General features: G+C 40.1%; 98 protein-coding genes (2 of these 98 cut by a window edge). 61 read left to right on the forward strand and 37 right to left on the reverse strand.

The window, feature by feature from the left end; all coding sequences use genetic code 11:
• A protein-coding gene (locus tag GGQ60_RS03305; protein WP_183759959.1) for an NADP-dependent oxidoreductase crosses the window boundary here: on the reverse strand, positions 1–66 show its 5' end (the start). It extends 882 nt beyond the left edge of the window; 66 of the gene's 948 nt are visible here — the first part of the coding sequence; its start codon is at positions 64–66; its stop codon lies beyond the left edge, outside the window.
• 120 nt (positions 67–186) lie between these two features.
• On the opposite strand from GGQ60_RS03305, the gene GGQ60_RS03310 reads away from it, so the two are divergent.
• A complete protein-coding gene (locus GGQ60_RS03310; RefSeq protein ID WP_183759960.1) occupies positions 187–537 on the forward strand; it encodes a winged helix-turn-helix transcriptional regulator in 351 nt (116 codons plus the stop codon).
• A 224-nt stretch (positions 538–761) separates the two neighbouring features.
• Here GGQ60_RS03310 and GGQ60_RS03315 read toward each other — a convergent pair whose 3' ends face one another.
• The 3 genes from GGQ60_RS03315 to GGQ60_RS03325 all read right to left on the reverse strand — a co-directional run bounded on the left by GGQ60_RS03315 (position 762) and on the right by GGQ60_RS03325 (position 4,096).
• A complete protein-coding gene (locus GGQ60_RS03315; RefSeq protein WP_183759961.1) occupies positions 762–1,298 on the reverse strand; it encodes a hypothetical protein in 537 nt (178 codons plus the stop codon).
• A gap of 172 nt (positions 1,299–1,470) precedes the next feature.
• Entirely contained in the window at positions 1,471–2,100 is a 630-nt protein-coding gene (locus GGQ60_RS03320; RefSeq protein ID WP_183759962.1) for a response regulator transcription factor, read from the reverse strand.
• On the reverse strand, positions 2,093–4,096 hold the full coding sequence (locus GGQ60_RS03325; RefSeq protein ID WP_183759963.1) for a tetratricopeptide repeat-containing sensor histidine kinase: 2,004 nt from the start codon (positions 4,094–4,096) through the stop codon (positions 2,093–2,095). Before GGQ60_RS03325 ends, GGQ60_RS03320 begins: the two co-directional genes overlap by 8 nt.
• 231 nt (positions 4,097–4,327) lie before the next feature.
• Between GGQ60_RS03325 and GGQ60_RS03330 the strand changes: the two genes are divergently transcribed.
• The 5 genes from GGQ60_RS03330 to GGQ60_RS03350 all read left to right on the forward strand — a co-directional run bounded on the left by GGQ60_RS03330 (position 4,328) and on the right by GGQ60_RS03350 (position 8,219).
• Positions 4,328–4,915, forward strand: a complete 588-nt coding sequence (locus GGQ60_RS03330; protein WP_183759964.1) for a hypothetical protein — start codon at positions 4,328–4,330, stop codon at positions 4,913–4,915.
• A gap of 9 nt (positions 4,916–4,924) precedes the next feature.
• Positions 4,925–5,554, forward strand: a complete 630-nt coding sequence (locus GGQ60_RS03335) for a carboxypeptidase-like regulatory domain-containing protein (RefSeq protein WP_183759965.1) — start codon at positions 4,925–4,927, stop codon at positions 5,552–5,554.
• A gap of 21 nt (positions 5,555–5,575) precedes the next feature.
• Positions 5,576–6,334: a hypothetical protein gene (locus tag GGQ60_RS03340; RefSeq protein ID WP_221235863.1), complete on the forward strand. Its 759-nt coding sequence runs from the start codon at positions 5,576–5,578 to the stop codon at positions 6,332–6,334.
• 141 nt (positions 6,335–6,475) lie between these two features.
• A complete protein-coding gene (locus GGQ60_RS03345; protein WP_183759967.1) occupies positions 6,476–6,781 on the forward strand; it encodes a hypothetical protein in 306 nt (101 codons plus the stop codon).
• A gap of 142 nt (positions 6,782–6,923) precedes the next feature.
• Positions 6,924–8,219: a hypothetical protein gene (locus GGQ60_RS03350; RefSeq protein ID WP_221235864.1), complete on the forward strand. Its 1,296-nt coding sequence runs from the start codon at positions 6,924–6,926 to the stop codon at positions 8,217–8,219.
• A 201-nt stretch (positions 8,220–8,420) separates the two neighbouring features.
• Here GGQ60_RS03350 and GGQ60_RS03355 read toward each other — a convergent pair whose 3' ends face one another.
• Together GGQ60_RS03355 and GGQ60_RS03360 are read right to left on the reverse strand one after the other, a co-directional pair.
• Positions 8,421–8,777, reverse strand: a complete 357-nt coding sequence (locus tag GGQ60_RS03355) for a nuclear transport factor 2 family protein (RefSeq protein ID WP_183759968.1) — start codon at positions 8,775–8,777, stop codon at positions 8,421–8,423.
• A gap of 156 nt (positions 8,778–8,933) precedes the next feature.
• Positions 8,934–9,659 (reverse strand): SDR family oxidoreductase, encoded by a 726-nt coding sequence (locus GGQ60_RS03360; protein ID WP_183759969.1) that lies wholly within the window; start codon positions 9,657–9,659, stop codon positions 8,934–8,936.
• A 264-nt stretch (positions 9,660–9,923) separates the two neighbouring features.
• Here GGQ60_RS03360 and GGQ60_RS22860 point away from each other — a divergent pair, with 264 nt between their 5' ends.
• Together GGQ60_RS22860 and GGQ60_RS22865 are read left to right on the forward strand one after the other, a co-directional pair.
• Positions 9,924–10,304: a Crp/Fnr family transcriptional regulator gene (locus GGQ60_RS22860; protein WP_221235865.1), complete on the forward strand. Its 381-nt coding sequence runs from the start codon at positions 9,924–9,926 to the stop codon at positions 10,302–10,304.
• Complete coding sequence (locus GGQ60_RS22865) at positions 10,301–10,510, forward strand: cyclic nucleotide-binding domain-containing protein (RefSeq protein WP_221235866.1); 210 nt, start codon at positions 10,301–10,303, stop codon at positions 10,508–10,510. The genes GGQ60_RS22860 and GGQ60_RS22865 overlap by 4 nt, the downstream gene beginning before the upstream one ends.
• A gap of 137 nt (positions 10,511–10,647) precedes the next feature.
• Here GGQ60_RS22865 and GGQ60_RS03370 read toward each other — a convergent pair whose 3' ends face one another.
• Together GGQ60_RS03370 and GGQ60_RS03375 are read right to left on the reverse strand one after the other, a co-directional pair.
• The gene (locus GGQ60_RS03370) at positions 10,648–11,523 is read right to left on the reverse strand and encodes an SDR family oxidoreductase (RefSeq protein WP_183759970.1); all 876 of its coding nucleotides are present in this window, start codon (positions 11,521–11,523) and stop codon (positions 10,648–10,650) included.
• A gap of 72 nt (positions 11,524–11,595) precedes the next feature.
• Complete coding sequence (locus GGQ60_RS03375; RefSeq protein ID WP_183759971.1) at positions 11,596–12,399, reverse strand: AraC family transcriptional regulator; 804 nt, start codon at positions 12,397–12,399, stop codon at positions 11,596–11,598.
• 185 nt (positions 12,400–12,584) lie between these two features.
• On the opposite strand from GGQ60_RS03375, the gene GGQ60_RS03380 reads away from it, so the two are divergent.
• From GGQ60_RS03380 to GGQ60_RS03395, 4 genes are all read left to right on the forward strand, one after another.
• A complete protein-coding gene (locus GGQ60_RS03380; RefSeq protein ID WP_183759972.1) occupies positions 12,585–13,604 on the forward strand; it encodes a sensor histidine kinase in 1,020 nt (339 codons plus the stop codon).
• A complete protein-coding gene (locus GGQ60_RS03385; RefSeq protein ID WP_183759973.1) occupies positions 13,601–14,380 on the forward strand; it encodes a LytR/AlgR family response regulator transcription factor in 780 nt (259 codons plus the stop codon). The genes GGQ60_RS03380 and GGQ60_RS03385 overlap by 4 nt, the downstream gene beginning before the upstream one ends.
• A gap of 97 nt (positions 14,381–14,477) precedes the next feature.
• Positions 14,478–14,864: a DUF4890 domain-containing protein gene (locus tag GGQ60_RS03390; protein WP_183759974.1), complete on the forward strand. Its 387-nt coding sequence runs from the start codon at positions 14,478–14,480 to the stop codon at positions 14,862–14,864.
• On the forward strand, positions 14,861–15,946 hold the full coding sequence (locus GGQ60_RS03395) for an alpha/beta hydrolase (RefSeq protein WP_183759975.1): 1,086 nt from the start codon (positions 14,861–14,863) through the stop codon (positions 15,944–15,946). Before GGQ60_RS03390 ends, GGQ60_RS03395 begins: the two co-directional genes overlap by 4 nt.
• A gap of 203 nt (positions 15,947–16,149) precedes the next feature.
• On the opposite strand, the gene GGQ60_RS03400 is transcribed toward GGQ60_RS03395, so the two are convergent.
• Positions 16,150–16,728 carry a helix-turn-helix domain-containing protein gene (locus GGQ60_RS03400; protein WP_183759976.1) on the reverse strand — a complete coding sequence of 193 codons (579 nt, stop codon included), beginning with the start codon at positions 16,726–16,728 and terminating at the stop codon, positions 16,150–16,152.
• Positions 16,729–16,895: 167 nt separating this feature from the next.
• Here GGQ60_RS03400 and GGQ60_RS03405 point away from each other — a divergent pair, with 167 nt between their 5' ends.
• From GGQ60_RS03405 to GGQ60_RS03455, 11 genes are all read left to right on the forward strand, one after another.
• Positions 16,896–18,110, forward strand: coding sequence for a serine hydrolase domain-containing protein (locus GGQ60_RS03405; protein ID WP_229685079.1), 1,215 nt, complete (start codon positions 16,896–16,898; stop codon positions 18,108–18,110).
• A 483-nt stretch (positions 18,111–18,593) separates the two neighbouring features.
• The gene (locus tag GGQ60_RS03410) at positions 18,594–19,271 is read left to right on the forward strand and encodes a response regulator (RefSeq protein ID WP_183759977.1); all 678 of its coding nucleotides are present in this window, start codon (positions 18,594–18,596) and stop codon (positions 19,269–19,271) included.
• Between the two features lie 32 nt (positions 19,272–19,303).
• Positions 19,304–20,113, forward strand: coding sequence for a GLPGLI family protein (locus GGQ60_RS03415; protein WP_183759978.1), 810 nt, complete (start codon positions 19,304–19,306; stop codon positions 20,111–20,113).
• 84 nt (positions 20,114–20,197) lie between these two features.
• Positions 20,198–22,819: a carboxypeptidase-like regulatory domain-containing protein gene (locus GGQ60_RS03420; RefSeq protein ID WP_183759979.1), complete on the forward strand. Its 2,622-nt coding sequence runs from the start codon at positions 20,198–20,200 to the stop codon at positions 22,817–22,819.
• Between the two features lie 220 nt (positions 22,820–23,039).
• Positions 23,040–23,918 (forward strand): hypothetical protein, encoded by an 879-nt coding sequence (locus GGQ60_RS03425; RefSeq protein WP_183759980.1) that lies wholly within the window; start codon positions 23,040–23,042, stop codon positions 23,916–23,918.
• Positions 23,919–24,038: 120 nt separating this feature from the next.
• Positions 24,039–24,182, forward strand: coding sequence for a hypothetical protein (locus GGQ60_RS03430; protein WP_183759981.1), 144 nt, complete (start codon positions 24,039–24,041; stop codon positions 24,180–24,182).
• A gap of 57 nt (positions 24,183–24,239) precedes the next feature.
• Complete coding sequence (gwsG, locus tag GGQ60_RS03435; protein ID WP_183759982.1) at positions 24,240–25,193, forward strand: grasp-with-spasm system ATP-grasp peptide maturase; 954 nt, start codon at positions 24,240–24,242, stop codon at positions 25,191–25,193.
• A gap of 174 nt (positions 25,194–25,367) precedes the next feature.
• On the forward strand, positions 25,368–26,453 hold the full coding sequence (gwsS, locus tag GGQ60_RS03440; protein WP_183759983.1) for a grasp-with-spasm system SPASM domain peptide maturase: 1,086 nt from the start codon (positions 25,368–25,370) through the stop codon (positions 26,451–26,453).
• 91 nt (positions 26,454–26,544) lie between these two features.
• Complete coding sequence (locus tag GGQ60_RS03445) at positions 26,545–28,743, forward strand: peptidase domain-containing ABC transporter (RefSeq protein WP_221235867.1); 2,199 nt, start codon at positions 26,545–26,547, stop codon at positions 28,741–28,743.
• A gap of 1 nt (position 28,744) precedes the next feature.
• Positions 28,745–29,740, forward strand: a complete 996-nt coding sequence (locus GGQ60_RS03450; protein ID WP_183759984.1) for a hypothetical protein — start codon at positions 28,745–28,747, stop codon at positions 29,738–29,740.
• A 317-nt stretch (positions 29,741–30,057) separates the two neighbouring features.
• Entirely contained in the window at positions 30,058–30,945 is an 888-nt protein-coding gene (locus GGQ60_RS03455) for a hypothetical protein (protein WP_221235868.1), read from the forward strand.
• 32 nt (positions 30,946–30,977) lie between these two features.
• Here the strand turns inward: GGQ60_RS03455 and GGQ60_RS03460 are convergent, their stop codons facing one another.
• Together GGQ60_RS03460 and GGQ60_RS03465 are read right to left on the reverse strand one after the other, a co-directional pair.
• Positions 30,978–32,081 carry a sensor histidine kinase gene (locus GGQ60_RS03460; protein WP_183759986.1) on the reverse strand — a complete coding sequence of 368 codons (1,104 nt, stop codon included), beginning with the start codon at positions 32,079–32,081 and terminating at the stop codon, positions 30,978–30,980.
• A gap of 236 nt (positions 32,082–32,317) precedes the next feature.
• Entirely contained in the window at positions 32,318–33,064 is a 747-nt protein-coding gene (locus tag GGQ60_RS03465) for a LytR/AlgR family response regulator transcription factor (protein ID WP_183759987.1), read from the reverse strand.
• Positions 33,065–33,410: 346 nt separating this feature from the next.
• Between GGQ60_RS03465 and GGQ60_RS03470 the strand changes: the two genes are divergently transcribed.
• The 19 genes from GGQ60_RS03470 (at position 33,411) to GGQ60_RS03565 (ending at position 71,794) form a co-directional block, all read left to right on the forward strand.
• Positions 33,411–34,109, forward strand: a complete 699-nt coding sequence (locus GGQ60_RS03470) for a DUF1826 domain-containing protein (RefSeq protein ID WP_183759988.1) — start codon at positions 33,411–33,413, stop codon at positions 34,107–34,109.
• Positions 34,110–34,594: 485 nt separating this feature from the next.
• A complete protein-coding gene (locus GGQ60_RS03475) occupies positions 34,595–37,783 on the forward strand; it encodes a SusC/RagA family TonB-linked outer membrane protein (protein WP_183759989.1) in 3,189 nt (1,062 codons plus the stop codon).
• 30 nt (positions 37,784–37,813) lie between these two features.
• Positions 37,814–39,409, forward strand: a complete 1,596-nt coding sequence (locus GGQ60_RS03480; RefSeq protein ID WP_183759990.1) for a RagB/SusD family nutrient uptake outer membrane protein — start codon at positions 37,814–37,816, stop codon at positions 39,407–39,409.
• 24 nt (positions 39,410–39,433) lie between these two features.
• Positions 39,434–40,882 (forward strand): glycan-binding surface protein, encoded by a 1,449-nt coding sequence (locus GGQ60_RS03485; protein ID WP_183759991.1) that lies wholly within the window; start codon positions 39,434–39,436, stop codon positions 40,880–40,882.
• A 316-nt stretch (positions 40,883–41,198) separates the two neighbouring features.
• Entirely contained in the window at positions 41,199–42,677 is a 1,479-nt protein-coding gene (locus GGQ60_RS03490) for a cellulase family glycosylhydrolase (RefSeq protein ID WP_183759992.1), read from the forward strand.
• Between the two features lie 161 nt (positions 42,678–42,838).
• The gene (locus GGQ60_RS03495; protein WP_183759993.1) at positions 42,839–44,431 is read left to right on the forward strand and encodes a GH39 family glycosyl hydrolase; all 1,593 of its coding nucleotides are present in this window, start codon (positions 42,839–42,841) and stop codon (positions 44,429–44,431) included.
• A gap of 12 nt (positions 44,432–44,443) precedes the next feature.
• Positions 44,444–46,408: a sialate O-acetylesterase gene (locus tag GGQ60_RS03500; RefSeq protein WP_221235869.1), complete on the forward strand. Its 1,965-nt coding sequence runs from the start codon at positions 44,444–44,446 to the stop codon at positions 46,406–46,408.
• A gap of 115 nt (positions 46,409–46,523) precedes the next feature.
• Complete coding sequence (locus GGQ60_RS03505; RefSeq protein ID WP_183759994.1) at positions 46,524–48,950, forward strand: glycoside hydrolase family 2 TIM barrel-domain containing protein; 2,427 nt, start codon at positions 46,524–46,526, stop codon at positions 48,948–48,950.
• Between the two features lie 15 nt (positions 48,951–48,965).
• Positions 48,966–50,951 carry a retaining alpha-galactosidase gene (locus GGQ60_RS03510; RefSeq protein ID WP_183759995.1) on the forward strand — a complete coding sequence of 662 codons (1,986 nt, stop codon included), beginning with the start codon at positions 48,966–48,968 and terminating at the stop codon, positions 50,949–50,951.
• Between the two features lie 88 nt (positions 50,952–51,039).
• Positions 51,040–52,608 carry a glycoside hydrolase family 43 protein gene (locus GGQ60_RS03515; RefSeq protein ID WP_183759996.1) on the forward strand — a complete coding sequence of 523 codons (1,569 nt, stop codon included), beginning with the start codon at positions 51,040–51,042 and terminating at the stop codon, positions 52,606–52,608.
• A 60-nt stretch (positions 52,609–52,668) separates the two neighbouring features.
• On the forward strand, positions 52,669–54,471 hold the full coding sequence (locus tag GGQ60_RS03520; RefSeq protein ID WP_229685081.1) for a glycoside hydrolase family 2 protein: 1,803 nt from the start codon (positions 52,669–52,671) through the stop codon (positions 54,469–54,471).
• Entirely contained in the window at positions 54,468–56,252 is a 1,785-nt protein-coding gene (locus GGQ60_RS22870) for an alpha/beta hydrolase-fold protein (protein ID WP_221235870.1), read from the forward strand. Before GGQ60_RS03520 ends, GGQ60_RS22870 begins: the two co-directional genes overlap by 4 nt.
• Before the next feature lie 57 nt (positions 56,253–56,309).
• Positions 56,310–58,397 (forward strand): beta-galactosidase, encoded by a 2,088-nt coding sequence (locus tag GGQ60_RS03535; RefSeq protein ID WP_183759997.1) that lies wholly within the window; start codon positions 56,310–56,312, stop codon positions 58,395–58,397.
• Positions 58,398–58,549: 152 nt separating this feature from the next.
• The gene (locus GGQ60_RS03540) at positions 58,550–62,725 is read left to right on the forward strand and encodes a two-component regulator propeller domain-containing protein (RefSeq protein ID WP_183759998.1); all 4,176 of its coding nucleotides are present in this window, start codon (positions 58,550–58,552) and stop codon (positions 62,723–62,725) included.
• A gap of 209 nt (positions 62,726–62,934) precedes the next feature.
• Positions 62,935–65,751, forward strand: coding sequence for a TIM-barrel domain-containing protein (locus GGQ60_RS03545; RefSeq protein WP_183759999.1), 2,817 nt, complete (start codon positions 62,935–62,937; stop codon positions 65,749–65,751).
• A gap of 41 nt (positions 65,752–65,792) precedes the next feature.
• Positions 65,793–67,991 carry a beta-glucosidase family protein gene (locus GGQ60_RS03550; protein WP_183760000.1) on the forward strand — a complete coding sequence of 733 codons (2,199 nt, stop codon included), beginning with the start codon at positions 65,793–65,795 and terminating at the stop codon, positions 67,989–67,991.
• 317 nt (positions 67,992–68,308) lie between these two features.
• Complete coding sequence (locus GGQ60_RS03555) at positions 68,309–70,714, forward strand: TonB-dependent receptor (RefSeq protein ID WP_229685082.1); 2,406 nt, start codon at positions 68,309–68,311, stop codon at positions 70,712–70,714.
• A gap of 302 nt (positions 70,715–71,016) precedes the next feature.
• Positions 71,017–71,457 (forward strand): PaaI family thioesterase, encoded by a 441-nt coding sequence (locus GGQ60_RS03560; protein ID WP_183760002.1) that lies wholly within the window; start codon positions 71,017–71,019, stop codon positions 71,455–71,457.
• A gap of 163 nt (positions 71,458–71,620) precedes the next feature.
• Entirely contained in the window at positions 71,621–71,794 is a 174-nt protein-coding gene (locus GGQ60_RS03565; protein WP_183760003.1) for a hypothetical protein, read from the forward strand.
• Between the two features lie 71 nt (positions 71,795–71,865).
• Here the strand turns inward: GGQ60_RS03565 and GGQ60_RS03570 are convergent, their stop codons facing one another.
• The 9 genes from GGQ60_RS03570 to GGQ60_RS03610 all read right to left on the reverse strand — a co-directional run bounded on the left by GGQ60_RS03570 (position 71,866) and on the right by GGQ60_RS03610 (position 85,710).
• Complete coding sequence (locus tag GGQ60_RS03570; RefSeq protein ID WP_183760004.1) at positions 71,866–73,146, reverse strand: spore maturation protein; 1,281 nt, start codon at positions 73,144–73,146, stop codon at positions 71,866–71,868.
• Positions 73,147–73,407: 261 nt separating this feature from the next.
• Positions 73,408–76,266: a S9 family peptidase gene (locus tag GGQ60_RS03575; protein WP_183760005.1), complete on the reverse strand. Its 2,859-nt coding sequence runs from the start codon at positions 76,264–76,266 to the stop codon at positions 73,408–73,410.
• A gap of 256 nt (positions 76,267–76,522) precedes the next feature.
• Positions 76,523–78,322 (reverse strand): membrane protein insertase YidC, encoded by a 1,800-nt coding sequence (yidC, locus tag GGQ60_RS03580; RefSeq protein WP_183760006.1) that lies wholly within the window; start codon positions 78,320–78,322, stop codon positions 76,523–76,525.
• Between the two features lie 20 nt (positions 78,323–78,342).
• Positions 78,343–79,959, reverse strand: a complete 1,617-nt coding sequence (gene pyrG / locus GGQ60_RS03585; protein ID WP_183760007.1) for a CTP synthase — start codon at positions 79,957–79,959, stop codon at positions 78,343–78,345.
• A gap of 163 nt (positions 79,960–80,122) precedes the next feature.
• Entirely contained in the window at positions 80,123–80,884 is a 762-nt protein-coding gene (locus tag GGQ60_RS03590) for a GLPGLI family protein (RefSeq protein WP_183760008.1), read from the reverse strand.
• Between the two features lie 6 nt (positions 80,885–80,890).
• Positions 80,891–83,665, reverse strand: coding sequence for an outer membrane beta-barrel protein (locus GGQ60_RS03595; RefSeq protein WP_183760009.1), 2,775 nt, complete (start codon positions 83,663–83,665; stop codon positions 80,891–80,893).
• A gap of 106 nt (positions 83,666–83,771) precedes the next feature.
• On the reverse strand, positions 83,772–84,260 hold the full coding sequence (locus tag GGQ60_RS03600; RefSeq protein ID WP_183760010.1) for a DinB family protein: 489 nt from the start codon (positions 84,258–84,260) through the stop codon (positions 83,772–83,774).
• 152 nt (positions 84,261–84,412) lie between these two features.
• Positions 84,413–84,853, reverse strand: coding sequence for a hypothetical protein (locus GGQ60_RS03605; RefSeq protein ID WP_183760011.1), 441 nt, complete (start codon positions 84,851–84,853; stop codon positions 84,413–84,415).
• 314 nt (positions 84,854–85,167) lie between these two features.
• The gene (locus GGQ60_RS03610; protein ID WP_183760012.1) at positions 85,168–85,710 is read right to left on the reverse strand and encodes a hypothetical protein; all 543 of its coding nucleotides are present in this window, start codon (positions 85,708–85,710) and stop codon (positions 85,168–85,170) included.
• Between the two features lie 125 nt (positions 85,711–85,835).
• On the opposite strand from GGQ60_RS03610, the gene GGQ60_RS03615 reads away from it, so the two are divergent.
• The gene (locus tag GGQ60_RS03615) at positions 85,836–86,789 is read left to right on the forward strand and encodes a bifunctional helix-turn-helix transcriptional regulator/GNAT family N-acetyltransferase (RefSeq protein WP_183760013.1); all 954 of its coding nucleotides are present in this window, start codon (positions 85,836–85,838) and stop codon (positions 86,787–86,789) included.
• Between the two features lie 113 nt (positions 86,790–86,902).
• On the opposite strand, the gene kdsB is transcribed toward GGQ60_RS03615, so the two are convergent.
• From kdsB to trpS, 3 genes are all read right to left on the reverse strand, one after another.
• Positions 86,903–87,673 carry a 3-deoxy-manno-octulosonate cytidylyltransferase gene (gene kdsB / locus GGQ60_RS03620; RefSeq protein ID WP_183760014.1) on the reverse strand — a complete coding sequence of 257 codons (771 nt, stop codon included), beginning with the start codon at positions 87,671–87,673 and terminating at the stop codon, positions 86,903–86,905.
• A 114-nt stretch (positions 87,674–87,787) separates the two neighbouring features.
• Entirely contained in the window at positions 87,788–88,402 is a 615-nt protein-coding gene (locus tag GGQ60_RS03625) for a deoxynucleoside kinase (RefSeq protein ID WP_108199015.1), read from the reverse strand.
• Between the two features lie 77 nt (positions 88,403–88,479).
• Complete coding sequence (gene trpS, locus GGQ60_RS03630; RefSeq protein ID WP_183760015.1) at positions 88,480–89,478, reverse strand: tryptophan--tRNA ligase; 999 nt, start codon at positions 89,476–89,478, stop codon at positions 88,480–88,482.
• A 621-nt stretch (positions 89,479–90,099) separates the two neighbouring features.
• Here trpS and GGQ60_RS03635 point away from each other — a divergent pair.
• The 6 genes from GGQ60_RS03635 (at position 90,100) to GGQ60_RS03660 (ending at position 93,380) form a co-directional block, all read left to right on the forward strand.
• Positions 90,100–90,825 carry a lysophospholipid acyltransferase family protein gene (locus tag GGQ60_RS03635; protein ID WP_183760016.1) on the forward strand — a complete coding sequence of 242 codons (726 nt, stop codon included), beginning with the start codon at positions 90,100–90,102 and terminating at the stop codon, positions 90,823–90,825.
• Position 90,826: 1 nt separating this feature from the next.
• Positions 90,827–91,117, forward strand: coding sequence for an Asp-tRNA(Asn)/Glu-tRNA(Gln) amidotransferase subunit GatC (gene gatC, locus GGQ60_RS03640; RefSeq protein ID WP_183760017.1), 291 nt, complete (start codon positions 90,827–90,829; stop codon positions 91,115–91,117).
• 91 nt (positions 91,118–91,208) lie between these two features.
• A complete protein-coding gene (locus GGQ60_RS03645; RefSeq protein WP_183760018.1) occupies positions 91,209–91,967 on the forward strand; it encodes an ABC transporter ATP-binding protein in 759 nt (252 codons plus the stop codon).
• A gap of 72 nt (positions 91,968–92,039) precedes the next feature.
• Positions 92,040–92,588 (forward strand): cob(I)yrinic acid a,c-diamide adenosyltransferase, encoded by a 549-nt coding sequence (locus GGQ60_RS03650; protein WP_183760019.1) that lies wholly within the window; start codon positions 92,040–92,042, stop codon positions 92,586–92,588.
• Positions 92,589–92,673: 85 nt separating this feature from the next.
• Positions 92,674–92,895, forward strand: coding sequence for a DUF2795 domain-containing protein (locus GGQ60_RS03655; RefSeq protein ID WP_010603503.1), 222 nt, complete (start codon positions 92,674–92,676; stop codon positions 92,893–92,895).
• 326 nt (positions 92,896–93,221) lie between these two features.
• Positions 93,222–93,380, forward strand: coding sequence for a lmo0937 family membrane protein (locus tag GGQ60_RS03660; RefSeq protein ID WP_143009563.1), 159 nt, complete (start codon positions 93,222–93,224; stop codon positions 93,378–93,380).
• Between the two features lie 59 nt (positions 93,381–93,439).
• On the opposite strand, the gene GGQ60_RS03665 is transcribed toward GGQ60_RS03660, so the two are convergent.
• Entirely contained in the window at positions 93,440–94,126 is a 687-nt protein-coding gene (locus GGQ60_RS03665; RefSeq protein WP_183760020.1) for a 2-C-methyl-D-erythritol 4-phosphate cytidylyltransferase, read from the reverse strand.
• A 75-nt stretch (positions 94,127–94,201) separates the two neighbouring features.
• A complete protein-coding gene (gene queA / locus GGQ60_RS03670; protein ID WP_183760021.1) occupies positions 94,202–95,251 on the reverse strand; it encodes a tRNA preQ1(34) S-adenosylmethionine ribosyltransferase-isomerase QueA in 1,050 nt (349 codons plus the stop codon).
• A gap of 200 nt (positions 95,252–95,451) precedes the next feature.
• On the opposite strand from queA, the gene GGQ60_RS03675 reads away from it, so the two are divergent.
• The gene (locus GGQ60_RS03675; protein WP_183760022.1) at positions 95,452–96,696 is read left to right on the forward strand and encodes an ABC transporter permease; all 1,245 of its coding nucleotides are present in this window, start codon (positions 95,452–95,454) and stop codon (positions 96,694–96,696) included.
• A gap of 367 nt (positions 96,697–97,063) precedes the next feature.
• Here the strand turns inward: GGQ60_RS03675 and GGQ60_RS03680 are convergent, their stop codons facing one another.
• Entirely contained in the window at positions 97,064–98,260 is a 1,197-nt protein-coding gene (locus tag GGQ60_RS03680; protein WP_183760023.1) for a pyridoxal phosphate-dependent aminotransferase, read from the reverse strand.
• Between the two features lie 112 nt (positions 98,261–98,372).
• Here GGQ60_RS03680 and GGQ60_RS03685 point away from each other — a divergent pair, with 112 nt between their 5' ends.
• The 3 genes from GGQ60_RS03685 to bioA are packed head-to-tail and all read left to right on the forward strand — an operon-like array spanning position 98,373 to position 101,106.
• Positions 98,373–99,359 (forward strand): cation diffusion facilitator family transporter, encoded by a 987-nt coding sequence (locus GGQ60_RS03685; RefSeq protein WP_183760024.1) that lies wholly within the window; start codon positions 98,373–98,375, stop codon positions 99,357–99,359.
• Positions 99,346–99,798 (forward strand): NUDIX domain-containing protein, encoded by a 453-nt coding sequence (locus tag GGQ60_RS03690; protein WP_183760025.1) that lies wholly within the window; start codon positions 99,346–99,348, stop codon positions 99,796–99,798. Before GGQ60_RS03685 ends, GGQ60_RS03690 begins: the two co-directional genes overlap by 14 nt.
• Positions 99,799–99,804: 6 nt before the next feature.
• A complete protein-coding gene (gene bioA, locus GGQ60_RS03695) occupies positions 99,805–101,106 on the forward strand; it encodes an adenosylmethionine--8-amino-7-oxononanoate transaminase (protein WP_183760026.1) in 1,302 nt (433 codons plus the stop codon).
• A gap of 45 nt (positions 101,107–101,151) precedes the next feature.
• Here bioA and GGQ60_RS03700 read toward each other — a convergent pair whose 3' ends face one another.
• The 9 genes from GGQ60_RS03700 to GGQ60_RS03740 form a co-directional block, all read right to left on the reverse strand.
• Positions 101,152–101,586 (reverse strand): SRPBCC family protein, encoded by a 435-nt coding sequence (locus GGQ60_RS03700; protein ID WP_183760027.1) that lies wholly within the window; start codon positions 101,584–101,586, stop codon positions 101,152–101,154.
• 1 nt (position 101,587) lies between these two features.
• Positions 101,588–101,905 (reverse strand): ArsR/SmtB family transcription factor, encoded by a 318-nt coding sequence (locus GGQ60_RS03705; RefSeq protein ID WP_183760028.1) that lies wholly within the window; start codon positions 101,903–101,905, stop codon positions 101,588–101,590.
• Positions 101,906–101,987: 82 nt separating this feature from the next.
• Complete coding sequence (locus tag GGQ60_RS03710) at positions 101,988–102,404, reverse strand: VOC family protein (RefSeq protein WP_183760029.1); 417 nt, start codon at positions 102,402–102,404, stop codon at positions 101,988–101,990.
• Between the two features lie 124 nt (positions 102,405–102,528).
• Positions 102,529–103,902 carry an exonuclease domain-containing protein gene (locus GGQ60_RS03715; RefSeq protein ID WP_183760030.1) on the reverse strand — a complete coding sequence of 458 codons (1,374 nt, stop codon included), beginning with the start codon at positions 103,900–103,902 and terminating at the stop codon, positions 102,529–102,531.
• Between the two features lie 120 nt (positions 103,903–104,022).
• The gene (locus tag GGQ60_RS03720; protein WP_183760031.1) at positions 104,023–104,649 is read right to left on the reverse strand and encodes a hypothetical protein; all 627 of its coding nucleotides are present in this window, start codon (positions 104,647–104,649) and stop codon (positions 104,023–104,025) included.
• An 8-nt stretch (positions 104,650–104,657) separates the two neighbouring features.
• Positions 104,658–105,011: a response regulator gene (locus GGQ60_RS03725; protein ID WP_229685107.1), complete on the reverse strand. Its 354-nt coding sequence runs from the start codon at positions 105,009–105,011 to the stop codon at positions 104,658–104,660.
• A 127-nt stretch (positions 105,012–105,138) separates the two neighbouring features.
• On the reverse strand, positions 105,139–105,897 hold the full coding sequence (locus GGQ60_RS03730) for a LytR/AlgR family response regulator transcription factor (RefSeq protein ID WP_183760033.1): 759 nt from the start codon (positions 105,895–105,897) through the stop codon (positions 105,139–105,141).
• 163 nt (positions 105,898–106,060) lie between these two features.
• Positions 106,061–107,143: a sensor histidine kinase gene (locus GGQ60_RS03735; protein ID WP_183760034.1), complete on the reverse strand. Its 1,083-nt coding sequence runs from the start codon at positions 107,141–107,143 to the stop codon at positions 106,061–106,063.
• A 92-nt stretch (positions 107,144–107,235) separates the two neighbouring features.
• Positions 107,236–107,976: a LytR/AlgR family response regulator transcription factor gene (locus GGQ60_RS03740; RefSeq protein ID WP_183760035.1), complete on the reverse strand. Its 741-nt coding sequence runs from the start codon at positions 107,974–107,976 to the stop codon at positions 107,236–107,238.
• A 281-nt stretch (positions 107,977–108,257) separates the two neighbouring features.
• On the opposite strand from GGQ60_RS03740, the gene GGQ60_RS03745 reads away from it, so the two are divergent.
• From GGQ60_RS03745 to idi, 4 genes are all read left to right on the forward strand, one after another.
• Entirely contained in the window at positions 108,258–108,533 is a 276-nt protein-coding gene (locus GGQ60_RS03745; RefSeq protein WP_183760036.1) for a hypothetical protein, read from the forward strand.
• 161 nt (positions 108,534–108,694) lie between these two features.
• A complete protein-coding gene (locus tag GGQ60_RS03750) occupies positions 108,695–109,600 on the forward strand; it encodes a MerR family transcriptional regulator (RefSeq protein WP_183760037.1) in 906 nt (301 codons plus the stop codon).
• On the forward strand, positions 109,584–110,420 hold the full coding sequence (locus tag GGQ60_RS03755) for a phytoene/squalene synthase family protein (protein WP_183760038.1): 837 nt from the start codon (positions 109,584–109,586) through the stop codon (positions 110,418–110,420). The genes GGQ60_RS03750 and GGQ60_RS03755 overlap by 17 nt, the downstream gene beginning before the upstream one ends.
• Positions 110,421–110,963, forward strand: coding sequence for an isopentenyl-diphosphate Delta-isomerase (gene idi, locus GGQ60_RS03760; RefSeq protein WP_183760039.1), 543 nt, complete (start codon positions 110,421–110,423; stop codon positions 110,961–110,963).
• A 286-nt stretch (positions 110,964–111,249) separates the two neighbouring features.
• Here idi and GGQ60_RS03765 read toward each other — a convergent pair whose 3' ends face one another.
• On the reverse strand, positions 111,250–111,453 hold the full coding sequence (locus GGQ60_RS03765; protein ID WP_183760040.1) for a KTSC domain-containing protein: 204 nt from the start codon (positions 111,451–111,453) through the stop codon (positions 111,250–111,252).
• A 44-nt stretch (positions 111,454–111,497) separates the two neighbouring features.
• Positions 111,498–111,878 carry a hypothetical protein gene (locus tag GGQ60_RS03770; protein ID WP_183760041.1) on the reverse strand — a complete coding sequence of 127 codons (381 nt, stop codon included), beginning with the start codon at positions 111,876–111,878 and terminating at the stop codon, positions 111,498–111,500.
• Between the two features lie 109 nt (positions 111,879–111,987).
• Between GGQ60_RS03770 and GGQ60_RS03775 the strand changes: the two genes are divergently transcribed.
• From GGQ60_RS03775 to GGQ60_RS03790, 4 genes are all read left to right on the forward strand, one after another.
• Positions 111,988–112,176: a hypothetical protein gene (locus tag GGQ60_RS03775; RefSeq protein ID WP_183760042.1), complete on the forward strand. Its 189-nt coding sequence runs from the start codon at positions 111,988–111,990 to the stop codon at positions 112,174–112,176.
• 266 nt (positions 112,177–112,442) lie between these two features.
• Complete coding sequence (locus tag GGQ60_RS03780; RefSeq protein WP_183760043.1) at positions 112,443–113,234, forward strand: HipA family kinase; 792 nt, start codon at positions 112,443–112,445, stop codon at positions 113,232–113,234.
• A complete protein-coding gene (locus GGQ60_RS03785) occupies positions 113,212–113,595 on the forward strand; it encodes a DUF3037 domain-containing protein (protein ID WP_183760044.1) in 384 nt (127 codons plus the stop codon). Before GGQ60_RS03780 ends, GGQ60_RS03785 begins: the two co-directional genes overlap by 23 nt.
• A 49-nt stretch (positions 113,596–113,644) precedes the next feature.
• Positions 113,645–115,343 carry the 5' portion of an AAA domain-containing protein gene (locus GGQ60_RS03790; RefSeq protein ID WP_183760045.1) on the forward strand. The gene runs 221 nt beyond the window's last position, so 1,699 of the gene's 1,920 nt are visible here — the first part of the coding sequence; its start codon is at positions 113,645–113,647; its stop codon lies off the right edge, out of view.

The raw sequence follows: 115,343 nt of genomic DNA on the forward strand, positions 1-115,343 counted from the left end.
TCTCTCCATTTCTACAAATTGCAGGTTTTGCACACTGCCTGCCTCTTTTAAAATAACTGCTTTCATTTTATGATCGTTAAAATTACCAGACGAAAGTAGTTTAATAGTATATTTGTGACAAGTATGCACTTTTTAGTATGCTACATACTAAAAACATACTTTTATTGATTATCAATTGATTATAAGATGTTAAAAAATGAAAAATACTTAAACGGTGAACCCTCTTGTGCGGTTGATTACGCTTTCAGGCGAATAGGCGGAAAGTACAAGGGACGGATTTTGTGGTATCTACACGCGAATACGATTTTGCGTTATGGCGAACTGCGAAAAACGCTGTACGATATTACCCCCAAGATGCTCACCCAGACTTTGCGAGAACTGGAAGATGACGGATTGATTAGCCGGAAGGTTTATCACGAAGTGCCGCCCAAAGTAGAATACAGCCTGACCGAAACGGGGAAAGAGTTAATCCCGTTTATTGATTATTTGCGGCAATGGGGCGATAAGCAAATTGCCAAAGAAAGCCGTAAACTTTAATTTCAAATTAAAAGAGCGGAAGTGTTTTATGCCCAGGTGTGTGTTTTGGAGAACCGCTCTTGCCACGAGTGTGTCAGAACCCCATTAGATGGATTTAAATTTGCTTAAAACCAGCCAATTGAACACTTTTAGCGAAAATGAGTGCCCCTTTGTAATGTTTATGTGGGTAGTTTGCAACAAAAACAGTAGCCAATTTTGGAATAATCTACATGCACTCATTTAAATCAATTGACAGAAGCATCTATAAAATCGGTGGTAATGGACAATGATTTTAGCAAACTTTTGCTGTCGAACATAAGTGTTATAATACGTTTTCCCTTCTTAAAACTAAGTTTCGTTCCCTTGGGAAACATGGTATCCTCACCAAGGTTTTCCCTTCTTATCTTTTCCCTTCTGAATTTTATGGCACTTTGTTTTGAGGTTGTTCTGTTCATAACCAGATTAAAGGGGAGATCTTCCACCTCAACAACGATATCCTCTGGAATAACAAAAAATATCTCATTAATATTTTTGTCTTCCCCAAGAGGGCTATAGAGTTCCATGCCTGATTTGGTTACCCATTTTGCATAGGGCTGATCGTTGGCGTCTTCATAAAAAACAGTTTTTACGCCTAATGCGGTCGAAACTTTATCTGGTGTTTGTGGAAAGATAAACTCAGAATTTTTATTTAAAAGGGCCTTAAGACCAGCATTTCTCTGTGCAAAAGAGAATGGGGCCAGAAGCTGAAAGAGTAATGTTAATCTGAATACAATTGTTTTCATAAGTATTGTACGTTAACAGGTTAAGGTTATAAATCACATACGGCACCGAAAACTATCGCATATCATCTTCCTGGTGGCTGGAAAGAAATATGGGCAACCGGTTAATGGGAAACTTAAATTATCCGTTTGATAGCATGGAAAACCAACTATACCAACATATGAGCCAATAGCACTATAACAATTGCTCCCGGTGGGCGGCAGCAATCATTTCGGCAACATTCTTGACTTCAAATTTTTGGATCAGGTTTCTTCGATGGGTATCCACAGTAAGAGGACTTAAAAAAAGCTCCTGGGCAATATTCTGACTCGTCTTTCCTTGTGCCAGGAGCGATAAGACTTGTTTTTCCCTTCTGGTAAGCTGTGGGGCACCGCGTAATTGGTTTTTTGTAGGCCGGCTGATAATTTCTACTACTTCCTTACTATAACAGATGGTTCCCTTTATGGCTCCAGTGATACACTGGCGAAGCTCCTCAAGCGAGCTATTTTTAAGGAGATAGCCGCTGGCACCGTTCTGGATAGTTTGCATAATAATGCTCCGTTCAGTATGATTGCTGATAATGAGTATTGTTGTATCTGGAAATTTTTCTTTGACCATCTTGCAAAGTTCCATACCACCAATATCCGGTAAGGTGACATCCAAAAGGATAAGATTAACCGGATTCCTGCTTAAATAAGAAAGAAGCTGCGCCGCGTTTGAAAAACTGCCAACGATCTCCAGATTGTCTTCATTCTTAAGCAAGGTTTTAAGCCCTTCGATAACGATGGGATGGTCATCGACTATAACGGTAAGCAATTTATTCATCAGTACTGGTTTTAAGTTCTATATCTATACTCGTTCCTTCGCCGGGCATGGAATGGACTTCAAATTTTCCTTGCAGAAACGCTATACGATTCTTAAGGTTTTCCAATCCCATTCCTTTCTTATCCGAAATTGAGGCCATATCGAAACCTATCCCGTTATCTTCAAAGGTGATAAACATGGTATTTTCATTTTGGCTGCACTGCAAGATAAGGTTGTTCGCATGAGCATGCTTGATCGCATTTGATATCAATTCCTGAACGATACGGTAAATGTTCAGCTGTACGTTCATTGCAATGTCTTTTTTGATTCCAAACATTTCAGAGGTAATCAGCAGGCCATCACGCATATAGAATTCACACAGATCTTTTAAGGCTGTTTCAAGGCCGAACTTTAGTAATGTTTCAGGTACCATGTTGCGGGCAATCCTGCGCAGTTCTGTGACCGAACTATCCAATTGCCCGATAATACGGTGAAGGTCTTTATCATCGGTGATGCCACGCTGTGTGTCTGTCAATCCTGAAAGTCCTATCTTAACACCTGAAAGCATTCCGCCGAGACCATCATGGAGGTCCCTTGCAACCCGTTCCCTTTCAAGCTCTTCGCCTTCAAGCATGGCTTTAGCGATCTTAAGCTGTTGTTTCCTTTCCATTTCGCTCAGCTGCTGACGATAATTGATCTCCCTTTGCCGTGCCAGCTTCCGCCTGCTACGGGCAGAAAAAAGTACAAAAACAAGCAAAAGAAGAAGAAAAAGGCATCCCATACCCAAGATAAGTTTGTACAAATTGTCATTTCTTGCGCCGAGCTGTGCCTGTCTGTTCTCAGATTGCAGGGCCTGTATTTTTTGCAAGCTTTTTGCGCTCCTGTACCTGGTTTCCAGCTCATTGATCTTTACCTTGGTCTGGTCGCTGCTTATACTGTCGCTTGCTTGGCTATAATTGTTCAGCCAGTGGTATGCCTCTTTATAATCTCCTAACTTTTCACTCATTTTGGCCAGTTCGGAATAAATCGTTACCCTGTCATTGATTTTGGCGGTCAAAGTCCCTTCTTTCACAATATCTAGTAATATTTGCCGGGCCTTGCCATATTTTTTCTGCTGCTGATAGACATCATATCTGCGGAAAAAAAACTGTTGGTAGAGCTGCTGCTGGTTATACTTTTTTGCCAGGGTAACACCTTTATCTATACTGTTGAGTGCTTTATCAAAGGATTTGATGGTGGAGTAGTAAAGCGCCTCGTTGTAGTAATACAGCGGATAGTTCAAAGATGAAGGATATGGTTTCAGAATTCTTTGTGCCTTTTCCAACAGCTTACGAGCCTTTTCTCCTTGATTGTCGTACGAATTGATACTTACACCTGTGAGATAAGAAAACATAAGGTCGGTGGATCGGGGAGCTTTTTTTTCCAGTAAAGCTATCGCCTTTTCATTATAGGAGGCTGCTTTCGAAAACTGGTAGTTATTCATCAGGATAGTGGCAAGCTGGGTATAATAGTAAGCGACAACGCTCGGGTCACCCGTCTTTTCGGCAATAGGAATCGCCTTTTCCAAGGTTACTTTCGTAATAAAAGCATACCCCATTTTGTCTATATTCATCAGGGCATAATTGTACCAGGATGCCGCCCGTTTCGCATAAGCTTTTTTTGTGCTGAAATGGGAAAGTGCTCCTTCAGCCTTTTTAAAGGCCTCGGATGCCTTCGGTTTGTTCCAGTTGAAATAATACTGTCCTTTATAAAAAAGTGCCAGTGCACTTAAATACCTATCGTTTCTTGCTGCAACTGTTCCGGCCGCTAGATAGGCTTTACTTTTCAGGGTATCCTTGAATTTCCAATATTCTACCAGAAGAAAGTTAGTAGTTGCTCTTGAGCTGTCGGCAATTTTTTTCTGAAGAACGTGCTGCAGGCTGTCGAGGTAGTGTTTTTCATTGAGCGGAACCTGCTGTTGGCCAGCGGATTTAAATGAGACCAAAATACATATCAGGAAAAGAAAAGTTTTTGTCATTGTTTAAAGAGAATATTTATCATAGGCTGCGGATCAAATTATTCAATTTAGCTATCTAACCAAAGCAATTGCCCATGTAAATATCTGACATAATTCTGGACCCACCACTATTCCATCCCGATGTTATGAAAAATACCTAAAAACCAGTAGAAAAAAAACGATAATAATCGGTATTTCTTTTGGACACGACATCCAATAGTTTTGCCTTTATACCGAAATCAGCATGATATTATGAAAACAATGTCTTTTAAAGGAACTTTTTCAACAAAGGGAACCATTGCCAGAAGAGCTTTTAGCAGTGCATTATCGGTTGCATATTTTCTGATAATCGCGCTTTGCCTTTCTGCATGTTCAAAAGATGAAGGCGGGGATGTAGCCGCTGGCGATTTTTATCTCCGTGCGACGGTTGGTAGAAAAGAAGTAAATTTCCATAACGTGAACTTTCAGGGAGGTGGCAATGATAGCCGCTTTGAACATATCGTGGTGGGTGGTTATGAGACTTCCTATCCATTATCAGGGCCTATTCCGCCTTCGCTGGATTTTGAGATCTGGAGGCTCGGCGGTAATATTACCGCAGGAACTTATGCAACGCCCGCAGAAAATAAGATGATCGCCCGCTATGCAATACAAAAACCTGAAGGTACGCTGCTGTACAATACCTCATTTGCAGATGATGTATTTACACTGAAAATTGAGGCGATCAGTAAATCTGGTATCAAGGGTACCTTTTCCGGAACCGTCAGGAACATGGCAGGAGAGGCAATTAGCATTACCGACGGGACATTCAATCTTCCTTATCAAACTGTTATTAATCCATAAATCTATATCATGAAGCTAAAAAAATACGTACTTACAATCATTTTTATTGCATCGTCAGCAGCTGTAGTTTCAGCGCAGTACAAAGAGCCGGAAAAAAAAGATAAGGTAGAGATCTTCCGTCCGGAAATGACATTCGACTCTTTACAGGCAAAAAAAATGTTAGCAAAGGGAAGCGCTGTAATTAAAGGTGTAGCTTATACTAAACAGAAACATCCTCTTGGATACAGTGTACCGCTATCACCCCGCATATTGGCTAATAAAATGACTGTTGTTCTTTTACCGGTTACGCCGTATTTTGAAGAATGGTATAAACTTAGAAAGGATAAAGAAAATATAAGGAAGAAACGTTTTGTCTATCTCTCAGATCAGGCTTACAGATACAGGCTCGAAGCGGTGACCAATAGTGATGGGGAATTCACCTTTCCTGAGATGCGGCCTGGCAAGTATTTCCTGCAAGGTATCTTGGATTACACCCTAAAGGGCAAGTATAACGAGTATACAGGGAGCGGCTATAATGATTACGGTGGACGGACCGATTATTATCAACAAAAAGAGTATTCCAAAAATATCCAGGACAGGATCGAAGAATTTGTCGAGGTAAAGGAAAACAGCGAAATCGTTAAAGTTAGGCTCCATTAGATTATAAAAATATCTTACATCATGACAATAGTGAAAAAAATCGCAGTGTTAGTGATTCTTATAGTATTGCGCTCGGGAGTTGAGGTACATGCCCAACTCGGGGCCGTATTTCAGAAAGCAAAATATGAAGCCGTAAAAGCAGCAGGTAAATCAGGGAAGCGCAGTAACGTTGTATTGACTGGCGATTCGCTGGTTTTCGCCGAAAATTTCTCAGCATTTGTACCCGGTGCCACTGCTACAAGCTTTAAAAGCAATGGAACGGCCACTATTACAACGGTAGCAGGGCAGAACGGGAAATGGTTGGATTTAAGGGATAAGACGATTTACAAATTTTCCAATCCGCTCCACTATCCCCGCCGGTTTACCTTATCTTTTGACATTATTGCACAAGCTGAACAGGTAAATGATATTGCACCATTGTCGTTTGGTTTCACCAGCGATAACAGTGTCCGTCAATATGCAAGTAATATCGGGACTTATGTGCAACTGCACTATTATGATACCAATCAGGTGAATATTGGCAGCAATAAACCGGAAAAATTTGTAAATACGACCTTTGATCTTGCGCCATGGATCAACCGCCCGTTGCATATCGTCCTTTCGGTTGATGGGGAACGGATGGTGGTACATTTAAATGATGTAAAACTGGTGGATACGGTTCTCTTCAGCACGGCTGCGGCTAAAAACTTTTATATAGCGGCTCCTTGGGAATATGCCAATGGTTCAAGGGTGTTGGTAAGTAATTTCAAAGTTCAGGATTTAGGAAATGGAACTAAATAGTATCTGCAGTCCGGCAATTGATGCTCATCTACCTGAAGGAATAAAAACGTATATAATGGTATCCCTTTGCAATGGTTGGCAGTTTTTATAAGTTGCTAATCGATTACACACTAAAAATATTGGAAAACTTTCCCCTATATTATGAAGAAAATGGCGAAATCCGACTTTGTTAAAGAATCCATACCAAACACACGTTATAATAAAAACAATTATATGAAGGCTTGTTCTAAATGGGTTAAACGGATAGGTTTAGTTGCACTGATTATATTGTTACTTATTGCAGGATTTATCTTTGAAAGGGTATCCCGAAATGACGCAGAAAAAATAACGCCAGACGGCAATTTTGCAGAAGTAGACAATCATTTGTTGCATTATTACAAAAAAGGAAATGGAGGGCCGACTGTAGTTTTTGAAACGGCATTCGATCCTGCCGGACATCTGCAATGATACCATATTCAACAACAGTTACCGGTTTCTTATACAAGTTTTTCCTATGACAGGTCAGGAATATTATGGAGCGAACGTGGCCAGAATCCATTAATTAGAACACCAGCTTTCACTACCGGTTATGATTTTTAAGAGTAAGCATATGATTAAAAAAACTAACATTACGATACTGTTTTTAATATTCATTCAATTATCGTTTGGGCAGGAAATCTCAACTTTTAATGACAGCATTTCAGCTAATTTTAATGAAATTAAAATTGAGACAGGCAAGCATAAACACCTATGGGGAAAAGATTTATATGGACCGATATTATTAGTCAATCCTGATACGAGGCAAATAGCTGCAAACTTTTCCGACAGCACAGGCATCCTCAAGCAAAATGGTAATATTTATTACGGAATTTTACCTGCCGAAATTAATATGGCGAACACAGCTGTCAATTGGGATGGAAGACGTTGGGCTATGATTATGCTTCCATTGCCAGTCAATAAACAGGACAGGATAAATTTGCTTGCCCATGAATTGTTTCATGTAAGCCAACCATTATTGGGGTTCCAGCTATTTAACGCTGAAAACAATCACCTTGACCAAAAGAATGGTAGAATTTATTTACGTTTAGAACTGGAAGCATTAAAGAAGGCGTTACAAACAGATAACAAAATTGAACGAAAAATGCATCTTACTCATGCCTTAACTTTTAGAAAATACAGATATTTGCTTTGTTCCGGAGCAGATATTTCCGAGAACTTGTTAGAATTAAATGAAGGAATTGCTGAATACACAGGTTCAGTGGTCAGCGGGAGAGATAAAAAGCAATCACTCGAACATTTTGTTAAAAGCATAAGCTCTTTTCTAAGCAATCCTACATTTGTTCGGTCATTTGCTTATCAAACAACTCCTGTCTACGGTTACTTACTTGATGATACAAAAAAGGGCTGGAACAGAGAAATAACAATCAAGACAAATCTGACGGACTATTTCATAAAAGCATCTGATATAAAAATACCGAATAATTTAAGGAAAATAACTGCCTTACTTTTAAATCAATACAACGGCAAAGCAATTATTTCAGAAGAAGAAGCAAGAGAAAACAAAACAAAAAAGCTAATTGCTGAATATAAGCGTAAATTTATTACCCAACCCCATTTTGAACTCGTATTTGAGAAAATGAATGTATCATTTGATCCAAGAAATATTATACCTATTGAAGATAAGGGAACAGTCTATCCAAATATTAGAGTTACTGATAAATGGGGAATACTTACCGTTGAGAATGGCGCATTAATGAGCGCTAAATGGGACAAGATTTTAGTAACCAGTCCATTGAAAATAGAGAATCAGATTATAACCGGAGCGGGCTGGATACTAACGCTTAATGACGGATATTCTGTAATAAAAGACGAAGTAACGGGCAACTATAAATTGACAAAAAAATAGAAACTGCGAATGTCGGATGCCAAAAATTAAAATGAAGTTCTTGCTGATTAGTGATGAGAACGCTTTAAAAATATAAACCGACGCTGCTAAAGCCCGGAAAGTATTTTCAAGTGATTAAGGTTGAAGGGTTTACCAGCAAAATGAAGAGGGTGTTGACAGTTAATGAGTACCCTCTTTATTTTGCTGTAAATTTATTTTACCTTATTTATTGTCTGGTTCAATAAAGGCGTACAGATATTTTACTTTGCCGTTTTCGGTCAGGAAAAAGTCCATGCTGTTGAGTTTCCCGCTTCCGGTTTGGATGTGCCCAAAAAGCCGGGCACTGTTTTGAAGCGGCTCTATAGGTTTTGCTGCTGAAAATTGATAAGAAGGATCCTCGTCTATCAGTTTTCCTATAAAATCAGAAACGGCTTTTAAACCTTCCAAGATCAGCTCCTTATCCAACATCCTGATATCATCTGCATAAATCTTTTTAAGAAGTGTTTCGCGTTTTTTTGCGTCTTTTTCATTCCAGGCGGCAACATGTATTTCTTGTAATTGGTCGGGTAATTTTTCCATTATATTTTATTTTTGTTCCAAAATTCCTATTGTTGTTGGGGCGATAACATCACCCTAATTTTATTCTCTGCTATGATCCGGAAATGTATCCGCCTGTAGTAAAGCCGTTTGTGCGTCCATAAGAGGTTAGTGTGATGAACATCGGCCGGATCCTCTCTAAATAAGCCTTTGCCCTCCATCTACATGCAACGTTTCTCCCGTTATTATTTCATTGGCCATAAAAAACAGAATAGCCGATGCAACCTGGTCTGTCGTTGCCACACGTTTTAAGGGGAGCTTTTGGCTCATTGAATTTACAAATGCTTCTTTACCCGATCCAAGTGACTTGGACAAAAGAGGTGAATCGGTGGTTCCGGGTGAGACCGTGTTCACACGGCGCGGTGCCAGCTCAAGGGCAAGGCCACGGGCCAGCGCCTCAACCGCAGAAGATGCAGCTGCTAATATTGCGGTTCCCGGTGTGGGGCGGTCTGCCAATACACCGGAGGTAAAAGTGATCGATGCTTCTGGTGAGAGTTTTTCGCCAAGCGAGCGGATGACGTACAATGCCCCCCAAATACGTTCATCGAAAGCTTTATGCAGGTAATCTATATCTGCCTCCAAAATTGTTCCGGCAACAAAGGTACCCGCCAGCAGAACCAGGTGATCGACCTGCTGAACATCAGATAGGGCTGCTTCGATCGTTTCCTGTTTTGTAATGTCGGCAGCCTTCCATTTAAATCCATTTTCGTTTGCTATCCGTTCGGTATTGCCGGGATTAAAACCGATGATCGTAACTGTTGCCCCCACGGCCTTTGCCTGCTTTGCCGTGGCAAGCCCGATACCTGAGCTTCCGCCAACGATCATTACATGTTTATCTTTCAAAATGTGATTTGCCCTGGTCATTTCGTTTGGTTGAATATTATATGATTAATGGCATAAAGATATCCGGGCCTGATCCGGTTTACGATGAGTTATGATAAAAAAAAATGTTGACCTGTATCAACATTTTCAGATTTAAGGCTTTTTATGGTCATTCCCGCCGAGGGCAGATTTTATAGAAACACCTGTCTGCTAAACGCGCTGCACCGGAAGCTACCGGCCGGTGTTATCAGGCAATATATCCAGGTCTGACATTCCCTGATAGCAAGAAATGTTTATCTTTACAACATGCTTACTGCGCTTTTAAATTACCTTTACCAACAAACCGCTATTCCACTCTCGGAGGAAGATATAGCATTGATGCGGAAGGCGTTTATTCCGAGGAAGTTCAGAAAAAGGCAATTCTTGTTACAGGAAGGGGATATATGCTGGTATATATCTTTTGTTGTAAAAGGGGCCGTCCGTCAGTATACCGTAGATGAAAAAGGAAACGAGCACGTGCTGAACCTGGCAATAGAAAATTGGTGGACTTCTGACCGGGAGAGTTACCATAAGCTAACACCATCGATCTATAATATTGATGCCTGGGAAGAAACCCAGGTGCTAATGCTCCCGAAGGCAGATGGTTGGTACGATAAAGTCAATGCTATTCCCGCGTTTGCCGATTGAGGATAAAACTTGACGATGCGCATCATATGGCCATGCAAAGCAGGTTGCATTCCTCTATCAATTACCCTGCAGAATACCGGTATGAAGAATTGCTGCGAAAATATCCTGATTTCTTGCAACGGTTTCCCCAGCATATCATCGCTTCTTACCTCGGAATTACCAAGGAAACGCTTAGCCGTATCCGCAATCAATCTCTTAAAAAATAAACTAACGATTGTTATTGCTGCAGGTTGTTTAGGTATAAGCCGGTTTCGGCGGGCAAGAGTCCCTTTCGCCCTGCCCGCACTATACATGATTTTAACCCCTGCTTTTTCAAATGCAGCTGCCAAACCCCTGAACGGTATTATGCTAATGATCTAAATTGATCGGCATAATCTTTAGCAAAATTTTCTATCGTTCGTGCAGGCTTTCCTAAAATGGTTCGTACGCAATCAGTAACCATTTCTGTTTCGCCGTTTCGTTGTGCCGCATCATACGAGATAAATGTTTCGATTAAAGCCGATGGCATTCCGTTCCGTTTCATTTCCTGCCTTGCTTCATCTAATGAAATGGGAATGTACGTTACTTTTTTGTGGATTGCCTTACTGATGGCTTCGGCTACATCGTAATAATTTACGGCCACGTCGCTGCTGAGTGAATAAACCTGGTTATGGTGTTTTTCGGGCTCGGTGAGGCATTTAAATGCTACCTCTGCGATATCTCTTAGGTCAACATGTGCCCTTTTCCCTGCTCCGGTTGCTTCATAAAACTTTTGCTCCTTTTTTACATTTTCGGCAATTTCTCCTAACCAGTTTTGCATGATGCCCATTGGGCGCAATAGGGTATAGGGAATGCCCTGCTTAATTAAAAAGTCTTCAACAACTCCATGTATGCGGGGAATATAAAATGCTGAATTTTGATCAGCCGCTCCTGATGAAAGTTTTACCAGGTGTTTGATGCCCGATTGCTTTGCTGCTTTAATCACATTTTTTTGCCCTTCAACAAAATCAGGGCCTGGCGAGGAAAGCAGGAAAACAGCTTTGCTATTTTCCATTACCGTGTTGAGACTTTGTATATCCGAAATGTCGGCCTGTACCCACTTTATGAAACGGTGCGGAGTAGCCTTGTTAAGATTACGGGTTACGGCAATAGTTTCGACCTTTTCCTGGGATAAACGGTTAATCAGTTCCGAACCGATTTTTCCGGTGGCACCAAATACGGCAATTCTTTTGTTTTCCATTTTCCAAAATGTTCAAATATGCTGCAAATGTATGTTGCGGGGAAAATTGAAAATAGAATAAAACCGACAAGGTTAACATTCCCATTCGGGAAAGTTCGGCAATTGTTCATTTGCGTGTGATAAAAACTGTTTTGGGCTGGCACCCGTAAATGCCCTGAATTCGCGAATAAAATGAGATTGATCGGCATACGAATGCTGATAGGCCAGTTCGGTCAGGGAATTAAATGTCCGGTTGCGAATAAAATCAAGTGCAGCCTGAAAGCGGCAGATGCGGGAAAAAAGTTTGGGAGAAATGCCTACATTGGTTTTAAAAATCCTTTCCAGGGAGCGTTCAGATAAGTTTAATTCGGACTGGATTTTATACAGGCCACCGGTATTGTTGCTATTTATTTTTGCAATGGCATAAGCAACCTTTGGGTTTTGACGATACCTGTTGGCTGCAATTTTGCGTGAAATAAAATCGGACAAAATTTTAACCCTTTTATCTATTTGGGTTTCGCCCAGAAGCTGTTCGGCTAAATTATTTTTAACTACATCGTCCAAATCGATATAGCCATCAGTAAGTTCGTTGGCATCTATACCAAAGATTGATTTTATTGCATCAGGCCGAAAGTAAACACCAATATTGCGATACTGGCCTTTAGTGGTTTTTTGTGAATTGGATGTTGTTAAGCCCTGTATAAAAAGTTGAGGTAGCTTATGCCGGTCTTTATCAAGAAAGGAATCAGGGTTTTCCTGAAAAATCAGGCCTGGACAACCATCTGCAATGATTTTGAAGGTCTTTGTTTCACCGTATAAATTATTGTCTTCCAGTATTCCAAAACATTGGATGTAAGGTTGAAGTGCTGTTGCCGGCTGTACTTGCCTGTACTCCATTTTAGCATTCATTATTATTTGCTTCCGTTATCATGAGCATCTCCTCATTGAATATCCATGTTTTCCAGGCAAATTTAACGATTTATTTTCCACACCACCACCGGGCGCGTCATTTCGACCGCAACTTTTACCGCTTCAACCATTTTGTATAGCATCGGTTTTAATATTTCGCTTTCTTTGTACCAATGAACAAGAATGAGAGAAAGCTATACTTCTACAGTGCCTTTCTGATTACACTCGTAGTGAATTCTGCAAAACTGATGGCCCTTAACAGCGAGGGGATTATTGCCCGTTACTGGCAGTTTAATATCGGGGAATACGGTTTTCAGTTTTTGTATAATATGATGTTCTGCCTTTTATTACTGCATCTCAATCTTGCTGAGGGTAAGTTTTTGAGTGTACTTCGGGCGAACAAACAATACTGGAAACTCTATGCATTCAATGCCCTGGTGGTTGTGGCAGCCATAGTGTTGGGAAGTCTGCTCCATTCTATGTTTTTTGGAATGCCCCAGCTTCCGGGCGGAAGGATAAGGGGCTATTTTGCCCGGTTTTTACTCAGCAGTATTATGATCGCTGTAGTGATCCGCCTCGTTCTGCTGATACGCGAAGGCAGAAATAAAGACCTGATTAACGAACAGCTTCATTCGGCCTACCTTAAAGCGCAGCTGCAACTGCTTCAGGAGCAGCTTAACCCGCATTTTCTATTCAACACACTGAGCAGCCTTTCGGCTATCGTGAGAGAAAATCCAAGCCTGGCTCAAAACTATATTCTCCATCTTTCCAAAATCTTCCGGTATACGCTGGTTGGTTCAGGTAACAACCTGGTCACGCTGGAGAAAGAGCTTGAACATTTGAAGTCTTATGTTCAGCTGGTGAAAATGCGGCTGGAAAGTACGGTTCAGGTCCATATTAATATCAGCCAGGACCTGATTGGCAGGCAGGTACTTCATTTATCGTTGCAAGCCCTGGTCGAAAATGCCGTTAAACATAACAGGGCTACACGCACAGAACCTTTAACGGTAGAGATTTATGAAGAAAATGAATGGCTGATTACCCGGAATAACCTGCAGCCCGTTACCAGTGAAGCAGAAGGAACCGGACTTGGGCTTGCCAACCTGAATGAACGTTATAAACTGCAACTCCATCAGGAGATCGAAATTCAGCAGACCACAGCATATTTCATCGTAAAGCTGCCATTAGTATGAAAAGAAATTTACACATTGTAATTATTGAAGATGAAGCAGCTACGGCAAGAAATCTGGAATATATCCTGCAGGAAATCGATCCTGACACTAAGGTTATTGCAACGCTGCAAAGCATAAGCGAAGCAATAGATTGGTTTACCTCAACGAACCGTTCCTACGATCTGATATTTTCAGACATCAGGCTTTCTGATGGGGTATCGTTTGATATTTTCAGACAGGTAAGCATCAGGAAACCCGTTATTTTTGTTACGGCCTATCATGATTATGCTATTGAGGCCTTTCGTAACAATGGTATCGATTATGTTTTAAAACCTTTTGACCGGGAAGAAATACAGCGGACTTTACATAAATACAATACCCTTATTGCAGCTGATATTAAAAGTGAGCTAGCTGAAACAGCGCCTCTGCTGCAGGAGTTCCGCTATACCACAAAGCCGTACAAAAAATCTTTCCTGATTCATTACTGCGGCAGGCTGATCCCGGTAGAAGCGGTTAAAATCCATTGGTTCCACACCGAACACGAGATCGTATATGCACACACCGCTGATGGAAAGCAATATGTAGTAGAATTTACGCTGGAACAACTGGAACATGAACTTGACCCCGCCATATTTTTCAGGGCTAACCGCCAATTTGTGATCAATAAAAATGCCGTAAACGCTGTAGAATATTTTTTTAATGGTAGGTTGCTTGTCAACATCCACCCATCCGCCCATGAGCAGGTACTGGTTAGTAAAGCTAAAGCGATGCATTTTAGAAAATGGCTGGATCAATGACGAATTTCACCCCTGAATTTAGCAGGCTCACCCTTTTTTATCTTAAAGGAAATAAGCGGTCTTGTTACATTTGTTACATTAAAAATTAAAATTTGACATGATGCTTTTAAAATCAAAACAATGGCCACTACTTGTTGCTGTATTTTTATGTTTAGCCTTTACCCAGGTAAGGGCACAAGTAAATAAATTAAAAGATAGTACGCCCGAACAGCGTGCCAGGATGCTGACAGAGTGGATGACAAGCCAATTGACCTTAAATGCCTCACAGGTTCAGCAGGTTTCTGCCCTTAATCTCCAGTATGCCCGAAAGAATGACCCCATTCTGCAAAGTACTGAAAGTAAACTTGCTAAATTCAAAAAACTGGCGGCTTTACAGAAAGAAAAATCTAAGGCCCTAAGCCAAATTCTGGATGCAGGGCAATACCAAAAATACCAGGAAATTAAAGGTCAGCTGATTCAAAATATCAAAGAGAAAAGAAAATGAGAAAACTATTGTATACCCGGGTAGTGGTAATGATTATGTTTATGACCACTTCGGCATGTTCTGAAAGTAAATATGATACTGATGAAATCCCTTCTCCGCAAACAACGGCTACCAATATCCTTCAGGGACCGATTCAAAAGCCTGCCACAGGATATGGTTCGGACGGAAGTTACGAAGTGGCAGAAATTGACTTCAGTAATCCACAATATAGTGGAACGCAGGTCTCCATTTTCTACCCTAAGGGCATCACTTCTCCCAAACCTGCCATATTCTTTTCGCACCCGTTTGGAGGGGAGGATAAAGATTACAATATAGAGTTGTATAAATTTATTGCAAGAAAAGGCTTCGTAGTGGTGTTTGTTCCTTACCGCACGATTGATGTCAGTGTTGATCACCGCTACCAAACTTTATGGGAGGGATTTATAAAAGCTGCAACAGATTATCCCAACATTATCGATACTCAGAAAGTAGGTTTTATGGGGCATTCTTTTGGTGGTGGAGCAAGTATCGACCTTGCCTATAAGGCATTTACAGAAAAAGGCTGGGGGCAGAACGGGCGTTTTCTTTTTACGATGGCTCCCTGGTATTCTTTTAACTGGAACAGTCCATTAAGCACCCAACAGCAATTGCAGAGTTTCCCGGCCAATACCAGAATGATCACCCAGGTTTATGACGAAGATGATGTAAACGATCACCGGTTGGCCATCGATATCTTTAAAAACATTAATATTTCTAATGCTGAAAAAGATTTTATTTATTTCAGATCATCTACTGTTAATGGATACAATTATGTAACCGACCATGCGATGCCGGGTTCACGCAAAGCTTTCGATGCGTTGGACTATTATGGTGTGTACCGCCTTTTGGATGCCATGATGGATTACAGTTTCAATGGAAACAGCAATGCCAAAAATGTTGCTTTAGGTAATGGTTCTGCTGCACAAATTAGCATGCCCTCTTATAACGGGCAAGCAATGGCTCCGCTTGAGGTTACAGATAATCCCATACCGAAATACCCGCAAGGGAAATACCAGTTTCAATGCGGAGACAGCACCAATCCACGAATTGCCTATTGTAATTAATTAAAGCCAGGCGATTTGCCGGAAATGCTCCATGTTATTGTTATTAAGTTAAGCGCTCGTTGCGAATAAGCATCAATTAACCACAGTAAAAAGGATGTACACCGATTTTTATATCGGTGTGCATCTGTGGTTAAAACCTTAACTTCATGGAATTGCGGAAATGCCCAACCCGGGGCGTGAGCCGTAATACCGGCAAACTGAGCTTACCTGGTTTTCAAGAACCTGACACTCAAAGGATAAGAAATGTCCTTTCTTTTCAGTACACGGATCATGTTGTATGCAGCTGATAATATGGCCATCAGGTAGCAGCTCATGAGTAAAGGAAAGCCCACAGGAAAATAAAGCACCATGGTAATCATAGCCAGGCCTGCCACGATTGAGATGGTGATCTGAAAGTTTAAGATAATACGGCCTTGCCGATCAAAAATTTCTTCCTGGTCTTTCTTCAGAAGCCAGAATGCTGCTGATGTAAGCACATTTGCCAGGGGGATAAAAATACCGATAAGTGGTAAAATGTGCATAGCGGCTAAAATTCCGCTAGGTGCCTGTTGCGGCTTGCCGGTTACTACGGTATCAGTATCAGGGATGCTTATAATTTTTTCGGGCTCGATGTCTAAACATTTTGCCAGTAATTTAAGCGTATGCATTTGGGGCATTACCTGACCGCTCTCAATCCGCTGAATGGTTCGGGAAGTAAGCCCTGAAAGTTCGGCCAATTCATCCTGTGTCATTCCTTTTAATTTACGGTATTTTGCTAGATGACTTGAAATGACAGGCTTCATTAGATAAATATACAGTATTTACAGGGTAAATAAAGGATATTTTATTGAAAAACCAGGGAAGAAGCTGGAAATCCTGACCATCGCAACCATTTGTCTGCCAGATGTCGTGCAGATGTCGTTGTACCTTTTATAAGTTCGCCTGATATTTATATCCAAAATTACGCGATATGAAAATCTCCGGATCCAAAAAATCATTCACCCCGGTAAGGGTACTTATTTGGCTAAGCCTTATGCTCGTGGGCATGCATGGCTATGGGCAAACCAGGCACATTACAAAATTAGATGGAGGCAAAATAACAACTGCCGAGATTGATACATTTATTAAAAGTGCAATGGAAGCCGCTAAAGTACAGGGCGTTAATCTGGCCATATTAAATAACAACAAAATTGCCTACGTGCAATCGTACGGTTTTAGGAACAAGCCAAAAAATGCCCTGGCAGATACGGCAACCATCGTGTACGGCGCCTCTTTCAGTAAAGCAGTGTTTGGCTACCTGATCATGAAACTGGTAGGCGAAAAGGTACTGGAATTGGATACGCCACTTTATCACTATCTGAAGCAGCCGATTGCCAGCTATAAGTATTTTGCCGATTTAAAAGACGACGATCGCTGGAAACAAATAACCGCAAGAATGTGCCTGAGCCATACCACTGGTCTGCCGAATGTGAGGTATTTTAACCCCATTACCAATGCCGAGGATTCTGTAGGGGTAATGAAAATTTATTTTACCCCCGGAAGTAAGTACGCTTATTCAGGAGAGGGCTTTCGCTTGCTGCAAATGGTTGTGGAAGAGATCACAAATACGAAAATTCACCAGCTGGCAAAGGAGAAAATATTTGAACCCTTAAATATGAAGCGGACCGGCTATATCTGGTATGAATCGTTTGGGGATGATAATGTGGCAGTTGGCCACCTGAATGATGGTAGCATTGATGTAAAGAGAAAGCGGAAAGAGGCCGTAGCAGGTGGAAGCCTGGTGACAACGATAGCCGATTATGCTAAGTTTATCCAACAGGTGATGCAGCGTAGGGCGCTCAGTAAGAAAAGTTATGATACGATGTTATCGCCACAGATTGCGATCCATTCGGTCACCCAGTTTCCGCCAATTACCCAGGAGATCACCACCGAAAATGATGCTATTCAGTTATCTTATGGTTTAGGCTGGGGATTAATTAATTGCCCGGCGTATGGCAGGGCCTTTTTTAAAGAAGGAAACGGTGGCTCCTGGCGAAATTACAACATTAATTTTCGAGATAAAGGCATTTCGATTATTTTGATGACCAATAGTGAAAATGGAGAAACGATCTTTCAACCCGTAATAGAGAAGCTGCTAGGGAAAACCTGCATTCCCTGGAAATGGAACGGGTATCATCCTTATTAAATCCGGGTTATACAAATTTATATTGATTGCGGAAAATGAAAGGTAGATGAGGCCATGGGCAAAATTATTGAACTGACAGCTGTTTGTTGAGCATGTAGTTCACAAAATTTTTTAAAGAAATTATAGTTTGTTAGCGGGTGTATTTTATAGATCATGCTGCGCTAATTTTCGGAAGAATGGTATCCGTTAAGACGCAATTTAACTAATGAGGTCGCCTATTATAATCCTAATCAGTGCATAATCCTCCGGATTTTAGTTGTTAGGTCGTTTTGAGTTCTGCTGATTGGCCGCCCTGATTATAAAACAGGATCAAACGGCTTGTCGCCCGGCCATTTTAGGGTTTGCTGGCAAACCCTAAAATGGCGTTATATCTATTTCCTGTTTTTTAATATTTATATATAACAATTGCAGCATTATATATAATTCGTATTCCATTGAAAGCTACATTTTTTACTTTGTTAAACAATTTAGCAAAGATTTATTATGGAGAAAAATAAATACCATGTCCTGTTTATCGAAGATCAGCCGCTAATAGTCGAATCCTATAAAAATGCTTTAAATAATGTATTTCTGAAAGAAAGCAGGGTGGCCTTTCAAACAGACATCGCTGCAAATTACGACTATGCTTTTGATTTGATAAAGAAGTCGCAAATAAACCCAATTGATATTATTATTTTAGATTTAAACCTCTTTTCGGAAACAGGCAATAAGATTAATTCTGCTGAAGAACTGGGGCTAAAGATCAGGAAGGTATCTCCTCAATCCAAGCTCATTATTTCTGCTTCCTCCCTGCAGAATTACGAGATCGATAAAATTTTTAAAAAATTAAATCCCGAAGGCTTCCTTATCAAAAAGGACGTTACTTCGGCCCAGACCAGCTTGGCAATAAGCAGCATTCTTGATGGTGTACCTTACTACAGTAAATCTGTTATCCTTTACATGCGGCAACAGCTTACAAGCGATTTTACCATCGATAAGATAAACAGGCAATTACTCTATGAGCTTTCTCTGGGCACTAAAATGAAAGATCTTCCTAAAATTCTTCCTTTATCTATTGCCGGAATTGAAAAGAGAAAAAGAAACCTTAAAATTGCCTTAAATCTTAAAGATGGTTCGGACAGAGAACTTTTATTAACCGCGCGTGATAGAGGATTCTTATAATTAACGTTGGCTAAAGTCATAATCCCTTACATATGTATTTTCAAAAATTATCACTATTATGCTTTTTCTGTGCTTGTATTTTTTCTTTTACCCGGGCACAGACCTCAGGTAGGGCCATTTATAAAAGCAGCTCGAACATCACCACCAGAATTGATACGACAAAAGCGGGCAGTGCAGATCAAAAAGATCTTAATACATTGATCAGAAAATCAATGCAAAAAGAATATCTGCTAAATTTCAACCGTTATGAATCGGTTTATAAGGAAATAAAAGAACTGGAAAATGCCAGCCAAACGGGTAAAATTGATGTCATCGGCATAGGATCGGGTACCGAAGGTGGTATTTATAAAGATATGAGGAATAAAGTTTTCGCTGAGTCAAGGGATGGTTTTGGCAAATTATTCCTGATAGAAGATACATTGGTTAGCCTGCCCTGGAAATTAACTGAAGAAACTAAGCAAATAGGGGGGATTACCTGTTACAAGGCCACTGCTTATTTAGAAAGGAAAGTAACTACAAATGTGGCTGATGAACAGGGAAAAATAACCGCGAAAGAAAAAAAAATAAAAACCAATGTTACGGCCTGGTATGCTCCCTCCATTCCTGTTAATAATGGCCCTGCACTGTATTGGGGCTTACCCGGGTTAATTTTAGAGATAAGCGATGGCCGATTGACCCTGCTCTGCTCGGAAATTGTACTGAATGATAAAACAGAGGCAAAAATAGAAAAGCCTAAGAAGGGTCAGAAGGTAAGTCAGGGTAAATTCGACGAGATTTATGAAAAAAAAGTAAATGAAATGCAGGAAATGTACAGGGATAACCGGAAAAAGACTGGCCAATAACAAAGTCGGATCATGTTAACTCAGGTGCTATGCTGCGGCATTGCCAGATGGCAGATAAAGTTTTTTTTTACAACAGTTAGCTTATTGTTCGTTTTTTTTAACGTATTAGGGCAACAAAAGGCAGTGTTTGAGGGAACAGTTCAAGACAGTTTGGGAAAACCGCTCGAGCTCGCCAATGTAATGCTATACAATAAACTGGGCACAATAGCTTTATCTTACACCACTTCCAATGCTGCGGGTAAATATAAATTGCAGATAAACCCCGATAGTTCCTATCTTTTGAAAGTGAGTTTAATGGGATATTTTCCATATAGCGAAAGAATTTTGAAAGGCACTACCTTACCTAAAAACATTGTTTTAGCCTCAAACGTATCGAATCTTGACGAGGTAAAGATTACGATGCCGATAAAAATCTCTGGCGATACCATATCCTACAATACCGGATCTTTTACGAATGGTAATGAACGTAAATTAGTTGATGTTTTTAAAAAACTACCGGGTTTTGAGGTAGACGGAGAAGGCCAGGTGATGGTAAAGGGTAAAAAAGTTGACAAAATTACGGTGAATGGTCAGGACTTTTTTTCTGGCGATACCAAAATCGCTTCCCAGAATATACCGGCCAATGTAATCGATAAGATTAATCTTATTAATAGCCAGGGAGACTTCTCTCCAAGATTAGGTTTCGGCGAAAATGAAGCACTAACGATTGATGTAGGCTTAAAAAAGGGGAAAAAGAATATTGTTTTTGGAAACGCCGATTTAGGATTTGGCCCCAAATCGAGATACCTGGCGCATACCAATATGTCAGTGTTTAATCAGAAGGCAAGCTTTAACCTTATTGCAGATGCCAATAATATAGGACAGCCCATACTTACTTTAAAAGACTATTTTAAATTCAACGGAGGCTTTACAGGGCCAACAGGGCAATCTTCTTTTCGCTTATCATCTGATGCCCTCGGCTTTGCCACACTGGTACAGAATAAATCGGCTGGAGCCGAAGCAGGATTGGCGGGTTTAAATTTTTCTGTAGCGCCCTCGAAAACAATCAAGCTCTCGGGTTTCTACATTCATTCTGCAGTAAATTATGAAATCATTTCAAGGAATGTAAAGACATATATCAGCAACCAGGCAGATAATGTAGAGGTTTTAACAGCAGAAATTAACCAGAAAAATAGGGCAGATATTGCAAAAATTAATGCTGTAGCTACACTTGGTAAATTTACCAATATAGAATATAATTTACTGATGAACAGTAACGGGTTAAGGGAAGGTGGCCTGAACAACTCAAGTTTTTCTGCTACCGAACGGAAACTGGGAACACAAAGAGACAAAAAGCCATTCAGCGTGAACCAGGATCTCAAGGCATATTATTCGAAAGACAGCAAAAATATCTTTAATGTGACCTTATCTCAACGACATCAAAAACAGGAGAATCTTTTTGGCTTATCCTCTAGCGAACCCATCCCATTTGGCGATTTGGGATTGAACCAAAATGATTATTTCCAAAATAAAAGCATCAATACCAATATTTTTTCGGCTGCGTTAAAATATTATTACCTGATCAATAAAAAAAGACAGCTTGATTTTGTTGCAGGCTTCGAATCAAATCGCCAAGAGTATGTTTCTGGCATTAGCCTTGGCAGTGCAGACAGTGTTCTTGCTGACCCCAGGTATAATAACCAATTAAGGTATCATTTAACTGATTCTTATGCCGGTGTAGGTTTTAAGGCTTTAATCAATAAGTTAACCATAAACCCGGCTATTTATGTACATGGCTACAGGCTCAGCGCCTTTTCTCCATCAGATAACGACTATACTGAGCTATTGGTTCAGCCCAGCCTAAAAATTAAATATGAAATAAAAAAAGCAAGTATCCTTACCTTGAATTATAACCTGGGTACAGAGTTTCTGGATGTACAGTATTATGCGCAGGCTTATACCATCGAAAGCTATAATGCGCTGTTTAAGGGCAATACGAATCTCTTTAATCCGGTAATACACCGTGTAAATTTAGATTATTACAATTTCGATACTTATCATTATAGTTACCTGTATGCACTCATTTCTTATCAGCGGAAATATAACGAGGTTAACAATATCTTAGCGTACAATGATTTTACCTCGGTAATGTCGCCTTTCAACCTAAGGAATCCCAATGAGATTACTACCGCCTACATTACAAACGATAGGCGGTTCCCTTTTTTCAAAACCAAGTTTTCTGCCACACTTTCCTATCTGCGCTTTAAGAATATTTTATCAGAAAGCATTATTCAGAATAGTTCTTTTATGCAAAACTACAAGGTTTCGATAGAAAGTACCTTAAAAGATTTACCTGTAGTTGAGGTTGGATTTGAGACCAATATTAACCATTATTTCTCAGCGGCTTTTAACCGGCAGTTACATGTTATCAATCAGCCGTTTGCTAACGTGGAAGTAACGATCTTAAAAGAGTTTATCCTTACCTCCGATTTCCGGTATTATTTTCAGAATGGCACCGACCAAAACCAGGCAATGAAATATGCTTTTTGGAATAGCAGTCTCTATTACAAAAGAAAAAACAGCCGTTTGGAGTTGAAGGCTTCTGTACTCAATTTATTGAACACTAAAAATATTACTGCAAATTCATTTACGGAGAATTACACCGCCGTATCTGATTTTATCATTCAGCCGAGGTATTTTACACTATCGCTAAATTATCGTCTTTAAACTAACTTTTCTTGTAGTTTACGTCTGCTTTAGCATTTAATAATTTGCTCTTGAAGGCGAAAATATGATGGTTTTACCTTACCAATTGTAAGGTTTTTTGTACACGCTTTTTAGCAGAAAGGGTTAATTTTATTAAACAGCAAAGCCGTTAATCCCAAGGTACGAAATTTAAAAACGCTTTGTCTATTTAAGTTTATTTTATCTCTAAATCGCATAAATAATGAAACCCAGGTTAGACTATTTTCCAAAGCAGAGCGCAGATGTAAGTGCATCTGATTACAGTTATGGAATTTCCATATTGGGAGAAACTTACCAGAAGGTTAAATCTGATCAAGGGGTTTTTAACTATGCCGATTATTGGAATATCGCAGTGGCATTGGTGAGGCTAAAAACAGATGCTGTTTCTGCAAAAGAATATTTATACCAGAGCAAAAAACTAAATGAAAATAATTTTGCACAGATTTTTGAGGAGCTTGGGGGAGGGTTCGATGCATGGGAATATTGTTTGCTACGGACTGAATATGATGTTATTAAAGCCGAATGTGCTGCTTTGAATGCAAAAAATAATGCATCGATATTAAAAGGCAGTGGAAATTTACCGGTCCCTAAAAGAAGAGACAAGGGAAAAGGTGAACTCATTGATCTGCTCAACGGATTGATGGAAAATGATCAGCGATACCGCACTGGAAGCGTAGAAAACAGATCATATCAGCAGCTGCTCGATAGGGAAAATTTAAGTGTTATCGACGAGCTATATAAAAAATACAATACCTATTTAGGTAAATCGCTTGTTGGGGAAGCGCACAGTACGGTGATGTGGCTCATCATCCAGCATTCATCGTTGGAGAGCATGGAAAAATACCTGCCATGTATAATTGAAGCAGTTCGTACGCGCGAATTGGCTGCCGCTCCCCTTAAGATGCTTCTCGACAGAATTGCATCGATCAGCTATGGTTATCAGTATTATGGTACCCAGAAAGGCGTACCGATGGCATCTGCAGAAATTATCGGAATGATTAATAAAAAATATGGGAATGTTTATCCGGAAGCGAGAACCGCAGAAAAGTTTAGGTTGGTAACCAACCAGAAAAATTTTTAGAAAGCTAGCTGACTTATGTGGGCTTTCTGTTAAATCACGGATTTATTTGATCAATATATTTCAAAAAGGAGTTACCGAAAATCCTGAAAAGAGTAGGCCTAAATTTTAAAAAAAACAAACATGGAAAATTTTAAAGCATTTGAAGTTGAAAATCAAGAGATGATTTTTGGTGGCGAATTACAAAAAACAGTATGGTCAGGAAATGGCGAAAGCGGAACTGACTTTTATGATACTGAAAAAGATCGTGTAATCTACGCCAGCTAAAAGAACCACAGCATTAAGCACCACCTAAAGGTGGTGCTTCTTTACCTACGCTCATTTATGGTCTACATCCTATCCGAAAAGACTGACCGATCAACAGATCTTGTTACCGAATGGCTTGTTTATTTAAAAAGCTCATTTAAACGGCTTAATGACGAAGAAAGGGTCGAAGCTTCGATTTCGGTTTCAAACAATGGTGTAGAATCCAGGTATTATCAGCCGCGTAAAGTTTGGCACAGAAGGGGTAACCTGAATTTCCTGCCGGATGAAATCTATGATCATTATCCAGATCGGACTGCCTTTCTTCGATATTTTACCAGGGAATCGTCCGTATTAGGCGAATTTTTTGAGAGCAGGTACAGAAAACTTTTAGGCAGGAACTATATTGGTTCCATTTCGCAGGAAAGCCTGAACAACAAACTATTAAATCTTGTACTCGCTTCAAAAAATGGCTTTCTGATCCCCCAAACATTGGTAACGTCAAATAAAGAAGAGCTTGTTGCATTTTATAAAGAGCATGGGTGCGTGATTACAAAGGATCTACGGGCACCTGTCAACATCCTGTCGGCCGGCGGGCATATCGTTTCGGATGGCGTTAAACTACTGAATGACAAAATGATTGAGCAACTTGAAGAAAAATTTGTTCCTGTATTCCTTCAGAAATACGTACAAAAGAAATATGAGATTAGGTCTTTTGCCGCATGTGACAAGATATACTCGATGGCTATTTTTTCGCAGGGAGATGAATCGACAATGATCGACTATCGAAATTATAACAATAAAAAGCCCAATAGGTGTGTACCTGTAAATTTGCCCCCAATGGTGGAGCAAAACCTAAGGAACCTCATGGCTGCGATGGAGATGAATACGGGATCATTCGACCTGATCGTAAATAAGGAAAATGAATATTATTTCTTGGAAGTCAATCCCATGGGGCAATTTCACTGGCTTTCTGAAAGCTGCAACTATCACATCGAAAGGGATATTGCTCAATTTTTAGCAGATGGAAAATAGAAAGACGGAAGACATTAAGGCATTTCTTCCCATCACATTTCATACCTCAAAAATGATAAAACAGGGCTTGCAGCCTCCATTGGTAACAGAAATGATTGATGCAGAACATTATCAGAATAACAAGACCAACCCACAACAGTTCTATAGACCCATATCGAAGATTTTACGTTTTCAATGAGCAGTCCGATTTATTTATTGTATGCCAGTTGCCTACCTGTAATGGGGATGACGAGGAGTATCCTGTGCGATCTTGAACGGCAGAGTTATTTGCAGATTCCTAACGATCTGTACAGGATTCTGACCGATCACCGTGGTAAGTCGGTAGCAGAAATTAAAGCTTTTTATGGAAACCGTTATGATGCAACAATAGAAGATTATTTTGCCAGGCTTTCAAACGCAGAGTTTGTTTTTGCCACCGATCATCCAGAGCTTTTTCCTGTTTTGGATAGTAGTTGGGATGAACCTTTTGAGCTTACCAATGCAATTATAGATATTGACAACAAAAGTACTTTTGAACTCGAATCCATCTTTTACCAATTAAGTTCATTGCACTGCAAGTTCATACAGATCAGGTTCTTCAAAAGTGCTCAGATCGAAGAAATGGGGTCTATTATAGATTTTTTGAATTCAATGCGCTCGAATTCGATAGGTTTGGAGTTACTGGTTGGGTACAACGAATTATCTACTGAAGCGGATTATCTCTTACTTTTCAAAAAATATAAACGCCTCAACAGTTTAATTGTTTATGGTATGCCTGGCGGAAAGGTGATAAAAAGGATTGAACATTCGAGATATTTGGTGTTCACGCCTGTAGACCTCAGTTCGGAACATCATTGCGGGCATATATCAAAAGAGCTCTTCTCCATAAACATCAAGACCTTTACCGAGGCCTTAAACTTTAATTCATGTTTGAATGGTAAAATATCTATTGATAAAAGAGGGGAAATTAAAAATTGCCCTTCAATGACGTCATCATTCGGAAACATAAAAGATACCAAGCTTTCTCAGGTATTGCTTCATCCCGGTTATAAAAAAAACTGGAAAATTACCAAAGATCAGGTGCATACCTGCAAATCATGCGAATTCAGGTATATCTGTACAGATTGCCGGGCCTATGTTCAGCATCCAGATGGAGACGGCCTTAGCAAGCCTTTAAAGTGTGGCTATGACCCGCAAATCGGCGAGTGGACCGACTGGAGCATCAACCCTTTAAACCAAGCTGCCTATAGGCATTATTTTGGAGAAATAAGCTTACAGTAAAAACAAACTGGCCTTTGGCATTTATTAAAGGCAAAAAACATCATTCATTGCGCATGCTTTCCGGAGCGGAGCAGAACTATAATCATAACAAATGACGTGGATTGACTCTTTCCCATTTTACAAACAGGCAGATTTTAAGGATTGTGGGCCAACATGCCTAAAAATCATTTCCAAATTTTACGGGAAGATAATTAATATACAGTTACTCCGGGTGCTTTCTGAAACTACCCGGAATGGAAGTAACCTGAAAAACCTTTCTCATGCGGCCGAAAACATAGGTTTTAGGAGTTTATCTGTTAAAATCAGCTTCGAGAAATTGAAAACCGCCCCACTTCCCTGTATCGTGCACTGGGACGGGACACATTTTGTTGTCTTATATAAGATCGAGAAAAATCATTGCTTTGTAGCCGATCCAGCGCATGGAAAGCTAAAATATGAAAAGTCGGAATTCATAAGCAGATGGATCGGGCTGAACTCGAACGAACAGACCCCTGAAGGCATTTGCTTGCTGTTGGAAACCACACCCAAATTTTTTCAGGATGATGATGAGCAGGGGGCAGAAAATTACGGTTTCTCCTTTATATTCCGTTATCTTACGCAGTACAAGTCTTTTATTGCAAATGTATTGATCGGCTTATTGGCGGGCAGTGTTATACAGCTGATTTTTCCCTTTTTAACGCAGAGCATTGTAGATATTGGTATTAAATACCAGGATATAAATTTTGTTTACCTGATGTTATTTGCCCAGTTATTCCTTTTTTTGGGAAGAACCTCGATAGAAATTTTCAGAAGCTGGATATTGTTGCACCTCAGTACCAGAATCAATATATCACTGCTATCCGATTTTTTTATCAAACTGATGAGTTTGCCCATTTCGTTTTTCGATGTAAGAATGACGGGTGATATGCTGCAGCGTATAAATGACCATAACCGTGTTGAAAAGTTGCTCACCACATCCTCTTTAAGCGTGCTCTTCTCCATCATCAGCCTCATTGTTTTTGGGGTAGTGCTGGCCGTTTATAATAAGTACGTATTTGTCATTTTTATAATAGGCAGTATCATGTATTTTGCCTGGATATTGTTCTTTTTTAAGAAAAGACGGGATCTCGATTACAAGAAGTTTTCGCAGGTGAGCCAGGAGCAGAGCAAAGTGATTGAGCTAATTAATGGAATGCAAGAAATAAAGCTGCATAATGCCGAGAAACAGAAAAGATGGAACTGGGAGTACCTGAGGGCCCGGCTCTTCAAAATATCGATGAAAACGCTGGCCTTGGAACAATATCAGTTGGTTGGATCCTCTTTTATCAACGAACTCAAAAATATCCTGATTACTGTACTCTCTGCAAAGTTGGTTATTGAAGGAGAAATTACGCTGGGTATGATGCTTGCAATTACCTATATCGTAGGTCAGCTGAATTCTCCGATTGCTCAGATCATTACCTTTCTTCGGGAGCTTCAAGATGCAAAGATCTCGATTGAACGGATATCAGAGATCCATCTGAAAAAAGATGAACTTTCTACAGAGCTGGATAGTGTAACCTCCATTCCGGTAGAAGAGCCGATCAGAATAGAAAATCTGTCGTTCCGCTATATAGGATCAAGCAGGCAGGTTTTAACTGATCTTAACCTTGTTCTTCCGCAAAACAAAGTAACGGCAATAGTGGGGGCCAGTGGCAGTGGAAAATCAACTTTAATGAAACTGCTGCTTAAATTTTACCAGTCTGAACATGGTAAAATTTCTTTGGGCGATGTTTCATTCAACAATATTTCACAGCAGACTTGGAGGGCGAACTGTGGCGTTGTAATGCAGGAGGGATATATTTTCAACGATTCTATTGCCAATAACGTAGCCCTGGGTGCCGATTATGTGGATAAAGAAAAATTAAAGAAAGCATTAGAAGTGGCTAATATTAAGGAATTTGTAGAAACGCTGCCCCTTTCATTCAATACCAAAATCGGCATGGAAGGAGTGGGGCTAAGCACCGGCCAGAAACAAAGAATTCTCATTGCCAGGGCAGTTTATAAAGACCCAAAATTTTTGTTTTTTGATGAGGCTACCTCTGCACTCGATGCAAATAATGAAAAAAAAATCATGCAAAATTTAAACTCTTTCTTTGAAAATAAGACCGTGATCGTTATTGCACACCGATTAAGTACCGTAAAAAATGCTCACCAGATTATCGTTCTTAATGAGGGCAGGTCAATTGAGGTTGGAACCCACGATGAGCTGGTAAAGGCAAAAGGAGGATATTTTGAACTGGTAAGAAATCAATTGGAATTAGGTGAATAATATGTCAGAAGAAAAAAAAATCCTTAGGGTTGCGCCACCAGGTGCAGGTGATATTATAATTAAGAAAGCCAATCCCACCGAAGTGGAAATAAGGGAAGAAAATGTCCAGGAAATCCTTTCGCAGATACCCTCTCGCATTATTAATTGGAGCAATGCCCTTTTTGTTTTTTTAATTCTCTCTATTCTGGTACTGTCTTATACGATAAAATATCCCGATATCATTCAGGTGAATGTTCAGGTAAAACAGAGCCAGCCATTAGTCAGGGTTACCCTCCCCGGTGATTACAATGATCTGTTAGTAGGCAATGGTACCCATGTAAAGCCAGGCGATTGGATCGGGGTTAAGAGCAACAGCGCAAAAACCTCCGATATAAAACTTCTTTTAAGCAATATCAATAACACCTTATATGATTCCGAATCTTTCAGCTTTCCGGGTACAAGATTGCCTGGTTTGAATTTAGGAGACCTTCAACCTGCTTTTGCCGAATTTCAGTACCGTTATGAAATGTTTAATGCAGAGAAAAGCAAACATCACCTGACGGATTTATTGCATTCTTATTCAGAACTGAAAATTAAGCTCAAGAACTGGGTTACGAAATATGTGATCAGCAGTCCGGTTGCTGCAAGTGTGACCATTGTTTCTAGAAATGGTGGTGCACAGGCCGACGGTACACTTATTGAACTGAATCCAGATAAACAGTCTTATCCTTTAGCTAGCGGGGAATTAACACAACCTGTGGCCATAAAAATTAAAAAAGGACAGACCGCCAATATTAGTTTACCGGCTTATCCAAATAATGACTTTGGTGTTTTAAGGGGGGCGGTACATCAGGTTTACTGGAATGAAAATACAGGCCGTTTTCATGTAGATATTAGCTTTACCAAAGGGTTGAAAACAACATTCGGTGAGGTGGTTAACCTCGATCATCCACTAACGGGGACCGCAGAGGTTATTATTGGCGAAAAAAAGCTTATCCAGCGTCTGTTTAATCTTTAGTGCAGAAAGGCATGAGCAAGCTGGCTAACAAGTCATGGTAAATCAAAAACGTTCAGGTAAAAGGCGAAAAACGGGAACGCCAATGACAGCATAAGACTGAACATACTCAAAATATTTTTTGAAAGATAAGCTACCTGATTTAATATTGGGGATGTTTTTTTATGTTTCAGGATAATAAGTAGTGTGATGAGCCGGTATAAAAAACTGCTTACACAGCTGGTTAAATTGCACAAAATGCAGAAAATAACTTACCTTGTATATCATATCAGTTGGTTCCACTATATAACTTATCAATGCAGGAAATTTCAATACCATTAATGAGAACTATTATGCTGAGTGTTATATTATTTATAGCCTGTAATACGGTTTATGCACAGCAATCTGGGTTTACCTATGAGGGTTTCGAAAAGGAGATCCTGAAATTTAAACCACAGAAAAAAAATGGGGTTGCTCAGGATAAGTTCGATTATGCCTCCATGATCCTGAGTGAAACTAAAAAAGCAACAAAAGATAATCCTGATAATTTTAATCTGGCAGATTACTTTAATGTATTATTCGCTTTTCTTACACTTAATATACCTGATGATGCACTTGACATCGCCTATAAAAAATTCAGTTCAGCACCGGGCAGCTGCGAGTATCTTATTGCCTTTAAAGATAAAGTTAACCAGGGTAAGATATATGACAGAATAAGGCAGCGTTATATGGCAGACCTGGGTAAGTGCAATGGTATACCTAAAGCAGCTGGGTTATCCGCTCAAAAAAATGACCATTCGGCTAAGTCTCCGCTTGCAAAACAGCTTGAAGATATTTTACAACAGGACCAGAAGTTCAGAACCACCGGTATACCTAATGCAGACTTAGCTTCAAAACAAAAAAAACTGGATATCAAAAACCAGGAACGTATCGATTCGCTTTTTAACGTATATCAGACCTACATTGGAAAATCGATGGTGGGTGAAAAATACCAGAACGTGATGTGGATCGTTATTCAACATTCGGATCTTGGCCGGATGGAAAAATATTTACCCGTTATCAGCAAGGCGGTGGAATCGAAGGAACTGCCTGAGCTGAATCTTAAAATGCTCATCGACCGTATCTACGCCATTAAATATAAGTATCAGATTTTTGGTAGCCAGGGTGGGGTTAAGCTTGCAGATGAAAAAACAATACAATCTGTACGGGTACGGTATAACCTGAAATAGGTAATGCACAAAAAATATAGTGTACGGAATTATCAAACGGAAGTGACGTCATGCTCCAGCGCACTGATCTGTATCTCAATATTCACGCTGAACACATCATTTACATCCTTATGTTTCTCTATGGTTACCGCATTGCCATAAGCATTTTTGAGCCGTGCCATGATGTTGGCTAAACCATTTCCTCCTGAAGCTTCCTCTTGTCTTTTTGCCAGATTTTCGGTATAGATTTTTAACTTATCCATATCCCTGTATACAGCGATGATCGGTTTTTGATCCAGGCGTTCCAGATTTCCATGCTTAAATACATTTTCAGTCAACGTTAATAGTACCATCGGTATTAGCCTTAAGTTTCCAACATGGGGATCTATTGTAAGATCCAGATTTAGGATTTTTCCCCGTCTTAGCTGGTAAAGGTAGAGTAACTTTCTCATCTGTTCAATTTCATCATGCAGGGCTATATCTCCTCCTTCATCGGTACCCTGAAGAGAATATCTCATAATATCTGACAGGGCAATGATAGCTGCCCTCGCATCATTGAGGTTCGATGATGCATTGTGATAAATAAAGTTTAATGTGTTGAAGAGAAAATGAGGATTGATCTGTGCTCTTAAAAACGAATTCTGTGCACTTGATAAGGCATTGGTAATCCGCTCATTTCTGATGATTTCTTCCAACCGGTTCCGTTCCAGGGTCTCGATCTCACGTTTCCCCTGGGTATAATTACGAAAGAAGTAGTAACCTGTAGAAAAGCCCAGAAAATAAATGCAACGGTACAGAATTCTCAAAGAATAATCTCGGTTAAGGGTAAACGGTACGCGGTCTTTTATAATCTCAAGGTAGATCAGCAAATAATCTGTGATGAAATTAATCAGGATAAATACGATTATGGAGCTCAGTAGGCTGGCCGGAAGCTTGTAAAGTGCCGTTTTTTTATTCGCTAACGCCCATGGAAGTACAATGTTGGCATTTAAATAAAAGAAGCAAATGTTAATGGTATAGTGGGCCAGGTATGTTATCGGATTTCCATAGATTCCAAAAATCAACCCGACCACCACTGTTTCGTACAAACAGAAACAAAACCATGATAATACGTGTATCCAATTTTTTTTGAACCATTCCGAAATAATCTTTTTCATGTGTTTGATGTTTTCTAAATAGAGTTGACTACGTTACATATAATATTTTTATTTGCCCCTTAAGCTTTGAGTATGTTGCTTAAAAAAAGATATGAAACATATAAAACTCAAAGCCCGAACCATTTTTTACTTTAAGTCAAGGAAGACAGAACGCCCAACAAATACCGAACCTACAACCATGACGGTTACCCTAACGATGACAGGTTCTTAAGGGGGGATCTCAAGGGACAGAACGGTTAATTTTTTCGGTTTGGCCTAAATATATTTTTGGATAGAAAATCATTGAACTCTTTTCTGTAATAGTGCCCAACAGTTATTTTTTTACCGTTGTCCATCAAAACTTCATTTCCGTCAACACTGTCTATGTGTGTTTTATTAATAATAAAACTTCGTTGGAATTTCAAGAAACCCCGCTCCGGGGAAAGCCTTTTGGATATTTCTGTTAGAGACATGTATGTAGTTACACATTTATCGGTGGTAAATATATCAACATAATTCAGCTTACTTTCTACTAAGATAATATCTTCAAATCTAATTTTTACCAACTTTAAATTATGGCTTTTGCTTTTAACAAAGAAAAAATTTTCCTCAATATGCTGGTTTTCAGTTCTATATTCCTTGAAATCAACAGAAGGGAAGAGATCCTGTACTGCGGAAAGGAATTTTGACAGTGAATAAGGTTTTAGCAGGTAATCGCTTGCCTTAATTTCAAAGGCTTCATAACCATATTTAGAATGGGCAGTAGTAAATATAAGTTTTCGTATATGTTTTTTTAATAGCTTGGCTAACTCCAGACCAGATACATCGGGCATATCTATATCCAGGAACACGAGGTCAATAGGCTCCATTTTTGGGATATTTCTCAGTGCGTCAATAGAACTGGTGAACTCTTTAACCAATACCAGTTCGGGAACTTTTTCGATATAGCTTTTTAAACCCTCAAGAGCATGGGGTTCGTCATCAATTATAATACAGGTGTACATTTATAGGGCGCTAAAATCTAAAGATAACATTTTTATTACATATCAGGTAAAATAAAAACAACTGAAAGGGGTTGTTTAGATGTTATCTTCCTGATAAACAGCGTTTATGGTCTCTTTTTTCGGAAAACACGATACAAAAAAATGATTATGGACTTTATTCTAAGAATTTATCTGAAAGTGTTTGAACTTTAGAAAAAACCAGGGCATTTTATTACCTGATCGATACGATATCAAGCTTGTTCGCCATCTTGCATAACAGCAAAAATTGCGATTAGTAAATTTTTAATCTTTCTTTTAGTTATTCCTTATTTTTGCCGCCGCACCAGCTAAACGGTTGAATTAAGAAATGGAGAACAGATTTTCGGATAACAGGCAGATTGCGGTAGTTTCTAGCTTTCACGGTCTTTTAGCTACAGCTTTTAAGGGGGATGTGAATGCCGTTTGCTGGCTGCGGGAGCTGCAGGGCGATTTTAAGGAAATCGTATCTAAACTTGAACTGAAAGCAGACCTGACCGAAGTTCCTATCGAAGATCTCCGGGCGCTGAAACTATCTGAAGAAGGGAGTAGGGCAAGAGAGTTGATCTTAAGCGATTTTCAGCTGCTATCGGCTGCGGGAGCATCGCCTTCGCTTAATTTGATCAAAAAATATGAGCGCGATGAGGAACTTGGTTTCATTTCAACAGATGTATATTCTTTTCATGTAGACCGTTCGCCCATTGGTACCGATACGTTTTTATGTACCTATTATGGTGCAGCCAGTGAAATCCTGGCCAATGACCAGGCTGAGCAAAAAGTACAGGTACCGGAGATCCGGCAGAAATTAAGGGAATTGCATCAGGGTGCTGAAAAGGAATTTGAAAGCTTCTTGACGGAACATTATTTTGATCTGCATTACCAGGCTAAACCGGGCGCTATACCGGTAAACCTCGGACTTGGCCATTTATGGCGACTGGCCGTAGATCATCCCGGAAAGCAGTGCTTGCCTTGTGTACATCGCGCCCCCGTTGAAAAAGATGGGGAGTACAGGCTGTTGCTGATTTGCTGAAAGTCTGAGGGGTCAGGATGGTGAGCTGAACCTAAATCTGTAATTCTTACTTTGTGGCTTGGGTGATGAGCACCCGCTTCATCAGAAGAAACTTTCCTGCGCTGTGACCAGGTTCATCTGATCGTAAAACTACCGGACTTACAGGCCCGTCTGGTTATCACCTGAATTGTTTATAACTATCCGTAACGAAGGAGGTTAGAGGACCGGACTTTACCGCTCTTTTTCCTATTTAGAGGCTTTAATTTATCCTGATGATTAAAGACAGAAAGCCAATCTTTTTTGAAAAGATTTAGCGCGATATGTTAACAAAAGTTCTCTTCTCTTTATCATTTGAAGCATTCCTGCGGCAAACCCGATACCTATATTTGATTTTCCTAATACCAATTTACCAGGCAAACTCTGCCATGATAAAAGTGACAGCAGTTTAGTTTCAGGGAAGATTGGATCAACGGAAAAGACCGAATATAAACCAAATTTAAACAAAAATGAACCAAACAATTTTTATCAGGAAATTGCCGGCTTTTACGCTATTGGTAATTTTCTTAATGCTCCTGCATTTAAGAGGGTATGCCCAAGACCGGTTAATTACCGGAAAGGTAGCAGCCAACGAAGATTCTTCCCCTTTATCAGGAGCAACCGTGCTGTTAAAAGGAAGGAATAAATCTACAGTAACAAACGAACAGGGACTGTTTTCTATACTCGCCAAAAAAGGAGATGTACTTATCTTTAGGATGGTGGGCTTTAAACCGCAGGAGATCACAGTGGGCGATGCCAATATCATCAATGTTGTTTTAAAGGGCGAACGTACTAATTTAGATGATGTTGTAGTAATTGGCTATGCGAAGATTGCAAGAAAAGATGCTACAGGTTCGATAGGTTCGATATCCGGAGAGGAGTTGCGCCAAACGCAGCCAACTACTTTCGATCAGGCCCTGCAAGGTAAAGTTGCCGGGGTGGTGGTGCAGCAGGTATCGGGCCAGCCCGGTGGTGGGGTATCCATCCAGATCAGGGGGGTATCGTCAATAAGCGGTTCCAATTCACCATTATTCGTGATCGATGGCGTGATTATCCCACCGGTAAACGATCCTGGTAAAGGATCCAATCCTTTAAATGCCATTAACCCTTCCGAAATCGAATCGATAGATGTATTAAAAGATGCTTCAGCTACCGCTATTTACGGTTCGCAGGCTACCAATGGTGTAGTGGTTATTACTACGAAAAGAGGTAAGATAGGTGCACCTAGCATCAGTTACGATGTTTATGCCGGTTTCCAGGAAATACCCGGACGGTTACCTACCATAGACCTGCAACAGCTTGCCACATTTATTAATGCCAGGGCGGCAGTTTGGGGTTTCGACGTAAGGCCAGAATTTGCCAACCCGCAATATTTAGGTAAAGGAACCGACTGGCAAAAAGAGTTGTTCCGCAGAGCACCGATGCAGAATCACGACATTACTTTAAAAGGCGGCGATACCAGGACACAATATTTACTGTCGGCCTCTTATTTCAATCAGGAAGGTATAGCCCTTGGATCTGATTTTAAAAGGTATTCGGTGAGGTTGAATTTGGATAATAAAACGACAAACTGGCTGAAAATAGGAACCAGTCTGCAATTGGCCCACGTTGATGAGAACGTAGCGGCAACCGGCGCCAGTGTAATCAGTACCGCGCTGAATAATACGCCAGATATTCCGGTAACCAACTCTGATGGCTCTTGGGGCGCGGTTACCAACAACAGTGGTTGGGTACAGCCTTCAGCGAATCCGGTTGCACTGGCCACCATTATTAAAAACCTGAGAAAGCGAAACCAGGTATTTGGAAATCTATATGCCGAAATACAGATTGCTAAAGGATTATCATTAAGAAATGAGCTATCGGGTAACTTTGATTTTACCACAGAAGATTATTTCTCGCCGAGTTATACCTTTGGTAAAGGCACGCCAAGTCAGAACAGTGGTTCTACATCAGCCGGCCAGAATTTTTACACCGTAATACGTAATTTTCTGAATTACGGGCATACTTTCGGGAAATTGAGATTGGATGCCTTGGCAGGACATGAATCTCAGGAAAGCACATTTCATAATGTCAGTGCCGGCCGCATCAATTTCCCTTCAAACAATGTACAAGCCATTAATGCCGGCGATCCAACCACGGCCACTAACGGAGGCGATAATTCATTATCGAACCCTAAAGGTGGTAGTGCGCAGGAATCCTATTTCGGCCGTATCAACCTTTCATGGGATGATAAATACCTGTTAACGGGTAATATCAGGAGAGATGGTTCTTCTAATTTCCCCTCCTACAACCGTTGGGTAACTACCTATTCGGGTGGATTTGCCTGGAAAATTAAAAATGAAGCATTTTTGAAAGATGTAGCAGCTATAAATGACCTGAAATTGAGGTTGGGATATGGACTGACCAACAACCAGGGTATACAGGGAAATAGTTTTATCACTCAGTTAACCTCGGTGCCTAATGGCCTGTCGGGTACGGCGCAATTCCAGAGCAATTTGGCTAACCCCAATGTAACCTGGGAAAAAACAGATTATTACAGTGCAGGAATCGACGCTTCATTTTTTAATGGCCGCTTAAGTTTTGTATTGGATGTTTATAACCGCCAAACAGACGGACTTTTATTAAAAGTGCCCCTTCCTTTGTATAGCGGAACGGCGGCAGGTTATTCGCCAGGAAGTATGGCAGCGCCTTACGTGAATGTTGGTAAAGTGAGCAATAAAGGTTTCGATTTCCAGATCAGTTCTACCAATATCAGTACTCAAAAATTCAATTGGAAAACCAGTTTTACCCTCTCCAGAAATATTAACAAAATCATCTTCTTAGGTTCAGGTGGCGATCAGGCCAATCTAAGTACTTCATTTAATAATGATATCATTCAGACAACAGTAGTAGGCCAGCCTATAGGCCAGTTTTATGGCTATATATTTGACGGAGTTTATGCAACACCGAATGATTTGCAAACACACGCCAGGCCTGTTAACTCTGCCGGTAATCCTTATCCGGTATCGGCAGCGGGCGGCGGAATCTGGTATGGCGACCGTATGTTTAAAGATTTGAATGGCGACGGTGTTATAGACAGTAAAGACAAAACTTTTCTGGGTTCTCCACTGCCAAAATTCCAGTTTGGTTTGAACAATTCATTCAGTTACAAAAATTTTGACCTGAATGTTTTCTTCAGTGGAAACTACGGCAACAAAATATTCAATCAGTTAAAGGTATCTCAGACCGATCCGCAAAACAATTCGAGCTATTTTTCGGCAATATTAGATTATGCGAGGGTGGCTTTAAGAGATCCAAACGGCTCTGCAACAGATGTTAATAATGTATATGTCACTAACCCGAATACCACTATTGTAAGTTTGAGGAATGATAATACCAACGGTAATAATCGTCCGAACAGTCTATTTATTGAGGATGGTTCATTTATAAAATGTAAAAACATCACCTTGGGTTACCGTTTCTCTGAAAAACTTTTGTCGAAAATACACATCCGTTCAGTGCGGGTATATGGCACGGTAACCAATGCATTTATCATTACGAAATATTCGGGTATGGATCCTGAAATAGGTTCATGGAATCCGCTTTCGGCAGGATGGGACAGTGGTTATTATGCTCAGCCGAGAGTATTTACCCTGGGTGCTAATATCACCTTAAATTAATAAAACGATTACCGATTTAAATATAGGTTCATGAAATCATTTAACAAAACGATTACGACCATCCTGTTATTTGCAGTAGCAATTGCGGGGTGTAAAAAGAGTTTCTTAGACCGTCCGTCTAACTCGCAGATCAGTTCTAATAACTTTTATAAATCAACTTCCGATTTACGGCTTGCCACTGCGAGCTTATACGCCGGTGCACAATGGTCGAGGTGGAACAGGAGCGGGATGATGCCGTTTGGCGATGTACTGGCCGGTACCGGTAGTTTCGCATATAGCCAGGATTTGGTTCAGCTTTTTACGCGTACCATTACTGCCCAGAATACTTACGTTTCGGAGGCCTGGATTAGTTTATACAATGTTATAGGGCAATGCAATACAGTTATTAATGCCATAAAAGAGCAGGCAGATGCGTCTATCCCACAGGCAGATAAAAATGCGGCTATAGCCGAGGCAAAATTTATCCGTGCCATGGCTTATTATTATTTGGCCATTTATTACGGTGCTGTGCCTATTATTGAAGATAACAGGAAACTGATCGACAACCCGCTGCTTAACCGCAATATCATGTCTGACGTTTACAAATTTGCCACCAACGACCTGACTTATGCGGCGCAATACCTGCCTAAAACAGATCAAAAAGGCAGGTTAACCACCTGGTCGGCACAGGGAATGTTAGGGAAGGTATATTTAACCATGGCTGGTGTAGGAAAAAGTGGTGGTATGCGCAGCCAATCTTTGTTAGACAGTGCTAAAAAATATGCTGGAAATGTATGTAAAAACAGTGGGTTAACCTTGTTTCCAAGTTACTATGAGCTGTTTAAAGCGCAAAATAACGACAGTCCGGAATCACTGTTTGCGCTTCAATGGACTGCAGGGGTTGGTTATGCTACAGGTAACGATCTGCAAACCTGGTATGCACCAACCGGCGAAGTGCTTCCTCAAAAAACGGGTGGATGGCAATCTTTAGCGCCAACTTACGATTTATACCGGATGTACTCGCCTAAAGATACCGTAAGGCGAAAAGCGACCATTATGCTCAACGGAGATTTTTATCCTGAATTGAATCAAGCTGCCGGTGGTTATAAAGCTACTGGTACAGGCATGAAAAAACACATTATTGGTAACGAAAAAGACAACAATGCACCAACTATGGGATCATGGTCTTCTATAGAACACAACTCGCTACTGAGGTTGGCCGATGTGTACCTGGTTTATGCAGAAGCCATTTTGGGTAATAATACCAGCACCAGTGATGCTGATGCGCTATTGTATTTTAATAAAGTGCGTACAAGGGCGGGCGTAGATCCGGTAACTTCGATAAACCCAACCATGCTGCGTGTTGAACGGAGGGTTGAACTGGCTTACGAAGGACAATATTGGATAGACCTGGTGAGGTTTTCTTATTATGATCCGACCAGTGCCGTGAAATGGCTTAACGACCAGGATGCTACTCACGGACGGATTGGGTTTACTTATGATCCGGTAACGAAAATAGCAACCAGGGATACTACTGCGCTGCCATCTACACTTCCGGCCACCATAAGCTCATTTACGTTGCCAATCCCGGCATCAGAGATGACCAGTTCGCCGAAACTTGCAGAGCCTCCTGTACCATATTATTAATCAGAACATTAAAAATAAAATATTATGAAAAAGATAATATACCAAATCTTTTCTTTACTGGCACTTTGCCTTATGGTGGCGGCTTTACTGCCGGCCTGTAAAAAAGATGCAAAAGATAAAGGAGCTCCTGTGATTACCAATATCAGGAGTTATGTAGCCTCACCTAACGATACGGTTTTGAAGAGCGCAGTGGCAAATGGCCAATACGTGGTGATAACCGGCGAAAACCTCAGGTATGCTACCCGGATAAGCTTTAACGGGGTTGATGCCACCTTTAATACTGCGCTATTTGCCTCTAACAGTGCAGTGGTGCAGATACCGGCCATGGAATATTCAAAACTTGATACCGCTAAACTTTATACGGTAGATTATGTAACAACAAGCGGTTCTACTACATTTTCGTTTAAACTGGGGCCTGCAGCACCAAAAGTTACAGGCGTATCTAACCTATATGCCAATCCGGGCGATTCAGTCTATGTTTCCGGTACCGACTTCTTTTTTGTGAAACGCTTTTCGTACAGGGGCACACCTATCCAATCGTTTAAATTGGACCCCCTCGGAACTTCTATCGGTTTTATTATGCCGGCTACAACGAGCAATGATATCATATCAGTAAGCACGAAGAGCGGTGAAGTGAATTTTAAAATAGTGGCCACGCCGATTATCGCCAGTGTTTCGAACGAAAATGCCAATCCGGGCGATTCGGTATATATTTATGGCACTTATCTTAAAAATATCCAAACGCTAACGTTTGCCGGTACCGCCATTACTTCTTTTAAATCAGCAGCTAACGGAAGTTCGGTTGGATTTATTTTGCCTGCGCTTACGCAAAGAGGACCAGTATCCATTACCACATCGTTTGGTTCAGCCAGTACCATTTACAATGTGAACGATACAGAAACAGGCTCTATATCAAACTGGGACAGTAATTTCAACTGGCAATATTGGGGAGCCGGAAAACAAACTCAGGGAGACCCGCATTTCCCTGGAAATTCAAGCACCTATATGGCGATGGACATTAGCGGGCTATCAGCTGGCGATGGTATGCCCTGGAGTACCAATATCCCAATGAATGGCGCACAATGGGTTCCTGCAGCGAGCATTACCGATTCGGTAAGTCACTGGGCATTTAAGTTTGAAACCAATATCCCAAGGGCATGGAACGGTACTACAGTGAACATTGTAACCGGAGTAGGTGGCTTTATAGCACGATGGGAGCCATGGCAAAAAACGGCTACGACGACCGCACCTTATACCACAAAAGGTTGGGTAACCGTAACCATTCCTTTAACGGCGTTCCGTGCATCAGATCCGACGCTTGGCGAGGGTAAAGGCGCTTCCATAGCAACTATTGCCGATCTGACCGGATCGTCGGGAAATACCTCATGTATCTTGTACATACACAACTATGGAACTGCAGCCGGTAGTTTCTATGGCGCCTTTGATAATTTGAGGGTGGTAAGGATTAAATAGATTTAGGCCTCACGGTAGTATAACTGCTGTGGGGCTTGTCATCATTAAAATGATAATTAAAGCAAATGAGCCCTTCCCTTTATTGGGGCAACGATTGATTTGATGAACGAACCAATAAGCCGGGCTTTAAAGAAATAGATTAAATGACCTCTCAACGCCCCAGGTTTGGTTTTATCGTGCGAAGAAGCGAAAGCTTAAGTGCGATAAAAACCGCACTTGGTTTATAGCTCGAACCCATTAACATGATCCGGGTGCACCAGTGCAATTTTTTGCTGATGTGGCGGTCCCATAATTTAAAACAATAAAAAACAGACCTATGAATTATTTGAAAAAAGTAAATATTAAGGGGCCCCAGTCCATTTTAGTATTTATGATTTTATTAAACTTTTTTACTGCATCCTGCAAAAAGAAAGATAATGTTGAACCACAACTCAGTATTTCTTCATCCGAGATTGCCTTTCAGCCTGAAGGCGGCATCTCAAACGTAACGGTTGCCAGTAATGGTAAATGGAACACTAAAAACCCTGCAGACTCCTGGTTGCAGTTAAACCAGATGACAGGAAACGAGGGGAATACGGAATTGAAATTAACAGCAGCACCCAACACCACTGGTTTTTCCCGTTCTGTAATACTTACCGTTACTTCAGACAATGGCCAGGCCCGGCGGCTTACCCTCTCGCAGGCCAGCCTGTTGTATCCATCGTATAACACATCGCCGAAGGCTCCTGACCAAACGGGGATGAGCAGCAACGCGGTGCAATTGGCGGCTAAAATGAAATTAGGGTGGAATATCGGCAATACCATGGAAGCTCCCGGAGGCGAAAGCGGCTGGGGTAACCCACAGATTACTGAATCGTATGTTAAATTTTTAAAGCAGACTGGTTTTAATGCGGTAAGGCTTCCATGTTCATGGGATTGGTACCACTTAAGCGACCGCTCAAAGGCAACAATAGATCCTGCGTGGCTTAACCGCGTTAAGGAAGTGGTTAAATATTGCGTTGATAATGATATGTATGTATTGCTCAACATCCACTGGGACGGTGGCTGGTTGGATCATAATATCAATGCGGCTAAAAAAGACTCGGTAAATGCCAAACAAAAAGCCTATTGGGAGCAGATTGCCACCACGATGAGAGATTTTGATGAGCATTTAATGTTTGCAAGTGCAAATGAGCCACCTGCCGAAAATGCAGAACAAATGGCGATACTGAACAGTTATCACCAAACTTTTATCAATGCGGTTCGCGCTACCGGGGGCAGAAACAGTTACCGTGTGCTGGTTGTACAAGGGCCTGGCACCGATCCTGATAAAACCAACAACTTAATGAACAGCCTGCCTACCGATCAGGTGCCTAACCGCTTAATGGTGGAAGTGCACAATTATACCCCCTCACAGTTTACCATTTTGGATAGTGATGCAAGTTGGGGCAAGATGTTCTATTACTGGGGAAGCGGGCACCATTCTACCATCCAGCCCGACCGTAACGCTACCTGGGGCGAGGAGAGTGAACACATCCGGATATTCGGTCTGATGAAATCTAAATTTATAGATAAAGGAATCCCGGTAATATTGGGCGAATACGGTGCTTATAAAAGAGGGGGCAGCAGAAACGTTCCATCAGACCTGGCCGCACACAATGCTTCGGTAGATTACTGGAATAACTATGTAACCAAACAGGCTATTCAGTTTGGTTTAAAGCCTTTCTTCTGGGATACCGGTGGCGCTTTAGACCGCAGAAATAATACCGTGCGTGATCAAGGCACCATAAATGCCCTGATAACAGCAGGTAAGTAGAAATAGTATTACACTGTAAATTAAGCCCGAAAGGTTAGGTACTTAATCGGGTAAAGTTTAAAAAAAATAAATTTTCTGGAGATATGGAAGCTCAGCTACTGTTGAAAATCAGGACGTTGAGCTTCCGGCTTCAAGGAAATACCATACACACCAACACACAAATGCAAAAAAATATTTGGTTACTGGTCTTTTTACTTTTTTCTTTTTCGGGGAGGTTAACCGCCCAGGATTCTAAAAAAAAGAGGCCAATTATTCAGGAACGGATCATAAATGCCGATTTCGGCCAGGCGGCCGGCAAATTAAACACCATGTTTAAGGAGTGCGTGGGTGCAGGCCGCGCAAATGAAGGCCTTCGGGCCGATTGGCAGCAACAGCTTGCCTATGTTAAAAAAGAGTGCGGTTTTAGGTACATCCGTATGCACGGCCTCTTAACCGACGATATGGCGGTATATACCGAAGATAACAAAGGCAATCCGCAATACAACTATATGTATGTAGACGTTTTATTCGATTTTTTGCATAGCATCGGTATCAAACCTTTTGTTGAACTTGGCTTTATGCCCGGAAGGCTTGCCAGTGGCAACACCACCATATTCTGGTGGAGAGGGAATGTAACCCCACCAAAAGATTATGAGAAATGGGCCGGCCTGGTAAAAAACCTTACCGAACATTTTACTGAACGCTACGGTGCAGATGAGGTGAAAACCTGGTATTTCGAGGTGTGGAATGAACCCAACCTTTCTCCCGGATTCTGGACCGGAACACAGGAAGATTATTTTAAATTATACAAATATGCTGCCCAGGCAGTTAAAAGTGTAAATAAAGCCTATCGTGTTGGCGGCCCGGGGACGGCAGGTGCAGCCTGGGAGCCTGAAATGATCGAATATTGCCATAAAAACAACGTGCCCATAGATTTCATCAGCACCCATGCCTATGGTGTAGGGCAAGGCTTCCTGGATGAATACGGACAGGGAGGTACTGTACTCGATAAAAATCCGATGAGCGTGAGCAAAGAGGTACTGCAATCCAGGAAAGAGATCGCAGAATCGGCAATGCCCAATTTGGAGTTGCATTATACCGAGTGGAGTTCATCGTACACACCAGCCGATGCTATTCATGATAGCTACCACAGCGCGGCATACGTATTGCAAAAACTGAAGCAGGTTGGCAATGCCGCCAATTCCATGTCTTACTGGGTTTTTACAGATATTTTTGAGGAACCCGGACCGCGTTATACCCCGTTTCATGGCGGTTTCGGAATGCTAAATACCCAGGGCATTAACAAACCGGTATTCTATTCCTACCAGTTTTTAAACCGTTTAGGGGATATCGAACTGGTCAATAAAGATCAGGCTTCGTGGCTCTGCAAAGATTCATCAGGAAACCTGCAGGCACTTGTTTGGGATTATACCTACACGCTGCCCGATTCAACCAATAATCAACAATATTATAACCGTGATCTCCCGTCAAAACCGAAAGGGAAACTGAAGATCAATATTGCGAATGTGCCTGATGGTAATTATGCGCTGGAAATGTACAAGGTAGGTTACCGGGATAACGATGCCTATTCAACCTATCTTTCCATTGGAAAACCCTCGCAACTTTCGAAACAGCAGGTAGAACAAATAAAAAGACAGAATGATGGTTCGCCGTTTTCTAAAGAAATCATCACGATAAAAGATGGACATGCTTTTTCGAAAGCATTGGATCTTCGTGAAAATGATGTGTTTTTCCTCAATATGATCAAGCTTTAAACCGGAAAATCCATGAAAAAAATAATGAGGATATTTATACTCAGATTGTTTACATTTTTTGCACTGTTCTTTTCCGTTCAGTTTCAGGGTTATGCCCAGGTTACCTTAGCAAAGGTGTTTGGCGATAACATGGTATTACAGAGAGGGATTAAAATTCCGGTCTGGGGAAAATCGGTACCCGGAGTACACATTAATGTAACCTTAGGAGAAATCAGGGTGAAGGCCATTGCAAACAGACAAGGAGAATGGAAAGTGTTTTTTCCTGCCTTTAAGGCCGGCGGGCCATATACACTTAGCATTTCTGAATCAGGAAGGCCGGGATCGGGAGTCGAACTACAGGGAATACTTATTGGTGATGTTTGGCTGGCTTCGGGGCAATCCAATATGGAGTGGTCTGTACAGCAGGCAAAAGATGCTGTTAATGAAATTGCCAAAGCAGATTTTCCAAAAATACGTTTATTTCAAGTCGAACATGTTAAGAAATTAAGCCCTCAACAGGATGTGGCAGGTGGAAAATGGAAAATTTGTAACCCTGAAAATGTGGCTCAGTTCTCGGCAGTAGCTTATTTTTTTGCAAAAAAAATACACATAGACCAGGGTGTTCCGATAGGCATTATACAAAGTACCTGGGGTGGAACACCGGTCGAAGCCTGGACAAGCCGAGAAAAATTGCTTTCTTCTCCAATTACCAAAGCGAAAACAGTGGCCAATGATACGCTGGCTGAGCGGCATTTTGTAAAAGATAGCCTCGACCAGGCACGTTCATGGGATATTCTTTATCATCCCTATCAAAATGCCGATAAAATAATTCCGCAACCCCATTACAACGATTCAGGGTGGCCGGTTATCGAAATGCCTAAATTGATCAAAGATTTTGGGATCGGGCCTTATGAAGGAATGATTTGGATGCGTAAAAAGATCATTTTACCGGAAGCTTTTTCAAAGGCCGACCTGACACTTTACATTGGTAGGCCAGATGTAAATTATTCTCTTTATTTAAACGGTACTGAAATTTGTAAAACAGTATGGAACACCAACCCTGGTCAGCACTATACCATTCCTGCCAAAATCCTGAAAAAAGGGGAGAATACGGTTACGCTAAGGTTGGCCATGTTATGGGGAATTGGTGGATTAAACCCACCAGCAGATGAAATGTATATCACAAATGGTAAGGCAAGAATATCATTGGCCGGTACCTGGAAATATCAAAAAGATTTAGAGCCGGCTATGGCCAAAAACCGCAATTACCAATATTATCCTTCACTACTTTTCAATTCGATGATCAACCCGCTTGTTCCATACGGAATTAAAGGATTTTTATGGTACCAGGGTGAAGCGAACGATACTGCGGCCTACAATTACCGTAAGTTATTTCCAATGTTGATTAAAGATTGGCGCGAACGCTGGAAACAGGGAGATTTACCCTTTCTGTATGTGCAGTTGCCAAATTTTAAACAAACACAGCCCTTACCTTCCGAAAGTGAATGGGCCGAGCTGAGAGAAGCCCAGGCGCTAGCTTTATCGCTGCCCAACACCGCCATGGCCTGTACCATCGATATCGGGGAGGCTGATAATATCCACCCGGGCAATAAACAGGAGGTTGGACGCAGGCTTGCCCTTGCTGCGGATCAACTCGTGTATAAACAGGATAATATAGCTTCAGGACCATCACTGAAAAGTTTTTCGAAGAATGGAAGCCGTATGCGTATCCGTTTTACAGATACGGGTGGTGGGTTAAAATCAAAAGATGCCAAGGCATTAACCGGTTTTGCCATTGCAGGGAAAGATAGACATTTTCATTGGGCCGAGGCCAAAATAGAAGGGAATGAAGTGGTGGTTTACAGTGAAAAAGTACCCCAGCCGGTAGCTGTACGTTACGCCTGGGCCGATCATCCGTTATGCAATTTAGTGAATTCGGAGGGCTTGCCTGCCAATCCTTTCAGAACTGACAATTGGAAAGGGATTACTCAGAAATAGTTACCCGGATTGGATGTTAAATGAAATTGGCTAACGATTTAAGACTGCAGACTATATTGATAATATAGAGAAGTAAAGGATTTAAATACTTAATAAATAAATACTTATTGAAATAATGACCACCGCTGTAAAGAAAATATTGATATCCTTTGTGCTTTTAATGTACTGTACGTTACTACATGCGCAGCATACACCTGGTACTGAACGTAAACAATTGTTTGATTTTAACTGGAAATTTAACCAGGCAGATAATACCAAAGCCCAATCGCGTGATTTTGACGACAGGGACTGGCGCAGCCTGGATTTGCCTCACGATTGGAGCATTGAAGGAAAAATAAACCCTAAAAACCCAACCGGAGGTGGCGGCGGGTATTTTCCTGCTGGAATTGGCTGGTACAGGAAAACTTTTAAAGCCCCTGCTGATTGGAAAGGCAAAAAGATTTCCGTTTATTTTGAAGGGGTTTATATGAATGCCGAGGTTTTTATTAATGGAAAATCGCTTGGGATATATCCTTACGGCTATTCATCATTCAGTCATGATCTTTCACCTTATCTGGATTTCGGTCGCGAAAACCTAATCGCAGTGCGCGTAGACAATTCGCAGCAAATGAACAGCAGGTGGTACAGTGGTTCGGGGATTTACCGCCATGTTTGGCTAACGGTTACCAATGCAGTGCATATTGCCAACTGGGGAGTTTCCATTACAAGCCCTGAGGTGTCTGCAAAAAAAGCAACCGTTCTGGTGAAAACCTTGGTGAAAAACGAAACCGGCCAGGCTCAAAGTCTCGTCGTAAATACACGGTTATGGGGTACAACGGCTAAAAATGCAGGCAATGGTCAAATCAAGGTTAATCTGGCCGCCAATAGCGAGAAAGAGATTGCACAAACAATTACTGTTGCCAATCCTTCGTTATGGACACCTGAAACACCCCATTTATACAAGGCAGAAATAGAGATTACAGGAAATAAAAATGTAATCGATAAAACGGTAACCAGCTTTGGTATCCGTTCTATAAAATTCACCCCCGAAAACGGATTCCAGCTTAATGGGAAAACAGTAAAGCTGAATGGCGGATGCGTGCACCACGATAATGGCTGCCTGGGTGCAGCCGCTTTCGACAGGGCCGAGGAGCGTAAAGTTGAACTGCTTAAAAAGGCCGGATTTAACGCCGTAAGAACTTCCCATAATCCGCCTTCAGAAGCTTTTTTAGCTGCATGCGACAGGTTAGGCCTCCTGGTGATCGATGAATCATTTGATTGCTGGAAAGTTGGAAAAAACAAACAGGATTATGCAAAATATTTTAACGAATGGTGGCAACGCGATTTAGACGCAATGGTTTTGCGCGATCGCAATCACCCTTCTATTATCATGTGGAGCATTGGCAACGAAATTGTGGAAAGAGGTACTCCCGGGGCAGTAGAAACAGCAAAAATGCTGGCTGATGCCATTAAAAAAATAGATACTACACGTCCGGTTACCTCAGCCATTGTAGACAATGGAAAAGATTGGACCTTAATGGATTCATTAATGGCCACGCACGATGTGACCGGTTACAACTATCATTTATCGACCGCGCCTGCCGATCATAAACGGGTACCGTCGCGGATCATTTTCCAATCAGAGTCGTATCCTAAAGATGCGTTTTTAAATTGGCAGCTGGTTAAAAACAATCCGTTTGTAATTGGCGATTTTGTTTGGACCGCCATAGATTACCTGGGAGAATCGGGAATAGGCCGGTGGTATTATTCGGGTGATGTGCCGGGAGAACACTGGGAAAATGATTTTTTCCCATGGCATGGTGCCTATTGTGGTGATGTTGACCTTTTGGGATGGAGGAAGCCAATTTCGCATTACCGCAACCTGCTGTACAATAATACCGAAAAATTGTATATGGCGGTTCGCGAACCTAAACCCGAGCCGCTCGAAATTAAAACAACCTGGTGGGCCGTGTGGCCAACCTGGGAAAGCTGGAACTGGCCCGGCTATGAAGGGAAAAATATAGAGGTAGAAGTATATTCGAAATACAAAAAAGTAAGGCTCTACCTGGACAATAAATTGCTGGGAGAAAAACCCACCGGGCTTGAACAGGAGTTTAAAGCTACCTTTCCGGTTCCATATGCTCCGGGAACACTTAAAGCCGTTGGTATAGAAAACGATAAGGAAGCAGAATCGTTTGTGCTGCAAACTGGCGGAGCTGCCGCGCAGCTTAAATTATCTGCCGACCGCAAAGAACTATTATCAAACGGACAGGATCTAGCCTATATAACCATCGAAATAACAGATAAAAACGGGATCACTCAACCCAATGCCGGAAATCGCCTGGAATTTAAAATCGAAGGACAGGGTGTTATTGCCGGAATAGATAATGCGGATATTAAAGATGTTGATCAGTACACCGGTAACTCGCGCAAGGCATGGCATGGACGGGCATTGGTTGTAATCAAAAGCACGCATAACGCAGGTGAAATTAAGCTTACAGTTACATCAAGTGGGCTGGAACAGAAAAGCATCACCATTAAATCAATACAAAGTAACTTATAACTATTAATATCACTAATGAATAAATTCTTTTTTCGGGTTATCATTTTTACGGTCTTATGGCCTGCTCTGGTAAATGCCCAACTATTGCATCTTAAATCTCCTGATGGGAAAATCGATATGGCTCTGGAGAACGGAGCGAAAATGTTATGGTCGGTAAAATATGAAGGTACAGAGGTTGTTGTCCCTTCAGTTATTTCTCTAACACTGGGCAACGGGCTGGTTTTAGGAAATCATGCAAAAGTTAACAGCATTAAAAAAGCAAGTGTTAATACCGTTTTTAATACCCCTGTTTATAAAAAGAAATCGGTTATTGACGAGTATAACCAGCTAACCATAAACTTTAAAGGCGATTTTGGTTTGATTTTAAGGGCTTATAACGATGGGGTGGCCTATCGTTTTTTTACCAGGAAAAAAGGAGAAATTATTGTTGAGCGCGAAGAAGCTAATTTTAACTTCAGTAAAGATCATAAAGCTTTTATTCCTTACGTACGCGATTTAAGGGAAAATAACCAATACATATCTGCTTTCGAATCTACCTACGATGAAATCCCGCTTTCGAAAATGGTAAAAGATTCGCTGGCCATTTCTCCGCTTCTTGTTGACTTGGAAAATGGAAAAAAAGCAGCTATTGTAGAAGCCGAACTGGTTGATTATCCGGGTATGTTCCTCACCCGGAACAAGGAGGTAGCGCACAGCTTACACGGAACTTTTGCCCGTTACCCTAAAGCAGAGCGTTTAGGCGGATTTAATAAAATGAATTATATGGTAACTGAAAGGGAGGCTTACCTTGCCAAAACCAGTGGCAACCGTAATTTTCCGTGGAGGGCTGTTATCATAAGTGAAAATGACAGAGACCTTTTAAACAATGATATGGTGCAAAAACTCTCTGTGCCTTCACAAATTGCCGATATCAGCTGGATCAAACCAGGCAAAGTAGCCTGGGACTGGTGGAATGACTGGAATATATCAGGAGTGGATTTTAAGGCCGGAATTAATACAGAAACCTATAAATATTATATAGATTTTGCCGCTAAAAACCACATTGAATATGTAGTGCTGGACGAAGGGTGGAGTGAAGAAACCGACCTGTTAAAAATATCACCCCACATAAACGTTAAAGAACTGATCAGTTACGGGAAGCAGAAAAATGTGGGCATAATACTTTGGGCATCGTGGTTTGCCATAAATAAGGTTTTAGATGATGCTTTTACCCAGTATTCGAGTATGGGAATTAAAGGTTTTAAAATAGATTTTATGGATCGCGACGATCAGAAAATGGTAAATTCTATTTATAACATCGCTAAAAAAGCTGCAGATTATAAACTCCTTATCGACTATCATGGCATGTATAAACCCACAGGGATACAGCGTACCTATCCTAATGTTATCAATTTTGAAGGGGTAAAAGGATTGGAAAATGCCAAATGGACACCGAAAGACGATATGCCTCATTATGAAACCACCATCCCTTTTATCAGAACGCTGGCCGGACCCATGGATTATACGCCGGGAGCCATGCGCAATGCCACAAAAGCAGATTTTCATCCAAGTAATTCCATGCCGATGAGCCAGGGTACAAGGTCGCACCAGTTAGCCATGTATGTGGTATATGAGGCGCCCTTACAAATGATGGCCGATAGCCCGACAGCATATATGAAAGAACAGGAGAGTACCAGTTTTATTTCGAAGATACCAACCACCTTTGATGAAACAGTTGCCCTTGATGGAAAAGTGGGCGAATACGTTGCCATAGCCAGGAAAAAGGAGGATAAATGGTACATAGGCGGACTCACCAACTGGTCGGCCAGAACAATAACCGTCGATTTGTCATTTTTGGGCAAAAGTAAATTTTCAGCAGAAATTTTTAAGGATGGAATGAATGCCAATAAGGATGCAGCCGATTATAAACACGAAATAGTTAGAGTAACCAGTGCTGATAAGCTGACCATTGATATGGCGAATGGAGGCGGCTTTGCAATCATCATTAATCCGGAAAAATAGTTTGATCGCAGCCTCATTTATCGATATCAGGGCTGAGGTAGATTTATTTTGAAGAAGACATTTTATTTGTTCAAGAAGAATTTTAAATATGAAAAGAATCATTACCCTTTTAATCATTGTTTTGGGCTGCTATCGCGGCGCTGATGCCCAGGGATATAAAAATCCGGTGATTTCCGGTTTTCATCCCGATCCGAGTGTATGCCGGGCTGGCGATGATTATTACCTGGTCACCAGCAGTTTTGAATACTTTCCCGGAGTTCCGGTTTTTCACAGTAAAGACTTAATTAACTGGACCAAAATAGGCCATTGCCTTACCCGTCCGTCCCAGCTTAAATTAGACAAATGTGCTCCTTCGGCGGGTATTTATGCACCCACTATCCGTTATCACGAAGGGCGTTTTTACATGGTGACCACCAATGTATCGGGTGGTGGAAATTTTTATGTACATACCGATAATCCGGCTGGTGAGTGGTCTGAACCTGTATTTGTAGAGCAGGGCGGTATCGATCCTACTTTATACTTCGAAGGGGGTAAAAATTACTTCATTTCGAATGGTGAAGGCATCACCATCAGTGAAATAGACCTTAAAACTGGAAAAAGACTTACCGAAAGTAAGATTGTATGGAAGGGTACCGGCGGGCGGTATCCGGAATCCCCGCATCTTTATAAGAAGGATGGTTGGTACTACCTGCTCATTTCAGAAGGAGGGACTGAATATGGGCATAAAATGACCATTGCCCGTAGCAGATCGATCTATGGGCCTTATGATCCAAATCCTTCTAACCCTATTTTAACCCACATTAATGAAAATGCACAAAGTAATCCCATCCAGGGTACGGGGCATGGCGATTTTGTGCAGGCTCATGATGGTTCGTGGTGGGTTGTATTTCTGGGCTTTCGCCCCCAAAGTTTACTCCACCATGTATTGGGGCGGGAAACTTTTTTAGCCCCCGTAAGATGGGATGTAAATGCATGGCCTGTTATAAATGGCAATGGTACGGTAGATATCGATATGAATGTGCCTACCTTACCCTTAAAACCTGTTAAGCAACCGGATTATTCAACAAATTTTAACGAAAATAAATTAAGTGTTAATTGGAACTACCTGCGAAACCCATTTATGGAAAATTATTCCCTTACCGAAAAGAAAGGTTCATTGAGGCTCAAGGCAAGCCCGGTTTCTTTAGACGATCATGATTCGCCCACTTTTGTTGGACGAAGACAGGAACATATCAATTTTACAGCTACCGCTTCCTTGTCGTTAAACGATGCCGTAGAAGGCGACGAGGCCGGAATGACGGCTTACTATTCGCCCCAGGCACATTATGATGTTTTTTTGAAAAAATCGAATAATGGCAAATATAAAGTATCCTTAAATTATAAAATGGGTGCACTGGACCACGTTGCCCAAGAAGTTGAAATTCCCGGCGATCATGCTTATTTACAAGTAAAAGGAGATAAGGATTTTTATTCGTTTTACTATTCAGTAGATGGTAAAGAATTTAAATTTTTAAGTAAGATAAACATATGGTACCTGAGTTCTGAAACGAACGGAGGTTTTACTGGTGTTTTAATTGGGTTATATGCCCAATCCAAAAATAAAAATACGAAAGCCTACGGCGATTTTGATGAGTTTATATATAAACCGGCGCTTTAGATCAATGCAGGGTAATGACATTTTATCAGCATAACGATCGTAATAAAGCCAAAAACGAGGATGAACAAAAGACTAGCGGAAATATTACTTAAAGAGTGGGCATGGCTTGTTTTATCTATGCTGCTCGTAGCGGGTACTGCACATGCACAGACTGCTATGATTAATGTGCAATCCAGAAACGCTACCAGCTTAAACGGCGAATGGAATGTTATTCTTGATCCTACCGGTATTGGCGAATGGAGGCAGATATGGCAGGAAAAAAAGCCCTTATTAAAAACCGATTTTGTAGAATATGCTTTTGAAGGTAGCCCCCGACTGAAAGTACCCGGTGATTTTAATTCTCAAATGTGCGAATTAACCTACTTTGAGGGTGTTGTATGGTATAAGAAAGAATTTAGTTATTCGCCGGATAAGAATAAAAGGCTCTTCATCCATTTTAGTGCAGTAAATTACCTGGCAGATGTTTACCTGAACGGGGAAAAGCTTGGAAGCCACGAAGGTGGTTTTACCCCATTTCAATTCGAGGTAACCAAAAAAATTAAACCGGGTACAAACGCGCTGATTGTTAAGGTTGATAACAAAAGGCTGAAAAACGGACTTCCGGGATTAGGCTACGACTGGCTAAACTACGGTGGCATTACCCGCGATGTGAACCTTATTGAAACGGGCAATACTTACATTGAAGATTATAGCATTCAGCGCCGGAAAGGAAGCCAAAAAGAAGTGTTGGGGTGGGTAAAATTGAATGGAGCAGATAAACAAAAACGGATTAAAATTAAAATTCCTGAACTGAAAGTCGAGCTTTCAGTAAAGTCAGATAGCAAAGGAGTTGCCAGGCTACAATTTTCCTCATCTTTTAACCTGTGGTCGCCAGCTTACCCCAAACTTTACAAAGTGGTTATAGAGACTGAAACCGATACTGTTGAAGATGAGATCGGTTTCAGAACCATAGAAGTAAAGGGAAATAAAGTTATGCTGAATGGCAAGGAAATTTTTCTTAAAGGAACAAATATTCATGAAGAAAACCCGGTTAAAGGGGCAAGAGCATTTTCTAAAGAGGATGCAATATTGCTGTTAGGCCAGGCAAAACAGTTGGGCTGTAATCTGGTCAGGCTGGCACATTATCCTCATAACGAGAATATGGTAAAACAGGCTGAACGCATGGGATTAATGGTGTGGAGCGAATTGCCGGTATACCAGCATATTGAATTTTCAGACACAGCGGTTTTATCAAAAATGGATTTGATGCTCAAAGAAATGGTTCGCAGAGACAGGAACCGCTGTAGCGTAGTAATCTGGAGCCTTTCTAATGAAACCTACGATGCTACGCCAAACCGTACCAAGGCACTTGCGGCATTAACCCAGGTTTGCAGGCAACTCGATTCTACCAGGTTGGTCACGCACGTTACCAATAGCCAGGCCTATCACAATAATTCTTTTAAGGTATGGGATAGCCTTTACAGGTATGCCGATCTCATCTCGCTTAACGAGTATATTGGCTGGTATATACCTTGGCAGGGTAAGCCCGAAAATGTAACCTGGAACGTAGCCTTTCCGGATAAACCGGTTTTTATTTCCGAATTCGGTGGAGAGGCTTTGTTTGGTAACAATAGTGGAGCAGCAGACGAGGCTGCTTCGTGGCGTGAAGAATATCAACAGCAAATTTATATCAACCAGCTCAGGATGTTTAACACCACCCCCAATTTATGCGGGGTTGCCCCATGGCTTTTGTTTGATTATCGTTCATTGGGCCGAATGCATCCCATTTATCAGAAAGGATATAACAGAAAAGGCCTGTTATCCGAAAAAGGCGATAGAAAAAAGGCCTGGTTTATTATGGAAAAATATTATAAAAGAAAATGAAAGCTATAAGTTTAAGACAAGTCGTATTGACTTTAGGCTGTTTAATGGCCACTATGAATATTTTTGGTCAAACCAGGTCGATCTATCTTTGGGATGGAGAAGCGCCCGGTGCCATTGCTGATGCCAACTACAAGCTGCAGGTAGATTCGGCAAACAGCTGGATGAGCTTGGTTTCAAAACCCTTACTTGATGTGTATCCTGCCCCGCGCGAAACCGCTAACGGAACAGCAGTAATTATATGTCCGGGGGGCAGCTATTCAGGACTGGCCATTGCCCACGAGGGAAAGGAAGTGGCTAAATGGTTAAACAGCCTCGGAATAACAGCTTTCGTGTTAAAATACCGCTTGCCAAATCATGCGATCATGACCGATAAAGCAATCGGGCCTTTAATGGATGGACAACAAGCGGTGCGCCTGGTGAGGCATAACGCTAAAGAGTGGGGGATCAATCCCGGGAAAATCGGGATAATGGGATTTTCAGCAGGTGGGCATCTCGCTGCTTCGATATCCACTCATTTTAAGGATAAGGTATCATCCGCTAGTGATACAACCAGTGTGCGGCCAAACTTTTCGATATTGATTTATCCGGTAATATCCATGCAGGAAAATATTACCCATAAAGGTTCAAAAGTAAATTTATTGGGCGAAAATCCGGCGTCAGAAAGGGTAACCTACTTTTCAAACGAACTGCAGGTAAACAGCGAAACACCACCCGCTTTCCTGGTACATTCTATTGATGATAAAACGGTTCCGGTACAAAACAGTGTGGTTTATGCACTCGCTATGGAGAAAAACAATGTTCCCTGCGAACTGCATATTTATCAGACTGGCGGCCACGGCTATGGACTTGCACATTCTAAAAATACGGAATCATTATGGCCTGAGGCCTGCCGGAAATGGATGGAGGTGAGGGGATACATCAAAGGGCAGGAAGCAGAAAAACCCATTTTTGACAGGACTGTAAAACTCGCCCCTGACGACAAACCTGCGTTTAATGATCCACCGGTAGGTTTTAGAACTAAACGCGACAACATACCCCATGGTACAGTCAGCCCAGTTCAATATACCGCTAAAGCATCAGGGCAATCGCGCGAAATGTTGGTTTACACGCCACCGGGCTACTCGCGCGCTAAGCGTTACCCGGTAATTTACCTGTTGCACGGGCTCAATTCGGGTAATGGCCAATGGCCATACTGGATTAATGCTAATACCATTATCGATAACCTGATCAGTGAAGGTAAAATTAAGCCAATGATAATTGTTTTTCCTAACTGCAATACCAATGTAACCGTTAATAACCCAAAACCGGATGAGCAGGAGGAACGAAAAGGAGGCTATAAAGGTTACGGTTTGGCTTTCCAGAATGATTTACTCCATGAAATTATTCCTTTTATAGAATCTCATTATTCGGTTTATGCCGACCGTGGGCACCGTGCACTTGCCGGCCTGTCTATGGGCGGTGGTCAATCACTGAATATAGGGCTCTCGCACATCAATACTTTTGCCTATGTGGGTGGTTTCTCTTCGGCACCCAATACCAATCAGTTCGGCGGTCTTTCAGATGCTAAGCTTTTGCCCGATCCATTGGCTGCAAAACAGAAGCTAAAAGTTTTATGGCTGGCATGCGGCACCAAAGACGGCCTGTTTAATGTTAGCCAGCGTGTACACCAATACTTAAAACAAGAAGGGGTGCCGCACGTATGGCACGTAGATTCGAATGCACACGATGATACAGAGTGGGCCAACAACCTCTATCTTTTTGCCCAGCACCTCTTTAAATAAGGGTACCGAAGAAGGTAAAGAGAAAGAATACATAACAATTAATAGATATTGGAATAAATGATGAAGAAGTATTTAATAACGCTCTTGTTATCTGCACTGTGTGCAATCCAGGTAAAATCGCAGACTGCAGCTGCCTATTTTCCGGAAAAGGATCTAATTACCACAGGGATATACTATTACCCGGAACATTGGAAAGAAAACCAATGGGAACGCGATATTAAAAAGATTGCAGACATGGGCTATGAGTTTGTTCACCTTGCTGAGTTTGCCTGGTTTAAGATGGAACCAGAAGAAGGGCATTTTGATTTTACCTGGCTGGATAAAGTAGTTGATCTCTGCACCAAATATAAACTTAAAGTGGTGATGTGCACCCCATCGGCAACTACACCGGCCTGGATGCGCGTAAACTACCCCGAAACTTTTATCATGGATGGGCATTATATCCGTGCTGAACACGGGACAAGGGGGCTGGGTTCGATCGTTAATTCCAAATACCGCTCGTTTGTTGAAAAAATAGTGCTCGAAATGGCAAAACGCTACGGAAAAAACAAGAATATAACTGGCTGGCAACTTGATAATGAGCCCGATGCCAAACCCGATTATAGTCCATCCTCGCAGGAAGCTTTCAGGCAATGGCTAAAAAACAGGTACCAAACCATTGAGGCCTTAAATGAGGCCTGGGGCACAGCTTTCTGGAGTCAGTGGTATAACAGTTTTGAGCAGGTTATGATCCACAATACCAACCTGGTGGGATGGTGGGGAAATAACCCACATGCCTTGCTCGATTTTAAGCGTTATTGCGCTGATGCGCAGGCCGGGTTTCTTGATCTTCAGGCCGCGCTGCTAAGAGATCACATTGCTAAAACCCAATACATTACCACCAATTATACCGCGGTTTGCACCGGCGCTGATCCTGGCCGAACAAAGAAAGTCGACTTTGCGGCCTATACCGCCTATCCTAATGGCGGCAGCGATAATATCGGCGAGCTTGGCTTCAGGCTGGGCGATAGCAGGGTATTATTATTCGCATCTTCGTACTATCAGCAATTGAGAGGATTATCCGGTGTAATGGAGATTCAACCCGGTCCGGTAAACTGGGGAAGCTATAACCCACTGCTTTTACCCGGAACCGTACGCATGTGGTTATACCATTCATTTGCAGCTGGCGGAAAACTGGCCTGCTCTTATCGTTTCAGGCAGATATTATATAGTGCCGAACAATACCATTCCGGGGTGATAAAAACCGATGGTACGACACCTTCGCCAGGCGGAGAGGAGTATATTCAGTTTAACAAGGAAATAAAACAGTTGCGAAAATTATATAAACCAGGCAAAACAATGCCCCAAAAGCTGGCTGCACGATCTACAGGTATCCTCTGGAACCTGGAAAATTACTGGACAATAGACCGGCAAAAGCAAACCAACCAATGGGATACCTGGGGATACCCGGTTAAATTTATGGAGGCTGCAAAATCGCTTGGCGCACCGGTAGATATCATCAATGAAACAAGCGATTTTTCTAAATATAGTGTTGTTATTGTGCCTGCTTACGAAATGGCTGATGCTGCATTGATTAAAAAATGGGAAAAATATGTTGCTGATGGCGGGCATTTAATAATTACCTGCCGCACTGCAACCAAAAACAGGATGGGGCATTTCTGGGAAGACAAAACTGCCGTACCAATAACGGGTTTGATAGGGGCCGAAATCCTGGCTACAGATATGCTTTCGGGGCGATCCAGGGGCGATGTTCAGATCGGTTCAAAACATTATGGCTGGAATAGTTGGGCAGATTTGCTTCAGGCCAAACCAAATTCGGAGGTTGTTGGCGTTTACCAGGACCAGTTCTACAAAGGGAAACCGGCTGTGGTAAAGCGTAAAATTGGCAAGGGGGAAGTAACTTATATTGGCGTAGCTACTGCCGACTTTGAACTGGAAAAGGATATTTTAACCAATACATATACCAGTGCAGGAGCTACCGTTGAAAACTATCCCAAAGGCATTTACGTATATTGGAGAGATGGCTTTTACATGGCTGTAAATTATTCTTCAACCGATTATACGTTTAATCTCCCTAAAACGGCGCAACTTGTTATCGGAAAGAAAACCCTTGAGCCTGCCGGCGTACTGGTTTGGACAGAATAAACCTGAATTTTAAACTTGGAGTATTGCTGAGCCTATGTTGGGATTTTATTGTAAATTAGCAGTATTAACGTTAACCAAACGATTATAAATTTTGCCTTTTTGATAGTGACCGATTTCCGCTGAACGGATACATCCGGTATTAATAAAAAAATATGCTTCGGTTTTTAGCCCTGATCTGTGCACTGGTGTGGTGTAATTTACTTTATTCCCAAGAAGATACTTACCGTTTTTCCCGTATTGATATTACTAATGGTTTATCAGATAACCAAACAAACGCAATATATAAAGACCATAAGGGATTTATGTGGTTTGGAACCATGGCCGGACTGAGTAGATTCGATGGACACGATTTCAAGATTTTCAGGCACAATTCAAAAGACAGTTCAAGCCTTCCAAATGGCTATGTAATTGGCATATTTGAGGGCCCAGAGCGGGAACTTTGGGTCAAATCAAACCAGGGTTTCAGTATTTACGATGCGGCAAGCGAAAAGTTTGAAAGCTTTCAGCAAAAACATTTTGCGAAGTATAAAATTCCGGGTGGATACCTTAGGGAGGTAAAAACAGATGGTCGTGGAAAGTTATATTTTAATGTCGAAAACCAGGGTATTTATGGTTACGATTCGAAGACGCGTACGTCGAAAAAATATACTTTGAAAGGTGAGCAGATAAATGAACTGAAGAATACTCAGATAAGTGATTTTATTGATGATTTAAAGGGTAATTTGTGGGTTGTTTACTATAATGGGATAATAGACAAATTTAATCTAAAACAACAGCGGGTAACGAACCGTTATCAGGCTGTATATGAGTATTTTGCTGGTCAGGCGAGTTGGTGTAGTTTCAGCAGTGACGCTGATGGCGATATCTATATTTTTAGCGGGACCAATCCTTTTGGCCTGTTTTATCTCCATACGGCAAGCGAGAAGTTTCATTATTTCGGGAAAAAGCAAGACCATACAGGTTTAAGCTCCAAAAATGTAAGCCGTGTAATTGAAGGAGACGATGGAAAAATTTGGATTGGTACCGATCATGGCGGAATTAATATCCTGGATAAAAAGACCAGGAGATTAACCTATATCTTAAATAAAGAGAACGACCCACGGAGCTTAAGCGATAACAGTATTTCAGCCTTATACAAGGATAACAACCATATTATCTGGATTGGCACCTTTAAAAAAGGAATTTGTTTCTATCATAAAAGTGTTTATAAGTTCCCGGCCAATCCTTATCTGGCTGGTAAAAGCCCAATAAAAAAAGATGTTAATTGCTTTGCAGAAGATAATCACAACAATTTATGGATAGGCACCAACGGAGAGGGCTTATTGCGTTTAAATAAAATAACCGGCGAGATTACCACTTACCGCAATAACCCCGAAAATAATAATTCTTTAAGCAGCGACATTGTGGTAAGTCTTGAAATAGACCACGAAGGCATATTATGGATCGGCACTTATTTAGGAGGTCTTGATGCTTTTGATGGAAAAAACTTCAGGCATTTTAAACCCGGTCCGGGCCCCGATAAACTATCAGATAACCGCGTTTATGCCTTGCTGAATGATTCTTACAACCGGCTTTGGGTAGGGACTCTAAATGGCGGACTCAACTTATTTGATCGCCAGACCGGAACATTTAAACATTTTAATCCTGATATTAAAAATACGATAAATTCTTATGTGGTTTCCTGTTTGTATGAAGACAGGAATAAAAATATCTGGATTGGCACCACAGGAGGTGTTAACATTTTTGATCACAAAAGTGGTACCTTCAGATACCTGAAAAATAATCCTGCAGACAGCAACAGCCTGATCCAGAACGATGTAAACTCTATTTTGCAGGATGCCCGTGGATGGATGTGGATCGGTACAAAAGAAGGAATCAGTATATACGATCCGGTTAGGGCTACATTCAAAAATCTGAATGAAGCTGCCGGATTGCCTGAAGATATGGTGTTCGAACTTTTGGAGGATGAACACCACGATATCTGGTATAGCTCACGGAAAGGTCTTTTCAAGGTTTCGGTAAGCCGTAACGGGAAGAATTATCACTTCAGATATAGCAAATACAACCAGTTGGACGGGCTTGAAAGTACCCAGTTTAACATCAATGCTGCGGGTAAAACCAAGGCAGGTGAGCTGATTTTCGGCGGGCCAAGTGGATTTAATATATTCAGGGCCAGCGAAATCAAAAACAGCAGTGTACCTGCTGCCTTGGTGATGACCGACCTGGAGGTATTTTACCATAAAGTTGGTGTAGGCGAACGGATAAACGGACATGTGGTTTTACCCGAAACCATAACCTCGCTCAGCAATTTAAATCTCACCTACAAGGAGAATATCTTTTCAATCCAGTTCGCGTTGCTCAATTATTTAAATCCGGATAAAATCATCTATAAATATAATCTCGAAGGTTTTGATAAACGCTGGCTTACTGTTTCATCAGAACTGCGTAAAGCTACCTTTACCAACCTCGATCCCGGAAATTATACCCTTCATGTAAGGGCTTTTAACGAAAATGATCCTCTTCCAATAGCCGAATCGCACCTGAACATTACCGTTTCACCTCCTTTTTGGAGAACCACCTGGGCATATATCATTTACATGGCAATGATAGGATTTGCACTGCTGTATGTACGCAGCAGGGGCATTCTTAAGCTTAAACGGGAGTTTGCCCTGGCACAGGAAAGGGCTGAGGCACGGCAGCTGCGGGAGCAAGACCGTAAAGAGGCAGAACGGTTGCGTGAACTGGATTTGCTAAAGATTAAATTTTTAACCAATCTGAGCCATGAATTCAGAACACCCATTTCATTAATTCTTGCCCCGGTTGATAAGCTGTTAATTTCAGCAAAAGAAAACGAGCGGTACGGGCAGCTGGCAATGATTAAAAGAAATGCAAGGCGTTTATTAAACATGGTAAACCAATTGCTCGATTTCCGTAAAATGGAGGAACAGGAGCTACGGTTAAACAATACCGAAGGCGAAGTGGTATCCTTTATCAAAGATGCCACAGATTCTTTTTATGATCTGGCCGAACGTAAGCAGATAAAACTGACTTTCGCCAGCCCGATCGAAAGCTTGTATGCCTATTTTGATCATGATAAAGTAGAACGTATTGTATTTAATTTGCTTTCCAATGCCTTTAAATTTACACCTCCGGGTGGAAAAGTAGAGGTTATGCTGCATAAGCGGCTAAATAAAACTGAAACGGGTAAAGTTCTGTTGGAGTTGAAGATACAGGATTCCGGAATAGGCATTCCGGCCGATAAACAGGCACAGATTTTTGAACGTTTTTTTCAGCATGAAACTTCGGCGTCCATTCTGAATCAGGGATCAGGCATTGGCCTGTCCATTACCAAAGAATTTGTGAAAATGCAGGACGGCGAAATAACCGTTGAAAGTGAACCTGGTCAGGGTACCTGTTTTACACTGCTGCTGCGCTTATCGCCCGTTGTAGAAGAGCAGTCAACGCCTGACGACACGGAAGAAGACTTTTCGGTTCAATATGATCCCGATGATAAAGAAAAAACGATAAAAGAGCCTGCAAATAAACGTGCGTTGACCAAAAATACCCCTGTGATATTATTGGTAGAAGATAACGAAGATTTCAGGTTTTACCTTAAAGATAACCTGAGTATTTATTATAAGATCGTGGAGGCCTCAAACGGTAAGGAAGGTTGGCAAAAAGCACTGGCATTACACCCGCATTTAATCGTTTCTGATATCAGTATGCCAGAAATGAGCGGTACCGAACTCTGCGCTAAATTAAAATCAGACGAGCGGACAAAACATATTCCGATTATCCTGTTAACGGCTTTAACAGCTGAGGAAGAACAATTGAAAGGCTTGGAAACAGGAGCAAACGATTACATGACCAAGCCCTTCAATTTCGAAATCTTACACTCGAAAATCAAGAACCTGCTCACGCTGCATCAAACCTTTAAAAAAACCTATTCCAGACAGGTCAACATGTCGTCGCCAGAAATGGAAATCGAATCAGACGATGTGAAATTCTTAAACGCGGCTTTGCTATACATCGAAGAAAACCTCCATAATTCCCAGCTCTCTGTAGAAGATCTGAGCAGCCACATGGCGATGAGCAGGGTATCGCTCTATAAAAAATGCCTGAGGGTTACCGGTAAAACCCCTGTTGACTTTATCCGGTCTGTTAAACTTGAGAAAGCAGCAGTTTTATTGGAGAAAAGTACCAAAACCATATCTGAAATATGCTACATGGTGGGTTTTAGTACGCCAAATTATTTTGCAAAAGCATTTAAGGCCAAATACAATGTACTCCCTTCAGAATATATAGCAGAAAAAAGGAATGTAAATTAAGAGCGTACCATTTTAAGCTTCTTTTTTTATTGTTCTCAACCATCAATAAAATGGGTTTTTTCTTCTAAAAACACATTTTAATCGGTGCTGTGTTAACATTTCTACTTACATATTTAACATTACTGCTCTGTGGCCAAATGGTGGTATTGTAGTTTTGGAACATAAATCAGACAGCTTTATTCTAACCAATTAAAATACATTATTCCTTTATGAGAAGATTCTCTTTTTTGATGCTATTGTTGCTGTTTACAACACATCTGCTTGCGGCAGATACTGTTGAAACCTTGCAGGATGGTATAAAAATACACCCAAAGACAGGAGTAGCCAAGACCATTGAAATAAATGTGATCAACAGCCGGATTATACGGGTGCAGGCTTCACCCGAAAACACCATTCCCCAGGTTACGAGTCTTTGCGTATTGCCTGGCCTTAAAGCATCGGTTCCTTTTAAGGTAACCAAAACGGCTTCATTTGCACAACTGGCTACTAAAGATATTACAGTAAAAATTTCCCTGATTTCAGGTGCAATCTCTTTTACCGACCATGCCGGTAAAGTATTGCTTCAGGAGGCGAAGAGAACCTTCAGCCCTTTAACTGTAGAAAACGATAAGGGCTATACCTTTCAGCAGGTTTTTACGGGTACGCCCGGCGAGGCGATTTATGGTCTTGGGCAGCACCAATCTGATGATTTTAATTATAAACATAAAAGCGAAGATCTTTTTCAGTACAACACCAAAGTTTCGGTGCCTTTTATAATGTCTACAAAAAACTATGGCATTTTATGGGATAACTATTCACAGAGTAAATACGGCGATCCTAGAGATTATAAAGACCTGAACCAGTTTCGTCTTTTCAATAAAGACGGAAAGGAAGGTACACTTACCGCAACTTATACCAATAAAGGCAGTGCAACTATTGTTCGCCAGGAATCGGCAATCGACTATGAAAACCTTACAACAGTAAAGAAATTTCCTGCCGATTTTAATTTTAACAACGGCGCAGTAACCTGGGAGGGAGAAATTCTTGCCAACCAAACAGATGTTTACAAATTCAGCCTGTATTATGCCGGTTATACCAAAGTATGGCTGAATGGAAAATTGGTGGTGCCCGAGCGTTGGAGAACCTCATGGAACCCGAATACCTTTAGGTTTTCTTTCCCGTTAACAAAGGGAAAACGCACCAAAATCAGATTGGAGTGGAAACCCGATGGAGGTGTTTCTTATGTGGGCCTTAAAGCGCTTTCTTCTTCACCGATAGAGAAAAATGGCAATATCTCTTTTTGGTCAGAAATGGGCGATAAAATGGATTATTATTTCGTATCCGGTAAAAACATGGATGAGGTAATCAGTGGTTACCGTACGTTAACCGGCAAGGCGAGTATTATGCCCAAATGGGCCATGGGCTTTTGGCAGAGCCGCGAGCGTTATAAAACCCAGGATGAACTGTTAAAGGTGGTAGATGAATACCGCAAGCGTAAAATCCCGCTGGACAATATTGTGCTCGACTGGAGTTACTGGCCTGAAAATGCCTGGGGAAGCCATCAGTTCGACCTGAGCAGGTTTCCTGACGCTAAAGGTATGGTAGACTCGGTACATAAAGAAAATGCACATATCATGATATCGGTATGGCCAAAGTTTTATGTTACAACCGATCATTTTAAACAATTTAGCCAAAAAGGGTGGATGTATATGCAAGCGGTACAGGATAGTATACGCGATTGGATAGGCAAAGGTTATGTTGGGTCTTTCTACGATGCCTATAACCCCGATGCCCAAAAACTCTTTTGGAAACAGATGAAAGAGAACCTGTATGTAAAGGGGTTCGATGCCTGGTGGATGGATGCTTCTGAACCCAACATTCGCGATTGTACCGATATGGAGTACCGCAAAAAACTGTGTGGCCCCACTGCCCTCGGCTCTTCTACAAAATATTTTAATGCCTATGCCCTGATGAATGCCAATGCCATTTATAACGGCCAGCGTGAAGCGGATAATAACAAACGGGTGTTTCTGTTAACACGATCTGGTTTTGCAGGTTTACAAAGGTATTCTACCGCTACCTGGAGTGGCGATATCGCATCAAGATGGGAAGACCTGAAAGCGCAGATTCCTGCCGGTCTGAATTTTGCCATGTCGGGTATTCCGTTTTGGACGATGGACATTGGCGGCTTTTGCGTGGAAAAACGCTATGTTGAAGGCCAGAATGCTTTTGATGCAACAGGTAATGAAAATGCCGATTTAAAAGAGTGGCGCGAACTGAACCTGCGCTGGTTTCAGTTTGGAGCATTCAGCCCGCTTTTCAGGAGCCATGGCCAGTTCCCTTACCGCGAAATTTACAACCTGGCCCCGGAAGGTCACCCCGTTTACAAAAGTTTGGTTTATTATGATGAACTACGTTACCGCTTAATACCCTACATCTACTCTTTAGCCGGGATGGCATACCATAAAGATTATACCCTAATGAGATCGCTGGCAATGGATTATACTGCTGATCAGAAAACCTATGGCGTGAGCGACCAGTTTCTTTTAGGTTCAGGCTTAATGGTATGCCCGGTTTATAGTTACAAAGCGCGTAACCGGGAAGTTTATTTCCCATCGGGAACCAAATGGTACGATTTCTACACCCACAAACAAATTGAAGGTGGCCAGAAGTTAACTGTCGCAGCCCCGCTTGAGCGTATCCCTCTTTTTGTTCCGGCAGGTACCATTTTGCCTGTTGGCGAGGTAATGCAGTATACTTCAGAAAAGAAAGCCGACGATATCGAGATCCGGGTTTATAAAGGTAAAGATGGCAAGTTTAGTTTATATGAAGATGAAGGAAGCAACTATAATTATGAAAAAGGCGCTTTTTCTATCATCGGCTTTGAATATTCAAACGATAAAGACATGCTGGTAATCCATAAACGTAAAGGTAATTTTAATGGCATGCTAACCAACAGGACCTTCCGGGTAGTTTTGATTGGCAAAACAAATGCAGCATCGAAGACCGTTCGCTATAATGGTGCCGAAACAATAGTAAAGTTTTAATAGACAGCTGCTTTAAACACACACACACATACACACAATTAATGAAATCAATTGTATTAACGGTAACAGTGCTGTGCGCCTCTTTATGGGCTGGCGCACAGCAAAAACAGCCGGTTTATCTCGATCTGAGTCAGCCGTTGGAAAAGCGGGTTGAAAATGCGCTCTCACTGATGACTACCGAAGAGAAAGTGTCTCTTTGTTATGCTCAATCAAAATTCAGTTCAAAAGGTGTGCCCCGCTTGGGCATACCTGAAGTTTGGACGGACGATGGACCTCATGGAATCCGTGAGGAAGTTTTATGGGATGAATGGGGTGGTGCCAACTGGACGAACGATTCCTGTACCGCGTTTCCGGCACTTACCTGCCTGGCAGCCTCCTTTAACCCTAAATTATCTTTGCTTTATGGTAAGTCTATTGGCGAGGAAGCCCGTTACCGCAATAAAACGGTATTGTTGGGGCCGGGAGTAAATATTTACCGCACTCCGTTAAACGGAAGAAACTTTGAATACATGGGCGAAGATCCCTACCTCAGTTCGCACATGGTGGTACCTTATATCCAGGGTGTACAATCCATTGGCGTGGCAGCCTGCGTTAAACATTTTGCCCTGAATAACCAGGAAGAGTGGCGCGGACATATCAATGTTGATCTTAGTGACCGTGCTTTATACGAAATTTACCTGCCGGCATTTAAGGCCGCAGTACAGGAAGCAAAAGTATGGTCCATTATGGGTGCCTATAATCAGTTTAGAGGGGAGCATTGTTGTCATAACGACCTGCTGTTGAATAAGATCCTGAAAAACGACTGGAAATTCGATGGGGTGGTAATTAGCGATTGGGGAGGGGTGCACAGCACAGATCAGGCGGTTAAAAACGGGTTAGACCTCGAAATGGGTACTTACACAGATGGGTTAACCACCAACGGAAAGTTTCCTTATTCTGATTATTACCTGGCCAAGCCCTTCCTTAAGGGGATTAAAGAAGGCAAATACGATATCGCTTTACTTGACGATAAAGCCCGCCGTATACTACGTTTGATTTTCCGTACCACCATGAGCGCCAACAGGCCTTATGGCCGTTTTGTTTCTCCTGAACACAGTGAGGCAGCACGTAAAATTGCGGAAGAAGGAATAGTGCTTTTAAAAAATGATAAACAATTTTTTCCAATTGGCAGTGGTAAATACAAAAAGATAGCAGTTATTGGTGAAAATGCCGACAGGAGCCTCGTAGTTGGTGGCGGTTCATCATCACTTAAGGTAGCTTATGAAAAATCACCATTGGAGGGATTGATCGCTAAATATGGAAAGGATCACATTACTTACAGTCTTGGCTATGCCTCGGGGCCTGCATTATATGGGCGTGAGGAGCCTTCAAAATTAAATGCCGATTCATTGATTAATGCAGCAGTAGAGGTAGCCAAGCAAGCTGATGTTGTTTTTTTTATCGGCGGATTAAACAAAAACCACTTTCAGGATTGTGAAGGTGGCGATCGAAAGTCTTTAAGTCTTCCTTTTGGCCAGGATAAATTAATTGATGCTTTGTTGAAAGTAAATAAAAACACGGCTGTAGTATTGCTCAGTGGTAATGCCGTGTCGATGCCATGGATAAACAAAGTACCGGCTATTATACAGGGATGGTATCTCGGCTCCGAAGCCGGAAATGCATTGGCTGAAGTAATTTCAGGCGAAGTAAACCCTTCGGGTAAACTGCCGTTTTCGTTTTCCAAAAAACTGGAAGATAATGCTGCACATTTTTATGGTAAAATTTCCTATCCCGGCGACAGTATTAACCAATATTACAAGGAAGATATTTTGGTAGGGTACCGTTGGTTTGACACTAAAAAAATAGCCCCACAATACCCTTTTGGTTACGGTCTTTCTTATACCAGTTTTAATTTAGGCACGCTTTCTACTAATAAATCCGTTTATAGTAAGGAGGATGTTATCAAGGTAAGATTCACGGTTAAAAACACGGGAGCGCGCTATGGTGCTGAGGTTGCCCAGTTATATGTGAACGATCCGGTTTGCAGTGTTTCGCGTCCGGTAAAAGAGCTGAAAGCCTTTGAAAAGGTGTTCCTGCAACCAGGGGAAACAAAAGTTGTTGAAATGGATGTAAAAGTATCAGATCTTGCCTTTTATGATGAAAGTAGAAAAGATTGGAATGTTGAAGCAGGAGATTTCATATTACAGCTTGGAAATTCATCCGGTAATATTTCCCAAAAACTTAAAATAACGGTTAAATAATCTACAGAAATTGACAACCCATGAGGTTCCGGAAAGGGTATAGAAGTCCCATAGCCAGACCATTCGGATATAAAAAGGGTAATTTTCCAATTGGAAAATTACCCTTTTTGTTTAGTGAAACACGAGTTTAAATTTTCTTAAATCACTTTTACGCTCTCCGCTCCCCGTTACAGTTATTTCGCTATTTATCTAAATTTTTAATTTGATATATTTAAATATAAATTTAGATTTGTCTAAAATTATATTTAGGTAAATCATTTTTATTCATGAAATCACTGTTACTATTCTGTTTTTGCTTTTTGATGTCGCTAAGCGTTATGGCGCAAAAACTAAGCCTTAAAGGTCTGGTTAACTCCCAAAACGGACCTGTAGAAAATATTACCGTAAAAATTGTGGGTTTCAACAGATCTACCAGGTCTGATAGCACCGGTCATTACCAATTTAATCACCTTTCTTCAGGAAATTACGACCTTGTTTTTTCGGGTATTGGCTACCAATCGAAAAGGGTCAAAGTTACTTTGCAGAGAGATACTGCAATTATCAATACAGAACTGTTAAGTCTCTCGTCGAATCTGAATGATGTTGTGATTACCGGCGTTAACCGGGCCACCGAATTACGCAAAAGTCCTGTGCCCATTGCCGTAATTTCACGGAAATCAATTGATCAGAATGTAAATACCAATTTAATTGAGGCCATTGTTAAGGGAGTTCCGGGGGTTACTGCCGTTACTACGGGGCCAAATGTTTCCAAACCTTTTATACGTGGTTTAGGGTATAACCGGGTATTAACCCTATATGATGGTTTAAGGCAGGAAGGGCAGCAATGGGGCGATGAACATGGAATAGAAGTAGATGAATATGCCATCACCCGGGCAGAAGTAGTAAAAGGCCCGGCCAGTTTAACATACGGCTCCGATGCCCTGGCTGGAGTGATTAACATGATCCCTTATACGCCTAATATCCGAAACGGAGAACTAAAAGGCGATTTTACCGCAAACTATCAGAGCAATAACGGCATGTTTGGTTCATCAATCGGATTTGCTTACCATAAAAACGATTGGAAGTATACGTTTAGGGCAACCGGAAAAACAGCCCATAATTATAAAAATAAGATTGATGGATTGGTTTATGGAACAGCTTTTAGGGAATATAATTTATCGGCCGGTGCAAGGGTAGATAAAACCTGGGGATCTTCTAAAACGGCTATTACCTATTATGATAATTTAATGGAGATACCCGATGGCAGCAGAGACTCCATATCCAGAAAATTTACACGACAGGTGTTAGATGATGGCGACGATATTAAAAATAGACCTGTTGTACCCGAAAGCGACCTGAACAGTTATGCTATTAACCCTTTGCACCAGCACATTCAGCATTTCCGTTTCTACAATACCAGCCAGTTTAAATTTGGTACAAGCGACTTGAATATATTAATTGGTGGGCAGCAAAGCGTAAGGAGGGAATATAACCATCCTACATTACCAGGTCAGGCTGGCCTTTACGTGGTACTCAATACCTTTAATTACGATTTTAAATATAACCTGCCCGATTTTGCAGGTATCGAAAGTACACTTGGTATAAATGGCATGTATCAGGGCAACAGGAGCAAGGCAGCTACAGATTTTCCCATTCCTGATTATGATCTTTTTGATGTTGGGGCTTTTTATTTTGCAAAAAAATCGATGGGAAAAATTGATATTTCCGGCGGATTAAGATTAGATAGAAGAAATATCAAATGGGACGATTTTTATGTGGGTACCGATGTTAAAACGGGTTTCGGTAAACAGGTAAGTGCTACCGATGCAACCGGCGAATTGCAGTTTCCTTCTTTTAACAAAAATTACTACGGTTTATCCGGAAGTTTAGGCTTTACCTATAACCTCTCCGAAAAACTATTGATCAAAGCAAATATTGCCAGGGGGTACCGCGCACCAAATATTACCGAAATCGGTTCAAATGGTTTAGATCCCGGTGCACACATTGTTTACCTGGGCAACCGCACTTTTAAACCCGAATTTAACCTGCAGGAAGATATTGGCATTATTGCCTATTTAAAAGATGCTGATATCAGCATGGAACTCTTTAACAACAACATTCAGAATTATATCTATCAATCGCGTTTAACAGATGCTGACGGAAATCCTGTTGTTATTGTGCCCGGAAATTTAACCTACCAGTACCAGCAATCAAAAGCGAGGCTGTACGGAGCAGAGGTTGCTCTTAATCTCCACCCTGTAACCATAAAGTGGTTAAATTTTAATACCAGTTTAGCCTATACTGTTGGTTTGAACCAAAACCAGGAGTTATTGACTAAATACGGGCGCGAAGCTAAATATCTGCCCTTTATTCCACCGCTGCAGGTACGGACAGAGATCAAGGCTACCGCGCAGAAACCTATCGGTATTTTTGCTCAGCCCTATATCAAAATCGATGCTGCCTTTTTTGGCGACCAGGATAAGTTTTATGCTTTAGATAATACGGAGACTTTTACCCCTGGTTATACACTGATTAATGGGGGAATTGGTTCAACCTTGAAATCCAGGAAAGGAAAAACATTTTGCGATATTTTTTTACAGGCCGATAATATTTTCAATGTAGCATATCAATCTAATCTGAACCGGCTGAAATATTTCGAATATTACAACCAATCGCCCAATGGCCGGTCTGGAATTTATAATATGGGCAGAAATTTTAGCTTCAAAGTAATTGTACCGATTTAAAATGGATCGGGTAAGATGGAATATGGTAGATAAAGTAGGAATAATGGGAACTACAAATGACCAACAGATATCTCTCATTTCATAATGTTTCTTGTTTCATTTAGAAATTGGGGGGTATTTATATCTTCCATTTTCTTTTTTGTATCCATTAAACCTTTCAACGCTCTGCCTTTCTATCCCTAAACCCTAAACCCTAAACCCTAAACCCTAAACCCTAAACCCTAAACCCTAAACCCTAACATTATAAACCATTTTCCCTATTTTTACCTCATCCATCTTACATTTTAACATTTTACATCTACATGGAGCCATCTTTAAGCGAACAGCGCCTCAGTTTTTTAAAGCGATCGATTGGCAAGGTCATTACCGATTCGCCATCTAATTTCATGAACTGGCTGGCCCCCGTATTGGTAAAGGCAGAATATGGTGTTTTGGTTTGTAGGTATACCATCCGTAAAGAGATGACCAATCCCTATCAGATTTTACATGGTGGTGTAACCGCAGGAATAATTGACGATCTGATCGGTGCTACGGTTTTTACCATGGGATTAAATGAACGCTATACTACGGTAAATAATTACATCGATTATTTTGCACCGGCAAGTGAAGGGGATGAAGTGCTCGCTGAAACTTCAATTGTTAAAAAAGGGCGGACGATATTAAATCTTCAGTGCGAAATATATTTACCCTCGAAAAAACGTTTAATAGCTAAAGGCTATTCGAACATGTTAAACATAGGTTAAGCCTTATGGCCGTGTTTAAGAATTAGTTGTTAATTCCTTTAAATTAACGAAACATTCTCTATTATAATTTGTTGTAGATTAACCAAAAATATAATGAGCCATGTTAGAAAATTATTCAACCCTGCAATTTATAGTGAGAGGCAAAATTTTTAAAGGATTTTGCATGCGTATCCAAGATGATTTTCATGAAACCTATGCCGTTGTTTTAGATGGTTACCATTCTTTCTGTATCTGGCTGGATAACAAAAGTAAAAAATGGTGCGCTTCAAAAAATGCAGCCATTGATCCGGATGCTATTGACGAAATTATCAATAGGATTTCGCTTCCCGTTTCGTAATTTATTAATACATTTATTATAATGCTCAAAAAAAACTCCATTTGTTTTTGTCAAATGGAGTTTTTTTATAGTTATTTTATTCCTGGCCAAAAGAGGTAAGCCATGCTGATGGCAGTGATTATTCCTACTAAATCAGCCAATAACATTGAACCGATTGCATAACGCGTATTTCTGATGCCAACAGCACCGAAATAAACAGCTACTACATAAAATGTGGTATCAGATGCTCCCTGGAATACACCGGATAACCTGCTCGCAAATGAATCCGGCCCATTGGCAATCATGGTACTTACCATCATACCCCTGGCCGCACCGCCACTCAATGGCCTGATGAGCGCAGTGGGCAGTGCATCTACAAAACGGGTATCTGCGCCTAAAAAAATAAAGGCTTGTTTTATCCCATTCATAATCACATCGAAGGTTCCGCTGGTTCTTAACATGCATACAGCAACCAAGATCCCAACTAAATAAGGGATAATTTTAATAGCCGTTTCAAATCCGCCTTTAGCGCCTTCAACAAAAGAATCAAAAATGTCTATTTTCTTGTAGAGTGCGCCAAGAACGATGAGCAAAAAAATGAGTAGAATAAGTCCGCCACTGAGCAGACCTGAAAAAGAAGTTACACTTGCTGCATTTAAACGGCTCACGTACCATACAATTGCGGCAATTACAGCCGAAATGCCCAGAACCCAGCTTAATATAACCGGTTGCAAAAGATTTATTTTCTGCTTAAAAGAAACGATCAGCATTGCCGCCATAGTACCTACAAAGGTTACAATCATACAGGGAATAAATATATCGGTAGGATCCTGCGCATTCTGAGTAGAGCGGATGGCAATTACACTTACCGGGATTAAACATAAACCCGCGGCATGAAGGCATAAAAACATAATCTGCGAATTGCTGGCTACATCTTTATTTGGATTCAATTCCTGTAAACTTTCCATGGCTTTGATTCCAAATGGAGTTGCGGCATTATCCAAACCCAATAAATTTGCCGAAAAGTTCATGATCATATGGCCCATAGAAGGGTGGCCTTTGGGTACTTCAGGAAAAAGCTTTGAAAAAAAAGGACTGATAATCCTCGATAATAAACGAATGCCACCTGCTTTTTCTGCAATAGACATAAAACCCATAAACAGGGCCAATGTACCCACCAGCTCGATACAAAGTTTTACAGCAATGGAACAGGTTTGAATGATCCCGTCCAGTTTAAGTGGATTTGCCGGATCATCAGATTTCCCGATAACCATCCAGTTAAAAATGTCGCTTTGCCCGAAGAAAAAGCATTTAATACAAGCTACAACAATAGCTACGATAATAAAACCCGACCATATCCTGCTTAATGCCATTAGTTTATTTGTTTTTTGATGCGTGAAAATAGCTTTTTAAACCCAAATTTCATAGAAGAGAGTTGGGGTTAATAGTCAATTGTCAGGGATTGGATAGCCGGGATTTTTAAACAATATTCTGCAAATTGTAAGGCCATCGGTCATGAACTATAAAACAATGCACCGTTAGGCTATCAAACCCGTAACAAAAAAGTCCATAGCCAATAGTACCCGACTATCAAACTATGGACTAAAGACTGCGGTCTCCCGGCGCTGAGCTAACTAAGGTTTCTCATCAGTTAACTCAAAGCCCCAGGTTTTTCCTTTTTCGGTTGCTGGTATTCCACTTGTCATCCAAACGGGCGCTTTTGCACCTTTTAAATAATAATCGAAGAACTGCTGCTCGCGAATCTGGATATCCTTGCGGTTTTGGCGCTGAACAAGGTTGTGTGCTTCACCATTATAGTTTAACATCCAAACCGGTTTGCCTAAACGGCGCAGGGCGGTAAACATTTCTATGCCCTGGTACCATGGCACAGCGCCATCAGCATCGTTTGCCATTACTACAACTGGTGTATTTACTTTCGGGAACATAAACAATGGAGAATTTTCAATGTACAACTCAGGTTTTTCCCAAAGCGTAGCACCGATACGGCTTTGCGTTTTTTCATACTGGAACTGACGGTTTACACCGCTTTCCCAACGGATACCACCATAAGCAGAAGTCATATTGGCAACCGGTGCGCCCGCCCAGGCAGCGGCATACATATTATTTTGGGTAATCAGGTAAGCCACCTGGTAACCGCCCCAGCTTTGACCCTGGATACCAATTTTAGTGCCATCTACCCAACTGTTTTTCTTCAGATTTTCTACACCGGAATTGATAAACTCAACTGCAGATTTACCCGGATGACCAATTTCATAACTTATATCCGGTGCGAAAACCAAATAACCGTTACTGACAAAATAAGAGATATTTAAACGTGATGGAGTAGGAGCAGGTGCCTGGTAAGTATATAAACCATCGCTAAGTTTCTCATAGAAATACGCTATCATCGGGTATTTCTTGTTTGGATCGAAATTTTCAGGTTTATATAAAATACCCTCTGCTTTATAACCCTTTGGAGTAGTCCATTTTACCAGCTCTGCAGTTCCCCAGTTATAATTTTGTTGTTGAGGATTGGTATTGCTTAATTTGGTTTCTGTTTTAAAATCGGTGGTAACGTAAACATTCGGCGATTCTACATAATTCGCTTTATCATAAATGTAAACATCGGCATCTTTAGCTTTAATCAGGTTTGAATATTTAAATTTAGCCATGATCACCAGTTCCGGTGCTTTAACTGAACCAACGTTGGTGCGATAAAAACCATTTTCTTTGGTTACGTTGTTAAAACCATCTAACCAAACCACTTCATTTGATTTTACAAATTTACTATCTGCATTGCGTTCAAACCTGTTTTCCGGCTGAAGCCTTTCGTAACGGAAAGTTAGGTTATTGGCCCTTCCAAAGCCTGCAGTAATATTTTTTGGTGCGGTTTTTCCATCAGGAGAGAACGACCAGATATCGTATTTATCGTAAATTAATACCGCTTTATCGCCCTCAGTCCAGGTCGCTAAACCATAAGCAGAAGGCAAATCAGGTACATCATTTTCTTCATCAACAAATTTTTCTGTCAGCCCGGCTGTTAGTACGGTTACTTTGCCTGTGGCTATGCTGTAGGTATTCCAGCTGCCCGCTTTTCTATCAAAATACAACACATAGTTACCGCCCGGAGAAGCCATTGCATAACCGCTTAAATTATCAATGATTTTCTTTTTCTGGCCATTCTTAGTATCAACCAAATAATAATCTTTCGTAGTAGAACCGCTCCATTGCGATTCGATCCTGCGGCCAAAGTCGGTAGAGGCCAAAACAAAGTTGGCATCACCTTCGGCTATCAGATTGGCATCTGGTAGTTTTAAATCTGTTAGGGGGATTACTTTGGGATCGCTGCTGTACACATCTATAACAGATAAATAGCTTTTTTTGCTGTCTCTATCTGCATTTTTAAGCTGCATTGGCTGTAAATAGTCATCTTTATAATTCCAAACATCAACTTTTGCCACTTCAAAATCAACAATCGTGGTATCCTTTGGCTTTTTAACCGGAGAGATACCAAAAAATAATTTCTTGCCATCTTTGCTGAAAGTGATTTTTCCATCGCCGTTAACCGACCATTTTGTTGGTAAGCCAGGCATATCAAAATCAACTAAAATCTGTGCGGTATCAAGCGTTAGCGAATTATAATAAATGTTATAATCTTTTATTTCCTGTTTCTCAGGGCTTTGTTCACCTACAAAAGCCAGGTGCTCGCTTTCCTCATCAAACGTAAAGTTTTTGAAACTTCCTTTGCCTTTGATCAGGGTTTTAAGGGTGCCTTTGTCAGTATTCAATAAAAATACACCTTGTGGTGCTGTTTTATCCTTTTTAGATCCGCTACAGGCAAAAACCAGTTGTTTACCATCCTTACTGAAATAATAATCGGTAACGAACTTATAGGTTTTTTCTGTTCCGGTTAAAAGGTTCCTGACAACCAGATCGGTTCCTTCTTCAGTTTTGTTTTTGGCAGTAGGTTCATCGTCTGCAAAATCAGATTCGCTATCTTTTTTCTCGGCAGGTTTTATTGCTTTTTTTGCCGTATCGGGTTTTTCGGTTAAATAAGCGATAACCCCCGAGCCTTCTTCAGGAAACTTAAATGATTTTACTCTTGCTACCTTTGTAACAGCATTGGTAGCGAGATTGGCAATACCCAATGTGTCTTTTGGTAATTCATCAGGTTTTTTCTTTTTTATTTTAGCCTGACGTAAATCTTTATTCAAAGGACGGATAGTGAAGGCTGCAAATTTAGAATCGTTGCTGAACTGCGCATTCATCCCTCTCGGGATGTTCAGTTTTGCATTGGTTTTGATATTGGTAAGGTAAAGTTGCGCATCGCCTTCTTGCTGCAGGATGCTGTACATAGCCCAAACGCCATTGTTGGATAATTGCTTTGCACCTACCGATTCCCAGGTGTCGTACACCGTGTGATTTAATGGTTTCTTTTGTGCGTAGGCAAAGCTGACAACGAAAAACAGAATAATTGTTAGTCTCTTTTGCATTTTGAAATGTTAAGTAATTTGCTGGTTCAGATTTAATCTCCTAAAATTGGAATTTTTTGGCTTATTAGGAAACGTGTATGCCAAATATTACAATTATAAGCGTTTTACCGTGATTTTCTAAAGAATATAATACGCCCGGCAATGCCGTCATTTCGAGCGAAGGAGATGACGACTGTCTATTTTGCTCCAGGCTCCCCCAAACTAAAAATCCCCGGTCACGTTAAGTAACCGGGGATTCTATCATTTAAAAGCAAAATTATTTTTTAGCTTGTTGCTGTTGTTGCTGACGCATATAATCATCTAAACGCTGTTGAAATTTAGATTTTTTCTTTTTCTCATCAACTGGTCTGGCTTTATTCTGTTGAATTAAAGCATGGATTTTCTCATCATCAACCATTTTACGGATCAGGAACTGCTGTCCGAACGTCATTAAGTTGGCTAAGAAGTAATAATAGTTCAATCCGGCCGGATAGCTATTTAATACCCCTAAGAAAATAATTGGCATGATATAACCAATGTATTTCATCTGACCGGTAGCTCCAGAAACCTGGTTATTGAAATAAGTCATGATCAGGGTCGAAACGGTCATCAATACACACATTAAGCTCAGGTGATCGCCAATGAACGGAATTTTAACCCCAAACCTGATAAATTCATCGTAAGTTGATAAATCTTTCATCCAAAGGAAACTCTCTCCGCGTAACTCGAACAAGTTAGGGAAGAAGAAGAAAAAGGCCATAACCAAAGGCAATTGTAATACCATCGGTAAACATCCTCCCAATGGGTTTACGCCTGCTTTCTTATATAATTTTAAATATTCCTGCTGAACCAGTGTTGGGTTATCTTCGCCTACTTTAGCTTTAATTTCGTCCATTTCTGGCTTTAAAACCCTCATTTTAGCCATAGATAAATATGACTTGTAGGTAAGTGGTGATAAAGCAAGTTTTAACAAGATGGTTAGTACCAGGATGATCAAACCGTAGTTCCAGTTAAAGCTGTTTAAAAAGTTAAATACAGGCAGTACAATGAAACGGTTAATGTATTTTAGTGGCCAGTAACCTAAATCTACCTGTTTTTCTAAATCGTATCCCTGTGCTTTTAAAGCAGAGAACTTATTGGTACCGAAATAGAATTCCATTTCATATACCTGGTTTGCAGTATGCGCATAAGGCAATTGCATATTGGCATCATAAAATTTCACCTGGCCTGGAGCGGTAGGGATTTTAACTTCCAGGCTTCCTTTTTCGAATGCCTGTTTAGAAATTAATGAAGCCGAGAAAAAGTGCTGTTTAAAAGAAAACCATTGGATTTTACCTTTCGATAACTCTTCTTTCTCATCTTTTGCAACACTTAAGTGGTTAACATCTCCATCCAAATATTTGTAGTATGGTGCAGAATAGCGGTGTTCACTTTCGATCGATTTTTCCTGCTGTAATAGGGTTGTCGCCCAGTTTAAGCCGATAGTATTACCGGCAATTACCTGTTGTAAACCAACTAAATTTACATTAAAGGCTACTTTGTTGCTCAACGGTTTTAGATCGTAAACATATTCTACATAAGCATTGGCGCCATAGTTGGCACGCATGGTAACCGTGTTGCCGCTTTTGGTTGATGTAAAATATAAATCGTTGGTATTGATTACTTTACCGGCTGCATTTAAATTTAAACCAAACTTGTTCTCGCTGCCTGCAAATAAAATAAGCGGTTTGCCGGCAAAGGTTTTCTGGCCTTTAACTTCAACCGAAGTAATTTTACCACCTTTATTACTTAAGGTAATCAGCAAATTTTCATTTTCTAAAACAGTATTGGCTTCAGTTCCCGTTAAAGCAGTACCAAAAGGGCCTTTTAAGGCTAAAGAATCGACAGCTGCATTAGCAATTGCAGCGGCTTTAGTGGTGTCTTTTTGTGCTGGTGTTACACCGGCTTTTTTCAAAGAATCCAGGCGTTCGGTTTCTTTGGCTTTTTTAATTTCAGCCTCACTGGGCCTAAAAAAGTAGAACGATCCTGCCAAAATGATCATGATCAGGAACAGTCCTGTAAAGGTATTTCTATCCATTATTTATGTTTATACTGCTTTTAATTCGTTTTCTTTTTCGCAAACTCCATTGCAGCGGCGACAAATTTAACAAAAAGTGGGTGAGGATTAGCAACTGTTGATTTTAATTCTGGGTGAAACTGTCCGCCAACGAAAAAAGGATGGTTTTTAAGCTCTATAATTTCCACTAAATTGGTCTGTGGGTTCATACCCGAGGCAATCATGCCGGCATCTTCATATTGCTTTAAATAAGCGTTGTTAAATTCGTAACGGTGACGGTGACGCTCATTGATATGCGATTTTCCATAAATAGAAAAAGCTTTAGTTCCTTTTTTAATATCGCATGGATAAGAGCCTAAACGCATGGTGCCGCCCTTATTGGTTACTTTTTTCTGCTCCTCCATCATGTTGATTACCGGATTTGCTGTATTTTCTTCAATTTCGGTTGTGTTTGCATCCTTTAAGCCCAAAACATTACGGCCAAATTCTATCACAGCACATTGCATACCCAGGCAGATTCCAAAGAAAGGAACATTGTTCTCGCGCACATATTTAATGGCATCAATCTTACCTTCAATACCGCGGCTGCCAAAACCCGGAGCAACTAAAACACCTTGCAGGTGACCAAGTTTTTCTTTTACGTTATCAGGGAAAATACCTTCAGAATGGATGTATTCTACCTTAACCTTACATTCGTTTTTCGAACCTGCATGTACAAAAGATTCGATAATCGATTTATAGGCATCCGGCAACTCTACATATTTACCAATCAAGCCAATTCTTACTTCTGCAGTAGGGTTTTTTAAACGGCCAAGGAAATCTTTCCAGCTTTCCATATCCGGATCGTTTTTGGTAGGCAGTTTTAATTTAGATAAAACAGTTTTATCCAGTTGTTCTTTTAACATCAGCAATGGCACATCGTAAATAGTAGAGGCATCCATCGATTCGATTACCGCATTGATGTTAACGTTACAGAATAATGCAATTTTTTTTCTTAAGTCAGCACTTAAGTGGTGCTCGGTGCGGCAAACCAGTATATCCGGTTGTATTCCGTATTCCAGTAAAGCTTTAACGGAGTGCTGGGTTGGCTTGGTTTTTAACTCGCCTGCTGCAGCTAAATAAGGAACCAGGGTTAGGTGGATTACAATGGCATTGGTGCTGCCTTCTTCCCACTTAAACTGACGAACAGCTTCGATAAACGGTAAAGATTCAATATCGCCAACTGTTCCGCCAAGTTCAGTAATTACAATATCGTATTCACCGCTTTCACCTAAAATACGCATGTTGCGCTTAATCTCATCGGTAATATGCGGAACAACCTGTACCGTTTTGCCTAAATATTCGCCTTTACGTTCTTTGTTAATTACGTTCTGGTAAATACGGCCGGTGGTAATGTTATTTGCCTGCGAAGTTGGAACGTTAAGGAAACGCTCATAATGACCAAGATCCAGGTCGGTTTCAGCACCGTCTTCCGTAACAAAGCATTCGCCATGTTCGTAGGGGTTTAAAGTTCCTGGATCGATATTAATGTACGGATCGAATTTTTGAATGGTTACACGGTAGCCACGTGCCTGTAAAAGTTTAGCTAAAGATGCGGAAATGATGCCCTTACCCAAAGAGGAAGTAACACCGCCCGTAACAAAAATATACTTTGTCATGATTGATAATTTGTGAAATTAAGCAGGCTTTCTAGACCTGTTTAATTGTTTTTGTACGGGATACAAAGATACAAAAAAATATCGCTCGTTTAAGCTACTTGTTTGAATATTTTTTAATTGAATTATAGCTCTGATATTGACTGTTTTAGGGAAAAATGTTGCTTTAAAGTATCAGCGTATAAAGTTCTTTTTTAATATCTTCTACCTTTCTGGGGTTCTTTTTATCATCGTAACGCGTGTAAAGGTCGAGCATTTTTTTGAAATCTTTTTCCGTATCCGTTCTTTTTCCTTTTGCAGGAGGAGCAATGTTTAAGATCGGAACATTTTTCGCTTCAACCTTGGTAGCAAACCAGGTGGTGTTATAACGTGGTATAGCCAAACCCAATATCATGCCTGGTAAACCGGTAAATCCTTCCGGACCACCTTTTAATAAAATCTCGTCGGTATAAAAAGCCACCACAGTAACAGAATCGTTTATTACTGTTATGGCTTTACGGCACTCATAACCTGCAATTTGGCGCACATCGTTCATGATTTTCCAACGGAGATGGGGGATGGTATCTTTTAAAATAAAATCTTCACCCGATATTAGTTTTCTTATTACCCTTGCATTTTTGCTGAAATCAGTATACAGCTCGTTCGTATTTTCACCTGCAATAAAGAAGAAATTATTGTCGTTTAAGGTTTCTTTTGGTTTGATTTTGTAAATGGATGTGCTATCGTTAAAATTATAATCCCAGTTGGAAATCCTGTATTTACTCATTTTATCCCTTGCATCGTCTGATATCCAGGTGTTAGAGGCCAATTGCTGCTTTTGATTGATCTTTTTTTCGAATGTTATTTTAGCACTTTTGATGAAAACAGTTTGCGCCTTTATTATTGTAACTGCAAAAAACAGCATCATTGTTAATCCTAAATGTTTCATCTTCTGTTAGTTTTTGTCTTGTTTAATAAAATTTCCCGTTAAATTATAGGTGATTCCGATGAGCACATACCTTGGAATAAAACTGTTGGTGTATTCGCTGATGTTATTACCGCCAACGTAACGGTTGTAGCCGATTTTTTGAGCCAGAATATCTGAAATGGCTATTTTTAATTCCAGTTCCTGTGCTTTAAGCATCTTCTTTGATAGGTAGGCGTTCCATAATGCGATATTTACCGGTGTGCTAAACGAAGCATTTGCAGGCTGATAGGATAAAGAAATAGTGGTGTTAAATTCAGTGTTATAAGGAAGTTCTATATTACCCGAAATTTCGTGATTGTGGCTAAAGTTTCTGCCATTATTAATAGAACCGATTGATGAACGGCTGTTTGAAAAAGTAACTGATGGATTATATTGAATTTGAACCTTATCGTCATAGTAGCTAAAACGTGGGCGTATATTAATGCTGTTGTTCACATTCTCATTTAACTTATTGTTTAGGATAGAAACTGAGTTAGAATGGTTGAAACTGGCATTTAAACCTGCATTAAAATGAATTTTACTGAAGCCTTTATTAAAGCTCACACCTCCGTAAAAGTTATTATTGCCGTTTAAATTAATATAACTACTCGTGGTTTTGTTCACATCATCAACCATTCTGGAGCTTACAACAGCATTTTTGGTAAAGCTGTAGCCGCCATATATATAAGCATACATCTGCGATTTTTGCTGGTAGGTATTGAAATTAAAGCTGAAACTGTTGTTAAACGATGGTTTTAGATTGGGATTACCTTTAATTTCGTAAAGTGGATTGTTGATTTGCCTGATGGGTTGTAATTGATCTAAACTGGGCTGCCGGGTATATCCGCTATAGCTTAAGGATGCACTTGTATTTCTACCGAGTTTATAATTGAGATTACTCTGTGGTGCCCAGTTTAAATAGTTGCGGTTAAATTTGTTGTTACGGTCTAAATCATTCAGCTCGAATGTTGTTTCGGTAGCTTCTGCACCGCCAGATAAGGTGAATTTCTTTGCCCTGTATTGCAATACTACCTTGCCTATATTCGAAAAATTGTTAAAATCGAAATTATTGCTCAGCGAATCGATTCGCCTGTTGTTTAATGATTTATCGAACACCAGTTTATGGCTATTGGAGTTTACTGTTTTAAAACTATAAGCAGCTTGTAGCGAAAATTGTTTGCCTAATGGTTCAGTATATGCTATTCTTGCGCCAAGAGAGCTTTCACTGCCAGAGTTGTCGTTAAGGAAATCCTGATTAACGGTTCGGTTAATTGCACCACTGGCGTCATAATAATGGGTAACACTTAAGCTGTTGCCCAAACTGGTGCTGCTTTTGGTTTCAGGTTGCAGATCAATAGAAAGTGTTCTTCCTTTTTTTACAAACTTTTTAGCGTAATTAATATTGCCGTTAAACAGGTCATTATTTCCATTACTATCATTAGTCTGGTCGCTGTTATTGACAAATATCCCTGCATCATTTTTAGTTTCATTTGTACTTATATATTGGCTGCTGTTTTTACGTTTACTGCCCGCAAATGAAATTTTCAAAGTTGAAAGTGAATCTAATTTAATGTCAACACTTCCTTTTAAACTCTGTCCGGTATTTCGGGTTTCGCTGTTTGCGCTACTTGCACTAAAGAAATTTGTTCCGTCAGGCAGTAACGACTGGTTTTTGGATGTTGTTCTGTCCAATATGTTTCTGTCACTGCCTTTATAGTTGAGCTTTAAACCAACTTTGTTTTCGTTCCATTTATTAGAGAAATGCGCACCATAACCTGTTACATCCGGTAGTCCGTTTGATGGCGAAAAATCATCCTCATCACGACTTCCATAACTGATCATCATCGTACTGCCATCATCGCCAACTTCGATTATATCATAATCATTGCCTTTAAGTTTGCTCATGGCAGCACTTGCCTTCGAATCCTGATTGGTATTGGAGTTAGAACCAAACACTGCCGCTTTTAATTTATTTTTATAGATACCAGCCATGCCACCCATGTTTTTGTAGTGCTTAAGGTCGCTATTGGCATCCAACGTGCTTAAGTAACCATTTTTAGCATTTTCCTTGAGCTTAATATTCATGACCTTTTCCTTGGATTCGCCTTCCTTAATGCCCGATAGTTCTTCTGTCTTTGTTTTTTTGTCGTAAACCTGGACCTCACTAACGGCATTGGCTTTCAGGTATTTCTGCGCCAGAAGCGGATCATCACCAAAAAATTCTTCGCCGTCAACCAACAAGGTATTTACATCTTTTCCACCTGCTTTTATTGCACCATCTTTATCAATCTCTATTCCAGGAAGTCGCCTTAACAGGTCCTGCAGGTTAGCATGTGGCTTTACCGCAAAACTATCTGCCTGGTAGGTTATGGTATCGCCTTTCATACTAATCGCTTGTTTTTGCGCTTTAATTACAACTTCATTTAAAAGTGTGGCTTTACTATCCATCGGGATTTTACCAAGGTTAAACCGGCTGGAATCAGAAAGCTGGATATCGCGGATATAATCGGCCATTTTAGGGTAGGTGATCACCAGCGTATAGGTGCCTTTTTTCAAACCCGACAATTCAAATTCGCCATTGGCTTTTGCCCTGACATCTTTAACCAGGATAGAATCTTTGTTATTAATGAGCAATATGGAGCTGTTGGCAAGGTTTGTTTTTTCTACTGTATCAACTACTATACCTTTAATACTGGCTTTTTGGGCGAGGGCAGGGAGGAACAGTGCCGAAAAAACAAAAACGGCGAGGAAATTTTTGAGCATTATAGAGAAACGTTGGTAAACAGTTGTTTGGTTATGGGTGGTGAAAATACAACTATTTTTTTAGTTATTAAAAATATTTGAAATATATTTTATCATTCGAAAATTATTACTTTAAAACATCTTCACCTGATTGTTGGATTAATTTCCTAATCAACACCAGCTGGCCCAAATGGTAATAACTGTGTTCAATAACGGCTTCTATATTGCGGAGGTAGGTGCCATATTTTTCATCTACAAAAACTTCATCAAGTCTTTCTTCGGGCATTTCTGCCACTTCCTGAACAAAATCTGTTGAATTGGCCAGAAAATTTTCTATCAACTGTTTCCAGTCCTGGGCTGATCGGAGTGGAGGTAAATCAAAACTATATTTATCTTTGATGGTTAAAGGCCCGCCGCTGAATACCTGTAAAAGTCCGGCTAAATAATAATTGATATGGTAGGTTAGGGCTGCAATGGTATTTAGATCTGCTACCTGATGGATAGCCTGTTCCCAGCTGATATTTTCCAGTTGATCTTTATAATTGGTGTTGGCAATCCAGTAGCCATCCAATAAAACAGCGCTTAACCGGCTTGCTATCAATTCAGTTTTTTTCATGCAGAAATACTTTGAGAAACGCATTATTGCGAATTAAGTACTTTAAATTACATGTAATAGCTGAATGTACAATGATTTACTATTTATTTTTGCTGATCTATACTTTGATTCAACCTGGCAAGCCAGAAATTAGCTGGTGGTTTTTTACAATTTTAAGCCCCGAATTTCACAGGCATTTTTATAAAACCTAAAGCTAAAACGGTACACGCCGCAAATAACATGATTGCCGAATCGTCAATCGGGCATTCTGTAACCGTAACTGTCCTGATGATTCCGCATTGACCATTTACGGAGCAATTTCTGTAGTTCGGATCCCCATTGCCTGCACTCTCACTCGAAGCATTGGCTAATGGTGGTGTAATAGAGCAATAACTATCCAGACTTTTAGAATTGGTTGTACTGCTATAGAAAGTCACCGTATAACCATTGCAACTTCCTGATCCACCGGCAACATCAGTATATATAGGATCACTTGTACGGGGTAAACCTGTATTATGCTGGTATATAACACAGCCTGTATAGGTTGTTTGCGCATACGTATTTAATGCAGTTAGGGATAAAATAAATACCCATACAAACTGAAGACGTTTCATTAATGTAATCAATAAAATACCATTGAACCAATTGGTAATCGGCCCACTTGATATGTTAGACAGGAATAGACATTTTAAATTGTATTATCAGCGGTTCGCCTATAATAGAATTCAAGTGCAAATATAAACGTTGTATTAACGATTAAGAAGGATAATATTAAAGGATTAAGCCTTAATTGGTGTATTTTACTCTAATGAGGAATGTTTTGGTCAGTTTTCTTGAGTTGATATAATGAAGGCCTAATGCATTACATAAAGTACCGACAGATGCGCACGATATAATGCGTTAAGCAGCCTATCGTCATAAATGGGAATTAACAACAGTTATAATAAATCTTTACTTTTTGTTCTTTTTCGCTCCAGGCAAGGTAAATGTTGTTTTCTTTACCTAAACGATATTTGAAACCATTTAAGCCTGTTTTTTTCAGTTCTTCGTAAAGTGCTTTATCAGGAACATAATTGTCGGCCTTATCTTCGGGCATTACGGCAGGTTCCAGGAAGTTTTCGTCGCTAAAAAAATCATCAGCAATGGTTTTTATAAAAGCGATCTGGTCTTTCTCTTTTCTCAGATCAATATTGGGGTCGGTACTGCCTAATAATTCAGTACCCTTTATTTTAGCATTATAGATCTCTTTTCCATCCGCTTTTTTGATGGTAAAACTCAATACCATTTCTTCAGGTTTTCTGCCGGTAAGTTCGATTTTAAAAGTATCCAGTGTTTTTAGATCAGAGAATGATTTGGTTACACTTTGGTTAACATTTTTAAACTCGATGGCATTGGTTTCTTTTTTGCCTTTCGAATTGCAGGCAACTAACGCAAATAGGCCGATTGTAAAGAAGAGCAGTATATTTCTCATGCTCAAAACTACAAATTTTATGCTTCTTTTTATATCAGGCGAAAATACTAACCTCTAATTAAAATTGTTGCAAGTTGCCTGTTATTTCCTATATTTACGTAACTGATTACGTAATTAATTTATTTATGGATTTTTTTGAACAAACGGGCAAAGTTGCAATTGGCAGCAGGCTCAGGATGTTAACCGATAAGGTAACTGAAGATGCCGCCAATATTTATCAACTCTATAACATCGATATGCAACCCAAATGGTTCCCGGTTTTTTATTCTTTATCACAGGGCGAAGAGAAAACCATAACCGAATTGGCTAAGCTAATTGGCCATTCTCATCCTTCTGTTAGTAAAATGATTGGCGAAATGCTGAAAAAAGGCTATGTAAAAGAAAGCAGGGATAAAGAAGATGGCAGGCGAAATGTGATCAGCTTATCTGATGCGGGTAAGCAAGTTGCCGATAAAATTAAAGACCAGCTCATTGATGTAGAGGCGGCAATTGAAGAGCTATCGGCACAAACCCAAAATAAACTTTGGGAAGCAATAGGCGAGTGGGAATTTTTATTAGAACAAAAAAACTTATTGAGAAGGGTAATGGAAAAGAAAAAAGAAAGAGACAGTTTAAAGGTTGAAATTATAGATTATCAGCCTAAATACCAGGAAATATTCAGATCGCTGAATGTAGAATGGATTTCAAAATATTTTACCATGGAAGAATCTGATTACAAAGCTTTGGATAACCCACAAGGCTATATTTTAGATAAAGGTGGGGTAATATTAGTTGCACGCTACGAAGGTGAACCGTTAGGCGTTTGTGCGTTAATTAAGATGAATGACGGCGAATATGATTTCGAACTGGCCAAAATGGCCGTATCACCAAAAGCCCAGGGAAAAAATGTAGGTTTTTTATTAGCAAATGCTATTATTGAAAAAGCCAGGTCGCTTAGTGCAACTAAAATTTATTTAGAGAGTAATACCATTTTAAAACCTGCCATTAACCTTTATCACAAATTAGGTTTTAAGAAAGTAGCAGGAAAGCCAACGCCTTATGCCAGGTGTAACATTCAAATGGAACTGGTTTTGAAATAGTCTGGAGTCAGTATTCGAGAGTCCGGAGAAAATTAGCCCCTTAAAAAACATCAACTAATGACAAATGAACAAATGACCAATGAACCAGGTAAACCTTACCCGTGTTTCAGTGCCTACAATAGATTATTTAACTTCAATAAATCTTCCGGCGTATCGATAGCCACTGTTTCTAAGTCAGTTACTTTTGTTTGGATATAAAACCCGTTTTCGATCCAGCGGAGCTGCTCTAAGCTTTCGGCAATTTCTAAGGAAGAGGGTGGAAGTTGGGTAATCGCTTCTAATGATTCGGTACGGTAACCATAAATACCAATGTGTTTGTAAAACCGGTGCTTTTCGGCCCATATACCCGGTTCGCCATTTCTGATAAAGGGGATAGGACTGCGGCTAAAGTACATGGCCCTGCCATTAACATCAATTACCACTTTGGGGCTGTTGGGATTATGAACACTTTCCTGATCATGGACCGGTTTGATCAGCGTGGCCAGTTGTACTTTTTCTTCAGTAAAACAACTTACCAGTAATTCAATCTGTGCAGGTTCGATAAAAGGTTCGTCGCCCTGGATATTGATCGCTATATCGTACCCGGGCATTTTTTTTATCACTTCGGCACACCTGTCGGTTCCGCTCTGGTGATCGGTTGAAGTAAAGATAAATTCTCCACCAAACCGCTTTACTTCATCAGCAATGCGCGTATCGTCTGTTGCCACAACCACTTTAGATAAGTTTTTAGCCTTTGATGCCTGCTCATAAACCCTTTGGATCATGGTTTTTCCGGCAATATCTATTAATGGCTTTCCCGGAAAACGGGTAGATTCATAACGTGCCGGAATAATTCCGATGATTTTTAGATTACCTAAAGCTGAATTTGATTTTTTATTGCTCATCTATTTCCAGTTTTCTGGTTTTCATGCTCAAAATCTTTTTCCATATTTATCACATTAAGATTAAACCCCTTACTACAGATTCACTCCTTCATGAACATGAATAGGAGCAACGGATTAAAATAATCCGTTTATTTCTGCCTCAATAGATTGGATCACTGTACCTAAATCTTCCGGATTATTGGTGAAATCGAGCTTGTCTTTATCTAAAATCAGTAATTTACCCAGGTTATATCCTTTTATCCAGGCTTCGTATTTTTCATTTAATTTAGAAAGGTAATCAATACGGATGCCTGCCTCGTATTCACGTCCGCGGCGCTGGATATTATTCACCAGGGTTGGTACCGAAGCGCGTAGATAAACCAATAAATCGGGTGGTTTAATAAAAGAAGTAATGTTGTCAAAAATAGCACGGTAGTTATCATGATCACGGGTGGTCATTAAAGCCATATCGTGCAGATTTTCGGCAAAAATGTGTGCATCTTCATAAATGGTCCTATCCTGTATCACATTCCGTTTATTTATTTCAATATCCGTAATCTGTTGAAAACGGCTGTTCAGGAAATAAATCTGAAGATTAAAGCTCCAACGTTTCATGTCGCTATAAAAATCCTCCAGGTACGGATTGTTGTCCACTGCTTCGTATAAAGCTTCCCATCCGTAATTTTTAGCCAATAAACCGGTTAAAGTGGTTTTACCGGCACCTATATTTCCTACAATTGCTATGTGCATATGTTCTTGCGTTTTGCGTTGAGCGTTTTGCGGGTGGCGTTGTTTTGCCAAACGCTAAGCGCTTATCGCAATATTAATTAAAAACTTTTAAAACCGATTAAACTACGAACCTCTTTGATGGTCTTTTGTGCGCTTTCACGGGCTTTTAATGCGCCATGTTTAGCTACTTGCCTTAAATAAGCATCATCTTTCGCAATATCCAAAATACGTTCACGCATTGGTGCGGTAGTGATAATCATATCTTCTGCCAGTTGTTTTTTGAAATCGCCATAGCGGATCTGCATTTTGTTATACAAATCTTCAAAATGTGCAAGGGTATCGGTACTCGAAACCACTTTCATTAAATCGAAAAGATTCTGGATCGGTTCAGGCTTAGGCTGGTTTTCTTCTGTAGGCCCTCCATCACTCACTGCTTTCATTACTTTCTTGCGGATAGTTTCCGGATCGTCTGATAAATAAACCGCATTGGCTTCACCTTCCGATTTGCCCATTTTACCTTTACCATCTAAACCAGGTACTTTAACCAGTTTGTCTGAGTAGGTAAATGCGTAAGGTTCAGGGAAATATTCGGTATTGTACAGTCTGTTGAAACGGTTCCCAAATGTACGGGCCATTTCCAGATGTTGCTCCTGGTCTTTTCCTACAGGTACTTTTGTAGCCTTATGGATTAAAATATCAGCCGCCATTAACACCGGGTAAGTTAATAAACCAGCATTAACATTATCGGGATTAGCCCGCACTTTGTCTTTAAAAGATGTGCTGCGTTCAAGCTCGCCCATATAAGCGTTCATGTTCAGGTATAAATAAAGTTCCGCAATTTCCGGAACATCACTCTGTATATAAATGGTGCTGTTTTCTGGGTCAATTCCACTTGCCAGGTATTCAACCAAAACATGTTTGATGTTTCCATGTAAGTCGGCAGGGGTAGGGTGTGTTGTTAAAGAATGTAGATCGGCAATAAAAAAATAGCAATTGTAGTCGTTTTGCATTTGCACGAAGTTTTTAACCGCGCCATAGTAATTGCCCAAATGTAATTTTCCTGTTGAGCGGATGCCGCTCACCACTGTTTCTTTCATAATGGCACGAAATTAAAAATAAAATACAAGCAAAAGGCACATCCGGTTAATTTTCATGGTAAGATTTTTTTGGTTTCCCGGTAATTACGCAGATATCGGCAGCGTTTTTTATGAAAGCTTCCGTTATGCTGAATTTATTTCAGTACCTATCTTGTTATAAAGACCCTGAAACACGTTCAGGGTGACGATCCGCTAATCAAATCAGCAGGCATTTATCTTGCCTAAGTTTTTCTGCTGATTCGCAGATATGTGCAGCGTTTTTTTTGTTTGAAAGTTGGCGTTCAGTGCTGAGTGGCGGCCAGCAGTCCTGCTTTCCGTTGCAAGTCCTCTCCCGATGTAAAATCGGGATTCCGGGCTTTTCACTGCAATCAGGCTTAAGAACAAAGTGGGTTGCTTAAGAAAATATAAATTCATCTGCGGTGATTATCTTAAATCTGCGGGGAAATATCTTGTTATTGGTTTATCGCTAATTACGCAGATATACGCGGCGTTTTTTGGTTTGAAAGTTGGCGTTCAGTGCCGAGTGGCGGCCAGCGGTCCTGCTTTCCGTTTCAATGCTACAAATCACAGCCTTAATCCTTAATTTGAAATTTCAAACTATTTTATATTTTTGATATATCTATGATCAACTTTCTAAGGCACGTACACCGGATTTGGTTTTTATTCTGGATACTGTTTTTTTTCGCGCTCTTTTATCCTCTTTATTACATTACTTCGCGTAATGAAAAGTATTACGGCACACTTAACTTTTGTCGTAAAGCCAATAGTTTTTTAAGCAGCCTGTTTTCAGGGGTTTTCTTTCGCTACCAGTACGAAGAAAAGCTCGATTCGAGGCAAACATATATTTATTGTGCCAACCACACCTCTAATTTAGATATCATGGTTTTCTGCATCATGGGGCATGGTAAATTCCATTTTATGGGTAAAGATGAATTATTGAATAATCCGATATTGGGCATTTTCTTTAAAACCATCGATATTTCTGTTAACCGTGATAGCAAAATTTCTGCTTTTAAAGCTTTTAAAAAAGCCGGCGAAAACCTGGAAAAAGGCATGAGCCTGGTGATTTTTCCCGAAGGAAAAATTGACGACCATTATCCACCAAAGTTAGGCGATTTTAAAAATGGTCCATTCCGGCTGGCAATAGATAAAAACATCCCCTTGGTACCGGTTAGTATTACAGATGTTTGGAAAATTAACTGGGATGATGGTGCTAAATATGGAAGTAAGCCAGGAATTTGCGATATTTACGTCCATAAACCTATAAATACTTCAGTTTTAGCCGATGTTGATACTGATCATTTTAAAGAAAAGGTTTTTAAATTGATAGACAGTAAGTTAGTATAATATGAATTTAGACGCAAAAACCATCCATAAAATAGCCGAGCTGGCCCGAATTCATATTGATGAAAAAGATGTAGATACCCTGATTCCTGAAATGAACAAAATTTTGTCGTTTATGGAAAAGCTAAATGAGTTGGATACGGCTAAAGTGAAGCCATTGGTTTATATGAACGAATCGGTAAATGTTTGGCGTGAAGATGTGGTGAAGCAGGAAATTTCTACCGCTGACGGATTAAAAAACGCTGCAAAACATACAGACCGGTTTTTTATGGTTCCAAAGATCATCGAAAAATAGTAGATCAGTACCGGTGAGATTTACATTTGTGCTTAATTTTTAATCCCCTTGTAACATCTTGCACCTTACGCTTGTCTAAAAAAGAAAAGACATGGAGAAACCACTCATCACCATAAAAGAAATCGGTCGTAAATATGTTATTGGATCTGAAGTTATCCATGCACTAAAATCAGTTTCGTTAGATATCTATAAAGGTGAATTTGTAGCATTGATGGGCCCGTCAGGTTCAGGTAAGTCGACCTTGATGAATATTTTAGGTTGTTTAGATACGCCCTCAAGCGGGACTTATGTTTTAAACGGAACCGATGTAAGCCACATGAGCGATGATGCACTTGCAGAAGTGCGTAACCAGGAAATTGGTTTCGTTTTCCAGACTTTTAACCTATTGCCACGCTCCACTTCTTTAGATAATGTTGCCTTACCCTTAATTTATGCCGGAACAAGTAAAAAGGACCGGGATGCAAGGGCAGCCAAAGCATTAGAGAATGTAGGCTTGGGCAACCGTATGGACCACAAACCAAACGAACTTTCGGGCGGTCAGCGCCAGCGTGTGGCTGTGGCCAGGGCATTGATCAATAATCCATCCATTATCCTGGCTGATGAGCCTACGGGTAACCTGGATACCAAGACTTCGGTAGAAATTATGGGGCTGCTGGAAGAAATTCACAGTAAAGGAAATACCATCATTTTAGTAACACACGAGGAAGATATTGCACAACATGCACACCGCATTGTACGTATGCGTGATGGTTTGATTGAAAACGATTATTTAAATACAGATATCAAAAATGTATCTCCGCGTTTGCAGGCCTTGAAAGAGACTGGCAGCGATTGGGAGAAAATTAATTAAGGCTTACGGTGTAAGGTTTAAGGCGTAAGGTTTTACCCTAAACCTTCTACCTTTTACCTTCAACCTTTCTAAATGAAAATCTATACTAAAACTGGCGATAAGGGGCAAACATCACTCATTGGTGGAACCCGCGTTCCCAAATATCATTTACGTATCGAAACGTATGGTACTGTTGACGAATTAAATTCGTACATCGGTTTAATGATGTGCCAAGAGATTGATCCGGCTGATCAGCAGCTGTTAAAAGAAATCCAGGATAGGTTGTTTACCATTGGTTCGTCGCTTGCTGCAGATCCGGAAAAGTCTAAAATGAAAATTCCTGATCTTCATGATCGTGATATTACCCTGTTGGAAGAAGAAATAGACCGGATTAATGAAACTTTGCCTCCTTTAAAACATTTTATTTTACCCGGCGGAAATACTGTAGTTTCTTACTGCCATATTGCAAGATGCGTATGCAGAAGGGCAGAACGCTTAACGGTAGCACTTGCAGAAAATAGCTTTGTAAATGAGCACGTAACCGTTTATTTGAACCGTTTAAGCGATTATTTGTTCGTTTTGGCACGAAAACTGACGGTGTATTTTGGGGCAGAAGAAAATATTTGGATTCCGCGGGTTTGATGGTGGAAAAATAAGTTTGTTTTGCTCAAAAATTTTAATATACTTTGCGCAGTAATAAGAAATAGAATTTAATAGAATTGAAGATATGTATTGGACATTAGAATTAGCATCGCACTTGGAAGACGCACCATGGCCTGCAACTAAAGACGAATTAATTGATTATGGTATCCGCTCTGGAGCTCCTGTAGAAGTAATTGAAAATTTACAGGCGCTGGAGGATGATGGCGAGCCTTATGAAACAATTGAGGAAATATGGCCGGATTATCCTACTAAAGAAGATTTTTTCTTTAACGAAGACGAATATTAATGTTTCAATCGAATAGAATCAAAAAGCAATTTCCCACAAGGAAGTTGCTTTTTTGTTTTTACCAGAATATTGTCATCCTGATCTGAACAAAGGGGAGTAAAGAAACTCATCTTTTGATAGATCTCCGGGCTACGTTGTACCCCGCTCGATGATGTCCTTTAGTTTTATTAATGGGGCATGGTCACCACGAAGTTGAACAACCTGGATAGCCTTTCGTTCCATTTATTAAAAGCTGTATTTGCAATAAAAATTTACATTTTTTAAACAAAAGTCGAAAGCCATATGTTAATACATCAATAATATAACATTGCTAAAAAATTAACACTATGGGAAATTTATTGTATTTAGTCGCAGTAGTATTGGTAATACTATGGGTGATCGGATTTATATTTCACGGCTTCGGCGACGTTGGCGGAATAATCCACGTTTTATTGGTAATCGCAGTCATTGCAATCCTGCTTAAAATTATTGGCAGGGCCGCATAAAATATATTTAGCGGGCATTTCGGTAGCTAAAATGCTATTGAACAAAAAAGAGCTTTAATTTAAAGCTCTTTTTTGCATTCTGAATTTTTAAGTAGCAATTCTGCCAGTTCCAGATCAATGGGATAGGTTATTTTTAGATTTTCCCTTTCTCCTTCAATAATGTTGATTCCATAACCAATGGATTCTACCACGCTTGCATCGTCGGTAAAATGATTAGCAAAATCCTGGTTATAGGCTTCTTTAATCACATTGATATTAAATGTTTGCGGAGTTTGTACTAAGTACACCTCATCGCGCTTTAAAGCCGATGTTTTTTGATCTCTGGATATACGGACGCTATCGCTCGATGGTATAGCTGCAATTACGTTTCCCTGTACTTTAGCTGCTTTAAAACAGTTATCAATAAGGGATTTTGATACCAGTGGTCGAACGGCATCGTGTATAGCCACAAAACCATCTCCTTCAATGGTTTGAATGGCATTTTTTACTGAATGGAAACGTTCTTTGCCACCATCAATAATTTCATGTGGAATATCGAAATTAAATTCTTCACACAGGTGTGCCCAGCTGTCTTGCTGATCTTTGCCAAGTACCAATAAAATTTTAGGTTGAGTATCGCTTTGTGCAAAAGCTTTTATTGTATGCATTAAAACCGGGAGGTTTTTGAGCAGTAGAAATTGTTTAGGGGTTTCTGTTTGCATCCGATTTCCGGAACCGCCTGCTACAATTATAGCGTAGTCTTTCATGTGAAGAGATATGAGATAATAGATTTGCGATATGAGACCTGGTTTAACTCAAGTCTCATATCCCATTACTCAAATCTATATAATTAGCATGGCATCGCCATAACTGTAAAATTTATATTTTTCTTTTACTGCAACTTCGTAAGCATTCATTACGTTTTCGTAACCGCCAAAAGCACTTACCATCATCAATAAAGTTGATTCTGGTGTGTGGAAATTGGTGATCATTGAGTTGGCAATACTAAAATCGTAAGGCGGGAAGATGAACTTGCTCGTCCAATCATTGGCTGCTTTTAATGTTCTGTTGGCAGAAACAGCTGATTCGATAGCACGCATGGAGGTTGTTCCAACCGCACAGATTTTCTTTTTATTTTCAATTGCTTTATTTACAATGTTCGCGTCTTTCTGCTCGATAATAAACTGCTCAGAATCCATTTTGTGTTTGGTTAAATCCTCAACTTCAACCGTTCTGAAAGTTCCTAAACCAACGTGTAGTGTAACTTCTGCAAATTCCACACCTTTAAGTTCAAGGCGTTTCATCAACTCACGGCTGAAGTGCAGGCCCGCAGTTGGCGCAGCTACAGCTCCCTCATGTTTTGCAAAAATGGTTTGATAACGTTCCTTATCTTCAGCTGTTGCTTTACGTTTTATGTATTTAGGCAGTGGGGTTTCACCCAAAATTTCAACATTTTTCCTAAACTCCTCATCGGTACCTTCAAATAAGAAACGGATGGTACGGCCACGTGATGTGGTATTGTCTACCACCTCAGCAACTAATAGATCATCGTCGCCAAAGTATAATTTGTTGCCTACGCGAATTTTACGGGCCGGATCAACCAATACATCCCATAAACGTAATTCCTTGTTTAATTCACGCAATAAGAAAACTTCAATAGTTGCACCAGTTTTCTCTTTATTGCCATATAAACGTGCAGGAAAAACTTTAGTGTTGTTTAATATCATTACGTCTTTGTCATCGAAATAACCTAAAACGTCTTTGAAGATTTTATGTTCAATTTTACCGCTGTCTTTATGCAATACCATTAATCGTGCTTCGTCGCGCTCTTCAGCCGGATTATTGGCTACTAATGATTCCGGTAAATTGAATTTGAATTGTGATAATTTCATTCTTGATGAATTTTTTGAGGTGCAAAAATACGAATTTAATTTTTCTTTTTCGTATTTTATCAAACGCAATTTATGTATATAATGTTTTAACCAATTTAAATCAAATAATACAGCGCTATTCAGGTACTGCATACATAAATTTAATTAGTTTTGAAGATAAACTGTAACCTTTTTAATGGCTTTGCATCTAACCTTTAATTATGATAATCTTTAGGCTAATAGGCGAGAGTTTCCGTTTTGCATTTGATGCATTGCGCCAGAATAAATTACGCACCATGTTATCGCTCTTGGCAATAACAATCGGTATTTTTACCATTATTGCTGTGTTTTCGGCGGTCGATACTTTTCGCGGTAAATTGCAATCAAGTGTAGATAAACTCGGCTCTAACACCATTTATATCCAAAAATGGCCCTGGAGCTTCGGCAATAATTACCCTTGGTGGAAATATATGAACCGTCCTCAGCCTTCATTGCGCGATTTTGAGGCCCTCCGTGAGCGAATTGAAAATGCACAAGGGGTTACGTTTGAAATATCGACCAGCGACAGAACCATTAAATATAGGAGTAACTCTGTTGAAGGGATTTCAGTATGGGCAGCATCGCACGATTTTAATAAAACCTGGAATTTCGAACTTCAGGATGGCCGGTATTTTACGGAAAATGAGAGTAAAAACGGTTCGCCTGTTTGTATTTTAGGCTCTGATGTTGCCGACGGACTTTTCGATGGAGACCGGGCGGTTGGGAAACAAATACAGATTTTAGGAAGAAGGTTAACAGTGGTAGGCGTTTTTAAAAAAGAGGGAGAAGACATGTTGGGTGTTTCTTTGGATAAAAACGTAAATATTCCAATTGCTTTTGCCAAAGGTGTTCTGGATATACAAAGTGAACGTTATGGCCCTCAGATAACCGTTCGTGGTAAGGATAACGTAAGTTTAGAGGAGGTAGAAAGCGAATTGAAAGGCTTAATGCGCTCTATCCACAGGATCAAACCTGGCCATGAAGAAGATTTTGCACTCAATAAAACCACCATTATTTCCAACCAGTTAGATTCGATGTTTAAGATGGTAAATATTGCCGGCTGGGTGATTGGTGGATTTTCGATCCTGGTTGGTGGTTTTAGTATTGCCAATATCATGTTTGTATCGGTTAAAGAACGTACCAATATCATTGGTATCCAAAAATCGTTGGGCGCAAAAAACTATTTTATTTTGCTGCAATTCATATTCGAATCTATATCACTCTGTATTTTAGGCGGCTTGCTGGGGTTATTACTGGTCTACCTGCTCGCACTCGTGATCGGAGCGGCTACAGATTTTCATATCATATTAGGATTGAATAACATTGCCTTAGGTATTGGAATATCGATTATTATCGGCACTATCTCTGGTTTCTGGCCAGCCTATTCGGCTTCACGACTGGACCCGGTTGAAGCGATCAGAAGTTAGTTTATTTTGCAGACTTCAATTGCAGTTTTCAGTAAGCAGTTGGACTCGTGCTCAGGGGAACTCCTGGTTAGCAAACCTTTTAACAATGGATATCCACAGCAAGATACGAACGGGAACTGGCAATGAAAAGATGGGCTTAGGCCTGCAGTGGAATACTGGCTTCATTTTCAAACGATGAAAGAAATCCCGTTAGGTAGCCGGTGCAACACTAGCTAATCGATAAAATTTGCCATGAGGCGGATCTTTCCCCTGTCTGCAACGGGCAGGCGCTCCGCTATGCTGCGGAGATAACGAAAATACAAACCCCTCGTTAGGTTTAATTAACGAGGGGTTCATTTTATAAAGTTAACTGAAAATTGCTAACTGATTAGGCCAATTTGCCCAATGCTTCTTTAATCCTTCTCAATGCTTCTACCAAACTTTCGTCTGATGCGGCATAAGATAAACGGATGTAGTTATTGTTACCGAACGAGTCGCCACCTACGGTTGCTACGTGACCCACGTTTAATAAGTATAAAGCCAAATCGGCTGAATCTTTAATTACATTGCCATCGGCGTCTTTTTTGCCAAAAAACGAACTGATCTCAGGAAAGAAATAGAAGGCCCCGTCAGGAAGATTGGTTTTTACACCCGGAATCTCGTTCAGCAAATTATAAACCAACTCTCTTCTGCGTAAAAATGCTTCTTTCATTTTTAGAACACTTTCTAAACCTTGCTCGTAAGCGACTATACCTGCGCGTTGTGCGATAGAGCAGGTACCAGAAGTAGTTTGGCCTTGTAATTTATCGTTTGCAGCAGCAATCTCTTTATTCGCGGCAATGTAACCTAATCTCCATCCGGTCATTGCAAATGCTTTAGAGAAACCATTTACAATAATTACACGGTCTTTAATGCTATCGAACTGAGCAATAGATTCGTGTTTATCCACAAAGTTGATGTGCTCGTAAATCTCATCTGAAAGGATATAGATGTTAGGGTGTTTTTCAAAAACTGCTACCAGGGCGGCCAGCTCTTCTTTACTGTATACCGAACCGGTTGGGTTGCATGGCGAAGAGAACATGAACAGCTTGCTTTTTGGCGTAATGGCAGCTTCTAACTGTGCAGGGGTAATTTTGAAATTGCTTTCAATGTCGGTATCAATGAAAACCGATTTTCCTTCTGCCAATGTTACCATTTCTGAGTAAGAAACCCAGTAAGGCGTTGGGATGATCACCTCATCGTCCGGGTCAATTAAGGTTAAAATAACATTTGATAAAGATTGTTTAGCACCTGTTGAAACCACGATCTGGGAAATATCGTAATCTAAGTTGTTTTCGGTTTTGAGTTTATTTACGATGGCCTGGCGCAGGTCAGGATATCCCGGTACCGGCGAGTAGCGCGTATAATTTTCATCCAATGCTTTTTTAGCAGCATTTTTTACGTGATCGGGCGTGTTAAAATCGGGTTCACCAACACTTAAACTGATTACATTAATGCCCTTAGACGCCAGTTCGCGGCCAAGTTTGGTCATTTTAAGGGTTGCAGATTCTGACAGGCTGTTAATTCTTTTCGATAAGGTGCTCATGGTTAATTACTTTGAGCGCAAATATATAAACCAAATATTATTCTGCACTAAAAAACCGATATTTTTCTCATTTAATTTAGTCGATAAGCGTATTTTTGTAAAAAAAAGCGCTGTGTCAGTAAAGAAAAGAGCAATTGTATTGTCGTTGGTGGTGAGCATTTTATTGATGCTGGCCAAGTTTGTAGCTTATTTTATTACAGGATCCAACTCCATTTTAACTGATGCAGCCGAGAGTATTGTAAATGTAATTGCGGGTAGTTTTGCCTTTTACAGCATTTACCTGAGTACGCAGCCAAGAGATGAAAACCATCCTTACGGGCATGGTAAAGTAGAGTTTTTCTCTGCATTTGTAGAAGGGGTACTCATCCTTATTGCCGGTGTTATTATTATTTTCAAATCCGCTTACAATCTCGTTTACCCGCATGCTGTAGGGCAGTTGCTTGAGGGAACGTTGATTATTGGTATTACGGGGTTAATTAACATGATTGTGGGCCTATACCTCATTAATGTAGGTAAAGATCAGCATTCGATCACCTTGCAGGCCGATGGCCGGCATTTACTGACCGATACATACACCAGTATAGCCATTGTGGCCGGTTTGATCCTGATCCAGTTAACAAATATAATTTGGTTGGATAGTTTGCTTTCTGTTCTCGTAGGCTTCTATATCGTTTATTCGGGATATAAACTTACCCGCGGTTCGGTGGGTGCTTTAATGGATGAGAGCGATTTTACATTGGTGGAAGAAGTGGTAGAAGTTTTGCAGAAGAACCGCCATACTCCCTGGATTGATGTACATAACCTCCGTACCCAGCAATATGGCCCCGAATTTCATATCGATTGCCATGTAACATTGCCTTATTATTTCGATTTAAATAAAGTTCACCGCGAAATTTCGCAGATAGATGAATTAATTAATGCGAATGGGGTGCGCAAGGCCGAACTTTTTATTCACGCTGATCCTTGCTTGCCTGAATGTTGCCATTATTGCCACATGAGCGAATGCCCTGTACGGTCTGAAGCATTTAAAAAAGAAATTACCTGGACAGCTGAAATTGTAACTAAAAATAAAAAGCATTTCGAAAATGAGCTATTTTAATGTTCGTGTATACGGACTCTTAATTAACCAAAATAACGAGGTTTTGGTGAGTGATGAAGAAGAATATGGTTTTCGTTTTAGTAAGTTTCCGGGTGGGGGATTAGAATTGGGCGAAGGCCTGATTGATGGATTAAAACGCGAATTTTTGGAAGAATGTGATGCCGAGATAGAGGTTTTGTCTCATTTTTACACCACAGATTTTTATGAAAAATCATCTTTTAACGATAGCCAGGTCATCAGTGTTTATTACAGGGTTAGGGAAAAAGCACCCCTGAAACTGGCATTTAAAACTAAAATTTACGATTTCGATAGCGAAGGCGAAATTCTTCAGGCTTTCAGGTGGGTTAAAATTCAGGATTTGGTTATTGATGAAATTACCTTCAAGACAGATAAAACCGTGGCACAGCTTTTAAAAGACCAGTATTCAGTTAAATTGTAAATTTTTATGTCTGATACCTCCAAACTCCAAACTCCAAACTCCAAACTTAATTTAGCTGAACGCGATAAAAAGGTAATCTGGCATCCTTATACCCAAATGAAAAATGCCTTGCCGCACATTCCAATTGTGAAAGGGGAGGGTGTATATGTTTTTGACGAAGACGGCAAAAAATACATTGATGCCGTTTCTTCGTGGTGGGTAAATATTCATGGGCATGCGCACCCTTATATTGCCCAAAAGATAGCAGAGCAGCTAAACGTGCTCGAACATGTAATTTTTGCAGGCTTTACACACGAACCAGCTGTTTTACTGGCCGAAAGGCTTTTACCGGTTTTGCCAGGGAAGCAGGAAAAAGTTTTTTATACCGATAATGGCTCTACAGCGGTAGAGGTGGCATTGAAGATGTGCCTGCAGTATTGGGATAATAAAGGAAAGCCTAAAAACCGTATTCTGGCCTTTAAAAATGCCTACCATGGCGATACTTTTGGAGCGATGTCGGTTAGCGGGCGCAGTATTTTTACCGATGCCTTTAACAGTTTGCTTTTTGATGTCGATTTTATCGACTTACCGAATGCAGAAAATATCCCGGCGCTCATATCCCAGGTCTCAAATCTAACCGATACGGCCTGCTTTATTTTCGAACCGCTTATTTTAGGTTCGGGCGGCATGCTCATGTATGAGGCGAAATATCTTGATGAACTGATCGCAGCCTGCAGAAAAGCCGGGATTTTAATTATTGCTGATGAGGTGATGACCGGTTTTGGCCGGACAGGTACTTATTTTGCCTGCGAAAAGCTTGTTCATAAACCTGATATTATTTGTTTAAGCAAAGGATTAACCGGTGGTACTATGCCCCTTGGTGTTACAACCTGTACCGAAGAAATTTTTGAAGCCTTTTTAAGCGAGGACAAATTAAAGACACTTTATCATGGACACTCCTTTACAGCGAACCCACTAGCTTGTGTAGCTTCGCTGGCCAGCCTGGATATTTTATTACAGCCTGAAACTTTAGCCAATATTAAAAGGATAGAAGCTAAACATGCGGTATTTTTGCAGGAAATAAAAACTCATGCCAAGGTTAAAGCCATCAGGCAAACCGGCACCATAATCGCTATTGAATGGGAAACCGGTAACGAAACCTCTTATCTTAGCAACCTGCGAAACCTGTTGTATACCTATTTCCTGGAAAAAGGAATTATATTAAGGCCCTTGGGTAATATTATTTATATTTTGCCGCCTTATGTGATCAATGATGCCGATCTCGATTATATTTACGGCGCTATAAAACAAGCCCTGGAAGAGATTTAACTGCAATGCCGGGCGTAGTAATTACGCCCGGAAAATTTGATGTTGTTAGGTCGTTGGCTCAAGATGATTTTTAAGCGCATCGTTAACAAAGTAGTTCCAGCCACCGTTAAAGCTGGTTTTGGCAAAATCAGGTCCGTTATTGGCAAAGCTTTCTAAACCGGTATGTGTTAATTTTAACAATGTTTTATCTCCCTGCTCAAATAACTCCCAGCTTACAACAGAGTTACCAGGGTAACCATCGTAACGCCAGGTGTAAGCCAGTTTTTTCCCTTCAATAATTTCGGTTATTTCGCATAAATGCAGGTATTGCGGGCCATCGTCAGGTCCACCGGTAAATTCAAATCTGAAACCAACTTCGGGTTTAAATTCGGACAACTGAAAATACCATTGTTTAATTTCTTGATTATCGGTTAATGCTTTCCATACTTTTCCGATAGGGGCGTTGTATAAACGCTCTACGATAACTGGTTCGTTTTCCATATTATGTTGATTTAGTTTCTTTTGATAGATGAATTTCCAACGCGTCGAGTTTATTCGTCCAGAAGATGCGATATTGTTCTACCCATTTGGATATTTCTGCAAGTTTTTGAAATTGAATATTACAGTAACGGTTGCGGCCTTGTTGTGTAATTTCTACTAAACCACATTCTGTTAAAATTTTAATGTGTTGAGAAATCGCAGGCCTGCTCATCTCAAAGTTTTCAGCAATTTCATTCAGGTTTAAGGTTTTATGGGCAATAAGGCCAATAATTTCCCTTCTGGTAGGATCGGCAATGGCCTGAAATACATCTCTTCTCATAAAATAATTGCGTAAGTGATTGCTTACAAATATAAATGTAAGTAATCACTTACGCAATACTTAATCTATTTTTTTAGAAAAATTAACCTAAAGGCATTTTGCTCATATCCATATACAGAATGCTCCACCTCTGCCCATCCAGATCAATGAAGCCACAGCCATACATCCAGCCGTCTTTGTAACCAGGTTCGCCATAGAGTGTACCACCGGCAGTTACTACTTTTTGGGCAAGCTGATCTACTTCTTCCGGACTTTCTGCATCAAAGGAGAATAACACTTCGCCGCCATTGCGTTTTTCAGCAAGACTGGTTCCCGCAAAACTCTCGTATAAAGTTTCTTCGAAAAGCATAATGGCTAAATTGCTTTCGCCTACTAAAAAACATGCCGAATCTTCACGGACACCATATTGCAGGTTAAGGGTAAAACCGAGTTGGGTAAAGAATGCCTTTGATTTATTGATGTTTTTTACCGGAAGATTTATCCAGAGTGATTTGGTCATAACGTTTATATTTTGCTGTGAAGTAAAGATAAGGAACTAACAGCGGACTTATCCCTGCTAAGAACTAAAAAATGTAAGGAGCATTTCAGGCCTTAGATACCTGTAATGATAATTTATCCAATTCCTACAATTTATATAATTTATGTGGGTATTGTTCTGCATGACTTAAAATCAGGTTCAAGATATAGCTATTGGATTGATAAACTGATAAATCGTTCTTGACCGGTGCTAAACCATTTAAAAGATAATTCTTATCTGTAAAATAACCCATTCCATAAAATTTTCCGTTCTCAACAACCAGGCAGCTAAACTCTTCTTCTTTTCTGCCCTGATCAACCAAAGCAAAACTGGGTTGTTGGTTCTGGATATCGCTTAATGCGGCATTTAGTTTTTTGTTGTAAACAGTAACCGTTTCTATTCCGCTGCATGCACCAAAACATTGTCCGTTTTCATGTGCATAACATTTTGTTGCTGTTTTTTGGAGATAACAAAGCTTGGCACAAAGTTGGTATTTATCAATTAATTGGGTTAAAAAGTTATAACCTTCCAATAAGCTGTTAAAACTCTGTATAGCGTTATTGTTCTTTTTATGCTTATCAACAGCCAAGCGCAGATAACCGTTCTGGTCTTCAAAAACATACAGGTCGTACCTGTGTTCGTAACGCTTCATTGCCCTGTTATTTTCCGGCCAAAGCCGCCTGATCTCATTTGCTTCTAAAATCAGGGCCATCAGCTCAGTTCCGCAGATTACAAAATCTACATGGTGGATGGTGCGTAAAAACTCTTGCCGCTGCCGGTTTGGGGTATTTCCTGTAAAATGACTGGTAACACGTTTTTTAAGGTTTTTGGCTTTGCCCACATAAACAATCTTTCCCTTACGATCTTTAAAATAATAAACACCAGGTTGATTGGGTAATCTTAAAATAGAATGCTTATCTAAATGTGGTGGTAAAACCTGTTCTTTCGAGGTTTTCTTTAGCATTTCTGCTATTATGCCTTCTTTATCGTGTTCCTGTAATAAGTTGAAAAGTATACTTGTTGCGTCTGCATCACCTGCTGCCCGGTGCCTGTTTTGAATCGGGATCTGCAAAGCGGTACAAAGTTTTCCTAAACTATAGGAAGGTTTGCCAGGAATCAGTTTTCTGCTTAATCGTACGGTACACAGTTTTTTGCATTGTAAATCATATCCTGCAGCCGCCAGGTGATGTTTCAAAAAAGAATAATCGAAATTTACATTATGGGCTACAAAAATTTTATCGCTTAATAATTCATAAATCTGTAAAGCAACATCATTAAAAGCGGGCGCATCCTGTAGCATGTTATTATCAATACCGGTAAGCGCTGTAATGTAAACGGGTACAGGCTGTTCGGGATTGATCAGTGTAGTGTATGATTCGACAATCTGGGTACCGTCGTGAATATTAATGGCAACTTCTGTAATGCCGTTTGCTGAGGCATGACCACCGGTGGTTTCGATATCTACTACTGCGTATAACATTAACTTGTATGGAAATACAAATCTATGCTAAAATAATTAGTATAAAAATTATTTTGATGATTTCTTTAGCACAAAAAGTATTACCTATTTAACGTAACCGCTATTGGATTTTGTATACGGTTACAGCTTACGAAGCAGCTTGCTCAAATTGGGTTTTATGCCAATTGTAACAGGAACGGTATTGAAAGTGCGGCTCTGTATTTTACCAAAACCATACATATAACTTGCCTCTACAAATAAATTTGCGCCACCAAGATTGTACTCAATACCTGCACCTGCTTCAGTAATGCCCAAACCATTCGATTTGTTATCCTGTGTAACCTGCAAAGTAGTGCTGTTTACCATAACCTGAGGCGTAAGGATAAAGCCGCCACCGGCACCTGCAAAACCATAAAAAGCCCATTTATTTACAAATTTACGGTATCCTAATGCTACATTTAACAAGTAAGTGGTTGCCCTGCCTTTCTGTAAAACATAGGTGTAACCTGCATCGGGAGTGATCTGGTTAAAGGTAAAGGCATGTAAACTTGCTTTGGGATATAAAAACAGCCCTCCATCACCCAAACCTAAATTTAATCCTAATGTAGTAGAAAATTTAGGCTTAAAATAATCGGAGGTTTTACCCATTGGGAATGCAAAGCCGATTCCACTCATTGAATAAAGCTTATCAGGCCTGTCTTGTGCCGTTACCTTGATCGATAAGGTTGTACATAACAACGCAAGAGCCGTTAGTAATTTTAATTTCATATCTGATTTTAATTTTGGGTTAAAGCGTTTACTTTTTGAAGTAACTGGCTAATATTAAAGGGTTTTTCTAAATAATCATCCGGATGATATTGCTGTGATAAAATATAATTTTCATCATACCTGGCCGATGCCATGATAACGGGGATACCCTCTGTTTCTGGATTTAGCCTTAATTTATTAAACACCGCACGCCCATCCATTCCATTCAACATAATGTCTAGAATAATCAGATCGGGACTAAACTCTTTTATTGCTTTAAAAATATACCGAGGCGATAGCAACGGGTAAACTTTATAATATTCAGTTTCTAATACACTTTGGAAAACTTCTAATATATCCGGATCGTCATCCACAACCAACACTCTTTTCAAAGCAGACAAATCAATTAAATAAAAAATAAATAGATTATCTTAATACAAAGTTTGGGATGTAATGTTTTGAAGATGCAATAAAAATTGATTAGCAGTGCCGGAGTTAACCTGTTAAAGGCTACATGATCAAGCCGGGACGGGATTTTTCCTGCAGCAGATTGTTCCTGAGAAAGTTTTCGAAAAGCTCTGTGTAAATACCTGAAACCGTAAAAGATGTTTCGCTGGAAAGCAATACTTTATTGCCAAGTACACTCCTGATATGTTGTTTGGCGATCACAACGGTAGGGTTGATCTGGATGAATGCCGAATGTTTTTTTAACATGGCCAAAGTCTTGATAAAATTAGACTTTGCGCTTAGAAAAGCATTTTTTATAGTTTTAAACCTAATGTTTTCACCCATTTCTTCTATCGCAATCAATTCATTCAGGTCTATTCTTACCAAATCGTCATTTTCTCCCTGTAAGGGAATGTAGAAGAAATGATCGTCGAAGATGGAAAAAGGATGCTGTGTTTTTTTTCCGGTCGGATAGAGGTTGTTTATCGTTTTGGTAAAATGTAAAATGGAGTAGGGCTTAAGCAAATAGGCATCGGCATCTACCTTAAAGGCATCGATTGCGTACTTCGGGTGCGCTGTGGTAAATACGAGGTGCTTGGTTTTTTGCCTTAAGAGGCCTGCGAGTTCGATCCCTGAAAGAGAAGGCATTTCGACATCCATAAAAATAATGTCAACAGGATTTGATACCGATATTTCTGCTAAAGCCTGGAGTGGTTCGGTAAAAGTCTGAACAAGCTTTAAATCGGGCAGTTTCTCTATACATGCCTTTAGGCTCTCCAGAGAATGCGGTTCATCATCAATAGCGATACAAGTTATTGACATTTTCGATAGGTTTAGTTAGTGCAAATTACAATTTCGACCATTAAAATAAGAAAAAAACGCATTCGAAACGTATTTTTCAATATTCAGCAAGAAAAACCGGTTTTTTTTGGGGGAATTATTGTTTAATTTGAAGTTTTAAGATGAAATTAGTAATCAGGGGTTTTTATTTAAGTTTAATGGTCAGCCTAACCCTAAAATATTGTTCTGAATCAGTAATGTAATTGAATTCAGCATTTTTGCCGTAAGTGTATGCTAAACGCTTTTTTATATTTTCCAATCCTGAGCTTAAACCGGAGTTATCTTTAACGGCCCTTATCAGGTTTGAAGTTTCTATCATAAGTTGATTGTTTTCAACTCTTAAACTCACTTCGGCAGGATGGGAGGCTGTAAGCAGTTCGCCATGTTTAAACATATTCTCTACCAGCGTAATCAATACTAAAGGAATGATTTTAATTTGGCGTATTTCATCGTCGTACCAGAAACGGAGCTGTATATGGTGATCTTTCCGGAGCTGATGCAGGTTCATAAGATTTTCTACCTGGTTAATCTCCTCATCGAGCAAAATGAATTCTTTATCCATATTGCTGTCAACAGAATAGCGCATCATCTCCGCCAGGGAATGGATAGCCTCAGCAGCCACTGGAGAAGTATCTTTAGCGTTTTGATAAATAAAATCCAGGGTATTGAATAACAGATGTGGCTGTATTTGTGCTTTCAAAAAAGCATTTTCTGATTTAGCTATCTGGATGATGTTGTTTAACCGTTGTTTTTCAAGGTTTTCAACTTTCTTCCGCTCTTCCAGAAAATTAAGAAGAAAATAGTAACTGGTTGCAAAACACATGAAGTATATGGCACGATAAATCGGTGCAGCAAAGAAAGCTGCGTTAAATACCAGTTTAATGGGACCATTATAATCGGTATAATGAATTAAAATATAATCTAAACAAACAGTTAGCAGGATGTAAACAACCAGTTCGAGTAAAATAAATAAAGGCAATTTCCACCACCTTTCGCTAGGTTTTTTTAGGGCAAAAAACATCACCACGTGTGCATGAAAATAAAATGTAGCGATGTTTAAACTATAAAAAATAATATAGGTGCCCGGTGTAGAAAACCTGCCAACAAAGATACCAACGATTATAGCCTCATAAAAGATGAATATTGCCCAAACTAAAATATGAAGCCTTTTGTCTAAAAGCCAGCTTAAAATTTTGTTAAAACTATTCTTTTTATCGGTTAGAGTCATGAGGCTTGTTAATTGGGGAACGGCTATATATGCTAAACCATAAAACCACCGGTGGTTATTTGTTTAGATAACGAAAATACTAAAAAATTAGTTTAAGACCGGTTGGTTTTAATTGTTTTTTCTCTTATGTAGTCCTGAATGCTTTCACGGTAACTATTGCCGATGTTTATGGTTAGGCCATTGATCATTTTTAAGGTATTGCCTTCTACTTTTTCAATGTAGTTTTTGGCGATAATAAATGAGCGGTGTGCCTGGACAAAATTCTGATAGTCCTTTAAAATGATTTTTATTTCAGATAACGCAATGTATGATACAATCGTTTCGTTCAATGTGAAAATCCTGACGTAGTTCTGTAAACTTTCAATCACAACTATATCGGCATACCTTACCTTAATTAAGCTGTTCTTTTCATTTTTATTTCTTACGAAAAAATAATCGTCCTCTTGCTTAATGTTAACGTGAGGTAATGCTGGGCTAAAGGGAAATAATCTGTTTATGGTCTCCGCAAAACGGGCAAAGGTATATGGTTTTAACAGGTAGGCACTTGCATTCATTTCAAAAGCTTCATAAGCATATTTAGAATGTGAAGTGGTAAAGATCAATTTATCTGTTTTATGCCTGATTGCTTTTGATAGTTCCAATCCTGAAATCATAGGCATATCAACGTCAATGAAAACGATATCGACATTACCTCCCGCAGTAATTTCGTTTAATGCCTGTAACGGATCTGTATATGATTTTATTAAATGAAAATTTGTAAGATTATTGATGTAGGAAGTTATACCGTTGACGGCATAAATGTCGTCATCGACTACAATACATGTTAATTTCATCAGGATGTGTTTTAGGTTAAGCGAAATTATAGCTTGCTTTTTAAATAAAGAAATTATTTTAAACCTGTAATGATGTTTGAGTGCATTTTGTAGTAAATATGATACGCATATGTTTTTTATGGAAGAAGCAGGTTAATTAAAAAACTGTGCGGAAATTAATCATTAAAAAAATAAAATTATTTAATGGGTTGTATTGCAGTTTATTGTGCTTTGAATAATGATTGTTTATCAATAAATTTAATAAACTAATATTCACCCTTAATGATCTAAAACAATTCCCCATGAAAAATAAAATCCGCACCATGAATAGATTAAATGTATCTATAACCAGAAAGGTTATCGAATTGCAGGAACAAGGTTACGACTGTGATTTTCTTCTACTGGCAAATGGCAATTTACAATGCATGCAAACCAACTTAAATTATCCGGTAAGTGCGGTTTCTATTAAAGAAAGGGAACATGGTTACGATCTTCTTAGCCATTCGTACAAGCATGTGCACACTATAGAAACCGGTAATGGAGAAAGGGGAGTATTGCTTACTGAAAAGGAATTTTAGCCCATTCGTTTATACCTCCTCATCTGCAGCAAAATTTATCCTGCTTTATTACCTATACTAGGTTGTTGCTGCTGCGCAGCAGAAATTACAATTAAAGTGTTTGAATAAAAACTTTTTTGCCTTCATTTTGTTTAGATTTTATTAGATATATTTAAACAAAAATGACTTACTCTATTTCAGATCTTGAGCAGCTCTCGGGCATTCATTCTCATACCATCAGGATCTGGGAACAACGCTATAAGGCCCTGAGCCCGATGCGATCGCAGGGTAATACGCGTTTATATGATGATAAGCAGCTCAGAAAATTATTAAATATCGTAAGCTTAAATAAAAGCGGTTTTAAAATTTCCAAAATCTGCAGCCTTTCTGATGAAGGGATTGAAAAACTTTTTGATCAACAGTTTTCTTATTCATCTGATGATGATCAAGCTGACTATTACATTTCGCAACTCATCCGTCATGGTTTAGCTTTCGATGAGCGCTCTTTTAATGCATTAATCGATCAGGGCATTTATTCGCTGGGACTTGCTGGCTGCTACCGGAAAATTATATATCCATTGTTGGTTCGCTTAGGTTTAATGTGGCGAAAAGACGATATTTGCCCTGCACATGAGCATTTCTTATGCAATATCATCCGACAAAAAATATTTACACATATCAATAATCTCCAACCAGCAGGACAATCCGGTGAAAGCTGGCTTCTTTTTTTGCCGGAAGACGAAGATCACGATATCGGGCTGCTTTTGGCCAGTTATATGTTGAGGATGCAGCACCACCAGGTTATTTTTTTAGGTAGCAAGGTTCCGCTGGATTCCGTTAAGCGGGTATTATCTACTTTAAAAGTAAGCCATGTTTTACTTTTTATGATAAAATCGAGGTTGGCCGCTGCAGCACAAAAGCTTATAGATCAGTTGTCTGAAATATGCTCTTCCACTAAAATCCATCTTGCCGGAAATAGTCAAGTTATAGGTAAACTAACTCATATCGATCACATCAACTGGTTTAAATCACTGGCTGAATTTGAAAAAACAATACAATATCCTGCTTTACATGAAAGAAATTTTTGATCAACTATCTGCCGGTTGTAGCCGGCTTACCACTAAGTTGTACAGTACCAGCTTTTCTTATGGAATTTATTTTCTGGGTAAAGAGCTACGTCAACCTATATATGCTATTTACGGGTTTGTGCGTTTGGCTGATGAAATTGTAGATAGTTTCCATGATTATAACAAGAAATTTTTATTGGATAAATTTAAACAGGATACTTTTGAAGCCCTTAACCTGGGCATTAGTTTAAACCCGGTTTTAAATTCGTTCCAAAAGGTTGTAAATCAATACCAGATCGATCACGAGCTCATTGTTCTTTTCCTCAGGAGCATGGAGATGGATCTTTCCGATCAAAACTATACCCCCGAGCTTTACAACGAATACATTTTAGGTTCTGCAGAAGTGGTGGGACTGATGTGTTTAAAAGTTTTTACCCGGGATAGCGATGTGGATTACGAATATTTGAAGCCTTACGCCATGAAATTAGGCTCTGCGTTTCAGAAAGTTAATTTTTTAAGGGATGTGAGGGCCGATCATCAAACACTTGGCCGGAATTATTTCCCGAGTGTTAATTTGGCACTATTCTGCGATCGTCAAAAAAAAGAAATTGAAAAAGAAATTGAAACTGAATTTGCTATCGCCCTGAAGGGTATAAAGCTGTTGCCTGCAGCTTCCCGGAATGGTGTATATTTGTCGTACATCTATTATAAAAAATTATTCTCAAAGATTAAGCGTTTAAGTGCTGAAAAAATTATGACAGAACGGATAAGGATTTCGAATACGCATAAAGTTGGTTTGATGTTCGATTCCATTATCCGCAATAGGTTAAATGTAATTTAAATGGAAGAACAGGTTATTTTGGTTGATGAGGAAGATGTGCCCAAAGGGCAGATGGGCAAAATGGAAGCACATGAGAAAGGTGTATTGCACCGTGCCTTTTCTGTTTTTATTTTTAACTCTAAATGCGAACTGTTATTGCAACAGAGGGCACTGGGCAAATATCATTCGGCAGGCTTATGGACGAATACCTGCTGCAGCCATCCCCGTATCGGGGAAAGTAATATCCACGCCGCAAGCAGGAGGCTGGAAGAAGAAATGGGGATGAGGTGCGAACTGAATTACCTATTTAAATTTACGTATAAGGCTGTATTTGAGGATGGCTTAACGGAACATGAGGTAGACCATGTTTTTTTTGGTATGAGCGATGAATTACCAGTTATAAACCATGATGAAGTAGAAACCTTTAAGTATATGGATCTGGTGGCACTGGCAGATGATATAGCCATTAATCCTGAGCGTTATACGCCATGGTTAAGAATCTGTTTTGATAAAGTTATAGCACATCCATCAATTGCCAGAATAAAAAACGGGCATACAGCCTAAGCCGTATACCCGTATCTAAATTAACGCTCTCGGGGACAAATATAAGACTAGTTTATGAAATTCCTAATGGTTTAATATTTCTTTTACTTTAAAATTATAGTTTACAGCATGGATTTATGCTGATTTGAAATTAAGATGTTAATATATAGGGTTTTATAAATCCAGACTGAAACAGGGTTTTTTTTAAAAAAAATTCGATCATCGGCTTTTTGATCGTTTATCCGGTTGTATTCCTGCAGACACCTTTTTGCGAACTTTCTTTTCGATCAATCAGCGCATTGCTATATCATTCTTCATCCAGTTTCTGGAATTTATATTGATCTCTTATGTGGGCATTAAAATATCTTCCTTTTGATCCTGAGGCTTTTAATAGCTTATAAACTTTTTCAGGAACATTTTTGTAGAGGTAAACCATATCAGTCGTAAATACGATTTTCAATGTAGCGGTAGCTTTTTCATAACTAAAATATTTAATTACTGATGATGGCATAACCCTATGCTTTATAAAAATTAAATAGCTGCATTGCCAATGGTTTAATCGTTTTTAAGTTCCGATTCTTCTTTAGCCACCTTTATTTTTTCTTTTTTGAGATCAATTCTGATGATGTTGTATAAGCTCATGTATACGTTTGCCATCCAAACGATGGAGAAAAATGCAATAAGGTAACCACGCCAACCGGGGTAAATTAAAGTAAACTTGGTAACTAGCAATAAAATGGCGGTAACGTAATGGCTAAAGCAAAATTCGCAGGTAAAAACATAAAAGAATTTCCTTTTAATGAGTTTGTTGCAATTTTTCGAACGGTCTACGCAAAATTCCCGTATTTCTTTAAAAATTTCTTCCTTGGTAACAGTCCAGGCTGCACAGGCAACGGGCAGGGCCATTATAAATAGATAATAAATGTGTGTTTCCATAACAATCAGATCCGGGTATAAGTACAACCTTAAAGCCCTGAAAATGTTTAATTAAGCGAGAAACATTTTAAGTATATTTATGTTAGTTCATTATCTAATCAATATTGTTATGGAAAGATCAGAGATTATATCGCTGTTGGAAGTTATCAATCAACAGGTTAGTTCGTCAATTTTGGGTGGAATGGAAGAAGAATATGAAGAACTGGAAAGTATGGGACTGATTAAAATTAATCGCGAATCGGTACAATGGTCGGCCGCAATGACACCCGCCGGAAATGCTTATTTAGGGCATGATTAATTGCCTGGTATGAATAGTCATGTTTAATTCCTTTCGGAGATAAATTGCTGATATTATGGGGAATGAACGGTTAAAATTTCTGTATTAAATTAAACGCACAGATTTTTTATTCCGCTAAGGTTCAATCGAAATGAATTAACTGAGTATTGTCGCTGTTTTAAGCATTACGACTAAAGTCTGACTGATTTATTTCCGGAATTCTAGTAGATTTGCGGTAAGTTTAGAGGTGTGCCCAAAGAATAAACGGCGCATTTTATTCCGCAGCTATGAACGATTTACAACTCAGAACAGTAAATGTTACCCGATATGTTACGCCTTTGCGTGAAGGAGGATCGATGCCTGCCATTGCGGAGGCCGACGATAATTTCCTGTATGTTCTTAAATTTAGGGGTGCCGGCCAAGGCACCCGGGCGCTGATTGCAGAGCTGATAGGGGGTGAGATTGCCCGAATACTGGGGTTGCGTGTACCAGAATTGGTTTTTGCCAATCTTGATGAGGCTTTTGGAAGAACTGAACCTGATGAAGAAATCCAGGATTTGTTAAAATCAAGCGTTGGCTTAAATTTAGCATTACACTACCTTTCGGGCGCCATTACCTTCGATCCGACGGTAACTACGGTTGATGCCCGGCTGGCTTCACAGATTGTGTGGTTAGATTGCTTTTTAACCAATATGGACCGTACCTGCCGCAATACCAATATGTTGATCTGGCATAAAGAGCTCTGGTTGATTGATCATGGGGCATCCCTGTACTTTCATCATTCCTGGCAAAACTGGCAGGAACAGGCTATTAAGCCTTTCTTTTTAGTGAAAGACCATGTTTTATTACGATGGGCTACTGAGCTTGAAAGCGTTCATGATGAATTTACTAAAATGCTCACACCCGAAAAAATAGCGGCGGTAATCAATTTAATTCCGGATGATTGGTTGGAAAGTGAAACAACCTTCGAAACCAAAGAAGATTATCGTAAAGCTTATATTTATTTCCTTTCCGAAAGGTTATCACATTCAGACATCTTTTTAAAAGAAGCACAGCATGCAAGGGAAGTTCTTATTTGAGTATGCTGTAATTCGCGTGATGCCCAGGGTAGAACGCGAAGAATTTATCAATGTGGGGATCATTTTGTTTTGTGCAAAGCAGAAGTTTTTAAAAAGTATTTTTGCTTTAGATGAAAACAGGATCAAAGCTTTTTCTGCTGATATTGATGTTTCGGAACTGAAAGCGAACCTAACCGCATTCGAGCGGATCAGCGTTGGGGCAGAAGGATCGGGCCCAATTGGCCTGTACGACCAGGCCTCGCGTTTCAGGTGGCTTACGGCAACCAGGAGCACCGTGGTACAATGCTCAAAAGTACACCCGGGTTTTTGTGACGATGCCGAAGAAACTTTATTAAGGTTGCACCGGGAACTGGTTTTGTAATAAGCCGTTTCCTGTTATCCAAACAATACAATAATTTAACCATCTAACCTTGTCAAAAGAATATTTTAAAAGGCTTCAGGACCTGCTTAACACCGAGCGGGAAGAAGATTTACAATCCTATTTAAAACTTACTGAAAATACTTCTGCAGCAGATAGGAGGGCTTTGGGTTTAACCTGGTACCCGATTGCAATCAGGAGCACAGAAGTTGGCCGTGGTGATTATTTAACTGTGGAGCTGGAAAGAACAACCCATCAGGATTTTTCTCATCAGTTCCGTTTTGGTTCTGCTGTAGTGTTATTTTCCAACCACGATGCTAAAGAAAACCGTTTAGAAGGAATTATAACACACCAGGCTGGGAACAGGATGAAAATCAGCTTTCGTGTTGATGAATTACCGGATTGGACCGGAAATGGCAAACTCGGGGTAGATCTACTTTTTGATAATAACAGTTATGATGAAATGCAGCGTGCACTTCAACAGGCGGCACATCTGGCCGAAAACGAATCGGAAAATAAACTGATCCGTATTTTAACAAAAGGAGAAAAGCCTTCATTTCAGGGGGAGGAAAAATTTATTATTCCCAATACACTGAACGACTCGCAGCAATTGGCCGTGAATAAAATTATTGCTGCCGATCATTTGGCTGTAGTACATGGTCCTCCTGGAACAGGAAAAACCACTACGCTGGTACATGCCATAAAATCGCTGACGAAACATCATGATCAAAAAATATTGGTTGTTGCGCCCAGTAATACCGCTGTTGATTTACTCACAGAGAAGTTAGCTGCTGAGGGATTAAAAGTAATCCGTGTAGGTAACCCGGCAAGGGTTTCTGAAAAGTTAATGGCAGCGACGCTCGATCATCAGATGGCCGGTCATCCGGAGATGAAAACCGTTAAAGCCTTAAAAAAACAGGCAGGTGAGTATAAAAGCATGGCGCACAAATATAAGCGGAGTTTTGGCAAAGCGGAGCGCGACCAACGCAAGGCATTGTTTGATGAAGCACATAAAATTGGAAAAGAAGTAGAGCGAACCGAGCAGTACATTATGGATAACCTGTTTACCAAAGCACAGGTTATTACGGCTACTTTGGTAGGAGCGAACCATTATACTGTCAGAAACTTAAAATACAATACCATTGTTATCGACGAAGCAGGGCAAGCTTTGGAACCAGCATGCTGGATACCGATTTTAAAGGCACAGAAAGTAATATTAGCCGGGGATCATTTCCAACTTTCTCCAACCATAAAATCAACTGAAGCGGCCAGAAACGGCTTAAGTAATACATTACTGGAAAAAGCGGTAAATCTTCATCCGGAATCGGTTGTATTATTAACTGAGCAATACAGGATGAATGCAGCTATTATGGGCTATTCATCCCAGGTATTTTATAAAAATGAATTAAAAGCCCATCAATCTGTTGCAAATCATCTGTTGTTTACCGGCGATCAACCGATTCAGTTTATCGATACCGCAGGTTGCAGTTACGATGAAAAATTAGACGGCACCAGTACTACCAACCCTGATGAAGCAGCGTTTTTGATTAAACATTTAACTCATCTGGTTACAGGTTTGTCAGATCAAACCTTAACTGGAAGCTTTCCGTCTGTTGCTATTGTTTCTCCATATAAACAGCAGGTTCAGATTTTAAATGACTTGGTTCAGGAAAATGAAATTTTAATTCCATATCGAAATAAAATCGCGGTGAATACCATTGATAGCTTTCAGGGACAGGAACGGGAGGTGG

It is taken from the genome of Pedobacter zeae (assembly GCF_014196715.1).
GTDB classification, from domain to species: Bacteria; Bacteroidota; Bacteroidia; order Sphingobacteriales; family Sphingobacteriaceae; genus Pedobacter; species Pedobacter zeae.

Excerpts from the sequence above, each read along its gene's own strand:
- pyrG (WP_183760007.1), bottom strand. The coding sequence starts at position 79,959 with ATGACAAAGTATATTTTTGTTACGGGCGGTGTTACTTCCTCTTTGGGT.
- GGQ60_RS03660 (WP_143009563.1), top strand. The coding sequence starts at position 93,222 with ATGGGAAATTTATTGTATTTAGTCGCAGTAGTATTGGTAATACTATGG.
- GGQ60_RS03545 (WP_183759999.1), top strand. The coding sequence starts at position 62,935 with ATGAGAAGATTCTCTTTTTTGATGCTATTGTTGCTGTTTACAACACAT.
- GGQ60_RS03345 (WP_183759967.1), top strand. The coding sequence starts at position 6,476 with ATGAAGAAAATGGCGAAATCCGACTTTGTTAAAGAATCCATACCAAAC.
- GGQ60_RS03785 (WP_183760044.1), top strand. The coding sequence starts at position 113,212 with ATGCAAGGGAAGTTCTTATTTGAGTATGCTGTAATTCGCGTGATGCCC.
- GGQ60_RS03325 (WP_183759963.1), bottom strand. The coding sequence starts at position 4,096 with ATGACAAAAACTTTTCTTTTCCTGATATGTATTTTGGTCTCATTTAAA.
- GGQ60_RS03470 (WP_183759988.1), top strand. The coding sequence starts at position 33,411 with ATGGAGAACAGATTTTCGGATAACAGGCAGATTGCGGTAGTTTCTAGC.
- GGQ60_RS03730 (WP_183760033.1), bottom strand. The coding sequence starts at position 105,897 with ATGTCAATAACTTGTATCGCTATTGATGATGAACCGCATTCTCTGGAG.
- GGQ60_RS03515 (WP_183759996.1), top strand. The coding sequence starts at position 51,040 with ATGAAAAGAATCATTACCCTTTTAATCATTGTTTTGGGCTGCTATCGC.
- GGQ60_RS03750 (WP_183760037.1), top strand. The coding sequence starts at position 108,695 with ATGACTTACTCTATTTCAGATCTTGAGCAGCTCTCGGGCATTCATTCT.
- GGQ60_RS03460 (WP_183759986.1), bottom strand. The coding sequence starts at position 32,081 with ATGAAAAAGATTATTTCGGAATGGTTCAAAAAAAATTGGATACACGTA.
- GGQ60_RS03335 (WP_183759965.1), top strand. The coding sequence starts at position 4,925 with ATGAAGCTAAAAAAATACGTACTTACAATCATTTTTATTGCATCGTCA.
- GGQ60_RS03485 (WP_183759991.1), top strand. The coding sequence starts at position 39,434 with ATGAAAAAGATAATATACCAAATCTTTTCTTTACTGGCACTTTGCCTT.
- trpS (WP_183760015.1), bottom strand. The coding sequence starts at position 89,478 with ATGAAAGAAACAGTGGTGAGCGGCATCCGCTCAACAGGAAAATTACAT.
- gatC (WP_183760017.1), top strand. The coding sequence starts at position 90,827 with ATGAATTTAGACGCAAAAACCATCCATAAAATAGCCGAGCTGGCCCGA.
- GGQ60_RS03770 (WP_183760041.1), bottom strand. The coding sequence starts at position 111,878 with ATGGAAACACACATTTATTATCTATTTATAATGGCCCTGCCCGTTGCC.
- GGQ60_RS03705 (WP_183760028.1), bottom strand. The coding sequence starts at position 101,905 with ATGAGAAGAGATGTATTTCAGGCCATTGCCGATCCTACCAGAAGGGAA.
- GGQ60_RS03455 (WP_221235868.1), top strand. The coding sequence starts at position 30,058 with ATGAGAACTATTATGCTGAGTGTTATATTATTTATAGCCTGTAATACG.
- GGQ60_RS03405 (WP_229685079.1), top strand. The coding sequence starts at position 16,896 with ATGAAAATCTCCGGATCCAAAAAATCATTCACCCCGGTAAGGGTACTT.
- GGQ60_RS03775 (WP_183760042.1), top strand. The coding sequence starts at position 111,988 with ATGGAAAGATCAGAGATTATATCGCTGTTGGAAGTTATCAATCAACAG.
- GGQ60_RS03505 (WP_183759994.1), top strand. The coding sequence starts at position 46,524 with ATGACCACCGCTGTAAAGAAAATATTGATATCCTTTGTGCTTTTAATG.
- GGQ60_RS22860 (WP_221235865.1), top strand. The coding sequence starts at position 9,924 with ATGCTTACTGCGCTTTTAAATTACCTTTACCAACAAACCGCTATTCCA.
- GGQ60_RS03410 (WP_183759977.1), top strand. The coding sequence starts at position 18,594 with ATGGAGAAAAATAAATACCATGTCCTGTTTATCGAAGATCAGCCGCTA.
- GGQ60_RS03535 (WP_183759997.1), top strand. The coding sequence starts at position 56,310 with ATGATGAAGAAGTATTTAATAACGCTCTTGTTATCTGCACTGTGTGCA.
- GGQ60_RS03735 (WP_183760034.1), bottom strand. The coding sequence starts at position 107,143 with ATGACTCTAACCGATAAAAAGAATAGTTTTAACAAAATTTTAAGCTGG.
- GGQ60_RS03425 (WP_183759980.1), top strand. The coding sequence starts at position 23,040 with ATGAAACCCAGGTTAGACTATTTTCCAAAGCAGAGCGCAGATGTAAGT.
- GGQ60_RS03540 (WP_183759998.1), top strand. The coding sequence starts at position 58,550 with ATGCTTCGGTTTTTAGCCCTGATCTGTGCACTGGTGTGGTGTAATTTA.
- GGQ60_RS03615 (WP_183760013.1), top strand. The coding sequence starts at position 85,836 with ATGGATTTTTTTGAACAAACGGGCAAAGTTGCAATTGGCAGCAGGCTC.
- GGQ60_RS03720 (WP_183760031.1), bottom strand. The coding sequence starts at position 104,649 with ATGAAATTAAAATTACTAACGGCTCTTGCGTTGTTATGTACAACCTTA.
- GGQ60_RS03520 (WP_229685081.1), top strand. The coding sequence starts at position 52,669 with ATGAACAAAAGACTAGCGGAAATATTACTTAAAGAGTGGGCATGGCTT.
- GGQ60_RS03575 (WP_183760005.1), bottom strand. The coding sequence starts at position 76,266 with ATGCAAAAGAGACTAACAATTATTCTGTTTTTCGTTGTCAGCTTTGCC.
- GGQ60_RS03385 (WP_183759973.1), top strand. The coding sequence starts at position 13,601 with ATGAAAAGAAATTTACACATTGTAATTATTGAAGATGAAGCAGCTACG.
- GGQ60_RS03315 (WP_183759961.1), bottom strand. The coding sequence starts at position 1,298 with ATGAAAACAATTGTATTCAGATTAACATTACTCTTTCAGCTTCTGGCC.
- GGQ60_RS03765 (WP_183760040.1), bottom strand. The coding sequence starts at position 111,453 with ATGCCATCATCAGTAATTAAATATTTTAGTTATGAAAAAGCTACCGCT.
- GGQ60_RS03570 (WP_183760004.1), bottom strand. The coding sequence starts at position 73,146 with ATGGCATTAAGCAGGATATGGTCGGGTTTTATTATCGTAGCTATTGTT.
- gwsG (WP_183759982.1), top strand. The coding sequence starts at position 24,240 with ATGGTCTACATCCTATCCGAAAAGACTGACCGATCAACAGATCTTGTT.
- GGQ60_RS03370 (WP_183759970.1), bottom strand. The coding sequence starts at position 11,523 with ATGGAAAACAAAAGAATTGCCGTATTTGGTGCCACCGGAAAAATCGGT.
- GGQ60_RS03700 (WP_183760027.1), bottom strand. The coding sequence starts at position 101,586 with ATGGAAAACGAACCAGTTATCGTAGAGCGTTTATACAACGCCCCTATC.
- GGQ60_RS03560 (WP_183760002.1), top strand. The coding sequence starts at position 71,017 with ATGGAGCCATCTTTAAGCGAACAGCGCCTCAGTTTTTTAAAGCGATCG.
- GGQ60_RS03565 (WP_183760003.1), top strand. The coding sequence starts at position 71,621 with ATGCGTATCCAAGATGATTTTCATGAAACCTATGCCGTTGTTTTAGAT.
- GGQ60_RS03400 (WP_183759976.1), bottom strand. The coding sequence starts at position 16,728 with ATGAAGCCTGTCATTTCAAGTCATCTAGCAAAATACCGTAAATTAAAA.
- GGQ60_RS03595 (WP_183760009.1), bottom strand. The coding sequence starts at position 83,665 with ATGCTCAAAAATTTCCTCGCCGTTTTTGTTTTTTCGGCACTGTTCCTC.
- GGQ60_RS03375 (WP_183759971.1), bottom strand. The coding sequence starts at position 12,399 with ATGGAGTACAGGCAAGTACAGCCGGCAACAGCACTTCAACCTTACATC.
- GGQ60_RS03380 (WP_183759972.1), top strand. The coding sequence starts at position 12,585 with ATGAACAAGAATGAGAGAAAGCTATACTTCTACAGTGCCTTTCTGATT.
- GGQ60_RS03690 (WP_183760025.1), top strand. The coding sequence starts at position 99,346 with ATGAGCTATTTTAATGTTCGTGTATACGGACTCTTAATTAACCAAAAT.
- GGQ60_RS03355 (WP_183759968.1), bottom strand. The coding sequence starts at position 8,777 with ATGGAAAAATTACCCGACCAATTACAAGAAATACATGTTGCCGCCTGG.
- GGQ60_RS03550 (WP_183760000.1), top strand. The coding sequence starts at position 65,793 with ATGAAATCAATTGTATTAACGGTAACAGTGCTGTGCGCCTCTTTATGG.
- GGQ60_RS03625 (WP_108199015.1), bottom strand. The coding sequence starts at position 88,402 with ATGCACATAGCAATTGTAGGAAATATAGGTGCCGGTAAAACCACTTTA.
- GGQ60_RS03430 (WP_183759981.1), top strand. The coding sequence starts at position 24,039 with ATGGAAAATTTTAAAGCATTTGAAGTTGAAAATCAAGAGATGATTTTT.
- GGQ60_RS03320 (WP_183759962.1), bottom strand. The coding sequence starts at position 2,100 with ATGAATAAATTGCTTACCGTTATAGTCGATGACCATCCCATCGTTATC.
- idi (WP_183760039.1), top strand. The coding sequence starts at position 110,421 with ATGGAAGAACAGGTTATTTTGGTTGATGAGGAAGATGTGCCCAAAGGG.
- GGQ60_RS03675 (WP_183760022.1), top strand. The coding sequence starts at position 95,452 with ATGATAATCTTTAGGCTAATAGGCGAGAGTTTCCGTTTTGCATTTGAT.
- GGQ60_RS03480 (WP_183759990.1), top strand. The coding sequence starts at position 37,814 with ATGAAATCATTTAACAAAACGATTACGACCATCCTGTTATTTGCAGTA.
- GGQ60_RS03650 (WP_183760019.1), top strand. The coding sequence starts at position 92,040 with ATGAAAATCTATACTAAAACTGGCGATAAGGGGCAAACATCACTCATT.
- GGQ60_RS03645 (WP_183760018.1), top strand. The coding sequence starts at position 91,209 with ATGGAGAAACCACTCATCACCATAAAAGAAATCGGTCGTAAATATGTT.
- GGQ60_RS03600 (WP_183760010.1), bottom strand. The coding sequence starts at position 84,260 with ATGAAAAAAACTGAATTGATAGCAAGCCGGTTAAGCGCTGTTTTATTG.
- GGQ60_RS03350 (WP_221235864.1), top strand. The coding sequence starts at position 6,924 with ATGATTAAAAAAACTAACATTACGATACTGTTTTTAATATTCATTCAA.
- GGQ60_RS03390 (WP_183759974.1), top strand. The coding sequence starts at position 14,478 with ATGATGCTTTTAAAATCAAAACAATGGCCACTACTTGTTGCTGTATTT.
- bioA (WP_183760026.1), top strand. The coding sequence starts at position 99,805 with ATGTCTGATACCTCCAAACTCCAAACTCCAAACTCCAAACTTAATTTA.
- GGQ60_RS03475 (WP_183759989.1), top strand. The coding sequence starts at position 34,595 with ATGAACCAAACAATTTTTATCAGGAAATTGCCGGCTTTTACGCTATTG.
- GGQ60_RS03780 (WP_183760043.1), top strand. The coding sequence starts at position 112,443 with ATGAACGATTTACAACTCAGAACAGTAAATGTTACCCGATATGTTACG.
- GGQ60_RS03500 (WP_221235869.1), top strand. The coding sequence starts at position 44,444 with ATGAAAAAAATAATGAGGATATTTATACTCAGATTGTTTACATTTTTT.
- GGQ60_RS03635 (WP_183760016.1), top strand. The coding sequence starts at position 90,100 with ATGATCAACTTTCTAAGGCACGTACACCGGATTTGGTTTTTATTCTGG.
- GGQ60_RS03465 (WP_183759987.1), bottom strand. The coding sequence starts at position 33,064 with ATGTACACCTGTATTATAATTGATGACGAACCCCATGCTCTTGAGGGT.
- GGQ60_RS03495 (WP_183759993.1), top strand. The coding sequence starts at position 42,839 with ATGCAAAAAAATATTTGGTTACTGGTCTTTTTACTTTTTTCTTTTTCG.
- GGQ60_RS03740 (WP_183760035.1), bottom strand. The coding sequence starts at position 107,976 with ATGAAATTAACATGTATTGTAGTCGATGACGACATTTATGCCGTCAAC.
- GGQ60_RS03450 (WP_183759984.1), top strand. The coding sequence starts at position 28,745 with ATGTCAGAAGAAAAAAAAATCCTTAGGGTTGCGCCACCAGGTGCAGGT.
- yidC (WP_183760006.1), bottom strand. The coding sequence starts at position 78,322 with ATGGATAGAAATACCTTTACAGGACTGTTCCTGATCATGATCATTTTG.
- GGQ60_RS03415 (WP_183759978.1), top strand. The coding sequence starts at position 19,304 with ATGTATTTTCAAAAATTATCACTATTATGCTTTTTCTGTGCTTGTATT.
- GGQ60_RS03555 (WP_229685082.1), top strand. The coding sequence starts at position 68,309 with ATGGCGCAAAAACTAAGCCTTAAAGGTCTGGTTAACTCCCAAAACGGA.
- GGQ60_RS03665 (WP_183760020.1), bottom strand. The coding sequence starts at position 94,126 with ATGAAAGACTACGCTATAATTGTAGCAGGCGGTTCCGGAAATCGGATG.
- GGQ60_RS03510 (WP_183759995.1), top strand. The coding sequence starts at position 48,966 with ATGAATAAATTCTTTTTTCGGGTTATCATTTTTACGGTCTTATGGCCT.
- GGQ60_RS03655 (WP_010603503.1), top strand. The coding sequence starts at position 92,674 with ATGTATTGGACATTAGAATTAGCATCGCACTTGGAAGACGCACCATGG.
- GGQ60_RS03490 (WP_183759992.1), top strand. The coding sequence starts at position 41,199 with ATGAATTATTTGAAAAAAGTAAATATTAAGGGGCCCCAGTCCATTTTA.
- GGQ60_RS03610 (WP_183760012.1), bottom strand. The coding sequence starts at position 85,710 with ATGAGAAATATACTGCTCTTCTTTACAATCGGCCTATTTGCGTTAGTT.
- GGQ60_RS03680 (WP_183760023.1), bottom strand. The coding sequence starts at position 98,260 with ATGAGCACCTTATCGAAAAGAATTAACAGCCTGTCAGAATCTGCAACC.
- GGQ60_RS03310 (WP_183759960.1), top strand. The coding sequence starts at position 187 with ATGTTAAAAAATGAAAAATACTTAAACGGTGAACCCTCTTGTGCGGTT.
- GGQ60_RS03340 (WP_221235863.1), top strand. The coding sequence starts at position 5,576 with ATGACAATAGTGAAAAAAATCGCAGTGTTAGTGATTCTTATAGTATTG.
- GGQ60_RS03395 (WP_183759975.1), top strand. The coding sequence starts at position 14,861 with ATGAGAAAACTATTGTATACCCGGGTAGTGGTAATGATTATGTTTATG.
- GGQ60_RS22870 (WP_221235870.1), top strand. The coding sequence starts at position 54,468 with ATGAAAGCTATAAGTTTAAGACAAGTCGTATTGACTTTAGGCTGTTTA.
- GGQ60_RS03715 (WP_183760030.1), bottom strand. The coding sequence starts at position 103,902 with ATGTTATACGCAGTAGTAGATATCGAAACCACCGGTGGTCATGCCTCA.
- gwsS (WP_183759983.1), top strand. The coding sequence starts at position 25,368 with ATGAGCAGTCCGATTTATTTATTGTATGCCAGTTGCCTACCTGTAATG.
- GGQ60_RS03755 (WP_183760038.1), top strand. The coding sequence starts at position 109,584 with ATGAAAGAAATTTTTGATCAACTATCTGCCGGTTGTAGCCGGCTTACC.
- queA (WP_183760021.1), bottom strand. The coding sequence starts at position 95,251 with ATGAAATTATCACAATTCAAATTCAATTTACCGGAATCATTAGTAGCC.
- GGQ60_RS03590 (WP_183760008.1), bottom strand. The coding sequence starts at position 80,884 with ATGAAACATTTAGGATTAACAATGATGCTGTTTTTTGCAGTTACAATA.
- GGQ60_RS03330 (WP_183759964.1), top strand. The coding sequence starts at position 4,328 with ATGAAAACAATGTCTTTTAAAGGAACTTTTTCAACAAAGGGAACCATT.
- GGQ60_RS03745 (WP_183760036.1), top strand. The coding sequence starts at position 108,258 with ATGAAAAATAAAATCCGCACCATGAATAGATTAAATGTATCTATAACC.
- GGQ60_RS03445 (WP_221235867.1), top strand. The coding sequence starts at position 26,545 with ATGACGTGGATTGACTCTTTCCCATTTTACAAACAGGCAGATTTTAAG.
- GGQ60_RS03710 (WP_183760029.1), bottom strand. The coding sequence starts at position 102,404 with ATGACCAAATCACTCTGGATAAATCTTCCGGTAAAAAACATCAATAAA.
- GGQ60_RS03360 (WP_183759969.1), bottom strand. The coding sequence starts at position 9,659 with ATGACCAGGGCAAATCACATTTTGAAAGATAAACATGTAATGATCGTT.
- GGQ60_RS03605 (WP_183760011.1), bottom strand. The coding sequence starts at position 84,853 with ATGAAACGTCTTCAGTTTGTATGGGTATTTATTTTATCCCTAACTGCA.
- kdsB (WP_183760014.1), bottom strand. The coding sequence starts at position 87,673 with ATGAGCAATAAAAAATCAAATTCAGCTTTAGGTAATCTAAAAATCATC.